Annotated in this window: 105 protein-coding genes, 1 other RNA gene and 1 pseudogene (1 of these 107 cut by a window edge); 50 read left to right on the top strand and 57 right to left on the bottom strand. The window is 62.3% G+C overall.

Annotated features, from left to right (window positions below; translation table 11 throughout):
* Positions 1–152: 152 nt before the first annotated feature.
* The 10 genes from ccmA to ABNP46_RS14880 all read left to right on the top strand — a co-directional run bounded on the left by ccmA (position 153) and on the right by ABNP46_RS14880 (position 8,279).
* Complete coding sequence (gene ccmA / locus ABNP46_RS14925) at positions 153–788, top strand: cytochrome c biogenesis heme-transporting ATPase CcmA (protein ID WP_349918828.1); 636 nt, start codon at positions 153–155, stop codon at positions 786–788.
* A 3-nt stretch (positions 789–791) separates the two neighbouring features.
* Positions 792–1,460: a heme exporter protein CcmB gene (ccmB, locus tag ABNP46_RS14920; protein WP_349918826.1), complete on the top strand. Its 669-nt coding sequence runs from the start codon at positions 792–794 to the stop codon at positions 1,458–1,460.
* A gap of 164 nt (positions 1,461–1,624) precedes the next feature.
* Entirely contained in the window at positions 1,625–2,365 is a 741-nt protein-coding gene (locus ABNP46_RS14915; RefSeq protein ID WP_349918825.1) for a heme ABC transporter permease, read from the top strand.
* A 2-nt stretch (positions 2,366–2,367) separates the two neighbouring features.
* Positions 2,368–2,574 (top strand): heme exporter protein CcmD, encoded by a 207-nt coding sequence (ccmD, locus tag ABNP46_RS14910; protein ID WP_011705300.1) that lies wholly within the window; start codon positions 2,368–2,370, stop codon positions 2,572–2,574.
* Positions 2,571–3,062 carry a cytochrome c maturation protein CcmE gene (gene ccmE / locus ABNP46_RS14905; RefSeq protein ID WP_349918823.1) on the top strand — a complete coding sequence of 164 codons (492 nt, stop codon included), beginning with the start codon at positions 2,571–2,573 and terminating at the stop codon, positions 3,060–3,062. Before ccmD ends, ccmE begins: the two co-directional genes overlap by 4 nt.
* The gene (locus tag ABNP46_RS14900) at positions 3,059–5,014 is read left to right on the top strand and encodes a heme lyase CcmF/NrfE family subunit (protein WP_349918822.1); all 1,956 of its coding nucleotides are present in this window, start codon (positions 3,059–3,061) and stop codon (positions 5,012–5,014) included. The genes ccmE and ABNP46_RS14900 overlap by 4 nt, the downstream gene beginning before the upstream one ends.
* Before the next feature lie 82 nt (positions 5,015–5,096).
* The gene (locus ABNP46_RS14895) at positions 5,097–5,627 is read left to right on the top strand and encodes a DsbE family thiol:disulfide interchange protein (protein ID WP_349918821.1); all 531 of its coding nucleotides are present in this window, start codon (positions 5,097–5,099) and stop codon (positions 5,625–5,627) included.
* A gap of 11 nt (positions 5,628–5,638) precedes the next feature.
* A complete protein-coding gene (locus tag ABNP46_RS14890; protein WP_349918820.1) occupies positions 5,639–6,118 on the top strand; it encodes a cytochrome c-type biogenesis protein in 480 nt (159 codons plus the stop codon).
* Positions 6,115–7,389: a c-type cytochrome biogenesis protein CcmI gene (gene ccmI, locus ABNP46_RS14885; RefSeq protein ID WP_349918818.1), complete on the top strand. Its 1,275-nt coding sequence runs from the start codon at positions 6,115–6,117 to the stop codon at positions 7,387–7,389. Before ABNP46_RS14890 ends, ccmI begins: the two co-directional genes overlap by 4 nt.
* 80 nt (positions 7,390–7,469) lie before the next feature.
* Positions 7,470–8,279, top strand: coding sequence for an MlaA family lipoprotein (locus ABNP46_RS14880; RefSeq protein ID WP_349918816.1), 810 nt, complete (start codon positions 7,470–7,472; stop codon positions 8,277–8,279).
* A 108-nt stretch (positions 8,280–8,387) separates the two neighbouring features.
* Here ABNP46_RS14880 and sodB read toward each other — a convergent pair whose 3' ends face one another.
* Positions 8,388–8,972 (bottom strand): superoxide dismutase [Fe], encoded by a 585-nt coding sequence (gene sodB, locus ABNP46_RS14875; RefSeq protein ID WP_349918814.1) that lies wholly within the window; start codon positions 8,970–8,972, stop codon positions 8,388–8,390.
* Between the two features lie 287 nt (positions 8,973–9,259).
* Between sodB and ABNP46_RS14870 the strand changes: the two genes are divergently transcribed.
* Positions 9,260–9,604, top strand: a complete 345-nt coding sequence (locus tag ABNP46_RS14870; protein WP_349918812.1) for a Grx4 family monothiol glutaredoxin — start codon at positions 9,260–9,262, stop codon at positions 9,602–9,604.
* A 63-nt stretch (positions 9,605–9,667) separates the two neighbouring features.
* Here ABNP46_RS14870 and ABNP46_RS14865 read toward each other — a convergent pair whose 3' ends face one another.
* Entirely contained in the window at positions 9,668–10,879 is a 1,212-nt protein-coding gene (locus ABNP46_RS14865) for an RsmB/NOP family class I SAM-dependent RNA methyltransferase (protein WP_349918810.1), read from the bottom strand.
* A 211-nt stretch (positions 10,880–11,090) separates the two neighbouring features.
* Between ABNP46_RS14865 and ABNP46_RS14860 the strand changes: the two genes are divergently transcribed.
* From ABNP46_RS14860 to ABNP46_RS14845, 4 genes are all read left to right on the top strand, one after another.
* Positions 11,091–13,070, top strand: coding sequence for a reprolysin-like metallopeptidase (locus tag ABNP46_RS14860; RefSeq protein WP_349918809.1), 1,980 nt, complete (start codon positions 11,091–11,093; stop codon positions 13,068–13,070).
* Positions 13,067–13,381, top strand: a complete 315-nt coding sequence (locus ABNP46_RS14855; RefSeq protein ID WP_349918807.1) for a hypothetical protein — start codon at positions 13,067–13,069, stop codon at positions 13,379–13,381. The genes ABNP46_RS14860 and ABNP46_RS14855 overlap by 4 nt, the downstream gene beginning before the upstream one ends.
* Before the next feature lie 170 nt (positions 13,382–13,551).
* Complete coding sequence (gene pdxH, locus ABNP46_RS14850; protein ID WP_349918805.1) at positions 13,552–14,190, top strand: pyridoxamine 5'-phosphate oxidase; 639 nt, start codon at positions 13,552–13,554, stop codon at positions 14,188–14,190.
* Complete coding sequence (locus tag ABNP46_RS14845) at positions 14,190–15,149, top strand: LysR substrate-binding domain-containing protein (RefSeq protein WP_349918804.1); 960 nt, start codon at positions 14,190–14,192, stop codon at positions 15,147–15,149. The genes pdxH and ABNP46_RS14845 overlap by 1 nt, the downstream gene beginning before the upstream one ends.
* A gap of 315 nt (positions 15,150–15,464) precedes the next feature.
* Here the strand turns inward: ABNP46_RS14845 and ABNP46_RS14840 are convergent, their stop codons facing one another.
* The 3 genes from ABNP46_RS14840 to ABNP46_RS14830 are packed head-to-tail and all read right to left on the bottom strand — an operon-like array spanning position 15,465 to position 17,910.
* Complete coding sequence (locus ABNP46_RS14840) at positions 15,465–16,646, bottom strand: M20 metallopeptidase family protein (RefSeq protein WP_349918803.1); 1,182 nt, start codon at positions 16,644–16,646, stop codon at positions 15,465–15,467.
* Entirely contained in the window at positions 16,646–17,095 is a 450-nt protein-coding gene (locus ABNP46_RS14835; protein WP_349918801.1) for a hypothetical protein, read from the bottom strand. The genes ABNP46_RS14840 and ABNP46_RS14835 overlap by 1 nt, the downstream gene beginning before the upstream one ends.
* A complete protein-coding gene (locus tag ABNP46_RS14830; protein ID WP_349918799.1) occupies positions 17,092–17,910 on the bottom strand; it encodes a DUF3100 domain-containing protein in 819 nt (272 codons plus the stop codon). Before ABNP46_RS14830 ends, ABNP46_RS14835 begins: the two co-directional genes overlap by 4 nt.
* Before the next feature lie 271 nt (positions 17,911–18,181).
* Here ABNP46_RS14830 and ABNP46_RS14825 point away from each other — a divergent pair, with 271 nt between their 5' ends.
* Together ABNP46_RS14825 and ABNP46_RS14820 are read left to right on the top strand one after the other, a co-directional pair.
* Positions 18,182–19,429, top strand: a complete 1,248-nt coding sequence (locus tag ABNP46_RS14825; RefSeq protein WP_349918797.1) for a GNAT family N-acetyltransferase — start codon at positions 18,182–18,184, stop codon at positions 19,427–19,429.
* 156 nt (positions 19,430–19,585) lie between these two features.
* Positions 19,586–20,092, top strand: coding sequence for a GNAT family N-acetyltransferase (locus tag ABNP46_RS14820; protein WP_349918796.1), 507 nt, complete (start codon positions 19,586–19,588; stop codon positions 20,090–20,092).
* 82 nt (positions 20,093–20,174) lie between these two features.
* Here the strand turns inward: ABNP46_RS14820 and ABNP46_RS14815 are convergent, their stop codons facing one another.
* Both ABNP46_RS14815 and ABNP46_RS14810 read right to left on the bottom strand, forming a co-directional pair.
* On the bottom strand, positions 20,175–21,215 hold the full coding sequence (locus tag ABNP46_RS14815; protein WP_349918794.1) for a GGDEF domain-containing protein: 1,041 nt from the start codon (positions 21,213–21,215) through the stop codon (positions 20,175–20,177).
* 259 nt (positions 21,216–21,474) lie between these two features.
* Positions 21,475–21,975, bottom strand: coding sequence for an SRPBCC family protein (locus ABNP46_RS14810; protein ID WP_349918793.1), 501 nt, complete (start codon positions 21,973–21,975; stop codon positions 21,475–21,477).
* A 176-nt stretch (positions 21,976–22,151) separates the two neighbouring features.
* Between ABNP46_RS14810 and ABNP46_RS14805 the strand changes: the two genes are divergently transcribed.
* Entirely contained in the window at positions 22,152–22,583 is a 432-nt protein-coding gene (locus ABNP46_RS14805; protein ID WP_349918791.1) for a GNAT family N-acetyltransferase, read from the top strand.
* Between the two features lie 80 nt (positions 22,584–22,663).
* Here the strand turns inward: ABNP46_RS14805 and ssrA are convergent.
* Positions 22,664–23,023, bottom strand: a transfer-messenger RNA (tmRNA) gene (gene ssrA / locus ABNP46_RS14800).
* A gap of 109 nt (positions 23,024–23,132) precedes the next feature.
* The gene (gene smpB, locus ABNP46_RS14795; RefSeq protein WP_025326288.1) at positions 23,133–23,621 is read right to left on the bottom strand and encodes an SsrA-binding protein SmpB; all 489 of its coding nucleotides are present in this window, start codon (positions 23,619–23,621) and stop codon (positions 23,133–23,135) included.
* Positions 23,622–23,861: 240 nt separating this feature from the next.
* Between smpB and ABNP46_RS14790 the strand changes: the two genes are divergently transcribed.
* Both ABNP46_RS14790 and ABNP46_RS14785 read left to right on the top strand, forming a co-directional pair.
* Positions 23,862–24,296, top strand: a complete 435-nt coding sequence (locus ABNP46_RS14790; RefSeq protein WP_349918788.1) for an SRPBCC family protein — start codon at positions 23,862–23,864, stop codon at positions 24,294–24,296.
* Complete coding sequence (locus tag ABNP46_RS14785) at positions 24,289–24,648, top strand: RnfH family protein (RefSeq protein ID WP_349918786.1); 360 nt, start codon at positions 24,289–24,291, stop codon at positions 24,646–24,648. Before ABNP46_RS14790 ends, ABNP46_RS14785 begins: the two co-directional genes overlap by 8 nt.
* A 105-nt stretch (positions 24,649–24,753) precedes the next feature.
* Here ABNP46_RS14785 and ABNP46_RS14780 read toward each other — a convergent pair whose 3' ends face one another.
* The 3 genes from ABNP46_RS14780 to yiaY form a co-directional block, all read right to left on the bottom strand.
* Positions 24,754–25,389, bottom strand: a complete 636-nt coding sequence (locus tag ABNP46_RS14780) for an NAD(P)H-binding protein (protein WP_349918785.1) — start codon at positions 25,387–25,389, stop codon at positions 24,754–24,756.
* A gap of 133 nt (positions 25,390–25,522) precedes the next feature.
* Complete coding sequence (locus ABNP46_RS14775; RefSeq protein ID WP_349918784.1) at positions 25,523–25,861, bottom strand: outer membrane protein assembly factor BamE; 339 nt, start codon at positions 25,859–25,861, stop codon at positions 25,523–25,525.
* 136 nt (positions 25,862–25,997) lie between these two features.
* Positions 25,998–27,149: an L-threonine dehydrogenase gene (yiaY, locus tag ABNP46_RS14770; RefSeq protein ID WP_349918783.1), complete on the bottom strand. Its 1,152-nt coding sequence runs from the start codon at positions 27,147–27,149 to the stop codon at positions 25,998–26,000.
* A gap of 390 nt (positions 27,150–27,539) precedes the next feature.
* Here yiaY and udp point away from each other — a divergent pair, with 390 nt between their 5' ends.
* Complete coding sequence (udp, locus tag ABNP46_RS14765; RefSeq protein WP_332500696.1) at positions 27,540–28,295, top strand: uridine phosphorylase; 756 nt, start codon at positions 27,540–27,542, stop codon at positions 28,293–28,295.
* Between the two features lie 138 nt (positions 28,296–28,433).
* Here udp and ABNP46_RS14760 read toward each other — a convergent pair whose 3' ends face one another.
* Complete coding sequence (locus ABNP46_RS14760) at positions 28,434–29,132, bottom strand: RluA family pseudouridine synthase (RefSeq protein WP_349918782.1); 699 nt, start codon at positions 29,130–29,132, stop codon at positions 28,434–28,436.
* 195 nt (positions 29,133–29,327) lie between these two features.
* On the opposite strand from ABNP46_RS14760, the gene rihA reads away from it, so the two are divergent.
* Genes rihA through ABNP46_RS14745 form a run of 3 tightly spaced genes read left to right on the top strand, consistent with a single transcriptional unit; the run spans position 29,328 to position 31,117 of the window.
* The gene (gene rihA, locus ABNP46_RS14755) at positions 29,328–30,269 is read left to right on the top strand and encodes a pyrimidine-specific ribonucleoside hydrolase RihA (RefSeq protein ID WP_349918781.1); all 942 of its coding nucleotides are present in this window, start codon (positions 29,328–29,330) and stop codon (positions 30,267–30,269) included.
* 23 nt (positions 30,270–30,292) lie between these two features.
* Positions 30,293–30,763, top strand: a complete 471-nt coding sequence (locus tag ABNP46_RS14750; RefSeq protein ID WP_349918780.1) for a hypothetical protein — start codon at positions 30,293–30,295, stop codon at positions 30,761–30,763.
* A 30-nt stretch (positions 30,764–30,793) separates the two neighbouring features.
* Positions 30,794–31,117 carry a hypothetical protein gene (locus ABNP46_RS14745; protein WP_349918779.1) on the top strand — a complete coding sequence of 108 codons (324 nt, stop codon included), beginning with the start codon at positions 30,794–30,796 and terminating at the stop codon, positions 31,115–31,117.
* Between the two features lie 278 nt (positions 31,118–31,395).
* On the opposite strand, the gene ABNP46_RS14740 is transcribed toward ABNP46_RS14745, so the two are convergent.
* Complete coding sequence (locus tag ABNP46_RS14740) at positions 31,396–33,420, bottom strand: BCCT family transporter (RefSeq protein ID WP_349918778.1); 2,025 nt, start codon at positions 33,418–33,420, stop codon at positions 31,396–31,398.
* 309 nt (positions 33,421–33,729) lie between these two features.
* On the opposite strand from ABNP46_RS14740, the gene ABNP46_RS14735 reads away from it, so the two are divergent.
* From ABNP46_RS14735 to ABNP46_RS14700, 9 genes and pseudogenes are all read left to right on the top strand, one after another.
* Positions 33,730–34,092, top strand: a complete 363-nt coding sequence (locus tag ABNP46_RS14735; protein WP_349922507.1) for a hypothetical protein — start codon at positions 33,730–33,732, stop codon at positions 34,090–34,092.
* A gap of 403 nt (positions 34,093–34,495) precedes the next feature.
* Entirely contained in the window at positions 34,496–34,759 is a 264-nt protein-coding gene (locus ABNP46_RS14730; RefSeq protein ID WP_349918777.1) for a BufA1 family periplasmic bufferin-type metallophore, read from the top strand.
* A 60-nt stretch (positions 34,760–34,819) separates the two neighbouring features.
* Positions 34,820–35,671, top strand: a complete 852-nt coding sequence (bufB, locus tag ABNP46_RS14725; RefSeq protein WP_349918776.1) for an MNIO family bufferin maturase — start codon at positions 34,820–34,822, stop codon at positions 35,669–35,671.
* A gap of 37 nt (positions 35,672–35,708) precedes the next feature.
* A complete protein-coding gene (locus ABNP46_RS14720) occupies positions 35,709–36,464 on the top strand; it encodes an HvfC/BufC family peptide modification chaperone (protein WP_434476198.1) in 756 nt (251 codons plus the stop codon).
* Complete coding sequence (locus tag ABNP46_RS14715; protein WP_349918775.1) at positions 36,457–36,912, top strand: DoxX family protein; 456 nt, start codon at positions 36,457–36,459, stop codon at positions 36,910–36,912. Before ABNP46_RS14720 ends, ABNP46_RS14715 begins: the two co-directional genes overlap by 8 nt.
* A 96-nt stretch (positions 36,913–37,008) precedes the next feature.
* On the top strand, positions 37,009–37,473 hold the full coding sequence (locus ABNP46_RS14710) for a GNAT family N-acetyltransferase (RefSeq protein WP_349918773.1): 465 nt from the start codon (positions 37,009–37,011) through the stop codon (positions 37,471–37,473).
* Positions 37,474–37,810: 337 nt separating this feature from the next.
* A pseudogene (locus ABNP46_RS21190) lies at positions 37,811–38,527 on the top strand (PAS domain-containing protein); the annotation flags it as partial.
* Between the two features lie 3 nt (positions 38,528–38,530).
* The gene (locus tag ABNP46_RS21185) at positions 38,531–39,106 is read left to right on the top strand and encodes a methyl-accepting chemotaxis protein (protein WP_434476197.1); all 576 of its coding nucleotides are present in this window, start codon (positions 38,531–38,533) and stop codon (positions 39,104–39,106) included.
* A 178-nt stretch (positions 39,107–39,284) separates the two neighbouring features.
* Positions 39,285–39,842, top strand: a complete 558-nt coding sequence (locus ABNP46_RS14700) for a DUF3332 domain-containing protein (protein WP_349918770.1) — start codon at positions 39,285–39,287, stop codon at positions 39,840–39,842.
* Positions 39,843–39,923: 81 nt separating this feature from the next.
* Here ABNP46_RS14700 and ABNP46_RS14695 read toward each other — a convergent pair whose 3' ends face one another.
* From ABNP46_RS14695 to mobA, 3 genes are read right to left on the bottom strand one after another with little or no spacing between them, the layout of a single operon-like run.
* Positions 39,924–40,982 (bottom strand): FUSC family protein, encoded by a 1,059-nt coding sequence (locus ABNP46_RS14695; RefSeq protein WP_349918769.1) that lies wholly within the window; start codon positions 40,980–40,982, stop codon positions 39,924–39,926.
* A gap of 45 nt (positions 40,983–41,027) precedes the next feature.
* Positions 41,028–41,816, bottom strand: coding sequence for a molybdopterin-guanine dinucleotide biosynthesis protein B (gene mobB / locus ABNP46_RS21180; RefSeq protein ID WP_434476152.1), 789 nt, complete (start codon positions 41,814–41,816; stop codon positions 41,028–41,030).
* Positions 41,813–42,448 (bottom strand): molybdenum cofactor guanylyltransferase MobA, encoded by a 636-nt coding sequence (gene mobA / locus ABNP46_RS14685; RefSeq protein WP_349918767.1) that lies wholly within the window; start codon positions 42,446–42,448, stop codon positions 41,813–41,815. The genes mobB and mobA overlap by 4 nt, the downstream gene beginning before the upstream one ends.
* Before the next feature lie 260 nt (positions 42,449–42,708).
* On the opposite strand from mobA, the gene ABNP46_RS14680 reads away from it, so the two are divergent.
* From ABNP46_RS14680 to ABNP46_RS14665, 4 genes are all read left to right on the top strand, one after another.
* Entirely contained in the window at positions 42,709–44,418 is a 1,710-nt protein-coding gene (locus tag ABNP46_RS14680; RefSeq protein ID WP_349918766.1) for an NAD-dependent malic enzyme, read from the top strand.
* Between the two features lie 410 nt (positions 44,419–44,828).
* Positions 44,829–46,067, top strand: a complete 1,239-nt coding sequence (locus tag ABNP46_RS14675; protein ID WP_349918764.1) for a uracil-xanthine permease family protein — start codon at positions 44,829–44,831, stop codon at positions 46,065–46,067.
* 241 nt (positions 46,068–46,308) lie between these two features.
* Positions 46,309–47,046: a dienelactone hydrolase family protein gene (locus tag ABNP46_RS14670; protein WP_349918762.1), complete on the top strand. Its 738-nt coding sequence runs from the start codon at positions 46,309–46,311 to the stop codon at positions 47,044–47,046.
* Positions 47,047–47,197: 151 nt separating this feature from the next.
* The gene (locus tag ABNP46_RS14665) at positions 47,198–47,773 is read left to right on the top strand and encodes a YSC84-related protein (RefSeq protein WP_349918761.1); all 576 of its coding nucleotides are present in this window, start codon (positions 47,198–47,200) and stop codon (positions 47,771–47,773) included.
* Positions 47,774–47,850: 77 nt separating this feature from the next.
* Here the strand turns inward: ABNP46_RS14665 and pgl are convergent, their stop codons facing one another.
* The 18 genes from pgl to malI all read right to left on the bottom strand — a co-directional run bounded on the left by pgl (position 47,851) and on the right by malI (position 70,170).
* Positions 47,851–48,864 (bottom strand): 6-phosphogluconolactonase, encoded by a 1,014-nt coding sequence (pgl, locus tag ABNP46_RS14660; RefSeq protein ID WP_349918760.1) that lies wholly within the window; start codon positions 48,862–48,864, stop codon positions 47,851–47,853.
* Between the two features lie 115 nt (positions 48,865–48,979).
* The gene (locus ABNP46_RS14655) at positions 48,980–49,591 is read right to left on the bottom strand and encodes a LysE family translocator (protein WP_349918758.1); all 612 of its coding nucleotides are present in this window, start codon (positions 49,589–49,591) and stop codon (positions 48,980–48,982) included.
* A 121-nt stretch (positions 49,592–49,712) separates the two neighbouring features.
* Positions 49,713–53,039, bottom strand: a complete 3,327-nt coding sequence (gene mscK / locus ABNP46_RS14650; RefSeq protein WP_349918757.1) for a mechanosensitive channel MscK — start codon at positions 53,037–53,039, stop codon at positions 49,713–49,715.
* Between the two features lie 149 nt (positions 53,040–53,188).
* Entirely contained in the window at positions 53,189–54,601 is a 1,413-nt protein-coding gene (gene pykF / locus ABNP46_RS14645) for a pyruvate kinase PykF (protein ID WP_349918755.1), read from the bottom strand.
* 448 nt (positions 54,602–55,049) lie between these two features.
* On the bottom strand, positions 55,050–56,180 hold the full coding sequence (locus ABNP46_RS14640) for a cupin domain-containing protein (RefSeq protein WP_349918754.1): 1,131 nt from the start codon (positions 56,178–56,180) through the stop codon (positions 55,050–55,052).
* Positions 56,181–56,332: 152 nt separating this feature from the next.
* Positions 56,333–57,703, bottom strand: a complete 1,371-nt coding sequence (gene purB, locus ABNP46_RS14635; protein WP_349918753.1) for an adenylosuccinate lyase — start codon at positions 57,701–57,703, stop codon at positions 56,333–56,335.
* 33 nt (positions 57,704–57,736) lie between these two features.
* Positions 57,737–58,348, bottom strand: coding sequence for a high frequency lysogenization protein HflD (gene hflD / locus ABNP46_RS14630; protein WP_349918752.1), 612 nt, complete (start codon positions 58,346–58,348; stop codon positions 57,737–57,739).
* Positions 58,349–58,484: 136 nt separating this feature from the next.
* Positions 58,485–59,591: a tRNA 2-thiouridine(34) synthase MnmA gene (gene mnmA / locus ABNP46_RS14625; protein WP_100860296.1), complete on the bottom strand. Its 1,107-nt coding sequence runs from the start codon at positions 59,589–59,591 to the stop codon at positions 58,485–58,487.
* 157 nt (positions 59,592–59,748) lie between these two features.
* Positions 59,749–60,228 (bottom strand): NUDIX hydrolase, encoded by a 480-nt coding sequence (locus tag ABNP46_RS14620; RefSeq protein WP_349918750.1) that lies wholly within the window; start codon positions 60,226–60,228, stop codon positions 59,749–59,751.
* Positions 60,229–60,254: 26 nt separating this feature from the next.
* Positions 60,255–61,211 carry a pseudouridine synthase gene (locus ABNP46_RS14615; RefSeq protein WP_349918749.1) on the bottom strand — a complete coding sequence of 319 codons (957 nt, stop codon included), beginning with the start codon at positions 61,209–61,211 and terminating at the stop codon, positions 60,255–60,257.
* A 62-nt stretch (positions 61,212–61,273) separates the two neighbouring features.
* Positions 61,274–62,041, bottom strand: coding sequence for a PTS sugar transporter subunit IIA (locus ABNP46_RS14610; protein ID WP_349918747.1), 768 nt, complete (start codon positions 62,039–62,041; stop codon positions 61,274–61,276).
* The gene (locus tag ABNP46_RS14605; RefSeq protein ID WP_349918746.1) at positions 62,041–62,346 is read right to left on the bottom strand and encodes a PTS fructose transporter subunit IIB; all 306 of its coding nucleotides are present in this window, start codon (positions 62,344–62,346) and stop codon (positions 62,041–62,043) included. The genes ABNP46_RS14610 and ABNP46_RS14605 overlap by 1 nt, the downstream gene beginning before the upstream one ends.
* A gap of 197 nt (positions 62,347–62,543) precedes the next feature.
* On the bottom strand, positions 62,544–63,950 hold the full coding sequence (gene uhpT, locus ABNP46_RS14600; RefSeq protein WP_349918745.1) for a hexose-6-phosphate:phosphate antiporter: 1,407 nt from the start codon (positions 63,948–63,950) through the stop codon (positions 62,544–62,546).
* A gap of 463 nt (positions 63,951–64,413) precedes the next feature.
* Positions 64,414–66,321, bottom strand: coding sequence for a PTS fructose transporter subunit IIABC (locus ABNP46_RS14595; protein ID WP_349918744.1), 1,908 nt, complete (start codon positions 66,319–66,321; stop codon positions 64,414–64,416).
* 637 nt (positions 66,322–66,958) lie between these two features.
* On the bottom strand, positions 66,959–67,735 hold the full coding sequence (locus tag ABNP46_RS14590; protein ID WP_349918742.1) for a phosphotransferase family protein: 777 nt from the start codon (positions 67,733–67,735) through the stop codon (positions 66,959–66,961).
* Positions 67,732–68,205 carry an AAA family ATPase gene (locus ABNP46_RS14585; protein ID WP_349918741.1) on the bottom strand — a complete coding sequence of 158 codons (474 nt, stop codon included), beginning with the start codon at positions 68,203–68,205 and terminating at the stop codon, positions 67,732–67,734. The genes ABNP46_RS14590 and ABNP46_RS14585 overlap by 4 nt, the downstream gene beginning before the upstream one ends.
* 57 nt (positions 68,206–68,262) lie before the next feature.
* Positions 68,263–68,688 carry a CopD family protein gene (locus ABNP46_RS14580; protein ID WP_349918740.1) on the bottom strand — a complete coding sequence of 142 codons (426 nt, stop codon included), beginning with the start codon at positions 68,686–68,688 and terminating at the stop codon, positions 68,263–68,265.
* Between the two features lie 444 nt (positions 68,689–69,132).
* Positions 69,133–70,170 carry a Mal regulon transcriptional regulator MalI gene (gene malI, locus ABNP46_RS14575; protein WP_349918739.1) on the bottom strand — a complete coding sequence of 346 codons (1,038 nt, stop codon included), beginning with the start codon at positions 70,168–70,170 and terminating at the stop codon, positions 69,133–69,135.
* 280 nt (positions 70,171–70,450) lie between these two features.
* Between malI and malX the strand changes: the two genes are divergently transcribed.
* Both malX and ABNP46_RS14565 read left to right on the top strand, forming a co-directional pair.
* The gene (gene malX / locus ABNP46_RS14570) at positions 70,451–72,022 is read left to right on the top strand and encodes a maltose/glucose-specific PTS transporter subunit IIBC (RefSeq protein WP_349918738.1); all 1,572 of its coding nucleotides are present in this window, start codon (positions 70,451–70,453) and stop codon (positions 72,020–72,022) included.
* 89 nt (positions 72,023–72,111) lie between these two features.
* Complete coding sequence (locus tag ABNP46_RS14565) at positions 72,112–73,302, top strand: MalY/PatB family protein (protein WP_349918737.1); 1,191 nt, start codon at positions 72,112–72,114, stop codon at positions 73,300–73,302.
* A 31-nt stretch (positions 73,303–73,333) separates the two neighbouring features.
* Here ABNP46_RS14565 and ABNP46_RS14560 read toward each other — a convergent pair whose 3' ends face one another.
* The 3 genes from ABNP46_RS14560 to ABNP46_RS14550 all read right to left on the bottom strand — a co-directional run bounded on the left by ABNP46_RS14560 (position 73,334) and on the right by ABNP46_RS14550 (position 76,703).
* Positions 73,334–74,131 (bottom strand): hypothetical protein, encoded by a 798-nt coding sequence (locus ABNP46_RS14560; protein WP_349918735.1) that lies wholly within the window; start codon positions 74,129–74,131, stop codon positions 73,334–73,336.
* Between the two features lie 88 nt (positions 74,132–74,219).
* The gene (locus ABNP46_RS14555; protein WP_349918733.1) at positions 74,220–74,510 is read right to left on the bottom strand and encodes a hypothetical protein; all 291 of its coding nucleotides are present in this window, start codon (positions 74,508–74,510) and stop codon (positions 74,220–74,222) included.
* Between the two features lie 294 nt (positions 74,511–74,804).
* Positions 74,805–76,703, bottom strand: coding sequence for a PTS fructose transporter subunit EIIC (locus tag ABNP46_RS14550; RefSeq protein WP_349918731.1), 1,899 nt, complete (start codon positions 76,701–76,703; stop codon positions 74,805–74,807).
* 534 nt (positions 76,704–77,237) lie between these two features.
* Between ABNP46_RS14550 and ABNP46_RS14545 the strand changes: the two genes are divergently transcribed.
* Complete coding sequence (locus tag ABNP46_RS14545) at positions 77,238–77,387, top strand: hypothetical protein (protein WP_349918730.1); 150 nt, start codon at positions 77,238–77,240, stop codon at positions 77,385–77,387.
* Positions 77,388–77,520: 133 nt separating this feature from the next.
* Here ABNP46_RS14545 and ABNP46_RS14540 read toward each other — a convergent pair whose 3' ends face one another.
* A complete protein-coding gene (locus ABNP46_RS14540) occupies positions 77,521–78,069 on the bottom strand; it encodes a YgjV family protein (protein WP_349918729.1) in 549 nt (182 codons plus the stop codon).
* Positions 78,070–78,087: 18 nt separating this feature from the next.
* Entirely contained in the window at positions 78,088–79,287 is a 1,200-nt protein-coding gene (gene manA / locus ABNP46_RS14535; protein WP_349918727.1) for a mannose-6-phosphate isomerase, class I, read from the bottom strand.
* Between the two features lie 130 nt (positions 79,288–79,417).
* On the opposite strand from manA, the gene ABNP46_RS14530 reads away from it, so the two are divergent.
* On the top strand, positions 79,418–80,293 hold the full coding sequence (locus tag ABNP46_RS14530) for a helix-turn-helix transcriptional regulator (RefSeq protein ID WP_349918726.1): 876 nt from the start codon (positions 79,418–79,420) through the stop codon (positions 80,291–80,293).
* A 202-nt stretch (positions 80,294–80,495) separates the two neighbouring features.
* Complete coding sequence (gene icd / locus ABNP46_RS14525) at positions 80,496–81,749, top strand: NADP-dependent isocitrate dehydrogenase (protein WP_349918725.1); 1,254 nt, start codon at positions 80,496–80,498, stop codon at positions 81,747–81,749.
* Positions 81,750–81,825: 76 nt separating this feature from the next.
* On the opposite strand, the gene ABNP46_RS14520 is transcribed toward icd, so the two are convergent.
* On the bottom strand, positions 81,826–82,002 hold the full coding sequence (locus tag ABNP46_RS14520) for a hypothetical protein (protein ID WP_349918723.1): 177 nt from the start codon (positions 82,000–82,002) through the stop codon (positions 81,826–81,828).
* A gap of 952 nt (positions 82,003–82,954) precedes the next feature.
* Between ABNP46_RS14520 and ABNP46_RS14515 the strand changes: the two genes are divergently transcribed.
* Complete coding sequence (locus ABNP46_RS14515; RefSeq protein ID WP_349918721.1) at positions 82,955–83,362, top strand: H-NS family histone-like protein; 408 nt, start codon at positions 82,955–82,957, stop codon at positions 83,360–83,362.
* Between the two features lie 460 nt (positions 83,363–83,822).
* Here the strand turns inward: ABNP46_RS14515 and ABNP46_RS14510 are convergent, their stop codons facing one another.
* From ABNP46_RS14510 to nadK, 9 genes are all read right to left on the bottom strand, one after another.
* Complete coding sequence (locus ABNP46_RS14510; RefSeq protein WP_349918720.1) at positions 83,823–84,941, bottom strand: 3-deoxy-7-phosphoheptulonate synthase; 1,119 nt, start codon at positions 84,939–84,941, stop codon at positions 83,823–83,825.
* A gap of 250 nt (positions 84,942–85,191) precedes the next feature.
* Entirely contained in the window at positions 85,192–85,998 is an 807-nt protein-coding gene (locus ABNP46_RS14505) for a siderophore-interacting protein (protein ID WP_349918719.1), read from the bottom strand.
* 142 nt (positions 85,999–86,140) lie between these two features.
* Entirely contained in the window at positions 86,141–87,547 is a 1,407-nt protein-coding gene (locus ABNP46_RS14500; protein ID WP_434476151.1) for an efflux transporter outer membrane subunit, read from the bottom strand.
* Entirely contained in the window at positions 87,544–89,526 is a 1,983-nt protein-coding gene (locus ABNP46_RS14495) for a MacB family efflux pump subunit (protein ID WP_349918717.1), read from the bottom strand. The genes ABNP46_RS14500 and ABNP46_RS14495 overlap by 4 nt, the downstream gene beginning before the upstream one ends.
* Positions 89,523–90,686, bottom strand: coding sequence for an efflux RND transporter periplasmic adaptor subunit (locus tag ABNP46_RS14490; protein WP_349918716.1), 1,164 nt, complete (start codon positions 90,684–90,686; stop codon positions 89,523–89,525). The genes ABNP46_RS14495 and ABNP46_RS14490 overlap by 4 nt, the downstream gene beginning before the upstream one ends.
* A 245-nt stretch (positions 90,687–90,931) precedes the next feature.
* Complete coding sequence (locus ABNP46_RS14485) at positions 90,932–91,372, bottom strand: universal stress protein (RefSeq protein WP_349918715.1); 441 nt, start codon at positions 91,370–91,372, stop codon at positions 90,932–90,934.
* Between the two features lie 249 nt (positions 91,373–91,621).
* Positions 91,622–92,515 carry a DHHA2 domain-containing protein gene (locus ABNP46_RS14480; RefSeq protein WP_349918713.1) on the bottom strand — a complete coding sequence of 298 codons (894 nt, stop codon included), beginning with the start codon at positions 92,513–92,515 and terminating at the stop codon, positions 91,622–91,624.
* Positions 92,516–92,794: 279 nt separating this feature from the next.
* On the bottom strand, positions 92,795–94,459 hold the full coding sequence (gene recN, locus ABNP46_RS14475; protein ID WP_349918712.1) for a DNA repair protein RecN: 1,665 nt from the start codon (positions 94,457–94,459) through the stop codon (positions 92,795–92,797).
* Positions 94,460–94,571: 112 nt separating this feature from the next.
* On the bottom strand, positions 94,572–95,456 hold the full coding sequence (gene nadK / locus ABNP46_RS14470) for an NAD(+) kinase (protein ID WP_349918711.1): 885 nt from the start codon (positions 95,454–95,456) through the stop codon (positions 94,572–94,574).
* A 245-nt stretch (positions 95,457–95,701) separates the two neighbouring features.
* Here nadK and grpE point away from each other — a divergent pair, with 245 nt between their 5' ends.
* The 3 genes from grpE (at position 95,702) to dnaJ (ending at position 99,755) form a co-directional block, all read left to right on the top strand.
* On the top strand, positions 95,702–96,277 hold the full coding sequence (gene grpE, locus ABNP46_RS14465) for a nucleotide exchange factor GrpE (protein WP_349918709.1): 576 nt from the start codon (positions 95,702–95,704) through the stop codon (positions 96,275–96,277).
* A 303-nt stretch (positions 96,278–96,580) separates the two neighbouring features.
* Positions 96,581–98,506: a molecular chaperone DnaK gene (dnaK, locus tag ABNP46_RS14460; protein ID WP_349918707.1), complete on the top strand. Its 1,926-nt coding sequence runs from the start codon at positions 96,581–96,583 to the stop codon at positions 98,504–98,506.
* 112 nt (positions 98,507–98,618) lie between these two features.
* A complete protein-coding gene (gene dnaJ / locus ABNP46_RS14455; RefSeq protein ID WP_349918706.1) occupies positions 98,619–99,755 on the top strand; it encodes a molecular chaperone DnaJ in 1,137 nt (378 codons plus the stop codon).
* A gap of 83 nt (positions 99,756–99,838) precedes the next feature.
* Here the strand turns inward: dnaJ and ABNP46_RS14450 are convergent, their stop codons facing one another.
* Both ABNP46_RS14450 and ABNP46_RS14445 read right to left on the bottom strand, forming a co-directional pair.
* Positions 99,839–100,567: an MgtC/SapB family protein gene (locus tag ABNP46_RS14450; protein ID WP_349918705.1), complete on the bottom strand. Its 729-nt coding sequence runs from the start codon at positions 100,565–100,567 to the stop codon at positions 99,839–99,841.
* 224 nt (positions 100,568–100,791) lie between these two features.
* Positions 100,792–101,163 (bottom strand): hypothetical protein, encoded by a 372-nt coding sequence (locus ABNP46_RS14445; RefSeq protein ID WP_434476150.1) that lies wholly within the window; start codon positions 101,161–101,163, stop codon positions 100,792–100,794.
* Positions 101,164–101,669: 506 nt separating this feature from the next.
* Between ABNP46_RS14445 and ABNP46_RS14440 the strand changes: the two genes are divergently transcribed.
* The 4 genes from ABNP46_RS14440 to ABNP46_RS14425 all read left to right on the top strand — a co-directional run bounded on the left by ABNP46_RS14440 (position 101,670) and on the right by ABNP46_RS14425 (position 105,560).
* Complete coding sequence (locus tag ABNP46_RS14440) at positions 101,670–102,083, top strand: YeeE/YedE family protein (protein WP_349918704.1); 414 nt, start codon at positions 101,670–101,672, stop codon at positions 102,081–102,083.
* A gap of 10 nt (positions 102,084–102,093) precedes the next feature.
* Positions 102,094–102,513, top strand: coding sequence for a YeeE/YedE family protein (locus ABNP46_RS14435; protein WP_349918702.1), 420 nt, complete (start codon positions 102,094–102,096; stop codon positions 102,511–102,513).
* Positions 102,514–102,597: 84 nt separating this feature from the next.
* Positions 102,598–103,614: a lipoate--protein ligase A gene (locus ABNP46_RS14430; protein ID WP_349918701.1), complete on the top strand. Its 1,017-nt coding sequence runs from the start codon at positions 102,598–102,600 to the stop codon at positions 103,612–103,614.
* Between the two features lie 251 nt (positions 103,615–103,865).
* Positions 103,866–105,560 carry a pyridoxal phosphate-dependent decarboxylase family protein gene (locus ABNP46_RS14425; protein WP_349918700.1) on the top strand — a complete coding sequence of 565 codons (1,695 nt, stop codon included), beginning with the start codon at positions 103,866–103,868 and terminating at the stop codon, positions 105,558–105,560.
* A gap of 74 nt (positions 105,561–105,634) precedes the next feature.
* On the opposite strand, the gene ABNP46_RS14420 is transcribed toward ABNP46_RS14425, so the two are convergent.
* The 5 genes from ABNP46_RS14420 to xthA form a co-directional block, all read right to left on the bottom strand.
* Positions 105,635–105,982 carry a copper-binding protein gene (locus tag ABNP46_RS14420; RefSeq protein WP_349918699.1) on the bottom strand — a complete coding sequence of 116 codons (348 nt, stop codon included), beginning with the start codon at positions 105,980–105,982 and terminating at the stop codon, positions 105,635–105,637.
* Between the two features lie 44 nt (positions 105,983–106,026).
* Positions 106,027–109,152, bottom strand: coding sequence for an efflux RND transporter permease subunit (locus tag ABNP46_RS14415; RefSeq protein WP_349918698.1), 3,126 nt, complete (start codon positions 109,150–109,152; stop codon positions 106,027–106,029).
* 73 nt (positions 109,153–109,225) lie between these two features.
* Positions 109,226–110,719 (bottom strand): efflux RND transporter periplasmic adaptor subunit, encoded by a 1,494-nt coding sequence (locus ABNP46_RS14410; protein ID WP_349918696.1) that lies wholly within the window; start codon positions 110,717–110,719, stop codon positions 109,226–109,228.
* Between the two features lie 289 nt (positions 110,720–111,008).
* The gene (locus ABNP46_RS14405; RefSeq protein ID WP_349918694.1) at positions 111,009–111,437 is read right to left on the bottom strand and encodes a hypothetical protein; all 429 of its coding nucleotides are present in this window, start codon (positions 111,435–111,437) and stop codon (positions 111,009–111,011) included.
* Positions 111,438–111,655: 218 nt separating this feature from the next.
* On the bottom strand, positions 111,656–112,261 hold the 3' portion of the coding sequence (gene xthA / locus ABNP46_RS14400) for an exodeoxyribonuclease III (protein ID WP_349918693.1). It continues 201 nt past the right edge of the window; 606 of the gene's 807 nt are visible here — the last part of the coding sequence; the start codon falls outside the window, past its right edge; its stop codon occupies positions 111,656–111,658.

The raw sequence follows: 112,261 nt of genomic DNA, 5'->3' as shown, positions 1-112,261 counted from the left end.
GGCGCCCGCTTCCCCCCTTGTCCCTGCCATAAAATCCCGCACCGGGGCGCGATCTTCCCCACAAATCCTGTTGATAATCGGCATCTTTGAAAAGACGCTCTGCAAACCTGTGTTAATATGCAGGCCGCTTCATTCTCGATGATTAAATCCTCATGCTGCTTCAAGCCAACAATCTGAGCTGCGTGCGTGAAGATCGCACCTTGTTTGAACACCTCTCCTTTGCGGTTTCGGCGGGCGATCTGATGCAGATTGAGGGCCCCAATGGGGTCGGCAAGACCAGCCTGTTACGGCTGTTGACCGGACTCTCCCAACCCTTCGCGGGGGAGGTGTGCTGGAACGGCGAGGACATTCGCCGCTGCCGGGATGAATATCACGCCGGCTTGCTTTACCTGGGCCACCAGCCCGGTGTCAAGGCGACCCTGACCCCCCTCGAGAACCTCGCCTTCTACCAGAAACTGCACAGCACCCAGGCCAGCTCCGTGGATCTGTGGCAGGTACTGGCTCAGGTCGGTCTCGCCGGGTTCGAGGATTATCCCGCCGGTCAGCTCTCCGCCGGTCAGCAGCGGCGGGTGGCCCTGGCCCGGCTCTGGCTGTCCGAGGCACCCGCGCTCTGGATCCTGGATGAACCCTTCACCGCCATCGACAAGCAGGGGGTCAAGGTGCTTGAACGCCTGTTCCTGACCCACGCGGATCGGGGCGGCATGGTGGTGCTCACCACCCATCAGGATCTGACCCTGATGCAGGGACGCCTGAAGACCCTCTCCCTCACCCCCTTGCTGCAGGACTGAAGGATGCTCAGCGCCGTATTCACCCTTATCCAGCGGGAACTGCTGATGGCGCTGCGCCAGCGTGCCGATATCTTCAATCCGCTCTGGTTCTTTCTCATCGTCATTACCCTGTTCCCCCTTGGCATCGGGCCCGAGCCCCAGCTGCTGGCCCGCATCGCTCCCGGCATCATCTGGGTGGCGGCCCTGCTCGCCGCCATGCTCTCCCTCGAGCGGCTGTTTCGGGATGACTTCAGCGACGGCGCCCTCGAACAGATGATGCTGATGCCTCATCCGCTGGGGCTGCTGGCCCTGGCGAAAGTAATTGCTCACTGGTTGCTGACCGGCCTGCCCCTGCTGCTGGTCTCTCCGCTGCTCGCCATCCTGCTCTCCCTGGACATGAAGACCTACCTGGCCGTGGTGCTCACCCTGGCGCTCGGTACCCCGGTGCTGAGTCTGTTGGGGGCCGTCGGGGTGGCGTTGACGGCGGGGCTGCGCAAGGGGGGGGTGCTGCTCAGCCTGCTGCTGCTGCCGCTCTATATCCCTGTGCTGATCTTCGCCACCTCCGCCATCGATGCCGCCAGCATGGGGCTGCCCTATGGGGGGCAGCTCGCGATCCTGGGGGCCATGCTGGTGGGGGCCATCACCCTGACGCCGTTGGCGATCTCCGCCGCGCTCAGGGTTAGCGTCAATTGATTAATTACTGGAAAAGGCTTCTTTTAGGCCCGTTTTGAGAACGTATAATTGAGATAGATCAAGGGGATGGCTGCTTATTGCTTTCGGGGGATATGATGTTTCCCGGCAGTGGGTATGGTAGGCCTCGCCACTATAAAATTAATAACTGAAAGGTTTTGTGAGCTATGTGGAAATGGTTGCACCCTTATGCCAAACCCGAGCGGGCCTACCGGCTGGCCGGGACCCTGCTGCCCTGGTTTGCGGTGACGAGCCTGCTCGCCTTCATCATAGGCACCGCCTGGGGGTTGGCCTTTGCCCCCGCGGATTACCAGCAGGGTGACTCCTTTCGGATCATCTACATCCATGTGCCCTCCGCCATCCTCTCCATGGGGGCTTACTCCACCATGGCGGTGGCCGCCTTCATCGGCTTGGTGTGGCAACTGCGCATGGCGGACATGACGGTAGCCGCCATCGCGCCCGTGGGGGCCGTGTTCACCTTCATCGCGCTCTTTACCGGTGCCGCTTGGGGCAAGCCCATGTGGGGCACCTGGTGGGTCTGGGATGCCCGCCTCACCTCGGAGCTCATTCTGCTGTTTCTCTATCTGGGCGTCATCGCGCTCTACAACGCCTTCAGCGACAAGGTGGTGGCGGGCCGCGCCGCCGGCATCCTGGCGCTGGTGGGGGTGATCAACCTGCCCATCATCCACTACTCGGTGGAGTGGTGGAACACCCTGCACCAGGGGGCCACCATCACCAAGTTCGACAAACCGTCCATCTCCGCCGAGATGCTGTGGCCGCTGCTCATCATGATACTGGCGTTCACCACCTTCCTCGGTGCCCTGACCCTGATGCGTTTTCGCAATGAACTCTTGATGCGGGAGTGGCATCGCCCCTGGGTCAAAGAGATTGCCGAGCAGGAGAAGTAAGCATGCACTTTGCCTCGTTCAGTGACTTCCTGGCCATGGGGGGCTACGCCTTCTACGTCTGGCTCTCTTTCGGCCTGACCCTGCTCTGCCTGGTCGGCATCGTCATTTCCACCCGAATGAAAACCCGTGCCCTGCTCGGCGAGCTGCGCAACAAACAGGCCCGGGAGGCCCGCCGCAAGGCGGCCCAGCAGATGGAGAACACCCTATGAACCCGAGACGCAAGAAACGCCTCACCATCATACTGGCGATCAGCCTCGGCCTTGCCAGCGTGATCGGGCTGGTACTCTATGCCCTCAGCCAGAACATCGACCTCTTCTATACCCCGAGCGAATTGGTGGAAGGCAAGGGGCCGGACAAGATCAAGCCCGAAGAGGGGCAGCGGCTGCGCATCGGCGGTCTGGTGGTTCCGGGGTCCGTGGTGCGGGATCCCCAGAGCCTCAAGGTCGAATTCAAGCTGATCGACAATGGCGGCCATCTGGTGACGGTGGAATTTGACGGCATACTGCCGGATCTGTTCCGGGAAGGGCAGGGCATCGTCGCCCAGGGCACCCTCAAGGATGCCACCACGGTCGCCGCCTTCGAGGTACTGGCCAAGCACGATGAGAACTACATGCCGCCAGAGGTAGCCGATGCCACCAATGGCATGCATTTCAAACCCGAGTACACCGACGCGCAGTTGAAGGGAGCCAAACAATGATCCCTGAACTCGGTCAATTCGCGCTGATCCTGGCCTTCGCCACCGCCTTGCTGCTGGGCAGTTATCCGCTGATCGGCGCCCAGTGGGGGCGCCTTGGCATGATGTCGGCGGCTCGCCCGCTTGCCTATACCCAGTTCCTGCTGCTGCTGCTGTCGTTCCTCTGCCTGACCTGGGCCTTCGTGGACAACGACTTCACCGTGCAGTACGTGGCTACCAACTCCAACAGCCTGCTGCCCCTTGCCTATCGCATCTCGGCGGTGTGGGGCGCCCATGAAGGTTCCCTGCTGCTCTGGGTGCTGACGCTGGGGGGCTGGACCGCCGCCGTGGCCCTGTTCAGCCGCCGCCTGCCGCTCGATGCGGTGGCGCGGGTGCTGGGGGTGCTCGGCCTCATCTCGGTGGGCTTCACCGCCTTCGTGCTGTTCACCTCCGACCCCTTCACCCGTACCCTGCCGTACTTCCCGGTGGACGGGCGCGATCTCAACCCGCTGCTGCAGGATCCCGGCCTCATCTTCCACCCGCCCATGCTCTACATGGGTTATGTGGGCTTCTCGGTAGCGTTTGCCTTTGCCATCGCCTCCCTGATGACGGGTCGCCTCGACGCCACCTGGGCGCGCTGGTCCCGTCCCTGGACCATGGCGGCCTGGGTCTTCCTGACCCTCGGCATCGTGCTCGGCTCCTGGTGGGCCTATTACGAACTCGGCTGGGGCGGCTGGTGGTTCTGGGATCCGGTGGAAAACGCCTCCTTCATGCCCTGGTTGGCGGGCACGGCCCTGCTGCATTCCCTGGCGGTGAGCGAGAAGCGCGCTACCTTCAAGGCCTGGACCGTATTGCTGGCGCTCTCGGCTTTCTCCTTGAGCCTGCTCGGCACCTTCCTGGTGCGCTCCGGCGTGCTGGTATCGGTGCATGCGTTCGCTTCGGATCCGACCCGCGGTCTGTTTATTCTGGGCTTCCTGCTGGCGGTGATCGGCAGCTCCCTGCTGCTGTTTGCCTTCAAGGGCTCCCAGGTGAAGAGCCACGGCAAGCATGAGCTGTGGAGCCGGGAGACCCTGCTGCTTGGCAATAACATCCTGCTGGTGGCGGGCCTCTTGACCGTGCTGCTCGGCACCCTGCTGCCGCTGGTGCACAAGGAGCTGGGGCTTGGCAGCATCTCCATCGGCACCCCCTTCTTCAACCATATCTACAGCTGGCTCATCATCCCCTTCGCCCTGCTGCTCGGCCTCGGTCCCCTGTTCCGCTGGCGCCGTCAGGAGATTGGTGAGCTCAAGGGCAAGGTGGTGCTGGCCCTGGTGCTGAGCGTGGTGGCCGCCTTCGGATTGCCTTATCTGTATGCGGAGTCGTTCAAGCCCTGGGCGGCGCTCGGCATCGGTCTCGGGGTCTGGATCATCGTCACCAGCCTGCAGGAGACCTGGGTGCGCGCCACCCACAAGCACGGCTTCGCCACCGGGGTGCGCAAGCTGGGCAACAGCCACTGGGCCATGATCCTGGGCCACGTGGGGCTCGCGGTCAGCATCATCGGCATCGCCTGTACCCAGAACTACAGCATCGAGAAGGACCTGCGCATGCAGGCCGGCGATCGGGTGCACTTTGCCGATTACGAGTTCGTCTTCACCGGCATCGCCGAGAAGAACGGCCCCAACTACGACGGTTTCAAGGGGGTGCTGGAAGTGCACCGGGATGGCAAGCAGGTGGCCACCTTGAAACCCGAGAAGCGGATGTACACCGTGAGCCGCATGCCGATGACGGAAGCCGCCATCGATGCGGGCATCACCCGGGATCTCTATGCAGCGCTCGGCGAGCAGCTCGACAACGGCGCCTGGGCGGTGCGGATCTACTACAAGCCATTCGTGCGCTGGATCTGGTTCGGTGGCGTCTTCATGGCCATCGGCGGCGTGCTGGCCATGCTGGACAAGCGCTATCGTTTCGGTCGTCGTGAAGAGGAGTCCAAGTCATGAGGCACCGTAAAACCGGCTTGTTTCCGACCTTTTTTAATGACAATCACCGCTTCCATGGCCGCTGTGCAGAGGGATCCAAGGCATGAGTCGTAAAACCTGGTTGTTTCTGCTGCCCTTCATCATCTTTTTGGCCGGCGCCGTTTTCCTGTTCAAGGGGCTCTACTCCGATCCCACCAAGTTGGAATCCGTGATGGTGGATAAGGAGGTGCCCGTCTTCACCCTGCAGGACATCTATGATCTCGACAAGCAGCACGACAGGAGCATCTTCAAGGGGCGCCCCATGCTGCTCAATGTCTGGGCCACCTGGTGCCCCACCTGCTACGGGGAGCATACCTACCTCAAGCAGCTGGCGGGGCAGGGGATCTATATCGTCGGCATGAACTACAAGGACGAGCGGGACAAGGCCATCAAGTGGCTGGCGGAGCTCGGCAACCCCTATCAGATCAACCTCTATGATCCGGATGGCATGCTGGGGCTGGATCTCGGCGTCTATGGCGCCCCCGAGACCTTCTTCATCGACAGTCAGGGCATCATCCGCTACCGCCACGTGGGGGACGTCAATCCCGAAGTCTGGGCCTCGACCCTCAAACCCATCTATGACGCCATGAAATAAGGGAGCAACCGATGAAAACGCTTATTGCATCCCTGCTGTTGATGGCGGGACTGTTTGGCGCCGGTCAGGCCCGCGCCGCCATCGACGTCTATACCTTCGACAACGACGCCCAGGAGCAGACCTTTCGCGAGCTGACCAAGGAGCTGCGCTGTCCCAAGTGCCAGAACCAGGATATCGCCGATTCCAACGCCGGCCTCGCCAAGGACTTGCGTGACAAGACCTATCAGATGGTGCGCGAAGGCAAGGACAAGCAGGAGGTGGTGGATTACATGGTGGCCCGCTACGGCAATTTCATCCTCTATGATCCCCCCCTGATGGCCTCGACCCTGATCCTCTGGCTCGGCCCCTTGCTGGTGATCGTCATCGGCGCCGCCACCGTGGTGGTGCGAAGCCGCCGCCGAGCCCCTGCCACCGAACGACCCGAGCAGACCCTGAGCCCGGAGGAGCAGGCCCGGCTGGCCGCCCTGCTCAAAGAGGAAGAGAAACAATGACCGCATTTTGGATACTGGGCGCGGCCCTGCTGGTATTGGTCAGTCTGGCGCTGATCCTGCCGCTGTGGCGCGGTGAAGGACGTCAGAGCATCAGCCGCTCGGCCCTCAACAAGCAACTCTATCGCCAGCGCCTGCTGGAGATAGGCGAAGAGCGCGAGCAGGGGGTGCTGGCGGAGGAGTCGGAGTCCCTGGTGGAGCTGCAGCGCAGCCTCTTGGACGACATCCCCGACGTGGAGCAGACCGCCCGTGGTGGCAAGAGCCTGATCTGGATCCCCGGTGTGCTGGTACTGGTGGTGGTGAGTGTCGGCCTCTACTTCAAGCTCGGCGCCTGGCAGGAGGTGCAGCGCTGGCAGGATGCCAGCAGCCGCCTCGGGGAGCTCAGCAATCGCATTCTGGTGGAACGGGATGCCGAGGTGACCGAGCAGGATCTGCTGGACTTCACGCTGGCCCTGCGTACCCGCCTCAAAGAAGAACCGAACGACTATCGAGGCTGGTTGCTGCTCGGCCGACTCACCCTGGATGGCAACGATCCCGAGATGGCCCGCGAGGCGCTGGAGCGTGCCTATTCGCTTGCGCCACAGAAGGCCATGGTGGCGGTGCCCTATGCCCAGGCCCTGATGATGACGGGTGATGAGGCGCAGGCGGATCGTCTGTTGCAGGCGGCCATCGCCCAGGATCCCGGCAATATCGAGGCGCGCTCCGTCTATGCCTTCATGGCGCTGCAAAAAGAGGACTTCCAGACCGCCCTCGTTCGCTGGCAGGCCATGCTGCCGCTGCTGGAGAAGGGATCGACCCGCTATGTGATGGTGGAGCGCTCCATCGAGTATGCCGAGCAGCAGCTGCGCCAGCGCGGCATCGCCGTCACTCGGGCGCCGGTTGCCCAGCATGAGCAAGGCAGTGCCCAGGTGCAGGTCCCCGTGGTGAAGGAGGGAGAATACCCGCTGCACGTCACCCTGGCCCCCGGCATCCAGATGCCGGAGGATGCCCACCTGTTCGTATTCGCGGTGATCCCCGATGGCCCGCCCATGCCCATCGCCGTCAAACGCATCCCGGGACCTCAGTTCCCGCTGACCCTCTCCCTTGGCGACGATGATGCCATGATGGAAGGCAGCAAGCTGGCCACCTATCCGGCACTGCAATTCAAGGCCCGGCTCTCCCGTGGCGGCAACGTCATGAACAAGGAGGGAGCCTTCGAAGGGATCTCCGTGACGGTACCGACCACCACCATTCCGTCAGCGCCGATTGACATCCGCATCGATCACGCCCTCTAATACCCTCTTGGCCCGACCCCTGGATGGGGCGGGCCGCCTATAATTCATACGGTTCGCTCATAAAAGTTTAGGATTATCATATGTATCTGCGTTCAGGAGCATTGGTGGTGGCACTGCTGTTGGGGGGCTGTGCGGGTGGCCCTCCCAAGTCAGGCCCAGAGAGCCTGGATCTCGAAGAGACTCCAAATCGTCCCGAAGCCACCAGCACGGCCAGCGATCCTCGTGACCCCTTCCAGGGGGCCAACCGGGCCATGTGGGCGGTCAACTACGATATGCTTGAGCCCTATGTGGCTCGTCCCGTGGTTCACGGTTATGCCCGTTATGTGCCGCAGGGGGTGAGAGACAGCATCGAAAACTTCGTGGACAACTTCGACGAGCCGAGCAGCATGGTGAACCACCTGCTGGTGGGGGATCTGCCGGGAGCGGGAACCAACCTGGGCCGTTTCACCATCAATACCACCCTGGGTCTGTTCGGCTTCTTCGACGTGGCCAAGCATGCGGGCCTCCCGCGCAATACCCTGGAGATGGATACCGTGCTCGGCAAGGCCGACATCGGTGACGGCGCCTACGTCATGGTGCCCGTCTACGGCCCGACCACCACGCGCGAGCTGGTGGGGGATACCATCGATACCATCTACTTCCCCTACGCGCTGCTGACCTTCCCGCTGAAGGTGGTGCACTGGGCACTGGATGGACTGGGTACCCGATCCAAGCTCATCGATCAGGAGCGGATCATCGACAATGCCCTGGATCCTTATGCCCTGACCAAGGACTTCTATCTGCAGTACAACGACGGCAAGGTGAGCGGTCGCCAGGCTGAGCTCAAGGATCAGAAGCCCCAGGAGGACGACAGCAACCTGGATGACTATCTCGACGAGATAGACCAGTAAGCTTGTGCATCCTGTGTGAGAAAGGCGCCTGCGGGCGCCTTTTCTGTCAGTCGAATCCATAAAAAAACGCCCCGCGATGGCGGGGCGTTTTGGCAAGAGCTGGGCTTATCAGGCCGCCAGGTTCTTGGCCACGAATTCCCAGTTGATCAGGGTCCAGAAGGTTTCCATGTACTTCGGACGCAGGTTGCGGAAATCGATGTAGTAGGCGTGCTCCCACAGGTCGACGGTCAGCAGCGGGGTGGTCCCGGCTTCGGTCAGCGGGCAGCCGGCGTTGGAGGTGTTGACGATGGCCAGGGAGCCGTCGGCTTTTTTCACCAGCCAAGTCCAGCTGGAACCGAAGTTGCCGATGGCAGACTTGGTGAAGGCATCCTTGAACTCGGCGAAAGAGCCGAAGGCCTTGGTGATGGCATCGGCCAGGGCGCCGGTGGGCTCGCCACCGCCGTTCGGGGAGAGGCAGTGCCAGTAGAAGGTGTGGTTCCAGATCTGGGCGGCGTTGTTGAAGACACCACCGGTGGAGGTCTTGATGATCTCTTCCAGAGACTTGCCTTCAAACTCGGTACCCGGTACCAGGTTGTTCAGGTTGACCACGTAGGTGTTGTGGTGCTTGCCGTGGTGATATTCCAGGGTTTCCTGGGAGATGTGCGGTTCCAGAGCATTGATTGCATAGGGCAGAGCGGGAAGTTCGAATGCCATTTTCTACTCTCCATTGGCTGGACCGTGCGACAGCGACGGTTGCAAGACATTGCGTACTCTTTTCTATATGTGAAAAGAATTGTTGTTAATATAGGGGGCCGGATGGCCCAAAGCCCATCGATTGTAGCAGTATCAAAGATGGGCTAACAACTCTTGATTCGCGCCATGACCTGGATCAACGGGGCGACTATTGATGCATCTCTTCTTCCATTTGTCCCGGTTTGCCAGTTTGTGCTCCGCCCGGTTTGCAGTAGAATGAGCGCCGAAATCGCTCCAGTGAGGCACCTATGGAAACTATCGAAAAGATCAAACAGCAGCTGGCTGAAAATCCCATCATCCTTTACATGAAGGGTTCCCCCAAGCTTCCGAGCTGCGGTTTCTCTGCCCAGGCTTCCCAGGCCATGATGTCCTGCGGCGAGCCCTTTGCTTACGTCGACATCCTGCAAAACCCGGACATTCGCGCCGAGTTGCCGAAGTTTGCCAACTGGCCGACTTTCCCCCAGCTGTGGGTGGAAGGGGAGCTGATCGGCGGCTGTGACATCATGATCGAGATGTTCCAGGCCGGCGAACTGCAGACCCTGATCAAGGAAGTGGCCGCCAAGCACAAGCAGGATGATGCCGCCGCCGAATAAGGTTGCAGCCATATCATGCAAAAAGGGGAGCCAGTGGCTCCCCTTTTTATCTTCACCGACTCATCAGCCGATGCGCTCGATACGCGCCATGTAGAAGCCATCGAAGCCGGTCGCGGCAGGGCTGACGCTGTGGTCATCCAGCAGGCGGTAGTTGTCGTTGGCCGCCAGGAACTTGTCCACCTGCTGGCGGTTCTCCTCGGGCAGGATGGAGCAGGTGGCGTAGACCAGGATGCCGCCCACCTTGGTCATCTGGCTGTAGCGCTGCAGGATCTCTTCTTGCAGGGCGACCAGCACCGGCAGCCGCTCGGCGGTATCGCGCCACTTGGCATCCGGATTGCGCTTGAGCACGCCCAGGCCGGAGCAGGGGACGTCCAGCAGCACCCGATCGGCGGTGCCCTTGAGGCGCTTGACGGTCTTGCTGCTCTCGATGACCCGGGTCTCCACGTTGTGGGCACCGGCGCGGCGGGCGCGTTGCTTGAGGTTCTCAAGCTTCCACTCTTCCACGTCCATGGCCAGCAGGCGGCCCTTGCCGTTCATCATGGCGGCCAGGTGCAGGGTCTTGCCACCGGCGCCGGCGCAGGCGTCGATGACCCGCATGCCGGGGGTAACGTCCAAGGCCGCAGCCACCAGTTGGGAGCCCGCATCCTGCTGTTCGAACCAGCCATCGGCGAAGGCCTTGGTGCGGAACAGGGCGGCGTCCGAGGTGACCTGCAGGGCGCTCTCCACCCCCTCCACCGGGATTGTGGTGACCTGCTCCTTGGCCAGGGCCGCTTGCAGCTCTTCCCTGGTGCACTTGAGGGTGTTGACCCGCAGGTAACGCTTGGGCATCCAGGCCAGGGCGGCACGCTCGGCAGGCCAGGCCTCGCCGAGCTGCTCGCTGCCGAGTTTCTCCAGCCAGGTCGGGCAACCATCCATCAGCACCGGGTTCTTCTTGGCCTCGGTCAGGCGGCGACGGAAGGCCTCTTCGTTGAAGCGATCCAGCGTCGGGTTGTTCGGCTGAGCTATCTTGTGGAAGGCGTGCCAGCTGTGCAGCAGCGGCCAGACGTTTTTCGAGGCCTGGCGCACCTGGATGCCGGTCAGGAAGCAGTAGAGGCTGAGCCGACGCAGCAGATCGCCGGTGACCAGGGCAATCCTTGCCTGTTCTTGGGGTTTGAGTTCGATGCCGGAGAAGTGGCGGGCATAGGCCCTGTCCAGGGTGAGACCCTGAGCCAGCACATCATCAACGATGGCAACGACCAGATCCCCGAAACGGGGCAACAGTGGGGATTTGAGCATGAGATTAACCTTGGCCAAAAAAGGATGAACCGGCCCCATCACGGAGGGGGTTCTGAAACGGACAAATCCGCGCAATGATAGGGGCTAGACTGAGCCGGTGCAACCATCCCCATTCGGGGAATGTACAGGGGATGGGGCTGGACTAATGACGGCAGCAGGCAAATGATGCCGTGGCAGTTCGGGTGAACGCATTAAAAAGGATGAAAAAAAGATGCAGTCGATGAAATTCTCCCCGCTGGCATTGCTGGTGGCGGGCCTGATGGCTTCCACCGGTCTGGCCGCCAAGGAGTGGCAGACCCTGGTGGCGCGCGCCACCGATGCCGACGGTTACGAGGTGCGGGCCAATCACTACCGCATAGCGACGGTGCCGGCCGACCACTTCGATGCCCTGAAAGGGGGAGCGCGCGAGCTGACCCTGCCCCTGCCGGATGGCAACGAGGCCGTCTTCACCCTTCAGCCCTATGATCTGCTGCCGGCAGACCTGGCGGCAAAATATCCCGATATCCTGACCTTCAAGGGGCAGAATAAACTCTCCCCGACTGACACGGGACGCTTCGACCTCGGTCCTCAGGGGTTCCACGCCATGTTCAGCCACGAGGGGCGGATGGTGTTCGTCGATCCCCTGCGCAATGGCGAAGGCTATGCCGTCTATTACCAGCAGGATGCCCACAGCCGGCTCGAGGAAGAGGCAGACAAGGTGATCGGCGGCGAGGCCAAGAAGCTGGCGCGCCAGGTGCTGGTGGATGGCAATGTGCGCAAGCGCTATGTGATTGCCGTCTCGGCAGCGGGGGAATACACCCAGTATCACGGCGGCACTGTCGAGGCTGGTCTGGCCGCCATCGCCACCATGCTCAACCGGGTCAACGAGGTGTACCAGCGGGATGTGGCGGCCGAGTTCCAGCTCGCCAGCGGCAACGACACCATCATCTATACCGATGTCGCCACGGATCCCTTCTTGAACGATGACAACGACATCGATATCAACGTCAACGTGCAGAAGAGCGCCCAGAGCCTTGCCGGCAACAAGCTCGGCCCCTTCGACATCGGCCACGTGGTCAATACCGGTGGCGGTGGCCTGGCCCAGCTGGCCTCTTTGTGCGGCGGCGATGAGCGTTCGGCGGGGATGACGGGCTCCGCCGATCCGGTGGGGGATGCCTTCTTCATCGACTACGTGGCCCACGAGATCGGCCACCAGTTCGGCGCCGAGCACACCTTCAACGGCACCACCGGCAGCTGTGGCAGCGGCAACCGCTCCCCCGGCCAGGCCTGGGAGCCGGGCAGCGGCAGCTCCATCATGGCCTATGCCGGGATCTGCGGGGAGGAGAACCTGCAAGTCAACAGCCTGCCCTATTTCCACAGCAAGTCCATCGAGCAGATGCGGGCCCACATGGCCTCGGTGCCGAGCTGCGGCACGGCCCAGAGTCTGACCAACAACGCGCCCCAGGTCTCGGCCGGCAGCGATTATGCCATTCCGGCCAATACCCCCTTCGTGGTCAAGGGGGGCGGCAGCGACCTGGACGGCGACCCCCTCTCCTATACCTGGGAGCAGATCGATCTGGGCAATGCGTCGTTTAGCGCCGCCAGCATGATTGACGATGGCTCCCGCCCGCTGTTCCCCTTCGTGGCACCCATCAGCCTGCCGGAACGTACCCTGCCGAGCCTGCCCTCCCTGCTCACCAATACCCTGGCGAAAGGGGAGGCCTGGCCCACTACCAACCGGATGCTCAACTTCCGGCTGACGGCCAGGGATGGCAAGGGCGGGGTGGCCAGCGATGACATGCAGATCCAGGTGGTCAACACCGGCAAGGCCTTCCGCCTGACCAGCCCGCTGGTGACGCCGCTGGCGGCCGGTCACCATCAGACCATCGGCTGGGAGGTGGCGGGCACCAACGCGGCGCCCATCAACTGCAGCAAGGTCGACATCGCCATGACCCGTGACGAGGGGGCGAGCTGGACCCTGCTGGCCAGCGGCCTGGCCAACTCTGGGTCGGCGAGCGTGGCCATTCCCGCTGGCAACGACGGCACCGCCCGCCTCAAGGTCGCCTGCAGCAACAACCTCTTCTTCGCCATCAGCCCCTTCAAGCTCTCCGTGACCCAGCGAGTGGAAGAGGGGGGCGATGGTGGCGGCGGCGCCTTCGGTCTCTGGCCCCTGGCGCTGGCCCTGCTGGGTTGGTCGCGGAGGCGCAGATGAAGACCTGTTATGCCTTGCTGCTGACCCTGCTCACCGGTTGTCAGGCCGATGCCGACACCCTGGATCAGGCCATCGAGCAGAGCCTGGCCAAGCAGGACTATCGGCTGATCGTGCGGGCCGGGCGCGGCGAGGTGGCCCCCGGCATTCCGGCCGAGGTGCAAGCCGGTGCCAAGGCGCGCTGTGGCGTGCGCTATCTCGACGGGCTGGGGGATGTGATCCGGCCAGAGCAGAAAGAGGAGCACGCCAGACTCAGCGACTATGCCGCCGAGTACAACAGGCGCATGCTGGCTCACTGTCCGGCGGCAAAATAGCCGCAACTGACACGGCGACAGGCCCGGTGGGGCCAAGGATCGGGGAGGCACGGGCCTCCCCGCTTTTTTGGGCCCCCCTTTGGGAGGATGCGGCTTGAACCCTGTCTCCGCTCGTCGCACAATGCCCCCTATATGGCCGTGCCAACGGCAAAGAGAGAAGGAAAATCAAGATGATGGATGTAGCCGATCTGCGCCGTGAATACACCAAGGGGGGATTGCACCGTGCCGATCTGCCGGCCGAGCCGCTGGATCTGTTTGAAAAGTGGTTGGCCCAGGCCTGCGAGGCCAAGCTGAGCGACCCCACCGCCATGGTGGTGGCGACCGTGGATGCGGACGGCCAGCCCTGGCAGCGTACCGTGCTGCTCAAGCACTATGACGCCCTGGGCATGGTGTTTTACACCAACATGGGCAGCCGCAAGGCGGGTCAGCTCGAGGGCAACCCCCGCATCAGCCTGCACTTCCCCTGGCACACCCTGGACAGGCAGGTGCATGTAACCGGCCGGGTGGAGAAGCTCGGCGCCCTGGAGGTGATGAAGTATTTCCACAGCCGCCCCAAAGACAGCCAGATCGCGGCCTGGGTCTCCCAGCAGTCCTCCCGCATCTCGGCCCGCGGCGTGCTGGAGGCCAAGTTCCTCGAACTCAAGCAGAAGTTTGCCAATGGCGAGGTGCCCCTGCCGAGCTTCTGGGGGGGCTACCGGGTGGTCATCGACACCGTGGAGTTCTGGCAGGGCGGGGCCCATCGTCTGCACGATCGCTTCTACTACAGCCGGGAAGGGGAAGGCTGGCACATCGAGCGGCTGGCCCCCTGATGAACATCGCTCGGCTCAAGAACTTCACCGAGATAGTGAAGAACAACTTCAACATCTCGGCGACGGCGGAAAAGCTCTACACTTCCCAACCGACCCTCAGCAAGCAGATGAAGATGCTGGAGGATGAGCTGGGGCTGGCGCTGTTCAGTCGCAAGGGCAAGAACCTCATCGGCCTGACCCCCATGGGGGAGCAGGTGATGGAACTGGCCAAGGGGGTGGTAGCCCAGGTGGAGCAGATTGGTCAGCTCTCCTCCTGCGAGCAGCTTGCCACCAGCGGGGCGCTGCGCATCGCGACGACCCATACCATGGCACGCTACAAGCTGCCCACCGCCATCAGCGGATTCTCCCGCCACTACCCAGAGGTTACCCTGCACCTGCATCAGGGGGCGCCGGCCCAGCTGGCGCAGATGGTGCAGAACGGGGACGTGGAGATGGCCATCGCCACCGAATCCATGCACCTGTTCGACGAGCTGGCCACCGTGCCCTGCTATCGCTGGGGGCGCAGTGTGGTGGTGCCCCACGGCCACCCCCTCATCGACTGTCAGCCGCTCTCCATGGCGGACTTGGCCCGTTATCCCCTCATCACCTATGTGTTCGGCTTCACAGGCCGCTCCAAGATGGACAAGGCGTTCGGTCGCCATGGCCTCAGCCCCCGCATCGTGCTGACGGCCACCGACACCGACATCATCAAGCACTATGTGCGTCTCGGCATGGGGGTGGGGGTGATCGCGAGCTCCGCCTTCGACGAGGGGGACAAGGGCAGCCTGGTGGCCCTCAACATCGATCACCTGATCGCCTCCAGCACCATTCATATCTGTCTGCGCAGGCACGTACACCTGCGGGACTACAGCTACGACTTCATCCACCGCTTCGCCCCCCACGTGAGCCGGGAGACCATACAGCTCACCCTCATCAACCAGGCGCCGGCCATCAATCTGTCGACCCTGCCCTGGCTCTGAACCAGCCCATCATGCAGTGGATGAAACCACTGCCAATGACGAAAAAAAGAGAGGCCATTAGCCTCTCTTTTTGCTGTCAGGCAGCGTTTCATCTGCCATGGTTGCCGGATGGACGAAGATCCAGCGCCGTTCAATGGCCGATACTGTTCAGATCACAGAAGGCGCCTTGCCCCCTGCATCGAACCGCTCAAGGCCGTACTCACGCCGCCCGGGTCGCCAGATTGACGAAGATCCGGGCCCCGATCAGCAGGCCGTCGTCATCCGGGTAGCAGGGGGTTTGGACATTGCAGGTAGTTGCGGATCCCCCCTTGTCTATCAGGCGTTCCCAGTCGCCAGGTTGACGAAGATCTGTGCTCCAATGAGCAGGCAGTCGTCGTCCAGGTAGTAGGGGTTGGCATGCAGGTAGTTGCAGATCCCCTTGGCCTGGCAGCCGCTGCCGAGGAAGAACATGGCGCCCATGCGGTTCGGGGTGGCGTTGATCATGTAGCTGAAGTCCTCGCTGCCGGTCATGGGCTGGCCCTGGGCATTGATGCCTTCGGCGGGCAGCACGCCGCTCGCGGCCCGCTGCAACCGCTCACAGGCGGCGCCGTGGTTCTCCACCGCCGGGTAACCTGAGTAGATCATGCTGGTCTTGAAGCCGCGCAGCTCGCTCTGGGCGACCATGTCCTTGAAGCTGTTTTTGAGGATCTGATCCGTCTCGGCGTCCATGGCGCGGATGGTGCCACGGGCCTGCACGTGATCGGCGATGGCATTGGGAATGGTGCCGCCGTTGATCATGCCGCAGCCAAACACCGCCGGGCTGAAGGGACTGGTGCGCTTGGCGACGATGTAGTCCATGTCTTCGATGATGCGCACCGCCTCGCGGATGGCGTCCAGCCCCTTGTGGGGGGTCGAGCCGTGGGCGGAGATGCCGTGCACGTCCAGGGTCCAGGCCGAGCCCCAGGAGGACATGACTCCCTGGTTGAACTTGATGGTGCCGGTTTCCATGGCGCCGTCGTTGTGCAGGGCATAGACCTCGTCCACCCCCTCCATGCAGCCGAGTTCCACCATCTTGCCGGCGCCCGGCACCCGCATGTCCTCTTCCGCCATCTGGAAGATGATGCGCAGGTTGTAGCCGAGTATCTCCTGATGGGCGGCCAGGAACTTGGCGGTGGTGAGTGCGATCGCCATGTGGGAGTCGTGGCCGCAGTTGTGGGCCATCCCCTCGTGGGTGGATTTGAACGCCACCTCGGTCATGTCGTGCATCTCGAGGCCGTCCATGTCGGCGCGAAACGCGATGGTGGGCAGGCTGGGGTCGATGTGCAGATCCCCGTGAAAACCGGTGAAGCCCGGGTAGTCGGTGATCCGGTAGCCGAACTCTTCCATCAGGGCGCGGCAGTAGGCCGAGGTCTTGAACTCGGCACCCGAGTATTCCGGAATGCTGTGCAGGTGGTGGCGCACCTCGCAGCTGAAGTCACGCAGGGCAAGCAGGTCAGGTTCGATATGGTAGTCGTGCATCAGATGATCCCTTGAATGGAGAAGCCGAGTTGGGCAACCAGCGAGGCGCCGAAGAAGCAGCAGGTGGAGACGATCATGAAGATGAGGATCACCTTCCAGGACATCTTCTTGAGCTCTTCCAGCTGACCGCCGACGGAGAGACCGGCGAAGGCCAAGAGCGGCACGCAGCAGGAGAGGAAGGAGATCTTCGCCACCGCGTCGATGAAGAGGCTGCGCACCGGGGTTTCCGGCAGGCAGATGAGAATGCCGATGATGGTGGCATAGGCAAAGGCCGGCAGGGAGGAGGGCAGATAGCGCTTGGCCACCAGGGAGGCGAACACCACCAGGGCCATGGCGACGAAGCTGTCCCCCATCTGCCACAGCGGCAGGCCGGTGGTCAGGGTCTGGGTAAACATGGCCAGCAGGATCGCCAGGAAGACGAACCGCATATCCATCACGATGCTTTTCATGCTTGTTCTCCTTTGGCAGAGATGGCGAAGATCTTCTCGGCAAGGGGTAGTCCCAGATAGGTGAGGGAGAGGGCGCCGAGGGCCGATGAGAGCAGGTTGGAGGCGGCGGCGATGCTCAGCACCTGCTGGGCCAGTGCCTCGTCCAGACCGTTGATGAGGGCACCGGAGGCGGCGCTCAGCATGGAGCCCGAACCGACCCCGGAACCGGCGGCGAGAGCCAGGGGATGCAGGCCGGTCAGCGGCGCTATGCTGCCGAGCACGCTGAACCAGAGGGTGCCGATGACGGAGCCGCACAGGTAGATGGCGAGCACGCCGATGTACTCCTGGGAGCCGGTACCGAACTTGCTCTGAATGACGGCGACCGAGGGTTCACGGCTGATGGAGGAGCAGGCACCGATGGCGCGGCGGCCGAAACCGAACTTCACCGCCAGCGGGATGGCGATGAGAATGGGCAGCAGGTTGCCTATCTCCTGCAGGAAGAGAGGGACCCCGACACTCAGGATCATCTTGAGGTTGGGGATGATCATGCCGGCATACTGGGTGCCGAGGATCAGCAGGCTAAAGCCCACCATCTTGCCGCAGAAGCCTTCTTCTTTCTCGGTGAAGAGCTTCTTCCAGCCGGGGATGCGATCCTTGACCGGTTTGGCGGAGACGATCATGCCGATGATGACGGCAAACAACATGGGCAAAATGGGGATGATGGCGATGCCGATCCTGATCTCCTGTTTTCCAATCAGATACTGGGCCACGAAGATCAGCAGGGCGGTCGCCAGGGTACTGACTAACACCGTCTTGAGGGGAGTGGTTTGCTGCATAGTCTTTTCTCTTGTTATGCATGGTTATTCATGAACCCGCGCTGGTGGTGCATGATATGGCCATGATAGAAAGGCAGAGACCCCATTAATGTGACTCCCATCAAGGCAGACATATGGCATTTTTTCATGGGGTATGCCGTTTAACCATGATTAAGATGTGGGTTAACAGTCAGTTAGCAGTCAGCCATGCTGCCCGTCATGGGACGGTCGTGGCGGCGCCACCCGATCACGGTTATGCACCGGCTCATCGCGGCACGCACCTGGGGGGAGGATGGAATTATTGATTGAAGGGGGGCTCTGGCAGCCCCACTGGCAAGAGGCATTGCAGGCCTGGCAGGCGCAAGGCCATGGCTGGCAGCTGCTGCAAAGCCGCCGGACAGGGCGGGGAACGGGGGCAGCGTCCCCTGCGCTGAGCCGCTGGGCCGCCTGTCCGCCCGATGGCATTCTCTTTGCCAGCGATCTCCTCGCCGCCTGGCTAGACGGGGACGAAGCCCCGCTGATGGCGGCGGATCCGAGCCACCAGATCCTGATCAGCGCCTCCAGCGCCCTGCTGACCCTGGCCAAGGAGAGCGGCCTGCTCACCCTGGGGCCCGTAGGGGCGGATCTGATGCTGGGCCCCGACGACGATCTGGCCGAGGTGCTGCAACGGCTGCTCGCCAGACGGTTGTCGATCCCGTTGCTGCGTGAGTCCGCAGGGGTGAAAGCCCTGGTGCTGCGCCCCCTGCGGCCCGAGGATGAGGCCGAGATCCTGCACTATTGCGCCGACGCCGCGATCGCCCGCTATACCCTCAACATTCCCCACCCCTATCCGCCGGAGGCGGCCCGGGACTGGCTGGCCCTGAGTGGGCGCAAGGCCGCCCTCGGCCTTGGCCGAGCCTGGGCGCTGAGTCTGCCATGCGGCCCGGAACTCGCCCCCTTGCTCGGGGTCATCTCCCTGCACTGGAACGGGGAGCTGGCCTGGTGGGTGGGGGTCCCCTGGCAGGGGCAGGGGCTCGCCACCCGGGCGGCGAGCCTGGTCAAGTCATTTGCGTTCGAGCAGTTGCACTTGCCCGCCCTGACGGCCCGCCACATGCCGGGCAATCTCGCCTCCGGCCGGGTGATGGCCAAGATAGGCATGCATCACTGCGGGACAAGGGCTGGAACGGATGAGCAGGAGGGTGAGCTGAGCCACTGGCGGCTGGACAACAGGCCGGTGCTGCCCGAGGAGATGGGTGACGAACTGGCGATGCTGCTGGCGAGGGAAGAGGTGGCGGTGGCCATAGTGCATGATGAGGCAGGGCCAGCGGGCCCTTGCCTCGCGTTGGCGCTGTTTGTGACCGAGCCGCTCCCGGCGTGGGCCACCGGGCTGGATGCGGCGGGAAGGCGGGGAATGGCGCTGCGATGCCATCCTCTCGCCTGGCTGGCGGTGCCCGGCCCCTTGTCATGGACCCACAGGCAGGGCTATTTGCTCAAGGACAGGGGGGCGCAGGGACTTGACTACCTGCTGGGGCTGCGGGATCCCCGGCGGGCCGAAGGCTGACTCTATGCCGGGTTGAACGAGCGGGGCCGGACGGCCATCCCCCCGGTCGCCATTCGTTTTCCTGAGCCCGGCCTCCCATTTTCGAATAAAGGCATTCAAGTCGGGCACCAGTTGTGTGGAATAATGGCCCCCCTGCTGTACGAGGAGTTATGCCCTATGTTGAGAACCGAGCGTCCTGGCGACATGTTGCCCGTCTACGAGCTGGTGAGCGCCGCTTTTGGCCGATCCGATGAGGCCGATCTGGTCAACCGCCTGCGTGAATGCGGGGCCGCCGTGGTCACCATGGTCGAGGAGGAAGAGTACGAGTTCATGGGGCACCTGATGCTGAGCCCGATCACCATCAACGGTCAGGAGGGCCCCTGGCTCGGTCTGGCACCGGTGGCCGTGCATCCGGACTGGCAAGGGCAGGGGATTGGCTCGGATCTGGTGCGCGAGGGGCTGGACACGGCTCTCGAGATGGACTGGAAGGCGGTGGTGGTGCTCGGGGATCCGGCCTACTACGCGCGCTTCGGTTTTCGTCCCGCCAGCGATTTCGGCTTGAACTGCATCTATGAGGTGCCCGCCGACTGCTTCATGGCGATGGAGCTGCAACCGGGCGGCCTCGCGGGCCTGGCCGGGGAGGTGCTCTATCATCCCCTGTTTGACGAGATGGAAGAGGAGTAGCGCCTCGGCGCACTCAGGACCCCGTGAACAACAATGCCGCTCCCCCGGGAGCGGCATTTGTTTTGGCGGGTGAAGGAAACCCTCAGCTGGATTGCTGCTTGGCCTCGTACATCGCCTTGTCTGCCCCCTCGATGAGCTCGTTGGCGGTGACGAATTTCTCATTGCCGGTCACGCAGATGCCGATGCTGACGGAGTACTCGGGGTAGGCGGTGGTGAAGGCGGCCTCGATGCGATCGCTGATATGCAGGGCGGTGGCCTTGCTCGCCTCCGGCAGGATGACGCAGAACTCGTCCCCACCGATCCGGCAGGGGAAGTCCGACACGCGGCAGCTCTCGGTGATGGCCTGTCCCAGGGTCTGCAGGACCTCATCTCCCTTCGCATGACCGAAGGTGTCATTGATGAACTTGAACTTGTTCACGTCGATGTAGATGACTGACAGGAAGCTCTTGCGGCGGATGGCGGCATTGAGTTCGCGAACAATGGTGCGCTGCATGGCCCGTTTGTTGTAGAGCTCGGTGAGGGGGTCTCGTTCCGCATGGGCACTCAGGATCTTGGACTTCTCCTCCAGCTCGCGAGCATAGGTTTCCATCCGCTTCTTGGCGTTCTCGACCGCGCTCAGCAGGGTGCCGATGTAGGTGTCAAACACCAGAGCGGTATCGAAGCTGATCAGCTTGTCGAGGGCTCGCAGTACCAGCGGCAGGTCGGTCTGGTTGCTCATGTGCTCGGCCAGCACATCTTCAATCAGGTATTTGAGGGTACAGCTGGCGGAGAGATAGAGCTTGGGTTCGACCCCGATCCGCTTGTGGACCAGGCCGATGCGCAGCCGGCTGTTGACGTAGTTGTTGTCATAATGGCCCGAGAAGAGATCCTGGATATAGCGCCGCTGAGCACTGCGTAGCCGCTGCAGAGTATCTGAATCACCGATGAGCAGCGCGATTTCATCGAACTCCGTTTGCTGGTCATAAAACTTGGCCACGATGGCCTCAAGGTTTCGCTCGATGATGGGTTGCTGTGCGGCGAGCAGATCCAGCTCACCCGGAGTCAGTTTGAAGAGCTCCATCCGGCGTTGGATTTCGATCTCATTGATGTTGAATTGCTCAAGCAGTGTTTTCTCGATCAACATGGCTACCTCATGTTCCCCGGATTGGTGCAGGGGGATGGCTGTTATTATGTTTTATATCGCTACTGTGCAGAAAAGGCATCCTCTGCCGACGATGATCATCGCATGAAACAGAGGGCATTGATGAGTTTTTTAACATTATCTGCTTGTTTTTATTGATATATACATATTCTGTGTAGGGCATTGCCCCGACTCGGTGAGAGGTCGCTGGTCCGCTTTATCGCGCTGCCCATCCAGGGGCCTGGCCCTCGAAGCGAGCGGCTTACTGTGCCAGGGTTTTGAGCTGTTGCCGGCTGGGAGGGTTGTTCCAGTCGATGGGGCCGTGGGTGAATCTGTATTGCAGCCTCGGCAGGCTCAGCTCCAGCCACTCTTCCCGGAAGTAGGCATAACCGCGCTCCCAGTCAGGGTCGTTGGCCCAGCCGGTCTGCAGGAAGTGGAGGCGGGTACCCTGTCCTTCCGGCACGAAGCGCAGGCTGATGAGGGTCTTCTGCTGGCGAATATGGGGGAACTGGACAGGGAAATTCCAGCTGAAGCTCAGCAAGTCGTGAGGCATCACCGCCATCACCCGGCACCCCTCGCTGCCCCGCTCACCCAATGGCGCATCCGGCCTGAAGTAGATCTCGAACGGGCCGTTGGGCTCGGCCACCATCAGGCATTCAGGGGCCAGAAAACTGCGCAATCCACTCTCCGTGGTCCAGGCTCGCCAGACATCGTCGATGTGGGCCGGGACCAGGATGCTGTCTTCGATCTGCTTGTTATCCATATCAGTGAACCTCGAACCAGTCATGGATGGGACCCCGGCAGTATAGCCCCTCGGGCGATAAAATAGGCAGCCTTGGGTCACAGAGATGTATTCAAGAGGGTCTGCTTTGAGCATTTGACAGGGCGGCGGGATCCACCGCAAAGTGGGTGGGAATGACCAGGAAAAAGGACGTCTTCATGATCAGAGCGATGCGAGCGGCGGACACGCCCGTGCTGGCACAGCTGTTCTTAAAGGGCAGGCGGCAAACCTTCGAGTGGGTTGAACCCTCCCTGTTCCGGCTGGAGGATTTCACCGAGCAGACCCGGGGGGAGCGGATCTGGGTGGCAGAGAAGGGAGGCTCCCCCTGTGGCTTCGTCTCCATCTGGGAGCAGGATAGCTTCGTGCACCATCTCTATGTATCGGCGGACTGGCATGGCCAGGGAGTCGGTCGGGCCCTGCTGGCTGAAGGGCTGGCCGGATCCAGGCAACCGGCCTCCCTCAAGGTCGCCACCCGCAACACCACGGCGCTGGCGTTCTATCACCGGCTAGGGTGGGAAAACACGGACGAGACCGGCCACTGTGACATCACGGGCCCCTGGCGCAGGCTGGTGCTGGCCGCCGAAGAGTGACGTCGGACCGGGTGGTGTGAGGAGCGGCAATCGCGCATAAAAAAGGGCCACTTCCTGCGAAGTGGCCCTTTCCAAACGTTTGGTGGAGCTGGGGGGATTTGAACCCCCGTCCAAAATTACTACATCCTCGGTACTACATGCTTAGTCACTCTTTACATTCGCCAACACGCTGCGGAGAGACACGCCACGCATTGACTAGCTCGATTGGTTTTAATGCTTCCGCCCCGAGCAGGACTTCCACACGATCCTGTGAAGGATGACCTTCCATTTCCCTAGGACACAGGCAAGCTAGGGGAGAAGGGCTCAGCGCAGGTTATTAAGCTGCGAGTGCGTAGTTTTCGTCGTTTGCGACTATTTTTTTGCGGTTTATTAACGAGGCCTACCGCACCTCGGCATGCACCTTGGGTTTCGTGAATCTTGTCGAATCCAGAATCAGCCCCAAGTTGTCAAAAGCGATTGTACGCAAAAAACCTGTCATGGCAAGGCGTTGATGGCAATCGACCGGCCTGGGCCGGTCGATTGCTGGTTTATTGGGCGACCCCGCAGGGTTCAGCCACGGTTCTTGTTCTTCATGATGCGCGCCTTTTCCCGATCCCATTCGCGGGCCTTGGTGTCTTCGCGCTTGTCGTGTTCTTTCTTGCCCTTCACCAGGCCGATCTCGACCTTGACCCAGCACTCTTTCCAGTAGAGGGCCAGCGGCACTATGGTGTAGCCCTGACGGGCGGTCAGACTCTCGAGCTTGTCGAGTTCACGGCGGCTCAGCAGCAGCTTGCGGGTGCGGGTCGGGTCACACACCACGTGGCTGGAGGCGGCGTTGAGGGGCAGGAAGCTGGAACCGAACAGGAAGGCTTCTCCCTGCAGGAAGATGACGTAGGCTTCGCTGATGTTGGCCTTGCCCGCCCGCAGGGATTTGACTTCCCACCCTTGCAGAGACAGGCCGGCCTCCACGCGCTCTTCGATGAAGTACTCGTGACGGGCGGTTCTGTTGAGTGCAATGGTGCTGGACCCGGCTTTGTTTTTACTGTTCTTTTTGCTCATGACGGGGGCCTTAGGCGATGTTGATGAAGGCGCATTATACGTGGGCGGCGGCGGCTGTAAAACGCGCAGCCGCTCGAGTGTCTGCTTTCTGAGCAATTCAGGCCGGTTGGGGGCGTTCAACCCCGGGTTGGCGGGGTAAACGAGCCAGGATGGCGGGCGATGACGGGGTGGTGCACGGTTGTGGGGGAGGATTTTGGCCGCCAAGGTGATAAAATCGCCCCGATTGGATGAGGAAACCCCATGCCCCGTATTACTCGCAGTGCCCTGGTGATGTTCAGCGCCGAACAGATGTTCCGGCTGGTCAACGACGTTCACGCCTACCCCGAATTCCTGCCCGGCTGTGTCGGCAGCCGCGTTCACGAGACGGGGGAGGATTACATGACCGCCTCGGTGGATGTGGCCAAGGCGGGCATCGCCAAGACCTTCACCACCCGCAACCAGCTCGATGCCAACCGCCGCATCAAGATGGAGCTGGTGGAGGGGCCCTTCAAGACGCTGGCGGGCTGGTGGACCTTCACCCCGCTGGATGTGGATGCCTGCAAGGTGGAGTTCGATCTCGACTTCGAATTCACCTCCAAACTCATCGAACTGGCGTTTGGCCAGATCTTCCGCGAGCTGGTGAGCTCCATGGTGCTGGCCTTCTCCAATCGTGCCAAGGTGGTCTACGGTGTCTGATCTGCTCAATATCGAAGTCGCCTACGCCCTGCCCGAACGTCAGACGGTACTGCGTATCCGGGTCGCCCCCGGCACCAGCGTGCTGGCCGCCATCGAGCAGTCCGGCATCCTCGGCAAACATCCGGAGATCGATCTCGCGGTCAACAAATTCGGCATCTACAGCCGTCCGGTCAAGGGGGGGGAGGCGGTGCAGGACGGGGATCGCATCGAGATCTATCGCCCCCTCATCGCCGACCCCAAGGAGATGCGCAAGAAGCGGGCCGAAAAGGCCAAGGAAGAGGGACGGGCCGACGTGGTCACCGGCGGGCGGCCGGACGTGCACCGCAAGCGGGACGAGGGTGACCCGGCCTGATACACCCTGCTCCTGCAGCATAAACAAGAGGCGCCATGGCGCCTCTTGTCGTTTATAACTGATTTCAGGTCATGCGGCAGCGATATGCACTGCCAAACGGGGCCGTCACAGCACCAGCAGTCGCTCGTTTTCAACGATCTCCACGCCGTCATCCTGGCTTGCGAGCACCGTCATGGCATGGGCCACCTGACTCGCCTCGATGGCGCGCCAGCGGGTGAGGCGCCCGCGCAGCAGGGGTTTCACCAGGGGATAGAGTGCCTGGATGAGTCGCTCCGAGGTGCGCGGCGGCTGGCGATCCCCGAGCAGCATGGCGGGGCGGACGATGGCGAGCCGCTGCCATTGCTGGGCCAGCAGCGCCTGCTCCATCTCCCCCTTGGTGCGGGGATAGAGGGCAGGGGAGCGGGGGTTGGCGCCGAGGCTTGAGACGATCAGCAGGCGGCGGCAGCCGTGACGATGGGCGAGGGCGGCGAAGGCCAGCACATAGTCGTGATCGACCCGGCGAAAGGCGGCATCCGAGCCGGCGTCCTTGCGGGTGGTGCCGAGACAGCAGAAGGCGAGATCGACCGGGGTGGGGAGTACCGCCTCTGCCAGTCGCTCAAAATCCACCGGCAGCCAGTGGCGGTTCGGGGCAGGCTCCCCTGGCGTGCGGCAGAGCAGGGTCAGCGCGTGGTCGGCGCCAAGCTGGCGCACGAGCGCGCGGCCGATGAGGCCGGTGGCCCCGGCGATGAGGATCTGGCTCATGGGATCTCCCGGTGTGGCACTGAGGCCCTGTGTGAATGGGGGCCCTTCAACCTTGGGCCAAGCCGCCGCATGCTTCAACCTGGGCTCCACCCCCCAGAAAGACAAAACCGGCCAAGGCCGGTTTTGTGTGCAATCAGAGCGGGGTCGTGAAGGCTGCCGGGAGCGGGAAGTCACCGGTGGCGGTGGAGAGCCGGTCACCCACGAAGTTCAGGGTCAGCTCCTTGCGCTCCTTGTCGCCACGACCGGGCGTGAACTCGTAGAGGTAATACCAGGTATTGGGGTCGAAACCGTCGCGCAGCATGGGGGAACCCAGCACGTACACGACCTGCTCGCGCGTCATGCCCTGGCGCAGTTTGTCGACCTGCTTTTGTTCTACGTAGTTGCCCTGGGGAATATCGATGCGATAGACCAGGCTGCAACCGGACAGGGTGAGGGCGGTCAAGGCCGCGGCAATCAGGTGTTTCATCCGCATATCGGGTTCAGATCATCCATACAGTCTTTTTTAGCTCGGCAAATCATACCCACTCCCTGCGCGGAAGTAAAAAGCCATTGATCTGACTGGCAGTAAAAAGGGCCGCGAGGCGGCCCTTGGCAAGCTGGCGCACGGCTTACATGGCGGTGCGGAAGATCTCGACAATCTCGGCGTGGGTAGCCTGCTTGGGGTTGGTGAAGCCGCAGGCATCCTTGAGGGCATTGGTGGCCAGCACGTCGAAGTCATCGGCCTTGACCCCGAGCTGCTCCAGACCGGCGGGGATGTTCACGTCCCGGGCCAGCGTCTTGATGGCGGCAATGGCGGCGGCGGCCCCCTGCTCGTCGCTCATGGCGCTCACGTCCACTCCCATGTGGCGGGCCACGTCCTTGAGGCGGGCGGCGCTCACCTGGGCGTTGTAGGCCTGCACGTGGGGCAGGAGCACCGCGTTGCATACCCCGTGGGGCAGGTCGTAGAAGCCGCCGAGCTGGTGGGCCATGGCGTGCACATAGCCAAGGCTCGCATTGTTGAACGCCATGCCGGCCAGGAACTGGGCATAGGCCATCTGCTCGCGGGCGTGCAGATCATCCCCCTGATGGACCGCGGTGCGCAGGTGCTTGGCGACGAGCTGGATGGCCATGATGGCGCTGGCATCGGTCACCGGGGTGGCGGCGATGGAGACATAGGCCTCGATGGCGTGGGTCAGGGCGTCCATGCCGGTGGCGGCGGTGAGCCCGGCGGGCTTGGCCAGCATCAGCTCGGGGTCATTGACCGACATCAGCGGGGTGACGTGCTTGTCGACGATGGCCATCTTCACCTGACGGGCCTCGTCGGTGATGATGCAAAACCGGGTCATCTCGGAGGCGGTACCGGCCGTGGTGTTGATGGCGATGAGCGGCAACTGGGGCTTGGCGGAGCGATCCACCCCTTCGTAGTCCTGAATGCTGCCGCCGTTGGCCGCCACCAGGGCGATCCCCTTGGCGCAGTCGTGGGGGGAGCCGCCCCCGAGGGAGATGACGCAGTCGCACTGGTTGGCCCTGAGCATGGCCAGCCCCTGCTCGACGTTGGTCATGGTGGGGTTGGGTTTGGTGTCATCGAACACCTGGCTCTCGATGCCCTGCTCCGCCAGCAGTTTGGCCACCTTGGCCACCACGCCCAGCTGGTTGAGGATGCGATCGGTGACGATCAGCGCCTTGCGATAGCCATAGCCCTTGATGTCGGCGGCAGCCTCCTGCAGGCAACCCGCGCCCATCAGGTTGACCGCCGGGATATAGAACTTGAATGTAGCCATGGTGAACTCCGTAGATTAGCCATTAAGTAGTAGTGTGGCGTCAAAATAACAGCGTCAATCGGGATTGGCAGGCTTCAATGGTATCTGATGTACAACTTTGTGGACTCGATCGCGCTCTGTGGATTCACCCCCAGAGAGGGCTTGACAAGGGGCGGGAAGGGGTTGATAACAGAAAAACGTTTTTCAATTAATTCATCATGTTAGCAAACGTTTTGCATGAAAATGGCTGCTGTCAATGCGTGAAACTGTGAGTTGCCTCAAGGATTTGGAAAGCGCTTTCGCCCATAGTTGCGCCTTCCCGAACGAGGGGAAAACTGGCTTGAAAATTACATAAAGAACCATCTTAACTGCACGCTGCCATTCGTGGCGGAGCGCAACCAGGAGTCCACTATGTCTGATGTTTTTCACTTGGGTTTGAAGAAAGCTGATCTGCAAGGCGCCACCCTGGCGATCGTTCCCGGTGACCCCGAGCGTGTGAAGCGTATCGCAGAACTGTTGGACAACCCGGTACACCTGGCCAGTCATCGTGAATTCACTACCTGGCGCGGCGAGATGGGCGGCACCGCCGTCATCGTCTGCTCCACCGGTATCGGCGGCCCGTCTACCTCCATCGCGGTGGAAGAGCTGGCCCAGCTGGGCATCCGCACCTTCCTGCGCATCGGCACCACCGGCGCCATCCAGCCGCACCTGAACGTGGGCGACGTCATCGTCACCACCGGCTCCGTGCGCCTCGACGGTGCCAGCCTGCACTTCGCGCCCATGGAATTCCCGGCCGTCGCCGACTTCGAGTGCACCACCGCACTGGTCGAGACCGCCAAGGAGCTGGGTTCCAAGCTGCACGTGGGCGTGACTGCCTCTTCCGACACCTTCTACCCGGGTCAGGAGCGTTACGACACCTACTCCGGCCGCGTGGTGAGCCGCTTCCAGGGCTCCATGAAGGAGTGGCAATCCATGGGCGTGCTGAACTTCGAGATGGAGTCTGCCACCCTGTTGACCATGTGTGCCAGCCAGGGTCTGCGTGCCGGTATGGTGGCGGGCATCATCGTCAACCGTACCCAGCAAGAGATCCCGAGTGCCGCCACCATGGCCAAAACCGAATCTGACGCTATCAAGATCGTGCTGGGCGCCGCCCGCAAGCTGATCTGACGCTCTCTTGACAGAGAGTACCGAGTGGGGGTGGGGGCCGCTGCGAAAGCACGGCCCCTATCTTTATCTGCCGTTCAGCCATTCCCCCATCCCGCCTGCTGGCTCTATCCAGTTTTACGATTCATTTCCTCTGTCAGATTAAAACGGCGTGGCACACGTCACTGCCATCTGCTCGCCACTCACCGGATGTCGGAACCTCAGCGCATTTGCGTGCAGCATCAGTCGGGGAGTCCGCTCCGTGCCCGGTTGCACCAGGCCGCCGTAAAGATCGCATCCCAGGATGGGGTGCCCCAGCCACTGGCAATGAATGCGCAGCTGATGAGTGCGACCCGTCTCGGGACTGAGCGCTACCCGGGTCACGGGCAGGGGCTCACCGACCTCGTTCAGGCGTTCGGTCCGCGCCAGCACCCGATAGCGGGAGCGGGCAGGTTTGCCGCGCTCGGCGCAGATCGTCATCAGGGGAAAGAGGGCCGGATCCTTGGCGATGGGAGCTTCTATGACCCCTTCGTCCTCGGCCAGGTGGCCGCAGAGCAGCGCCTCGTACGTCTTGGTCACGGCGCGCTGGCTGAACTGCTGGCACAGCAGGGCATTGATGGCCTTGTTTCTGGCCAGCACCATGATCCCCGAGGTGCCAAAGTCGAGGCGATGGATCAGAGTGCAGCCGGGGTAGTCCTGTACCAGTCTGTGGTGCACGGAGTCGAGGTTCTGCGGATTCTTGCCGGAGAGACTCAGCAGCCCGCTCGGCTTGTTGATGAGCAGCAGGTGCTCGTCCTCGAACAGGATCTCGATGGCGGCGGCGCAGGGGGGGGCGATGAAGGTATCGACGATGACGGACATAGGGCGTTGGGGTTGAGGAGCGGGAGGGGATCATACAAGAAGCCGCCCCGTTCGGCGAATCCACCGGCCCCAGCCTGTGGGCGTCGCTGGCAAGCCACTGATTATTCAGGCGGAGCCATTTTGTGACTGCCCCCTGAGTTAATTCTCAGCTCCCTTGCTAAGGTATGCGCTTTGTCACCTTGTCAGGAGTCTGCCATGTCTTTGCCCGTCATTCTCGATTGCGATCCCGGCCACGATGATGCCATCGCCCTCATTCTGGCGCTGGCGAGTCCGGAGTTGAACGTGCTGGCAGTGACCACCAGTGCGGGCAACCAGACCCCGGACAAGACCCTCAACAACGCCCTGCGCATCCTCACCCTGCTCGGGCGCCACGACATTCCGGTGGCGGCGGGGGCACCCAAGCCCCTGGCCCGCGAACTCATCATCGCCGACAACGTGCACGGGGAGACTGGCCTCGATGGCCCCAGGCTGCCGGATCCCGGTTTCGCTCCCCAGGCCATGACGGCGCTGGAGCTGATGGCCAGGACGTTGCGCGAGAGCCTGGAGCCGGTGACCCTGGTGCCGACCGGCCCGCTCACCAACATCGCCCTGCTGCTGGCCGCCCACCCTGAACTCAAGCCGAGGATTGCCCGCATCGTGCTGATGGGGGGGGCGGCCGGGCCGGGCAACTGGACGCCGGCGGCGGAGTTCAACATTTACGTGGATCCGGAAGCGGCCGATATGGTGTTCAAGTCCGGTATTCCCATCACCATGTGCGGGCTGGATGTGACCCACGAGGCCCAGGTGATGGACGAAGACATCGAGCGGGTGCGGGCCATCGCGAATCCGGTGGCCCAGTGCGTGGCCGGGCTGCTCGATTTCTTCATGATCTACCACAGGGATCCCAAGTGGGGATTCACCGGCGCCCCCCTGCATGACCCTTGCACCATCGCTTGGTTGCTGGCGCCAACGCTGTTCCACGGGATAGACTGCTGGGTCGGCATCGAAACCCGGGGTACCCATACTGTGGGGATGACGGTGGTGGATCGCTACGGCCTGACCGGCAAGCCAGCCAATGCCCTAGTCTTGCTGGGATTGGACAGGCACGGTTTCATCGATCTGCTGGTGGAGCGCCTGCAGGTATTCAACGGGCAATGATGCAATCAGAGAAGGGAAGGGGAATGGGAAGAGAGACGCTGGCCGCGCTGGTGTGCCTACAACTGACGGCGTGCGCCACGCCGTTCGAATCCATGTGGCAAGGGCTGGCGACCTGCGAGCTGGATGGTCTCTATCTCGACAGCGAGACGGGGGAGCCCTCCCATCCCCTGCTCAAGACCTTCACCCCCTACAAGAACAGCGACGGCTTTGCCTGGTACAAGACCCATCAGGAGTTGCACGGCTTGCCCATCACGGGCTTCCTCATTCCCACCTCCACCTTCGAGGTGCATGCGCTCTTCGTCGATACCCCCATCGCCAACGCCAGGCGGCTGACCCACAACGCCTATGGCAGCGAATTTGCCAACGAGGAGAAGCACAACAAGGGGGAAGCCCCCCTGCTGCTGCGCGATCCCAACAACCCCAAGCGCTCCATCATCGATTGCACTCAGGGGGAGTCCGAGGCGCCGCTGCCGGAGGAGCCTTTCCCGGAATAACCTCTCCGGGCCCGCGGTGGCCCCATCGCCTTGTCACCTCACCATGATGTGGCGTACTTCCTGGATCCCGTCACGGCGAGCCGGGATGCGACATTCTTTGCCGAGTACAAGAACAGGGCGCTGGTCGCGGATGACATATTGCAGGCGATCGAGGAGCGGCGCGCTCCCCTGAGGCACTATGCCTATCAGTGGGATCACCAGATTTTTTCCGCGACCTTGAAGTGGGGCGTGCTGGAGTGGTCCGGGGATGAGACGCGGCGCTCCCCGAGGATCGATGTCGCCTACTTCGTCGACCCTGACAGTGCCGAGTCCGATGCAAAGGTGTTCTCATTTTTACGCGACCGTATCGGGTAGCGACGGACAGGCGTCCGAAAGTGAGCAAACACCGGCCTCGGCCGGTGTTTTTATGCCACCGGGATTTTCTTGGGCCCTGTCACGCGACGTGATACGCGGCAGTTTGCTCAAAAGAGGGCGCGACCACGACCTCATGGCAACCCATGGTGGGATAGTCAACGAGGCGGCGTGACAATAAAAATCCCCCGTGATGGGGGATTTTTTATTTCTCTCTGGCACCAGCGCAGCAGCAGGGCTGTGCCGGAGACATGACCCGCTTGATGGCGATCAGCAGCGTATCAGCTCCCGGACTCCGGCTGGGTGTGTTCGGGCGCCGCGCTCAACAAGTCCAGCCCCTCGTCCTGGCTCAGCACCAGATAGCGCTCGTACTGGCGCAGGACGTCGGCGCTCAGCTCGTCCCGGGTCAGGTACTGGATGTCATAACCGGCGCGGCCGTCGGCGAAGAAGGTCATGGGTTCGAAGATGCAGGCCTCCGGATCGTGATTGTGAGCGGCCTCCAGGGGGTTGAAGGCGGGGGCGGGCCTGGATTCGATACGAATCCCGTAGCCGAAGTCGCGCCGACCCTCCTGGGGCACCAGCAGCAGGCACTGATCCGGGTCGCTCTGCTCGACCCGGCAGGTGAGCCCGCGGGCCTCGAACTCCTGGCGCAGGGCGGTCAGCGCGGGCAGGGCGATGTCATTGAGGAAGCGGCGGGCTCCCTGCTCGGTGGAGGGACGCAGCAGGTGATCCATGCGGGTGCGCCACTGCTTGCCGTTCCAGAAGTCGGTGGCGGGGGAGAGGCGCCTGGCCGAGTGCTCCCTGTCCGCCACCAGGCCGCGGCAGAGACCGAGACAGAGCAGCACCATGATGAAGGCAAAGGGCAGGGCGGCGATCAGGGTCATGGATTGCAGGGCCGCAAGCCCCCCTGTGCTCATCAGGGTGCCCGCGGTGATCCCGAGCAGAACGGCCCAGAACAGGCGCTGCCAGACGGGGGATCCCTCCTTGCCCTGGGTGGCGATGTTGTCGATGACGAAGGCGCCGGAGTCGGCGGAGGTGACGAAGAAGACGCTGATGAGGATCACCGCCAGCGCCGAGGTGATGTCGGCCCCCGGCAGCAGATCGAAGAAGTTGAACAGCAGGGTGTCGATGTTGCCCACCGAGTCGATGAGGCTCTGGCCGCCGGCGTGCTGGCTGGCCCAGATGGCGGCGTTGCCGAACACCGTCATCCAGATGAGGTTGAAGGCGGTGGGAACGAACAGAACGCCCAGAATGAACTCGCGCAGGGTGCGTCCGCGGGAGATGCGGGCGATGAAGAGGCCGACGAAGGGGGACCAGGAGATCCACCAGGCCCAGTAGAGCAGGGTCCAGTTGCCAAACCAGCCCGCCTGGCGCGTCTCGCTATAGGTGAAGGTGCGGAAGGTGAGCTGGGTCAGGGCGGAGACATAGTTGCCGATGTTCTCGGAGAGGGCCCCCAGCAGGTATTGGGTGGGGCCGGCGATGAGCACGAACAGCAAGAGCACGATGGCGAGGAAGAGGTTCAGCTCGGAGAGGCGCTTGACCCCCTTGTCGAGGCCGGTGACCGCCGAGAGGCCGGCGAGGGCGATGACGACCCCGATGAGGCCGAAGCGGAACAACTCTCCCGTGGTATCCATCCCGGTGAGCCGGGTGATCCCCGCCGACAGCTGCATCACCCCGTAGCCCAGTGTGGTGGCGATGCCGAAGATGGTGCCCACCAGGGCGAAGATGTCCACGGCGTGGCCGAGGGGGCCATGGATCTTCTCCTTGAAGATGGGGTAGAGACCGGAGCGGATGGTGAGCGGCAGGTTGTAGCGAAAGCCGAAGTAGGCCAGCACCAGGCCGACGATGGCGTAGATGGCCCAGGCGTGGAAGCCCCAGTGGAAGAAGGTGGTGATCATGGCCTCCCGGGCGGCTGCCTGCGTCAGGGGGGCGGCCTGGGGCGGGGAGACGAAGTGGCTCATGGGTTCGCCCACCCCGAAATACATGAGCCCTATGCCCATGCCGGCGGCGAACAGCATGGCAAGCCAGGAGGTGAAGCTGAACTCGGGGCGGGCGTCATCCGGTCCCAGGCGGATGTTGCCGTAGTGGCTGAATGCGATCACCAGCAGCAGGATCAGGAACATGCCGACCACCAGCACGTAGAACCAGCTGAAGTGCGCGGTGATCCAGCTCTGGCCTGCGCCGAAGAAGCGGGCGGCGGCCTCGGGTGCCAGGGAGCAGATGGCCAGCAATGCCAGGATAAATAGCAGGCCGGGGATAAAAATGGGCAATGAAAGTGTGCTGCGGGGGGGGCGTGACGCGTTCATGGGACACCTTTGGCTGGAGGGACTCAAGACACTATAAGTGGGTTGGCAACAGAAAGGACAGGTGAGGCGCACATCTTGTGAAGATCCCCATCCACACTTCCCCGATCTCTGACGGACATTTCCGGGCTGGATGGGCCGCTTTCTGACAAGTGCCGGGGAGTATCCAAATGACAGCGTTCTGGTGGTCAGCCGGTGGGAGGACTATAGTGCAACCGGAAGAGGGAGACGGGTGAGGCTCGTTTTCTCGTTGCCAGAACCACAATCAAATCGATAACGAGGGCTTGTCATATGAAAGGTATTGCCATCCTGATGACGGTGTTTTTGATGGGCATGGGGGTCGCCCAGAGCGCGGCGGCAGCCACGGCGGCCGAGCAGGCGTGCGAGGCGCAGGCCGCGGCGAAGAAGTTGGCTGGCGCGGCCAAGACCAGCTTTGTGGGCAAGTGCGTCAAGGATGCTGCGGCTGGCGCCAGCAGCGCCAAGGTGAGCCAGTGCGAGAAGGCGGCGGCCGACAAGAAGCTGGCAGGGGCGGCCAAAAACAGCTTTATCCAGAAGTGCGTGAAGACGGACGGGGCGGCGGACAAGGCGAGCCAGTGCGAGAAGGCGGCGGCCGACAAGAAGCTGGCGGGGGCGGCCAAGAACAGCTTCATCCAGAAATGCGTCAAGACGGCCTGAGCGCCAATGCTCTGATGAAAGGGACCCCTGGTCCCTTTCTCTTTTCAACGGGGGTTGGGCAGTGACTCTTGCTGCCTGAATGGTACTGGTAGCGAAAATGGCAGGTTTTATTATGGCAATGCAGTGTTTGATGCTGTCAGACATCCCCTCAATGCATTTCCCTGCGGTGGTCGCCGCCCGGCGAGCCGCGCGTCAGGATTTTCTCGTGTTGTTTCAATAATGATATTCCCAATAAAAACAACACATTAGGTGTATCTCCACCATTTATTTTCGCCAATTTTCGCTTTTGATGAAATCTTTTTCCCCCGGTGCCGGTTTTATAGGGGGTAGCCGGCGCGCAAGCCCGGCAACACTTTCACACCGCAGAGATCAGCCGTCAGGCTCAACAATAAGGAATGTCCCTATGAACGTGAAAAAAAGCACCGCCATCACCTGCGCCATGACCGGTCTGCTGGCCCTGGGAGCCCAGATGGTCGCTGCCCCGGCCATGGCTGCCGAGGAGAAAGAGAAGTGCTACGGCGTGGTGAAAGCGGGCAAGAACGACTGCGCCACCAAGACGGCCTCCTGCGCCGGCACCGCCAAGATGGACGCCCAGGGTGATGCCTTCGTGGTGATGCCCAAGGGCCTGTGCGAGAAGCTGGCTGGCGGCTCCCTGCAGCCGAAGTAAGCCCTGTGCCAGGGGGCGGACCCGCCGTTCCCTGGCCATTTCCTGCCAAGAGATCCCGCCATGAACCCCTTGATCGGTATCGGATTACGTCCGCCTCACTATGATGACCTTCGTCAGACCCGCCCCGCAGTGGGTTGGCTGGAGGTGCACAGCGAGAACTACTTCGAGCGCCACAGCCAGGGATTCGAGGTACTGGCCGAGCTGGCCAGCCATTATCCCGTCAGCCTGCACGGGGTGGGCATGTCGCTGGGCTCCGCCGATCCCCTGGATCAGCAGCATCTGCGCCAGCTGGCGGCCCTGGTGCGGGACATCGGGCCGGTGCGGGTCTCCGAACACCTGAGTTGGGGCAGCATCGGCGGGCGCTATTTCAACGATCTGCTGCCGGTGCCCTACACCCGGGCGGCGCTGACCCGGATGAGCGACAAGATAGAGACGGTGCAGCAGACCCTGGGTCGCCAGCTGCTCATCGAAAATCCCTCATCCTATCTGCAACTGCCGGGGGAGATGAGCGAGTGGGAGTTTCTGGCCGAGCTGGCCCGGCGAAGCGGCTGCGGCATATTGCTCGATCTCAACAATCTTCATGTCAGTGCCTTCAACCACGGTTTTGACTGCGCCGACTACTTCGCGGCCATCGATCTGGATGCGGTGGGGGAGATCCACCTCGCCGGTTACACCGACAAATCCCTGCCAGAGGGGCACCTCTATATCGACACCCACAGTGCTCCGGTGGCGCCCCCCGTGTGGGAGCTGTATCGCCAGATCTGCGCCCGGCGGGCCATCCCCACCCTGATCGAGTGGGATCTGGAGATACCACCGCTGCCGGTGCTGCTGGGGGAGGCTGAGCTGGCGAGTGAGATCATCAGCGCAGCCCCATCCATGGCCGCATTGGCCGGGGAGGCCTCCCATGCCTGAGCTGACTGCCATGTCCGCATCTTTGGACTCTGATCCGCTGGCGCCGTTGCGGCGGGTGCAGCAGGGATTTGCCGCCGGGCTGCTCGGTGACGAGGAGGCGGCCCTGGGGCTCATCGCCCCGGCCAGCCTGCCAGCCTCCGCCCTCCTGCAGGTCTATCGCAACAACTTCGTGCTGAGTCTGAGCGAGGTGCTGGCCAGCACCTACCCCGCCGTCAAGGCCATGGTGGGGGAGGCGTTCTTTGCCGCCGCTGCCCGTGGCTTCGTGCTGGCCGAGCCACTGGAAGAGGGCTCTGTCATGCACTACGGCGAAGGATTCGGTGACTGGCTTGCGGGTCTGCCCACCACGGCCGCGCTCCCCTGGCTCGGGGATCTTGCCCGCTTCGAATGGACGCTGGATCGCACCGCCCTGCTGCCACCGGATCCCCGCCGCTGGCCGGCGCAGCGCCTGGCCGCCATTCCTCCCGCTCTCTGGGATCGGCTGGTGCTGCGTTGCGCCGGGGATGTGCTGGGGTTTGAGAGCCGCTATCCGGTGCTCGCCATCTGGCAGATGGCCCTGCACGGCGGGGCTGCGGTCGAGGAGCTGGACTCCCCCTGCTGGCTGGCGCTCAAGAAGCGGCCGGATCACCGGGTCGATCCTCTCTCTCTCAACCTGCCTGCCTGGCAACTGCTGCAAGGCTGCCGTCAGGGTCAGCCGCTGGCCACCCTGCTTGGGCAGGATCCCGCCCTGGCGGAACAGCTGCCCACCCTCGTTACCCTCGATCTGCTGGTCGATCTGGAGCTTGTCCATGACTGAACACACTATCATTCCGGCCGACAGCCTCTGGGCGTCGCGTATTCAACCCGCCCTCGTCGGCGCCGTGCTGCTGCTGGCACGGCTCTGGGTCGCGCTGATTTTCCTGCGCTCCGGCTGGCTCAAGCTGAGCGCCTGGGACTCCACCCTCTATCTGTTCGAGTTCGAATATCAGGTTCCGCTGCTGCCCTGGCAGTGGGCGGCCTATGTGGGAACGGCCACCGAGCTGTTGCTGCCACTGCTGTTGGTGGGGGGGCTCTTCACCCGCCCGGTCGCCTTCTTGCTGTTTGGCTTCAACATCATGGCGGTCGTCTCCTACCCCACCCTCTGGGCGGGGGGCTTCTACGATCACCAGTTGTGGGGCTGGATGTTGCTGACCCTGGTGGTCTGGGGGGGCGGTCCCCTGTCGCTGGACTTCTGGCGCCTTGAAAGAGGCCGGCAGCAGGGTTAGCCTGCAAGCCATGTGAGGGGGCCTTTGGCCCCTTTTTTATCGCCCCGTCCAGGGTGGCGCAAAGAGGAGAGTCATGATGTGTGCGAGGTGCGCGAGATGAGGGTACGCGAGGCCGGACTGGCGGATATCCCCGCCCTGGTGGCGCTGCGCTTGCAGCTGTTCTGTGAACTGGGGGAGCTGGCCAGCCCCGAGGCCGATCCTGCGCTGGCGCGGGCGACCCGGGATTATTTCACGGCCGCCATGCAGGAAGGCAACGGCCGCTCCTGGCTGGTGGAGGTGGACGGAGAGGCCGTGGCCTGCGGGACCCTGGCCTTGTTCGTGCGTCCCCCCTATCCCGGCAACCTGAGCGGGCGAGAGGCCTATCTGCTCAACATGTATACCCGGCCAGACTGGCGCAAGCAGGGCATGGCGAGAGCGCTGCTCGAGGCCATGACCCGCTGTGCCAGAGCGTTGAAACTGGGCAAGCTGTGGCTTCATGCCAGCGAGGAGGGACGCCCCCTCTATGAGCGCATGGGCTTTGCGGGCAACCCGGACTGCCTGGAATGGCACCCCATCGATTGATGGGGCTGGCATGGAACGCATGAGATCTGCGGATAAGGCAGCCTATCTGGCATGGGTTTCATGAATGGAGCCCTGCTATTGATGATCCTAAAACGAGTGTTAAACGTACTCTCTGCCCTTGGCACATCTGCTGCTTTTCTCTACACTGCGCGCCCCCGGCAACGAACCGCTGCCGGGGCAAGTTGGTGTCTGCTCATCGGACCTCAACAGGCGCACTCTCTTCGGGTCCGGCCCTGCCGATAACAGGGTATCCCGAGGGAGGTGAGTGGCTGTGCAGGCGTGATCGGAACAGGGGGCGAAATGGCCTCCATCTATAGGGTTCAGAGGTAGGTCATCCATGTTCAATAACAAACTGAAGGCGCAGTTGCAGGCTTGCCAGGCGCGGCTCGATGAGCAGCAAGGGGTGGTGGATGCCATCCGGCAGGGGGTTGCCAGCGCGATCTTCACCCCACAGGGGGAGATCATCGACGTCAATGATGCCTTTGCGAGGCTGACGGGTTACCGCGCCGATGAGCTGGTGGGGAAACACCATGCGCAGCTGTGTCCCCAAGGCTGGGGACAGTCCGCCGAGCATCAGCAGTTCTGGGCGGGGCTGCGCCAGGGTCAGCAGGGCGCCGGGGTGTTCGAGCACATCAACCAGCGCGGGGAGTCGCTCTGGCTGGAGGCGAGTTATTGCCCGGTGAAGCAGCAGGGCCGGGTGGTGCGGGTGCTGCTGATTGCCAGCGATACCACGGCCCGTCAGCAGCAGCTGCAACGTCAGGAGGCGCTGGCCCTGGCGCTGGACAAGTCCCAGGCGATGATAGAGTTCACCCCGAGTGGCGACATCCTGAGCGCCAATGAGAACTTCCTCGCCTGCATGGGCTACAGCGCGAGCCAGTTGCAGGGCAAGCATCACAAGATCTTCTGCGACGAGGATTTCTTGCGCGAGCAGCCCCATTTCTGGGATGAACTGGCACGGGGCCAGTTCAAGTCTGGTCTCTTCATGCGCTACAACAGCCGGGGGGAGGCCATCTGGCTGGAGGCGACCTACAACCCGATCCGGGATGGGAGCGGCAAGGTGGTGAGGGTGGTCAAGTTCGCCAGCGACATCACGGCGCGCATTCATCAGAACAATGCCACCCGGGATGCGGCCCGGCTTGCCCATCACACGGCCCAGGAGACCCTCAGCAGCGCCGAGCAGGGGGCGGGGCTATTGCGCGCCGCGGTGGAGACCTCCTCCCTCATCGCGACCCAGGTGGAGCAGGCCATCGACCTCATCGGTCAGCTCAATGAGCAGTCGAGGCATATCGAGGCCATCGTCTCCACCATCAGCGCCATCGCCGATCAAACCAATCTGCTGGCCCTCAATGCGGCTATCGAGGCGGCGCGGGCGGGGGATCAGGGCCGCGGCTTTGCCGTGGTGGCGGACGAGGTGCGCCAGCTGGCGGCCCGCACCTCGCTGTCGACCGGCGAGATTGCCAAGGTAGTGCAAAAGAACCGCGAGTTGACGGCCAGGGTGACCGGTGACATGGCCGGGGTGGCGGGCAGCGCCGAGCTGGGCAAGGAGCAGATAGCCCGGGTCGATGCCGTCATGGTGGAGATCCGCCAGGAGGCGAACCGGGTGTCGGAAACCGTCTCCAACCTCTCCATCTGAGTGATGACGACGCGTCAGATACCGCCCCCTGCGGCGGTATCTGACGAGATCGCCAAAAGTGTGAGCGGTCAGTCAGGCAAACTGAATCCGGCCTGTACCGTGCCCCCCTTGTCGATTGTTCCGGCTTCTCCCCTTGATTAGTCTGCCGGCTCATTTTTCATTGAGCTGGAGTGATGTGATGGCTGTGGGACAGAAAAGCAGGGCGACGGCCCTGTTGCTGGGGTTGGTGGCGAGTCTGGGGTTGAGTGGCTGCATGGGGTCCATGGGGCTCTCCGCCATGGTGACCAAGGGCAACCTGAGCGTGGTGGATAACCGTTATGGCCGCGCCGGGGTCTTCGTGCTGCTCTCCCCCGTCTATGGTCTGGCGGCGACTGCGGATCTGTTCGTGTTCAACACCATCGAATTCTGGTCCGGCAAGAATCCCATCACCGGCAAGTCGCCGGCCCTGGTGGATCAGAAGGCCGATGCGGTGATCAAGGTCAACCAGCATCTGGACCCTTCCCTCAACAAGGTGCCGCTCGCCATGCTGCCCCAGGGCGTGCGGGAAGTGGAAGTCACTTATCCTGACGATCGCAGCGCCCAGATGGAAATTCACTACCTGGATGGCCGCAGCAGCATGATGCGCGGTGAAAAGCGGGGCAATCAGGTGGATCTCTATCTCGACGGCAAGCTGGTGTCGACCCTGAGCGAGCAGCAGCTGGCCGAGATAAGCGAGGGCAAGCGCACCCTGGCCTGATGGCTGGCGCAGCCCGCTGATACCGGATGTCGGCAAAAAGCCCCGCAGATGCGGGGCTTTTTCATGGGCTACGGGACGGCATCAGCGTGCGGTCGGTTTGCCATAGGGCAGCAATACCAGCCCCAGCAAACGGCTCAGCTGCTTGAGCTGCTCGGTGAGCTGCACGTTGAGCCAGAGGTAGCCGCTGATGCTGGCTTCCCCCTCGGCGCAGAGCCGCACCCGGGTGGTGGCCTCGTCCAGGCAGGCGATGGCGACATCCAGCTCCCGTTGTTCGCCGCTCTTGAGCATGAGGGCGAGCTGGGTGATCACCGTCTCGGTCGCCTGCTGGCAGGCCCGCAGTTCAGGGGTGCTCTGCATCAGGAAGTGGCTGTGGCGATCGTTCCAGTAGGTGTTGGCCAGCATCTCCAGGGTGCAGAGGGTGTTGCGCAAGGTCGCCTGGATGGCTTCGAAATGGGGGGCGTTGAGGCGGGTCTCCTTGACGGCCGGGGTCAGCAGGGGGCGCAGACTGACCATCTTGGCAAGCACGCGTGCATGGTTGCGGGTCAACTTGGGCCGCTCCAGCATGTTGGGGGAGAGATGGGTGTGATAGAGGCGCTGGGCCATCATCAGGGTGTCGTGCATCTGCAGCCGCCAGTGGATATAGGCTCGCTGGGGATAGATGCTGCAAAACAGCAGTGCCAGCAAAGAGCCCAGGATGACGTCGCCGCTGCGCCACAGGGCCGTCTCTATGTCCCCCGGCTTGCCCCCCATGATGACCGCCAGCGTGATGCCGATGAGCAAACCGGCATAGGGGCGCTTGCCGAGGGCCAGATAGCCGCACAGGAACATGATGGCGAAGCTCCAGATCAGCATCAGGGGGATCGAGTAGAGCTCCAGATAGAGGGCCACCACGCCACAGGCAGCACCGAAGATGGTGCCCACCACCCGCTGCAGGGCGCGGGGAAACACATTGCCCCAGAACGAGATGGGACCCATCACCACCACCAGGGTGATGAGGGGCCAGGTGCTCTCCGGCACGTGAAAGTGACGGGTCAGCATGAAGGTGATGGTGAAGGCCAGGGCGATGCGCAGTCCGTGCACCAGTCGGTAGTTTCCATACACCAGCAGATCGAAGCGGGAGAGGGGGGCGTTCAGGCGCAAGTGCGTCGTCTCATCTCGGGTTGAACGAAAAGCCGGGCGTCCCGATCAGCGCAGCTGCTGAGGCAGCAGCTGGATCCAGACTTGCTCTCCCTGCGCGATGCACCGGGTCGGGGAGGGGCACTCGATGAGGCAGTTGGGGCCCGGCATGGCCGCAGACATCAAACCATTTGCCGGGCGCACCTGCAAGCGGCCATCGGCATCCTGTTCGAGATGAGCGGGCAGGGGCCCGGTTTCCCCGGCGGGGATGGGTGCGCGCAGCCGGGCGAGCAGGCGCAGGGGGGCTGTGGCGGCCGCTGGGGCAGTGGACGGTTCCACCGCTCCAACCTTTGTGGAAACGCGGGCGCAGATAAAGTCGCAGAGGGGGGCAAGCGTGGTAAATCCGAACCTGGGCAGCGTGGTGGTGAGGGGGTCATCGCTCACCAGGGCCATCACATCGGGATCGGTGGGAAACATCAGGGGACGACCGATGGCGGCGCGGTGCAGCTCTATCTTGGGGAAGTGCTCGTGCTTGAAGCCCTCGATGAGCAGCAGGTCGAGTTGCGACCAGTCGAAGCTGGCCAGCAGCTGGGCAAAGGGGGGCTCCCCCTTGGGGGTCTCGCGGATGAGGGCGTGGCGCAGGCTGGAGGCGGCCATCACCTGGGCGGCGCCCGCCTGGCGCAGGCGATAACTGTCCTTGCCAGGCTTGTCCATGTCGAACTGGTGATGGGTGTGCTTGAGCACCCCGAGGCGCAGGCCGCGCTCACGAAGCTCTGGGATGATCCGCTCCAGCAGGGTGGTCTTGCCGGTGCCGCTCCAGGCGACAAAGCCGAGCAGGGGGCGATTGCCGTGCATCATGCAGACTCCCCACCGCCCTTGGCGGCATCGGCCGACAGCCGAGCCTCATACTCGGCCAGCTCCCTCGGGCTGTTGAGGTTGAGAAAGGCGTCTGGCTCATCGATACGCACCACCGCCATCTGGTGGCGGCCGAACCAGCTGGCAATCTTGCGCTCGCCCTGCGCCAGGGCTTCGCGCAGCGATCCTTGCAAGGAGCGGTGCAGCAGGGCGACCACGGGCTGCAAATGGCTGCCGTCGTGGGCCACCACCAGTTCGGCGTCCGGCTGTGCGTTCAGCGCCGCGCGAAAGCGCACCATCAGATCCAGAGGCAGGGCGGGGCCATCACAGGGCACGAACAATACCCAGTCGTGGCGGGCGGCCTGAAGGCCCGCCAGCATGCCGGCGAGGGGGCCCTGAAAATCGGCGAGCTCGTCCGCGATGACGGGGGCCAGGGTGCGGTAGCGCGCCTCGCTGCGATTGGCATTGATCAGCACCTCGTCCACCTGGGGTTGCAGTCGCGCCAGCACATGCAAGATGAGGGGCTGGCCTGCCAGGGGCACCCAGCCCTTGTCGTCCCCTCCCATGCGGGTGGCGCGACCACCGGCCAGGATCACGGCGCTGACGGGAAAGGCGTGGGGGGCGGGAATGGTCATGGTGCTCCGGATGGTCGAGTCAAGGGGCTGGGCGGCGGAGTGGCCTGTGGGGGTTAGCACCGCGTCCGTCGGTTGCCGATCTTGCGCCAGGGGCGCCTGGCCTGCAACCCCATCCGGGGGATGGGGCCGATAATCCTGCGTTTTGGCCGCAGGGTATGGCTGAGCTCACAAAACCGAAAGGCCAAAGCGCTTATGATGCGCGGTTATGAGTCTTGCTCTCCTGCCCAATGGCAACTTCATGTAAATCAAAGAGAATGACTATGGCTACCGGACAATATCTGCTGTGGAAAGACGCACAGGGAGAGGATTTTCGCCCCGTCTCACTGACAGGCACCAACCTGCTCAACGATCGCAACCTCAACAAGGGCACCGCCTTCACCGAACAGGAGCGGGCCGACTTTGAGCTCGACGGCCTGCTGCCCCCCCAGGTCCAGACCTTCGAAGCCCAGCTGGAGCGGGTTTATGAGGCCTTCCTGAGCGCCTGCAGCGACATGGAGAAGTACCAGAATCTGCGGGCCTTGCAGGATCGCAACGAGACCCTGTTCTACGCCCTGCTGTCGCGCCACGTGGAGGAGATGACCCCCATCATCTATACCCCGACCGTGGGCAAGGCGTGCCAGGAGTTCAGCCACCGCTACCAGAAGGCGCGCGGCCTCTACATCACCCAGCACAACGTGGATGACATGGGATCCCTGGCGCGGCACATGGATGCCAAGTCGGTGCGTATCATCGTCGTCACCGACAGCCAGGGCATCCTCGGCATCGGCGATCAGGGGGTGGGTGGCATGGGGATCCCCATCGGCAAGCTCTCTCTCTACACCCTGGCCGCCGGCATCCACCCTGCCTGCTGCCTGCCCATCGCCCTGGATGTGGGGACCGACAACCAGGCCCTGCTGGATGACCCCATGTACCTGGGGCAGCCCCACAAGCGGATCCGCGGCAAGGAGTATGACGACTTCATCGACAAGTTCGTGGCCGGGGTCAAGCGCCACTTCCCGAACGCCGTGCTGCAGTGGGAAGATTTCAGCAAATCCAACGCCTTCAACAATCTCTCCCGTTACCAGCAGGCGCTGCCCTCCTTCAATGACGATATCCAGGGCACGGGGGCCGTGGTGCTGGCGGGGATCATCGGGGCGGTCAAGTCCAAGAACGAGACCCTGGGCCAGCAGAACTACCTGGTCTATGGGGCCGGAGCCGGCGGGGTCGGGGTGGCGGATCAGATCTGCGCCGGCATGATCCGCGAGGGGCTGGATCCCCAGGCTGCGCGGGATCGCATCTACATCCTGGATACCCAGGGGCTGGTGTGTGACAACCGGGAAGGGCTCGACGAGTACAAGCGCCGCTATGCCAAGCCGGGCCTATTGCTGGCCCAGTGGGATCTGCAGGGCAAGGCGGGGCTCACCGAGGTACTGCGCCACGTCCCCATCACAGTGCTGCTTGGCACCAGTGGTGCCGGCGGTGCCTTCCAGGAGCAGCATATTCAGCTGATGCTGGAGCACTGCGAGCACCCCATGGTATTCCCCCTCTCCAACCCCACCGCCAACTGCGAGGCGTTGCCGGAGGATATCTACTGCTGGAGCCAGGGCCGCGCCATCGTCGCCACCGGCAGCCCGTTCAAGGACGTGCACTTCGAGGGGCAGGATTACCGCATCGGTCAGGGCAACAACGTCTTCATCTTCCCGGGGGTGGGGCTCGCGGCCATCGTCAGCCAGATCCACGAAATCAGCCCGGATATCTTCACCACGGCAGCCTTTGCCCTGGCGGAGTGCGTGAACGAGGCGGATCTGGCCCGTGGCGCCGTCTACCCGCGCATCAGCGATCTGCGCAGCATTTCGGTGCACGTGGCGACCGCAGTGCTCAAGGACATAGTGCGCCGGGATCCCTCCCATCCCCTCATCGGGCAGGATCTGCAGCAGCATATTCTGAGTCACATGTGGGAACCGGTATACCTGCCATATAGAAGGGTATAAAGGCAGCGGATATCACTGCCGTCCGGCCCGGTGCCGGACTGATTTGCAAGAGGGGATGGCCATGCCATCCCCTCTTTTATGGCGGGTTGATTGGCCCAGGCCCGGATTGCCCGCGCATGGCGAGGGCGACCCCCGGATCAGCGGGTTGGTGCTCACTATGTCAGCACACTCCCTTCCACATTCACTCAGTTCAGCTGAAAAACGTTTTGCTTCGCCATGAAAAGTGCGTAAAATCGCATCCTCGATGCTTGTAGCAACGAACCCCGCCTAAAAAGCCAGTTTCATGCCCTCCCCAAGCAGTAAAAGGTAACAAATGGCGCCACGATGTGCGCTTGTTGCCTTGAAGACCTGATGTGATGACTGAAAAGTGTCAATTATCCCTGTCAGTTATCAAAAAATTAAGGACACCCATGTTTTCCTTGGTCAAGCAAAGTGTCGCCGGGCTGCAAATTCTGTTTGTCGCCTTCGGTGCCATGGTTCTGGTGCCCCTGCTCACCGGACTGAACCCCTCCATGGCCCTGCTTGGCGCCGGTGTAGGCACCCTGCTGTTCCAGCTCTGCACCCGTCGCCAGGTCCCGATCTTCCTCGGCTCCAGCTTCGCCTTCATCGCCCCCATCATCTATGCCACCCAGACCTGGGGCCTGCCCTCCACCATGTTTGGTCTGTTTGCCGCCGGTTTCATGTACTTCATCCTGGCCGCCATCATCCGCGCCCGTGGCATGGGGTTCGTGCACAAGCTGCTGCCGCCGGTGGTGATTGGCCCGGTGATCATGGTGATCGGTCTGTCGGTTGCCCAGGTCGCCTGCAATATGGCGATGGGCCGCGCCGGTGGTGAACAGGTGGTGCCGCCGGCGACCGCCCTGACCCTGGCAGGCATCTCCTTGGCGGTGACCCTGATCGCCGCCGTGTTCTGCAAGGGCTGGATCAAGCTCATCCCCATCCTCTCCGGCGTCATCGTCGGTTATGTGGCCGCGATCATGATGGGTCAGGTGAGCTTCGATGGCATGGTCAGCGCCCCCTGGCTGGCGATGCCCCATTTTGTGACCCCGGAGATCAACTGGGCCGCCGCCCTGTTCATGCTGCCGGTGGCCATCGCCCCCTGCATCGAACACATCGGCGGCGTGCTCGCCATCGGTGGCGTGACCGGCAAGGATTACACCAAGGATCCGGGCCTGCACCGCACCCTGGCCGGTGACGGCATCGGCGTCTGCTTCGCCGGCTTCATCGGTGGCCCTCCTGTCACCACTTACGCCGAAGTGACCGGCGCCGTGATGATCACCCGCAACTTCAACCCGGTCACCATGACCTGGGCCGCGGTGTTCGCCATCATTCTGGCCTTCTTCGGCAAGTTCAACGCCCTGCTCACCTCCATCCCCATGCCGGTGATGGGCGGTATCATGCTGCTGCTGTTCGGATCCATCGCCGCCATCGGTCTCAAGACCCTGGTGGAGTCCAAGGTGGATCTCGGCCTGGCCCGCAACATCGCCATCGTGGCCGTGACCCTGACCGTCGGCGTGGGTGCCCTCGAGATGAAGATCGGCGACTTCGCCCTCGCCGGCGTGGGCCTGGCTTCGGTGGCCGCCATCCTGCTCAACCTCATCCTGCCCCAGCACTCCGAAACGGGTGCCATGGAGAGCGCCAAGGACTGAGCGCCAAATTAGTTCAGTCGTTACGCCAGAAGGCCACCTGCGGGTGGCCTTCTGCTTTTTGCCGCCCGGGTGCATGAGTCGGCGCAGGGAAGGGCGAGACGGCCTCGGTCTGTTGCCCATTTGATGGTTCGCAGGTTGCGCCCGCCTGGCGCCTCATGCAGGGGGAGTCTGCAGGTTCCCCCGCCTTGCCGACACCGGCGACTACAATCAGGGGCGTTATTCACAATCCAGGGAGAGAAAGATGATGAAGCGATGGATCCTGGCCCTGATGGGGTTGATGTGGGGCGCTCTGGCCCAGGCGGAGGCGGTGCGCTACGAGGTCGATGGCCAGTCGTTCGAGGGCTATTACCTGGCGGCGGGCAAGGGGGCGCCTCTGGTGCTGCTGGTACACGACTGGGACGGGCTAACCGAATACGAGGTCAAGCGGGCCAAGATGCTGGTGGCCCTGGGCTACAGCGTGTTTGCGGCCGATCTGTTCGGCGCAGGCGTTCGTCCCACCGCGGTGGAGGAGAAGAAAAAGCTCACCGGCGCCCTCTATCAGGACAGGCCCCGGATGCGCAAGCTGCTGGCCGGAGCCCTGGCCGAGGCGGGCAAGCTCGGGGGGCGGCTCGACAACGCCGTGGCGCTCGGCTACTGCTTCGGCGGTGCCGCCGTGCTGGAGCTGGCTCGCAGCGGCGCGGATCTCAAGGGGGTGGTGAGCGTGCACGGCGGCCTGGAGACGCCCCCCGGCCAGGACTACAAGCAGACCAAGGCCCAACTGCTCATTCAGCATGGCAGTGCGGATCAGGCGGTCTCCCTCGGTCAGTTTGCCGGGCTGGTCTCCGAACTCGAAAGCACCGGTATCAAGCATGAGGCGACCACTTACAGCGGTGCTCCCCATGCATTCAGCGTGTTTGGCTCCGAGAACTATAGAGCCGACGCCGATGCCAAGTCCTGGCTGCGTTTCACCGAGTTTCTGGGGGAAGTCACCAAGGGATAGGGAGCCCTATACTTTCTGCATCAGGCCCTTGTGGTGCAGGCATGATGGCCGCAAGGGACGATGAGACGGGATCGGCGACAGGCTGCGGGTTTCGTTTCGAACGGACAGAGGGGCCAGGCCCCTGCGGGATATACAGAAAAGGAGTCATGACATGCGTCACTTACGGCGATGGAGCCAGATCCTGATCCTGTTGCTGCTGGCGGGCTGCGGCGCCAAGGGGGACACCCCAGCCGAGCAGCGCAGCAGCATAGTGCAGATGCGCGAGCAGGCGCTCTCCACCCTGTATGCCAAGGATGGCAAGATCAGACAGGAAGTGGCCAGATCCAAGGGGTATGCGGTGTTCAGCAACGTGAACAACAACCTGCTGCTGCTCAGTGCGGGGACCGGTTACGGGGTGCTCCGGGACAACCGCAACGGCCGCGACACCTACATGAAGATGGCGACCGCCGGTTTCGGCGTGGGGTTGGGGGTCAAGAAGTTCCAGGCCCTGATCATCTTCAATGATGTCACCGCTCTGGACAGATTCATTACCACCGGCTTCGATGCCAGCGCCCAGGCCGATGTGGCCGCGAAGGCGGCGGATGATGGCAAGGTGGTGGTGAGCGAGGCGGCCAATGCGGATTTCCAGAAGGTGAAGATGTATCAGCTCACCGAACAGGGGCTGGCGGTACAGGCCACCATGCAGGGGTACAAATATTGGCCGGATGAGGATCTCAACGGCAGATAGTGGTGGGTTTCCCCTTGAATGCAGGCGGCGCTTCATAAGCGCCGCCTGTTTTTTATGACCCGTCAGGGCCCAGCTTCTCAGATCGTGCGCCCATCCAGGGTCAATACCCTCACCCACATGGCCCCCTGGCCGACCTCGTGGCGAGCCGTTTGTGTCAGCTGGCCCGTTTGCTCATCGATGCGGTGCAGGATCAGCGTCTCGCTGGTCTGCCCGGTGGCGATGAGCCATTGACCGCTGTGGTCGATGGCAAAACCGCGGGGGCAGGGCGCGGTGGGGAAGTGGGCGAGCACGCTGAGGCTGCCGTCGTGCTCGCTCACCCCGAACAGGGTCAGCAGGCTGCTGGCGCGCTCGCTGGTATAGAGGAAGCGCCCGTCCGGAGTGAGGTGCAGATCCGCCCCCCAGCGCTCCCCCTCGTAGCCAGGCGGCAGCATGTCCAGAGACTCGCGCAGCAGGATCCGGCCATCCTGCTCCCGCCGGTAGTGATTGAGGGTGCCATCGAGCTCGTTGAGGCAATAGAGGCTGCCATGGGTCGGGTGCAGTGCCAGATGCCGTGGCCCGGCGCCGGGAGCAGTGTGGAGATCCCCGAGTGGATGGGGCGTCAGCCGGCCTTCATCATCGAGCGCAAAGCGGCGGATGGCATCCTCTTTCAGGCAGGCCACCAGCAGCTCCTGCCTGCCCTGCTCATCCACCAGCAGGGTGACCGAATGGGCGGCCATCAGATTGTCGATGCGCTGCTGCATCTCCCGCACCCGGCCGGTCTCATCCATGGGGGAGACGCTGACGTGGTTGAAGGCGTAGGAGGCGGCGAAGAAGAGCCGGCCTGTGGCATCGGTGCAGGTGTGGGAGGCGCTGCCTGCGAGCGGCGCCGACACGGGCTCACCGAGCCGACCATCCAAGGCGATGGGATAGCTCAGCACCTTGAAGTAGGGGCGCACCCCGGCATAGAGCCAGCGCCTGTCCGGGCTGATGACCAGGGGCTGCACCTCGCCACCGGTCTGCACTTGTTGCAGGGGACTGAGCCCGGAGGCGGTCAGTTCGAAGACATGGATCAACCCGCTCACCGGGTTGGCGATATAAACCACTTGCTGCATGACGCCTCCTGATGGCGATATGTCCCGCAAACAACGGGCGGGATGGCCGGGGGATGGTGGCACAGATGGGGGCCCGAGCCCAGCGCGCCGTTCACTCACTCCCGACGGGACGGGGTCAGGTCAGTTGTTGCCAGATCTCCCACACCACGGGGGCGACGGAGAGGGCCAGCAGGGCCCCCATGGCCTGGTTGAAACGGCGACGGGCCCGCTCGCCGGCGAGCCAGCGTTTGAGCACGGAGCCGAACAGCAGCCAGATGCCGACGCTTGGGAAGGAGATGATGAAGAAGGTCAGCGCCAGGGTGAGGTTCTGTTGATAGAAACCTGCTCCGGCACTGGTGAAGGCGGCGATGGCGCCGGTGGCCACCACCCAGGCCTTGGCGTTGACCCACTGGAACAGGGCTCCCTTGAGAAAGCCGAGGGGCCGGGCCTGCCCCTTGCCCGCCAGCTCGCCTGCCGAGCGGGCGATGAGCCAGGCCAGATAGAGCAGGTAGAGGGTGCCCACGCACTTGATGATGAGGTGCAGGGCGGGGAAGAGGGTGAACAGTTGACCGAATCCCAGCCCCACCAACAGCAGCATCAGGGCGAAGCCGACGCAGATGCCGGCCAGGAGCGGCAGGCTCCGCTTCACCCCGAAATTGAGTCCCGAACTCATCACCATCAGATTGTTCGGCCCCGGAGTGACCGAGGAGGAGACGGCGAACAGCACCACGGCATAGAGATAATCCATTCAATCCTCGCGCTATGACATTCCATTGTCCCCTCTATATTGGGGAGCCGGCCTCCCTTTCAAGGGGTCAAAAAGAAACGGGCCCCGCGATGGGGCCCGTTGGTATCGGCGTGGCGCCGGATCAGCTGGGATCGCTGCTCCGGTTGGGGGCGGGCGGCAGGCTCTTGCGGGACTCTACCTTCTGCTCTTCCCCTTGCTCGTTCTTGATATGCACATCCATCTGGTTGAATGCGATGTCGATGCCGTGTTCGCGGAACAGCACGTCGATGCGACGGTTCAGCTCATCGATGGCCGGGTTGCGATCCCCGAGTTCGCTCACGAAGAAGCGCAGCTCGTGATCCAGGGTGCTGGCGCCGAAGGTGAGGAAGTAGACGATGGGGGCCGGATCCTTCAACACCCGGCTGTTCTCCATGGCCGCCTGCATCAGCAGCTTGCGGGTCAGCTCCAGGTCCGAACCATAGGCCACCCCGACCCGGGCGATCACCCGGGTGACGGTATCCGACAGGGACCAGTTGACCAGCCGCTCTATCATCAGCTGCTGGTTGGGGATGATCACCTCCTTGCGATCGAAGTCGGTGAGGGTGGTGGAGCGGATGCGGATCTTGTTGACCGTGCCCGAGATGGTGCCGATGGTGACGGTGTCGCCGATCCGTACCGGACGCTCGAACAGTATGATGATCCCGGAGATGAAGTTGGAGACGATCTGCTGCATGCCGAAGCCGATACCCACCGAGAGGCCGGCAGCCAGCCATTGCAGTTTCTCCCACTGCACGCCCAGCATGGCCAGGGCGGTGAGGGAACCCACCCCGATCAGCACGTAGTTGAGCATGGTGGTGATGGCGTAGGCCGAGCCCTGGGCCAGGCGCAGCTTGGAGAGGACCAGCACCTCCAGCAGGCCGGGCAGGTTGCGCGCCAGGGACAAGGCGGCCCCGAACAGGAAGAGGCCGGTCAGCACGTCACTCAGGCTGATGGGGAAGAGCACGGCATTGGCGCCGGTGCCCTCACTCTTGTGCCAGAGCACCACGCTGTCCAGATAGGTGAAGACCGCCACCAGATCGGACCAGAGCCAGTAGAAGGCGACGCCGAACACCAGCAGCAGCATGATCCGGGTCAGGCGCAGGGACTGCTGGCTGACATCCTCCAGATCCATGGGTTGCTCTTCGATGGCTTCCCCCCCTTCCGCATCTTCGGAGGATTTGTGCTCACGCTTGGCAACGGCGCGGCGGTAGGCCAGACGGCGGGCCGCCAGCTCCAGGCCCCGCAGGGCGGTGCGATAGAGCAGACCCCAGATGATGATGAGGTAGAAGGACTCGATCAATCGGCCGGTGAGCTTCAGGGCCGTGTAGTAGTAGCCAAGGACGACGAGCACGATGAGCGCCACCGGTGCCAGTGCCAGGGCGATCGCCTTCATGATCTGCGCCATGCTGGCCTCGCCCTTGATGCTGGCGCGGGAGATGGGCAGCACCAGATAGGCGGTGAGACCGAGCAGGACCAGGGTCAGGGCCTGACCGATGACGTCATTGCCAAGAGAGGAAGGTTCTACCACAGCCTTGGTTGACAGCATGATCAGCGGCAACAGGGGGATCCACAGGTAGCGCATGCTGTTGCGCTTGGCCTGCAACTCGGCCCGTGGCATGCGGAAGTGGGATTCACCGATGCCCCCCGGCCGCATCACCGACAGATAGACGCTGAAGACCAGGTAGCCGAGCGCCAGGTTCAGGGTGATCTGGAAGATGAGTTTGGGGCTCAGCAGACCGCAATAGGTGAGCATCAGACCGGCGGCCAGGATAAACAGGGTGCCGGGCAGGCGCTGCAACACGGTGTAGAGCAGGGCACGCGGAGTATGCCACTGGCTGTCCTGACGGAAGCGGCCGAGATCCTTGGCAATTCTCTGCTGGCGCTCGACGATGGCTGGCCGTTTCCACAGCAGCAACCCCCCGACCAGCAACAGCGGCAGGGCGAGCAGGGAGAGGGGCAGCAGCATCTCGCCCCACTTGTTCACCTCCGGCTTGATCACCCAGTCGGACGCCTGCTTGAAGGCCTGGGCAGGCCAGCTGAGCAGCCACTTGCCATCGACGGGTTTGTTGCTGCTGACCCAGAAGATGTGCTGTTGCAGGGTGAATTCGACCGAGGCATAGACCCGGGTCAGCTGCTGTTGGGTCAGCTGCAGGCTGATGGCGTTGGTCAGCTGGCTGTCGAGCTGGCGGTTCAGCTGATCGAGCAGGCTGACGCGGGTATCGATGAGCTTGGCAAGGGTCGCCTTGTCTTCTTCACTGACCGGCTCGCTGCTGCCGGCGATGAGGTTGTCCAGATACAGATTCTTCTGGAACAGCTGATCACGCTGCTGGCTCAGTTCGAACTGGGCCAGATGCAAGTCGGCGATCTGCTCCTCCAGGTTCTTCACCAGCGAGGAGGGGGCCGCCTCCAACTGCTGATAGAGCTGGTAGAGAATGCGTGAGAGCAGCAGGTTGCCCTTGAGCATCTGCACCTGTTCGTTCAGGTTGCGCTCGGTCTGGGTGCCGCGTTCCAGCCAGCTCTTGGCCTGCAGGTTCTTCTGCACCAGGGTGTTGAGATTGGCGGTGGCGCTCACGAGCTGTTGGCTGAGCTGCTGGTTTATCTCCTGCTCTTTTTGTACCAGGGGATTGTCAGCCGTGGTCACCAGCTCACCGGTCTGCTCGGCGGTCTTCTCGGTGTCGCCGAGGCGTTTGGCGCTGATCTGCTCCTGCAGGGCCTGCAGTCGCTGTTCCTCGTAGGCGAGACGGGCGCTTTGATAGTCTCGTTGCTTGACCACCAGATCCTGCATGCTGGTGCGGTTATCCAGCTCCTTTTGCAGGTTGACCAGTTGCAGATCCAGCAGGGCCGACTCGGTGTTGAGTTTCATCTTCTCGGCGCTGCTGATGCTGTCGCCCGAGTTCAGTCGGCTGCGGATCTCCTGGCTGCGCTGATAGGCCCGGCTCATGTTGGCCTGGGCGCGTTCCGGCAGGGTTTGCAAGCTGGTGATCTGGCTGCCGATGGTGCCGAGCGCCTCCTGGGCCTCCTGCAGATTGACCATGATCTCGGCCTGGCGATTCTCCAGCTCCGTCAGGCTCATGGCGGCATATTCGCTCTTGAGCTGCTCAGGGCTCTTGCTCTGGCCGAGGGTATCGAGCTTGGCGCCAATCTCTTTCAAATCGGCGGGGAGCGAGCGCACACGCAGGGTCTGGGCCTTGGCTTTGGCCTGCTCCTTGTCGATGCTGTCGAGCAGACCCAGGGTATCGGTCAGGAATTTCTGATCCGCCTGCTGGCTGACGGTAAGGGCCTCCGACTTGCCGAGGGCATCGAGGGAGCGCTGGACCGTGGCCCGTTGCGGCACGTCCTGCGCCAGGGCTTGCGGGGCGCAGAGGCTGATGAATAACCAGAGCAGCGGCAACAAGGCGGCCGAGACTCGTCTGAACTGTGTTGAGGGCATAAAACTTCCGGGTTATTACGCGATATTTGGGAGATATCCCACGTGAGGGAAATCCGCGTGGATTCTAACACCGGGCTGAAAGGGGCAGCAGGGGGGAGAGATAAAAAAAACGGCGCCCAGAGGCGCCGTTTTCATGGGTTCAGGACTGATTACAGTACGTGAACGGAGGCGGTGTTGGTCGTACCGCTCGGTACCAGGGCACCGGAGACCATGACGACGACGTCGCCCTTCAGGCCCATGCCGCTGGCCAGTGCCGCTTCCTTGCCGATGCGATAGAAATCGTCGGTGGAGGCGATGCTGTCAACCACGTGAGCCACCACGCCCTTGGTCAGTACCAGTTGGGCGGCGGTCTTCTTGTTGGTGGTGATGGCCAGGATCCAGGCTTTCGGGAAGTACTTGCGAATGGCCTTGGCAGACTTGCCGCCTTCGGTGGCAACCACGATCAGCGGGGCATCCAGCTTCTCGGAGGTCTCGACGGCGCCCTTGCAGACGGCTTCGGTGATGCGCAGCTTGTTGCTGTCATTGGCAGCAGACAGGTTGGACGGCATCACGGCGTCGGTGCGCTCGCAGATGGTGGCCATGATGGTCACGGCTTCCAGCGGGTACTTGCCCTTGGCAGATTCGCCGGACAGCATGACCGCATCGGTACCATCCAGGATGGCGTTGGCCACGTCGCCAGCTTCGGCGCGGGTCGGACGCGGGTTCTTGATCATGGAATCCAGCATCTGGGTCGCGGTGATGACCACTTTGCGCGCCTTGTTGCACTTGGTGATGATCATCTTCTGGGCGAAGATCACCTCTTCTACCGGGATTTCCACACCCATGTCGCCGCGGGCGACCATGATGCCGTCGGAGACAGCCAGGATGTCGTCGAAGTTGTCCAGGCCTTCCTGGTTTTCGATCTTGGAGATGATCTGGATGTTCTCGCCACCGTGGGCCTTCAGGTGCTCACGGATTTCCAGCACGTCTTCTTTCTTGCGAATGAAGGAGGCAGCAACGAAATCAACACCTTGCTCGCAACCGAAGACGAGGTCACGCTTATCTTTCTCGGCCAGGGCCGGCAGCTTGATGGAGACGCCCGGCAGGTTGACACCCTTGTTCTCACCCAGGTCACCATTGTTCAGCACCTTGCAGATGACTTCGCGTTCGGTGATCTCGATGACGTCCAGACCGATCAGGCCATCGTCAACCAGGATGCGGTTGCCGACGCGCAGGTCGTTGGCGAAGCCGGCGTAGGTCACGGCGACCTTGTCCTTGTTGCCCACTACGGTCTGGTCGGTAGTGAAGGTGAAGGTCTGGCCAGCGACCAGAGACACATCGTTGCCACCTTCCAGTTTCATGGTACGGATTTCCGGACCCTTGGTATCGAGCAGGATGGCTGCGTGCTTGCCGGTCTCGGCCATCACTTCACGCAGGTTGCTGATACGGGTGCCGTGCTCTTCGTAATCACCGTGAGAGAAGTTCAGGCGCATGACGTTCATGCCGGCGTCGAGCATCTTGCCGAGCATTGCTTTGGATTCGGTCTTGGGACCGATGGTGCAGACGATTTTGGTCTTTTTCATGTCAGTCTTCATGGTTAAGGAGTTTCCGCCGTGCAATATACACCAGTTTTTGGATACTTTTTATGATCCAGAAACAACGTTTTGAGCTAAAACAGCCTCATTTCACAAGATAACGTTTTCGCTCACTGTTGATTTTAGGGGCTAAAATAATTGGTTTCGCTCATCGCTGCCCATTTGGTACCCATCATCAGTCTCAGGGGCAAACCGATCTTATGTAGTTAAATAACAAAAGCGGTGCAAGAAATCGGCGCCGCTGTTCGAAGGGGTTGGGTCAGCCGGGGCGCCTTCAAGTGTAGCGACAAGCGGGGGGCTCGCCAGGGCTGCATGGTGATGACGGTGACAGAGCGCCCTCATGTCTCTCATCCATAAACCCATCCATAAAAAAACGCCGCTGATGTCAGCGGCGCTTTTTTATAGGGAACCCGGCGCTCGTCCGGACCGGCAGGGCTTAGGCGAAGAACCAGTAGCCGCGGTTGACCAGCCGGGTCAGCAGTTGCAGGAAGCCAGCCTGATCGGCGAGCTCCACCATGTCGGCCTGGGTGACCATGTCCTTGTCACACAGAAGGGAGATGGCGGCGGCGTCCTCGCTTTGCAGGGACCAGGCTTCGCCGTCGATGTAGCAGACGTGGGCTTCGCCGCTGAACCAGACGGTACGCAGGCCCGGCACCTTGATGGCGGGCTCGCCCTGGGTCAGCAGGTCGGCAATCTCCTCGGCGCTGTAGTCCGGCTCCACCGGATTGACGTCCAGATCGTGCTTGGCCTCGGAGATCATGGCGCCGAACCACTCCTTGAACAGGGTCTCGTCGTCCAGGGCTTGCTGCATCAGTTCCCGCAGGCGGTGCAGCTCATGGGGCTGGATCTCGCCGTGGCGGGTGCGGGGCTTGAGATCGGCATCGCCATAACGCTCGGTGCGCACCTCGTTGTCGATCAGGTGATCGGCAAAGGAGGAGATGAGCGCCTTGGCGTCCGGGGCGCGGAAGCCCACGGAGAAGTTCAGGGAGGGCTCGATGGCATAGCCTTCGTGGGGGAATCCAGGCGGGATGTAGAGGATGTCGCCCGGCTCCATGATGACGTCGATGATCGCCTCGAACGGCTCGCAGTGCAGCAGGGCCGCGTGGGCGGCGAACTCGTTCAAGGGCTTGGCATCGCCGACCCGCCAGTGGCGCTTGCCCTGACCCTGGGTGATGAAGACGTCGTAGTTGTCGATGTGGGGGCCGACGCCGCCGTGAGGGGTGGAGAAGCTCACCATCACATCGTCAAAACGCCAGCCCGGGATGAACTGGAACGGCAGCGCCAGTTCGTGTACCTCGGGAGCCCAGTGGTTGCACGCCTGCACCAGCACGGTCCAGTTCTCTTCCCCCAGGTGATCGTAGGATTCGAAGGGGCCGTGGGCCGCCTCCCACTTGTTGTTGAAGCGGGTGACGAGGCGCGATTCCACCACCTCTTCCATGGCCAGGCCCGCCAGCTCGTCCGGGCTGATGGGATCCAGGAAGTCCTTGAAGCCGCCCTTGATGAGCAGGGGGCGCTTCTGCCAGTGATGCTCGAGGAAGTGAGCGATATCCAGATTGAGTTCGTACATGGTGCTTCTCGTATCTTGTGAGAGATCTTGCCCAAACCGGGCTTGGGCAAGTGCTCTGATATGGCCCGATCACGGATGACGTGATGGCGCGGGCCAAGATCAACAGAGGCCCTGCAGCCATGGCAGGGCCTCTGTCAGGTTGGGTTGACCGCTTACTTCAGCAGATCGACCAGACGCTGGGCGTCACCGATATAGTTGGCCGGCGTCAGCTTCTTGAGCTCGACCTTCACATCCTCAGGCAATTCGAGGGTGTCGATAAAGGTACGCATGCCTTCGGCGTCGACACGGCGACCACGGGTCAGCTCTTTGAGCTTCTCGTAGGGCTTCTCGATGCCGTAGCGGCGCATCACGGTCTGGATGGGCTCGGCCAGCACTTCCCAGTTCGCGTCCAGATCGGCGGCCATGGCGTCGCTGTTTGCCTCGAGCTTGGAGATCCCCTTCAGGGTCGCCTGATAGGCAATCAGGGAGTAACCGACCGCCACACCCAGGTTGCGCAGCACGGTGGAGTCGGTGAGATCACGCTGCCAGCGGGAGATGGGCAGCTTGCTCGCCAGGTGCTGGAACACGGCGTTGGCCAGACCCAGATTGCCTTCGGAATTTTCGAAGTCGATGGGGTTGACCTTGTGGGGCATGGTGGAGGAGCCAATCTCGCCAGCGATGGTGCGCTGCTTGAAGTGGCCGAGCGAAATGTAGCCCCACACGTCCCGGTCGAAGTCGATGAGGATGGTGTTGAAGCGGGCCAGGGCGTCGAACAGCTCGGCGATGTAGTCGTGGGGCTCGATCTGGGTGGTGTAGGGGTTCCAGGAAAGACCGAGGGAGGTGACGAACTCCTCGGCGAACTGGTGCCAGTCCACCTGCGGGTAGGCGCTCAGGTGGGCGTTGTAGTTGCCGACCGCACCGTTGATCTTGCCGAGGATCTCGACGGCCATGATCTGCTTGTACTGGCGCTCCAGACGGTAGGCGACGTTGGCCATCTCCTTGCCCATGGTGCTCGGGGTCGCCGGCTGGCCGTGGGTGCGGGAGAGCAGCGGCATGTCGCGGTACTCATGGGCCAGACGCTTGAGCTCGGAAATCAGCTTCTCGCAATAAGGTTTGATCACCTCTTCACGAGCGGTTTTCAGCATCAGGCCGTGGGAGTTGTTGTTGATGTCTTCCGAGGTGCAGGCGAAGTGGATGAACTCGCTGATGGCGGCGAGCTCCGGGTTCACTTCCACCTTCTCTTTGAGGAAGTACTCCACCGCTTTCACATCATGGTTGGTGGTGCGCTCGATCTGTTTGATACGGGCGGCGTCGCTCTCGTTGAAGTTGCTGACGATGCCGTCGAGCAGGGCGCTCGCGGCTGCGCTCAGGGCAGGGACTTCCGGGATCCCGGCGTGGCTTGCCAGTTTTTGCAACCAGCGCACCTCGACTTCGACGCGAAAACGCAGCAGGCCGAATTCGGAGAAGATAGGACGCAGGGCATCGGCCTTGTCGCCATAACGACCGTCAATCGGGGAAACAGCAGTCAGCGCGGACAGCTCCATGGGGTGAACTCCTGATGTGTGGGGGTGAGAAACTTAAAAACGTTTGGCCAGTTCCACCATCTTCTTGCGGGCGAAGATGATCTGGGTGCGGCTGCCGCCAAGCTGGCGCCACAGCACCACGGCGCGGATCCCCGCGAGCAGCAGGGCACGCACCTTGTGCTGCACCAGCGGCTGCTGCAGGAACAGCGGGGTGCCCGCCACCTGGATCCGGGGGCCTATGGGGCTGATGAGATCGCTGTAGATGCTCGCCATGTTGGCCAGGATCTGCTCGTCGAGCAGATCGAAATGCTGTTGCTGGCGACCGATCTGGCTGATCCGCTCCCCCAGCATGTTGAGGATGTCCTTGCGCTTGGCGAGCTTGCGCTCGAGTGCAATCAGGCTCACTACGTAACGGGTCAGCTCGGCGTTCTTCTGGCTGCCGTCGGCACCGAGTTGTTCCACCAGGGCGCGGTAGCCGTCGCGAATGGCGAGGTGGCTGCCGAACACTTCCAAGGGTTGCTTGGGATCGGTCACCAGCACGCTTTGCAGGCTCTCGCGCAGGGAGGATTCGTCACAGGTGCCGTCGCGGGCCACCTTCTGCACCAGGTAGGCCGCCTGGCAGATGCCGGCAAAGGCCATGGTTCTGTCTTGGAATTTATCGCTCATCGTTTCACGGCCCTGTCTTGTTCACTCATTGGCTGATGCCGTAGCAAGCCATGATCCTTTTCTCTGTTCGTTGGGGGAGAGGGGCTTGCCCCTCTCCCGTGCCTTCACTCATCGGAGGAAGGCGCCACGGCGGCCCTTAGACCGGGTGGCTGAAGCGCTGCTCTATGATGCCGCCGCCCAGGCACTCTTCCCCGTCGTAGAAGACGGCGGACTGGCCCGGGGTTACCGCAGCCTGTTTCTCGTCGAAGATGACCCGGATGGTCTCATCGTCGATGGGCTGGATGAGGCAGGGAATGTCTTCCTGGCGGTAGCGGGTCTTGACGGTGCAGCGGCGCGGCGCGCGGATGGGGGTGCGATCCACCCAGTGCAGCTGGCTCGCGATGAGGCCGTCGGAGTAGAGGCGGGGATGTTCCCCTTGCGCCACGATCAGGGTGTTGCGCTCCACCTCTTTGTCCACCACGTACCAGGCTTCCTCGGTGGCGTCCTTGCGACCGCCGATGCCAAGACCCTTGCGCTGACCCAGGGTGTGATACATCAGCCCCTGGTGCTCGCCTATCACCTTGCCATCGACGGTTTCGATGGGGCCGGGCTGGGCGGGCAGGAACTTCGCGAGGAAGTCCTTGAACTTGCGCTCACCGATGAAGCAGATCCCGGTGGAATCCTTCTTCTTGGCGGTGATGAGGTCGAGCTGCTCGGCGATGCGGCGCACCTCGGGTTTCTCCAGATCCCCGACCGGGAACAGGCTCTGACCCACCTGGGCTTCGCTCAGGGTGTAGAGGAAGTAGCTCTGATCCTTGTTGCCATCGAGGCCGCGCAAGAGACGCGGGCGGCCGGTGCTGTCGTCACGGCGCACATAGTGGCCGGTGGCGATGTAGGTGGCCCCCAGCTCTTCGGCGGCAAACTCCAGGAACGCCTTGAACTTGATCTCCTTGTTGCACAGGATATCCGGGTTCGGGGTGCGGCCCGCCTTGTACTCTTCGAGGAAGTGCTCGAACACGTTGTCCCAGTACTCGGCAGCGAAGTTGATGGTATGCAGCTTCATGCCCAGCTTGTCGCAGACGGCCTGAGCGTCAGCCAAATCCTGGGAGGCAGAGCAATACTCGTCCGTGTCGTCTTCTTCCCAGTTCTTCATGAACAAGCCTTCGACCTGATAGCCCTGCTGCTGGAGCAGGTAGGCCGAGACGGAAGAATCCACACCGCCGGACATGCCGACGATCACCTTGATTTGGCTGTTGTCTGTCATTAGTCGAAGTTACCAGTTCGTTTAAACGGGGCGTATTCTACCAGAGTTTTGCGCCCCCGGTCACATCTCCCTGCGCGGGATCCCGTGGGAGTCCCGGCAAGGGGAAATCGTTTTTCTCGCCATCCCCCCCTCATTGGAAAAGTGGCGTCACCTAGCCTCAGATAAAGGCCTGGATCGCCGACAGGGGCAAGCGGGTACCGGCCAGATAATCCTGGATGCATTGCCACACCAGGGGACTGCGCAGGGCCGGCTTGCACTCGGCGATCTCCTCCAGGGTGAGCCAGTGGCAGGCCAGCACGTCCCCGTCGGGATCCTCTGGATGGTGCTGACCCGGCGCCTTTTCAAGGTCGAAGATGACGGCGGTGCGCATGAAGGTGGCCTCGCTGTCTGCCGGTTTGAACAGATAGACCCCGAGCCAGGCGGTGGGGGCGGCGTCAAGGCCCGTCTCCTCTTTCAGCTCGCGGCAGGCGGCCTCGATCAGCGTCTCACCAGGCTCCACATGGCCGGCGGGCTGGTTGAAGCGGCGCTGGCCCGCTATCTCCTCTTCCACCAGCAGGAAGCGGCCCTGCCAGTGCACCAGGGCGGCGACCGTCAGGCGGCTCTGCATTCTCTCCTCTGTCGGCGGGTGTTCAAGCATGGGGACTCCTTGTCGCGTGATGGGATTCAGGATTGGCCATTGCCGCCGCGAGCGGGGCGGCGGGCCGTACCACGTCCCGGGCTGCGAGGCTTGCCAGGGATGGGCTGGTCGGCACGGGGGCCACCGGTGCGAGAGCGCTGGGGGGCGGCGCGATCGGCAGTGTCTTGTACTATTTTTGACCTGTTTTTGTTGGGTGACCGATCGCCAGAAACGCCGTTGGCAGTGTTTTTGACTGCCTGTTTCGGGTGGCCATGGTCGTCCCGGCGGGAGGCAGGAGCGCGAGAGGGCGCCGCCAGCGCGGGGATGGGCAGGGCCCGACTCTGGCCGGGGGCCAGCCCCTCTTCTTGCCAGTTACCCAGGTTCCACTCTCCGATGGCGTAGCGGATGAGGCGCAGGGTGGGGTGGCCGATGTGGGCCGTCATGCGTCGCACCTGACGGTTGCGCCCCTCCACTATGGTGATCTCGAGCCAGCAGGTGGGGATCGCCTTGCGCTCACGGATCGGCGGGTTACGTGGCCACAGGGCGGGCTCCGCCATGATCCGCGCCCCGGCGGGCAGGGTCATGCCGTCGTTCAGCGCCACCCCGGCCCGCAGGCTCGCCAGCGCCGCCTCGCTTGGAATTCCTTCCACTTGCACCCAATAAGTCTTGGGGGTCTTCTCCCCCGGCTGGGTGAGGTGCGCCTGCAGCTTGCCGTCGTTGGTGAGCAGCAAGAGCCCCTCGCTGTCGCGGTCGAGCCGCCCTGCGGCATAGATGCCGGGCTCGGAGATGTAATCCTTGAGGGTCTCGCGCCCGGCTTCGTCGGTGAACTGGCAGAGCACCATGTAGGGCTTGTTCAGCAGCAGCAGCTTGCGATCCTCGGGCGCCACCTCGGGCTTGCGAGGGGCCTCGCTCCCGGGTTCACGTCGGCGCTGGCCCACGGTGGGCGTGCGCTCGGCAGCAGGCCGGGGGGAGAGGCGGGGGCGGCTTGGTTTCATCGCGGGCATACCAAAAACAGGGGATGGGGGATTGTAACACAGGGGACGGGCGCAGGGATGAACGGGGGCGCTCAGCTGAGCAGGGCGTCGATGACCATGGCCTGACGGGCGGAGGCCGTGCCGGCCTTGAGCAGGCCCGTGCTCACCACGTCGTCCATCAGGGCCCGGGCCAAGCGGGTGAGGGGGCGCAACTGCTCGGGGGGAAGCCCGGCGGGGATCGCCAGCAGGATGATGGTCTCCACCTGCCCCAGAGAAGAGCCCCAGTCGATGGGGGCGGCGCTGCTGAGTAGCGAGAGGGAGGGCTGGCGGATGGCCGGGCAGATCACGTGGGGCATGGCGAGCCCCGGCCGGATGATGGTGGGGGCGAGTCGCTCCCGCTCGTCGATGGCGTGCTCCAGCGCGCCCCTATCGCGCACCAGCTCGGCGGGCAGCAAGTCCAGCAGCACCGTCAGCGCCAGCGCCTTGTCGATGGGGGCGCTGGCGTGACCGAGCTGGGATTGGGTGAAGCAATAATCGGGCAGGGTCTGGCACAGGCGTTGCTCGGCCTGGGCGGCCTGGCCTGGGCGCCCCAGCGGCTGGCCCAGCTCCCCGCACCAGCAGGTGAAGGCCATGTGGGCGAGTTCGGCGTCCAGCCCCTCTATCTGCAACTGGCAGAGATCCCCCGGCTGGGTCGCCAGGGTGAGCAGAGCGAGCTGGTTGGCCGCCCCCACGCTCTGGCGGCGGGTTAGATTGGCGAACTGGACATGGGATTTGAACAGCCCCGCCAGCCGGCAAAGCTGCTTGGCCTGGGTGATGGTGAGCCCGGCGCGGCAGAAGAAGGTGATCTCGCGGCTGAGCATCAGCGGGTGGCGGTGGCGGTTTTGAGCACGGCGGCGGCATCCAGCAGCACGGATTCCAGCGATACCTGGCGCAGCGTGCAGCCGGCGAAGCGTTCTTTCTGTTCTATGTCGATGTCGGAGGCGATGAGCACCAGATCCGCCCCGGCGATGTCCCGGGCGGTCAGCACGTTCTCCAGCCCCATGGCGCCCTGGGTCTCGACCTTGATCTTGAGCCCCAGCTTGTCGGCGGCTTTTTGCAGCGCCTCGGCGGCCATGTAGGTGTGGGCGATGCCGGTGGGGCAGGCGGTGACGGCGAGGATCTTCATGGGCTCTCACGGCAAATTCGGGTGGGGCAACACAATAGCGCCGCAGGGCCGTTTTTGCCAAAGGGGAGCCGCAAAAGTGGGATCTTGGCGGTGCTCTGGTACCCCTTTGTGCAAGGCATGGGGCCATTTGACGGCGGTATAAAAAACGGCCCGCCAGAGACGAGCCGAATGCACACAACGGAGTGAAGCCTGGGTTATCAGGCGGATTGGGTCGCCAGGGGGGCGGCCTTCATCTCCCGCTTGATGCGGCGGATCTTGCGCTCCTCGGCCACGGCCACGCAGGCCATCAACACCAGGCAGGCGGCGGCGGCCATGTCCAGCGCCGCGAAGGTGCCGTCCCAGCCGGTCAGGCCGAAGATGGGGGTGCCGTCGGCAATCATGCCAAGGCCCAGCTTGGCGAAGCTGTCACCGATGAGGTAGGCGAAGGTGCCCTTGACCCCGTCGGCCACGCTGATGCCCTGTTTAGGCACAAAGCCCACGGCGGCGACGCCGATCAGCAACTGCGGACCGAACACCAGGAAGCCCAGCAGGAAGAGGGATCCCAGGAACATGAACTGGGTGGTGGCGTGCTGATAGAGTCCCAGGGTGGCGATGATGAGCGCCAGCGCCACGCAGGCCACCAGGCCGCGACGACCGTTCGCCAGATCCGAGAGGTAACCCCACATCAGGGTGCCGACCAGGGCGCCCACTTCGAAGAAGGTGAAGCCCTGAATGGCTACGTCCTTGGAGAAGCCGAGCTCCTGGTGAGCATAGACGGTAGACCACTGGTCGATACCGATGCGCACCACGTAGAGGAAGATGTTGGCGAAGCAGAGCAGCCAGATTACCTTGTTCATCAACACGTATTTCACGAAGATCTGCCACTTGGTGAGCTTCTGCTCCTCGGTGGCGACGTCCTCTTCGCTCGCCACTTCGTCAAACAGCTCTTCCACCTTGCCGAGGCCATAGGATTCCGGCGAATCGCTGCCAAAACGCAGGCCCACGAAGCCGACGATGAGGGCGATGATGGAGGGGAAGATAAACATGCCGAGCACGTTGCCATCGAACAGGTAGTTGGCACCGAACAGCGCCACCCCGGCTGCACCGGCCCCGCCCACGTTGTGGGAGAGGTTCCACATGCCCAGATAGGTGCCGCGCTTGTTGCGAGGGGTCCACTTGGTGATGGTGGAGTAGCTGCAGGAGCCGCCACAGCTCTGGAAGAAGCCGCTCAGGGCATAGAAGAAGATCATCAGGTAGAGGCTGAAACCCGTGCCCCCCATGCTGGCGCTGAAGCCCAGCATGCACAGGGCGGAGAGGATCAGCATCAGCGGCAGGAACTGCTTGGTGTTCTTGCCGTCGGCGTAGTAGGAGACGATGGTCTTGCCCACCCCGTAGGTGATGGAGAAGCCGAGGCCGATCATGCCGAGATCGGTCATGGAGAGGCCGTACTCCTGGATCATGTCGTTCTGTGCAATGTTGAAGTTCTTGCGGATCAGATACATGGTCAGATAGCCGATGAAGACCACCAGATAGGATTGCATAAAGGGCTTGAACCAGAGCTTGCGCCGGGCTTCGAGCGGCAGATCCAGGGTGGGGACCCGGACCTGTTCGAGCAGTTTCAACATCTTCGTTCTTCCTCTGCGAATAGACGGAATTTTCGCCGCGCCCCTGGGTTCTGGTGGCCGATGGGTCGGCCAGTTATGGGAGGTCACGCCACGAAAAGGCGGCAGGGTGGACTCTTGTCTCGCTCTCCTGCCTGTGGAACCTGTGTCCGGTCGCCGTTTGGCGGGGGATCACTGCATCAGGTAGGCCCGACTGTAATGAGGAGGGCTGCCTGTGGCGTGAGAGCCATCCCTAGTGGACTTAAGAAAATTTCCTAGTTTGGCGGTGTTCGCCCCTGAACTGTGAAGGGGATCACGGCAAGAGTGGGCGGCAGGGGACGCGGCGGCAGGGAGGCGGGATGGTCAATGTGATGACGGAGGGCTGGCTTGGCAGGAGATGAACAAACGCTGTGACTAGAAACAAGAAGAGGCCACCTTGGGGTGGCCTCTTTGCGTCTTGTGATGCTTTCTTGCAGTAAAGAGGGGATCAGGCGGCCTTGGCCAGCGCGCTTTCATTCGTCTTCTTCATCCGCAGCTTTTTCAGGGCAACCGCCACCACACCGGTAACGATGGCGCCGCAGATCATGCAGAGCAGGGCCAGCAGCGGCTTGTTGACTGCACCCAGCAGAGCCACGATGGGGCCACCGTGGGCCACGCTGTTGGTGATGCCGAACAGGAAGGCCATGACGGCGGCGGTCATGCTGCCCAGCATGTTGGCCGGAATGACGGCGAGCGGGTCACGGGCAGCGAACGGAATGGCCCCCTCGGAGATCCCCACCAGGCCCATGGCACCGGCGGCCTTGCCTGCCTCTATTTCGGTTTCATCGAAGATGCCGAGTTTGTGACCGAGCACGGTGGCGAGCGACATGCCAAGGGGCGCGGCCGGGATGGCGCAGGCCATGGCCCCCATGAACTGGGTCTGGCCGGAGGCAATCATGCCCACGGAGAACAGGAAGGCCACCTTGTTGACCGGGCCGCCCATGTCAAAGCCCGCCATGCCACCGAGCACGATACCGAGCAGCACCAGGCTGCCGCCGCTCATGGAGAGCAGCATGGCGTTAAGGCCCGTCATCATGTCGGCGATGGGGGCACCGATGATGAAGATGAAGACGGCGGCGATAAAGAGCGAACCGATGATGGGGGCGATGAGGATCGGCACCAGCGGCTGCACCATCTTGTGGTACTGGCGGGTCGCGATCCAGCGCACCAGATAACCGACCAGCAGGCCCGCGATGATGGCACCGATGAAGCCGGTCCCGGCATCGGCGCCGTAGAAGCTGCCGTTGTTGGCAATCCAGCCGCCGATAAAGCCGGGGGCCAGGGCCGGTCGGTCACCGATGGCGTAGGCGATGTAACCGGCGAGGATGGGGATCATCAGGGTGAAGGCGGCGACGCCTACGTTGAGGATCTGGTTCCACATGCTGCCTGCCGGGATCTGCATGCCGCTCGGGGTCGGATTGCCGCCGATGGCGAGTGCCAGGGCGATCAGCAAGCCCCCGGTCACCACGAAGGGGATCATGTGGGAGACGCCGTTCATCAGATAGCGGTAAAGATCCGAGGTGCCACCGGCGCTCTTCTCCTCGCTCTTGCGCTCATCCTTGTCCGCCACGTAGGCGGGGGCCTTGAGGGCCTGCTCGATCAGCCCCTTGCCATCCTTGATGGGAGCCTTGACCCCGGTCTTGATGAGCGGCTTGCCGTTGAAGCGCGCCATGTCCACCTGCTTGTCGCAGGCCACGACGATGGCGCTGGCGCGGGCGATGTCGGCCGCACTCGGGCTGTTCTTGACGCCGATGGAGCCGTTGGTCTCCACCTTCACCTCAAAGCCGAGCTCCTTGGCGGCGCGCTCCAGGGATTCCGCCGCCAGATAGGTGTGGGCGATGCCGGCCGGGCAGCCGGTGACGCCGATGATGAGGCCCTTGTCGGCAGCCGGAGCGGCTACCGTCTCTTCCTTCTTCTCGAGCAAGAGCGCCAGCGCCTCGGCCGGGGTCTTGGCGGCCAGCAGGGCGTCGATAAAGCCCTCTTCAATCAGCTTGGCGGAGAGTTCGGCCAGCACCTCGATGTGGTGGTTGGCGCCGCCCGCCGGGGAGGCAATCATGAAGAACAGGCGGGATGGCTTGCCATCCTCGGCGCCGTAGTCGATGCCGGTGCGGCTGATGCCGATGGCCACCGCCGGGGTGCTCACCGCCGCGCTCTTGGCGTGGGGCAGGGCCACCCCTTCCTCGAAACCTGTGTTGTCCAGCGCTTCCCGGGCCCACAAGTCCTTGATGAACTGCTGCTCGTCGCTGACCTTGCCTTGCGCCGCCAGCAGGCGGGCCATCTCGCTGAAGACCTCCTCCTTGCGGCTGGCCTTTAAATCGAGCGCGATCAGCTGCTCGTTGATAAGGGTGGTGATCATGGCGTTCTCCCCGCTCCTCGCTGGAGCCTGTTGGCATCGTTTCCCGGGTGACCACGACAGGTGCTACCCCGGGACATGCAGACAAATTTGACCCTCCTATTATGGTGGGGGCGTGACCTTCTCCCTATCGGACAAAGCTGCGAAATACTGGATTTTTGTGCGATGTCATCTTGAGTGTGACCCCGATCTCACAGCAGACCAGTCGATAAGATGGGCCTGCATTCAACATGATGATGTTTTTTTATTTTTAAAAAATCATAGTTTTGCGATTTTTCACTCCAACGTGATTGTGTGGTGGCGTATGCTGTTATCCAGCCCGTAACAGGTGCTAACCTGTAAATTTGTGAGGTGAAAAGAAGGAACTTGGTGTGAGCTGTCGCACATAAATGGCGGTGGTGGGGCACGTGATAAGGGGAGGCAGGCGAGGGGATAGGTGGAAAAATGGGTTGAGCCATTGGTGCCAGATAGTCCGCCACAGCGCGCGAGTGAAACCACAGGAATTGGCCCCGTAGGGTGCAATGAACGGAGTGAATTGCACCGCTTGTTTGAGCTGAATGTGTGGTGGAGAGGGGATGGCTGAAAAGATAGAGGTGATAACGCGAATGTACGAATACGCTGCGCTATTCGAGTCTATGGATTACACGATATGTGCAACCGACTCCAGCCAGTGGGGAACTTGTTGCCGATACCACTCCAGATATTGCTGTGCCTGCGGCTTCGCCCTTCTGGTCAGCAGATTAGTGACCTCAATAATCAGCCAGCACTTGGCTATGACGAGATGACGTAGCAACCGGTCACCTGAGAGAAGCGAACTGTGGCGAAGATAATGCTCAATGATGGCTTCATACTCCGCCAGTGAACCCATCCGTGGCACCAGAGGGGCCAGATCGATGGCCGGACTGCCATAACCAAACCGCTCCCAGTCAAACAACACCAGCTGGCCATTGTCACGGGTGCCCCAGTTGCCCTGATTGCTATCTCCCGAAATCAGGCATGATTCCTCGAATAGTTCGTTGCCAACTTGCTGGATATGGTGGATCTGCTCGTTGGTCGCTTCCGGCAGGCAGAGTACAGAGAGCGCCTCGTCGGTGTCGGCGAGCGGCCAGCCGTGCTTTTTCACCGCAAAGTCGGGCTGATAGTTGGTGTTGTGTAGGCTGGCCAGCTGAACAAAGGTCTGCTCGTTGTGGTTCAACTGCGTGAGTGTAACTGGATGAGGGATCTGCTCAAGGAACAGGGTCTCCTCCTCGACCTTGAGCAGAGCAGGTGTGTTGAGCCCGCTCAAATGGGAGGCTGCGTATTGGTAGAAATGGCGTTCGACCGCTGATGCGCCGCTTTTTCTGATACAGGGCTTGCCATCCAGCAGCTGGATATTTACCGAAGCGCTCCCCATCTCTGCCAGCTCCTGTTGTGTCATCCAGTCCCCTGTGGGCTATGAATAGCCAGTTGTGTGAGATAGCTATCTACCTCTTGGCGGGTGGTGAAATGGTGCTTGTCGCTTGGGCATCGTTCAAACAGCTCGCGATGGGATTGGCGGAAGCTTTTACTGGCTTGCGGCTCATACTCCGATGCCCAGACCAGCAGTTGTTGAAAATTCTCCTCAACGGCGATGGTATCGCGTTGCCTAGCGCTTTGCGAGCCGCGTGATAGCAGTGAATCCCGACAGACTGACCAGTCGAGATCGAGAAAGAGCAGGAGATCGGCGGTATTAAGCAACGGCTCGGCCAGGGTACCAAATACCCCTTCGCCTACCCAGGATGGCTCTTGGACCAGCACTTTAGTGACAAGGTCGCTCTCATCTTGTGGCCGTTTTTGATTAAACCCACCCGACAGCCAGACAATGGCGTCCAGATTAGCCTCGCGGATAGTTAGTGAATGGCGCGCCATCAGGTCTCTCCTCCTGGCTATCCCATCGAGGTCGCCGTCACCGGTTTGATGCCCTCATCAATAGAACCAACCGGTCCTGAACGATACACCCGTGATGACAAACAGGATGGAGATAATGGTCACCGGGATGATATGCCAGGCCATGATGGTGAGGTTTTTCTCGGACAGGTTTGGAATGACGCGAAACCTCGCACTCAGTGCGAAGCAGAGCGTCAAGGCGAGCAGCGACAGTTTCAACAGGATCGGGTGGGCGACGGGATTGGAAAAATCCAGCCACTGGCTGACATCCGGCAGCATTCTATGGGCCAGAAACAGACCCGTTATCACCTGGATGATCAGGGCCGGCATGCCGATTTTTTCGTAAACGGATTCGAACTCCAATAGTCTGGCGGGTGAGCGCTCCCTCAATACCCTTGGTAGTACGACCACCGACAGCACTATGTGGCCGCCAGTCCAGACGGTGGCCGCGAGTATATGTAACAACAGTGCCAATCCGTACATTCCTTCCTCCGGTGATGCAACGTCAATGCGCCGCGCCCTTCATATCAGGCTCTGACTGGACCTCAGTGGGATGCCGAGGGTGTTTGAGGCAATATCCTTGTCCTGCAGGTGAGCGAACAAAACATGCCAATCAATGGCATGATTTCCCAAAACCCGGCGCCGCACCCTGCTCAAGATCAATGAATCCTCCCAATGCCGCTGTTCTTTGCTGTGACAAGGGGATGGCGTCGGTGGGTCGGATGGCGAGGAGACATATCAGCGGCACCGTCTTGGCCAGGGTCAGCCGCCCCGTCTCCGGGTGCCCTTCCTGATGCTGACCTTCCCATGGTGGCCTTGCTTGGCAATATCCGCTATCGGTGCTGGCTCAAGGGGCAGGGAAGGTATCAGGGGGGCGGACGTGCCGATGATGGCCTCAGCCGTTCAAGCTCAGGCCGATTCCCGCTTCTGCAGGCTGGGGGTGATGATATGGCGATTGGGGACGAGCTCGGGTTGCTGCATGCGGGCCAGCAGACGGCGGGCAGCCTGGCGGCCAATCTCCCGGGCCGGGGAGTCGACGAAGGTGAGGGCGGGGGAGCTGAGCTCGGCCTCGGCAATGTCGTCAAAGCCGAGCAGAGCTACCTGCTGGCCGATGTAGTTGTCCTTGCCCACAGTGCGCCCGCTCGCCTCCACCCCGTAGATGCCGCCGAGGGCAACCTCGGGGTAGTGGCAGAGGATGGCGGTTACCTTGGGGTGCTGGTGCAGCAGCTGGGCGATGGTGTCGGCGGCGCTGCGCTGGGTGCGATCGCACTCCAATACCCACTCGGGTTTGAACGGCAATCCGTATTGCAACAGGCTGGCGCAGTAGCCGCCGATCCGCTCGGCCCGGGTCAGGGAGTCCGCGCGCCCCCCCACGTAGGCGATATGGCGATGGCCCTGCTCGATGAGGTAGGTGGCGGCCTGCTGGGCGGCATGGGTGTTGTCCGGGCCGATGAAATCCACGTCGTCGCGATAGTAGGAGCGGGCGGCGCACACCACGGGCAGCTGGGAATCGATGAGTGCCTGCAAGGTCTTGGCGGCGGCGCCGCGCACCGGGTTGAAGATGATGCCGGCCACCCCCTGGCGCGACAGAGACTGGATGCTCTGCTGCAGTCGCTCCGGGCTGTGGCCGCACTGGGTCAGAAACAGCAGATAACCCTGCTGCTCCAGCACCTCGCTCACCCCGGCGGTCACCTCGGTATAGAAGGGATCCGTGATGTCCCGCAGGATCAGCCCCACCAGGTTGGAGTGCTGGCTGCGCAGGTTGGCGGCGGCGCTGTTGGGCACATAATCGAGTTGGCTGATGGCCTGCTGCACCCGCTCTGCGGTAGCCGGTGAGATGCGCCCCTTGCCCCGCAGCACCATGGAGACTGTGGTGACCGAGACCCCCGCCAGCTGGGCCACGTCGGTGATCTTGGCATTCTTGGATGGCAGTGGTTTGAGCGACATAGGCGAGGGCATGGGACGATAGGAGAGCCGATAGGCACAGCATACCCGCACAAGGAGGGGAGTAAAACGTTACAGCACGCGGGGAGGGATCTGCCTCACAGATCTGGCGACGGTGACGTTTATGGCGGTGAAATTGTGATCTTGTCGCGGATTTTGAGTTGATAAAACGTTTTATCATCTGCAAAACCTGATGCGATCCCTCTTCCTCCGTCCAGTGCTTGTGACGGATAGGCGCAGGGGAGGCACAGGACCTGACCTTTACTTCACAAGGATTAGACAGATGGCCAAGTCCCCCGCCAAATCCACGATCTGGGAGTTCCTGCAGAGCCTCGGCAAGACCTTTATGCTGCCGGTCGCCCTGCTCGCCTTCTCCGGTATCCTGCTCGGTGTCGGCAGCTCACTCACCAGCGATGCGGTGAAGCAGAGCATGCCCTTCCTGGATCACACCGTGCTGCAACTGCTGTTCCTCTGGATGACCAAGGTGGGGCTGGTGGCCTTCATCTACCTGCCGGTGATGTTCGCAGTGGCGATCCCGTTAGGCCTCGCCCGTGAAGAGAAGGGGGTGGCGGCCTTCGCCGGTTTCGTCGGCTACGCGGCCCTGAACCTCTCCATCAACTTCTATCTGACCGTGGTGAACGTCATCGGTGACGCCGCGGCGGAGAAGGCCTACGGAGTGAAATCCATACTTGGCATCAGCTCCATCGACACCGGGATCCTCGGGGCCATCATAGTCGGGGTCATCGTCGCCAAGCTCCACGCCCGCTTCTACACCTACAAGATGCCAGATGCCCTGGCCTTCTTCGGCGGTGCCCGCTTCGTGCCCATCATCACCGCCATCGTGCTGGGGGTGGTCGGCCTGGTGGTACCACTGGTCTGGCCCTGGTTTGCCGCCGGCATCAACGGCATCGGCGCCGTCATCTCCCACGCCGGCCCCTTCGGCCCCTTCCTGTTCGGTACCGGTGAGCGCCTGCTGCTGCCCCTCGGTCTGCACCACATCCTGGTGGCGCTCATTCGCTTCACCGAGGCCGGTGGTACCCAGCTGGTCTGTGGCAACGAGGTGAGCGGGGCCCTCAACATCTTCTACTCCGAGCTCTCCTGCGCCGATACCACCCAGTTCTCGGTGTCGGCCACCTCCTTCCTCTCCCAGGGCAAGATGCCGGCCTTCCTCGGCGGCCTGCCGGGCGCGGCCCTCGCCATGTATCACTGCGCCCGTCCGGAGAATCGCGGCAAGATCAAGGCGCTGCTGGTCTCCGGCGTGGTGGCCTGCGTCATCGGCGGGATCACCGAGCCGCTCGAGTTCCTGTTCCTGTTCGTCGCTCCCGTGCTCTACGTCGTGCACGCCATCCTGACGGGTCTGGGCTTCATGACCATGGGGCTGCTCGGCGTCACCATCGGCAACACCGACGGCAACCTCATCGACTTCCTGGTGTTCGGCGTGCTGCAGGGCACAGCCACCAAGTGGTATCTGGTGCCCGTGGTGGCGGCCATCTGGTTCGCGGTCTACTACGGGGTATTCCGTTTCGCCATCGTGCGCTTCAACCTGAAAACCCCGGGCCGCGAGATCGAGAGCAACGACGCGCCGCAACCGGCCGGCAAGAAGGCAGGCAGCAGCGGCTACAACGGGGAGGTCATCCTCAATGCCCTGGGGGGCGCGGACAACATACTCGCGCTGGACAACTGCATCACCCGGCTGCGGATGTCGGTGCAGGACATGAGCCGGGTCGACGACAAGCTGCTCAAAGCCAACGGCGCCATCGGGGTGATCAAGCTCGACGAGCACAACCTGCAGGTGGTCATCGGCCCTCAGGTTCACCTGGTGAAAAACCAGCTGCAGAGCCTGATGGAGACCTGAGCCATCGTCATCATCCATGACATCGGGGGCCGAGGCCCCCTTGTCCATGACGCCTGATTATTCATCCCATCGATGGAGAATGAAAATCCATGCACCAGATTTATGACTTCGAGCGGGAGGTCGACCGCCACGGCACCTACTGCACCCAGTGGGACTATGTGGCAGACCGATTCGGTCATGCCGATCTGCTCCCCTTTACCATCTCCGACATGGATCTGGAGACGGCCCCCTGCATTCGCACCACGTTGGCCAACCGGCTGGAACACGGAGTATTTGGCTACAGCCGCTGGAACCACGACGACTTCAAGGGCGCGGTCTGCGACTGGTTCGCTCGCCGCCACGGCGCCGAACTGAACGCCGACACCCTGGTCTACGGACCCTCCGTCATCTATATCATCGCCCAGCTGATCCTCCTCTGGTCCAGGCCGGGGGATGGCGTGCTGGTACACACCCCGGCCTACGACGCCTTCGGCAACATGCTCGGCGCCAACGACCGGGTGCTGCTCCCGTGCCCGCTGCAACAGCGGGAGGGAAACCATGAGATCGACTGGGCATGCTTCGAACGCCAGGCGGCCCGCCCGGATTGCCGCATCCTGCTGCTGTGCAACCCTCACAACCCCACGGGTCGGGTCTGGACGCGAGAAGAGCTGGGGCGGATGGCAACGGTCTGCCAGCGCCACGGGGTGCGGGTCATCTCGGATGACATCCACATGGACATGAGCTTCGTCCCCTATGTGCCTTGGAGCGAGGTGGCCCAGGGGGATGATTGGGCTCTGGTGAGTTCGGGCTCCAAATCCTTCAATATCCCGGCCCTTGGCGGCGCCTATGCATTTGTACCCAATCGAGAGGTGCGGGATTATTACTTGCGCCGCCTCAAGGCCGCCCACGGTCTCTCATCCCCCCCCATCCTCGGGGTGCTGGCCCATATCAGCGCCTATCGAGACGGCGATGAGTGGCTCGACGCCTTGAAAATCCACCTGCATGACAACTTGAGCCGGGTGGCCACGCGGCTCAACGCCGCCTTTCCCGCCATCGACTACAAGGTGCCCGAGGGGACCTACCTCGCCTGGATTGACCTGAGTAGCCTTGGCATCGACTCGGCAGAGCAGATGGATGTGCTGCAGAGCCTGCTGGTGGAAAAGTACCGGGTCGCCATCATGCGTGGCGACACCTATGGCCCCGAGGGGCGCGGTTTTATCCGCCTCAACGTCGGCTGCTCGCGCAAGAAGCTCGACAAGGGGCTGGACGCCCTGATCGGCGCCCTCACCGAGTTGTCATGAGCGGGATGGCGTGAGTAACGAAACGGGTCACTTAAGGGTGGCCCGTTTCGTTTGGGGTTGATGGCTTCGAGCGGTAACGGGTCTGCTCTATCTGATCGAAGCGCAGGATAAGGGTATCGCCTCCCTTGAGGCGATAGGCGCAGTGAGAGCCGTTGCAGGCGATGCGGATATGGGGCTCATCTCCCAGCAGGGGCGACTGGCTATGGGCCTCGCTCTCTGGCCACTTGCCTTGCGTTAGGTTAGTGATCTGGTTGCGGGCCAGCTCTTCACCCATGGGCTTGGTGTATTCGGATGCCCAGACAACCAGCAGGGGAGGAAGAATAAAAAGTGCAAATTTTAAGTAAGTGCTTTTTAGCCAAATCAAGCAATTAAAGGTAAAGGGGGCTGGATAGTTGTGAGCGATTTTTCCTCCCTTCAGCACCATGGGGAGCAGAACAAAAAAGCGAATAACCAACCAGGAGATCGCCAGTCGCCACTTCACTTTGAAAAAGAAAAATGTGAGTACGGCGAATAGCCCTCCAACTGTCATCACCAGAGGAAGTACATAAGGTAAGAACAGTTTGAGCAGCAGGTAAAACCCATAAAAGAGAGTGACATCCGCTGGCTGAGAGAATTCGGTATCTTCGAGTCCGAACTGACTCAGATAACCGTGGTAGTAACGCATCCCGACAAAGTACACAGCCGCCGTCAACAGAGGGATGAGTGCGCACAGGATGCCGACGAAACTCAGCATTCCTCCTTTTTCCTCATCCTCACTTTTGGTTGCCCGTAACTCTTGCAGATGTTTTTTAAGCCATCTCCGCTTCAGGGCTGTGAGATCTTGCGTCATTGCTTTCCATCTCTATTAGTCCGAGTTTTCGTGGGTTCAAGCACCACATTCAGTGATATTGCTTTGACTGAGGGATGTTTAAGGCCATTCACCTGGGCTCTTCGGTGCGAAACAGTACCTTGCCGCAGGAAAGGCCGGTGTGGCGATAGCGAGGATCCGGCCAGCCAGCCTGGGGGTGGCCGACAACCTTGTCCGAGCCGCAGGCGCAGCAGCGGGCATTCAGCGTATCGTCGGTGGCACAGTCGGGGTGGGCCTCCAGATAATCGGCGCGAGTGGGCAGGCGTTGCCAGTCGGGGTGGGCGTGGCGCGTGTTCCAAAAATGCACGGCATAGAGGGTGCCCCCCATGGCGAGCAGACCCAGCAACAGCATGAGATCCATGGATGACTCCGAAGTGGGAAAGGCGTGGTGTCTGTGGGCCTATCTTAACGAGTCGGCACCATGGGCAGCCATCCCCACTTGGGTCAATCCCATTGCCTTGGGGGCGCTTGTGGCACCACCCGAACGGCAAGGCAAAACGAGGCAGGGGGCACCGTATCCTGATGGTCTCCTAGGCCTGCTACCGAGGGGTCTGTGGTTGAGCTATCGATGGGGAATACAGCGCAACATCGACTAGAAAGGGGCCCAGGGGCCCCTTATTAGTCTCAACGGGTTATCACAATCACCTGGGGTTTATCAGGCCACCTTGCTGCTGCCAGCCAGGGTCTGGGCCAGTAATCCATCTGGATTATGGATAGCATCCTTGGTCTTGACATCGATTATCTCGATATTAGTGAAGCGCTCCCGGTTCTTGATGGCCACGTCGTGGGCCAGGATGACGCAGCGGGCGTTGGCCACGTCCTTTGCCGTGATGCGGTTGATGATGCCGTTGGCGCCCTGGGTCTCCACTTTGAGCTTGACTCCCGCCTTGGCCGCCGCCTTTTGCAGGCTCTTGGCGGCGAGGAAGGTGTGGGCCACGCCGGAGGGGCAGGCCGTGATGGCGAGCACCTCGGCTTCCCCTTCCGCTTCGATGGCCTGGTAGTCGGTGTCGGCCACGGTCACGTCATCTTGTTCGGTCACCGGCTTTTTCAGCAGGTTGACGATGACGGCCGTGGTGAGGGCGCCGAGCAGGGTGCCAAGGATATAGCCCATCTTGCCTTCCACCACCGGCAGCACTATCCAGCCGCCCCAGGGGGCGTGGTTGATGCTGTGCATCATGAAGCCGGTGATGTTGCCGACGATGCCGCCCGCGACGATGGCCGGGATGACCCGCACCGGATCGGCGGCGGCGAACGGGATGGCCCCCTCGCTGATGCCGATCATGCCCATGATGGCGGCTGCCTTGCCCGCTTCACGCTCTTCCTTCTTGTAGCGTTTGGGGGAGAGCAGGGTGGCCAGGGCCATGCCGAGCGGCGGCACGCAGATGGCGATGCCGACGCCCCCCATCAGCCAGGGCTGGGTGTTGACTTGGGTCTGGGCGAACAGGGTGGCGACCTTGTTGACCGGGCCGCCCATGTCAAAGGCGGTCATGCCGCCCAGGATGGCGCCAAGCATCACCTTGCCGGAGCCCGCCATGCTGGAGAGCCAGTGGTTCATTCCCTCCATCATGGCGGCGATGGGCGCACCGATGACCCACATGACGATGCCGCACACCAGGAAGGTGCCGATGAGCGGATAGATGAAGATGGAGCCGAGCGAACTCATGGAGTCCGGCAATTTGATGCGCTTGAGCTGATTGACGATGAGCCCGGCGATGAAGCCCACCAGGATGGCGCCGAGAAAACCGGTGTGGAACTGCTGTACCGCAATCCAGGAGCCGATCATGCCGGGGGCCAGACCCGGCTTGTCCGCCATGGAGTAGGCGATGTAGCCGCCGAGCACGGCGGTGAACAGGGTGAGCCCCGCGATGCCCATGTCGGCCATGTCCTTGAGCACCCCAGCCTCGGGCACGGCCCCTTTGCCACTCATCATGACCGAGAGCGACAGCAGCACGCCCCCCGCGACGATGAAGGGGATCATGTGGGAGGTACCAAACAGCAGGTGTTGCTTCAAGGTATTGAGTTGGGCCTTGATGCCGCGATCGGCCGGCTCCGGGGTGTGCTGGGCCGGCTTGGGGCTGGCCTGGGTTTGAGCGGGCCGGGCGGCGGGGGTCTTGGCCGAGAGCAGGGCCAACACCTCAGCCTTGCTGGTGGCTTCCTGCATCTGCGGGATGAAGCCGGGTTCGAGCAGCCTGGTGGAGAGCTCGGCCAGCACCTCGATATGGTGGTTGGCGGCGCCGGTCGGGGAGGCAATCATGAAGAACAGGCGGGAGGGCAGCCCATCCTCTGCGCCAAAATCGATCCCCTGGCGGCTGATGCCGACGACGATGGCCGGTTGCAGCACCGCCTCGCTCTTGGCGTGGGGCAGGGCGACACCTTGTTCGAAGCCGGTGTTGCCAAGGTTTTCCCGTGCCCAGAGATCGCGCACGAAATTCTCCTGATCACTGATTTTTCCGGCTTTTTTCAGCTGGGCCGCCAGTTCGCTGAACAGTCCCTGCTTGTCGGTGGCGGCAAGGTCGAGGCAGATCAGTCCTTCATCTATCAAGGTGGTGAGCATAAGAGTCTCCTGGCTTCGTCATGAGGCCGTCTTGAGGGCAAGTGTTTGGCCTGGCTATTGTTTCGCCATTGCCTTGTGGCGGGAATCGGATAAATGTGCCGTTTACTGGAGTTTTGTATCATTCCCTGCCGGCTGTGACCGGGGTCGCATTTTGAGCGTTTATCGAAATGGCGATTGTGGAGTGTAAATGCAGTTTAAAAACAATTGGTTACTTGTTGTTTGCGAGACAGTAGGGAAGGCGCTCGCGACGTTGATGAATGGGTGACGACGGCGGAGTCTGGAGATTTGTGCGGCTCACCGGTGGGGGAAAATGTGAGCTGGCTTTCAAAACGAAGGGGCTTTCCGTGAGGAGGTTCCGTGTGGCCCATGTCGGCAGGAAAATGCATTTATAACCAATTTTTAGATTGAATTATCCACTATCAATCGGTAATTTCCTTGAACCTTTGGAGCGACGACAGAGTCGAAACGAGGGAGCAGGTTGGCCAAACAGTGCCGTCAGCCAGTGTGTAACCCGAGATGTAAGGAGACATCCTGATGGAAAAACTTGACCAAGAAGTCGACATCATGCGCGAAGAGTTCAAGCAACAGGAGCGCAAGCAGGCCAATGACAAGTGGCAGGCCAGGGTCGATGAGCTGCAGCGGGAGCGCGCCGAAGCGTCCCAGCCGGAGACGGCAGAACACTAGTCCGGTGATGGCCCGTACGGGTCACCCATCAGGCTGATAATCAAACCCCCACCGCCCGCGAGGACGGTGGGGGTTTTCTATGGGGCCTATGCTGCGTGCGTCTCGAGCCTTACCCGGGCGCCATGAGTCGGGATCAGCCGGCGCTTGGGACCGGCTGGCGCCACATGCGGTACATGGTGTGGCAGTTGACGAACAGGAAGCTCAGCTCGATCAGGCTGCCGCCGATGGAGCCTATCAGTATGTTGTGGCTGGTCCAGCACAGGCCGCCCGCCAGCATGGAGAGCCGAAGCCCTATGCCCTTCGCCCGGAACAGCCCCCAGGTGCCGATGGTGGTGCCTATGATGGGCAGCCACTGCTCCGGGCTGTGTATCCCCGGAATGCCGAGAGCCCACACCAGCACCAGGAAGAACACCATGACCCAGACGCTGCGAGTGCGTCCGGAGACCAGGGTGCGCGCACAACTGAGCCCGGCGCTGAGGGCCGCGGTATTTGCCCCCATCAGCAGGAAATGGAGGACGATGGCCCCCTGATAGAGGCAGAGCCGCAGCCGAAAGCGTGCGTCGTCCCGCTGCCGGAAGGCGCTGATCCCGACCAGCATGGCGGCGAGGCCGATGCCTTGCGCCAGGGGTTGCTGCTCGAACAGGGTCCAGAGCGGGGTCAGCCAGTGGCCATCCATCATCATGAGAGGCTCCGTGCGCGATCAGCTGCGGTTGCCGGCACGGGCGACCCGGCCGCTTGCAAGCAACTGATAGTGGCCGGTGGCGGCGGGCACGAAGGCGGACTGGCCCTTGCTGATCTGCAGGGTTTCGTCGCCCCGCTTGAGCAGGACGTCGCCGTCGATGGCAAACAGGATCTCGGCGCTGGCGGTGGTGAGCGCGTGTTCCCCCGCCGGATAGACGCTGAAGGTGAAGTCCGGCACCGGTACGTCGAAGTGCTGCACCGCGCTGTCAAGACGGGGACTGAGCAGGATCTGGTCATCCGGCTTGGGCAAGCAGCGGGTACAGTCCAGCAGCTCCGCCACGTCGATGTATTTGGGGGTGAGCCCGGCGCGCAGCACGTTGTCGGAGTTCGCCATGATCTCAAGGCCGGTACCGCGCACATAGGCGTGGGGGGTACAGGCATCCAGGAACATGGCCTGACCGGGCTGCAGGGTCACCACGTTGAGCAGCAGCGGCGAGAAGAGTCCCACATCGCCGGGGTACTGGGCGGCGAGGGCGGTGACGAGGGCAAAGGTCTCCTCATCCTGATGGGCGGCGGCATAGGCCAGCAGGCCCGCCAGGGCTTCCTCCTTGCGGGTCCCTTCCAGGATCAGCAACTGGTGGAAGAAGTGCTGCAGGCCGGCCTCGTTTTGGCTGGCACCAAGGCCTGCGACCAGATCGCCGAGGGCGGGGAGGCTGAGGCGTTCGAACAGCGCCAGGATGGCGGGAATGGCGCGAAAACCGTTCATCGCCTGATAGGGGGTGAGGGCAAACACCAGCTCCGGCTTGTGGTTCGGATCCTTGTAGTTGCGATTGCCCGCCTTGAGGGGGATGCCTGCGGCCTCTTCCCTGGCAAAGCCCGCTTCGGCCTGGGCCTTGCTCGGATGCACCTGGATGGAGAGGGCCTTCTCGGCGCACAGCACCTTGAACAGGAAGGGGAGGCTGGCGAAGCGGGCGACGGTGGCCTCCCCCAGCATGGCGGCGGGGGCGCTGTCGATCAGGGTGGAGAGTTTTTGCACGTCGCGACCCAGGGTCACCTCGGAGCAGCCGTTGGGATGGGCGCCCATCCAGAGCTCGGCCTGGGGCTTGCCATCCGGATTCGGGATGTCAAACAGGCGGGTCAGGGCGTCATGGCTGCCCCACTCGTAACCCTGAACGGGGTTGTGCATCAGCAGAAAGGAGGGCAGATCGCGACAGCTCATATGGGACGCCTCGTTGGATGTTGAGAAAACCGGGATAAAGAAAAAGGTGGCATTGACCATCAGGGGCGGACTATAACATGGGCGGCTGTACCCGCCGCAATCGCTTGCCTCTCTCTTGACTGGGATCAACATGTCACTCATCTTCAACCAGCTGCTGGACGGCGCCCTTCAGGAGCAAGCTCCCTTCGATCAGATCTGGTTTGCCCAGGATCAGGGAGTGCCGCCGGGGTTCAGCTATCAGGTCAACTTCCCCCGTCTGGAGCTGGTGTTCAGCGGCGAGTATCGCAACCAGATCTGGGACAGGGAGCAGGGGGGCATGGAGGTCAGCGTACTGCCGGGGCAGGCGCTTTACATACCGCCAAACGCCTGGAACAAGCCTGAATGGACCACGGATTGCTCGGTGCTGAGCCTGCTGTTTGGCAAGCGTCAACTGGGGTTCAGCCTGGTGAGCAAGCGCCAGCACGAGCCCGATTTCTTCGACGTGCAAAAACACAGCATCATGGCCAGGGCCGGCCACGTGCTCGAACACATACTGGCGGCGCTCAATGCGCTGGCCGAGGATCCCGGTCGCTCCCCCACCGACAACCACCTGTTGCAGGCGCTGCTCACCAGCGCCCGTCAACTGCTGGCAGGGTCCGCCGCCGAGCGGCCACGGGGGGCGGATCTGTTCCACGGGATCTGCATCTATATCCAGGAGAATTTTCACCGCCCCATCAGCCGGGACTCCATCGCCCATCGCTTCAACGTCTCGGCCAGCCATCTCTCCCACCTGTTTCGCGAGCAGGGCCATATGCGCCTTGCCGATTACATCAGCTGGGTGCGGATCGATCGGGCCAAATTCATGCTCAAAAAATATCGATTCCGGCTCGAAGAAGTGGCGACCCGCTGCGGTTACGGCGATGTAAATTATTTCTGCCGGGTGTTCAAGTTAAAGACGGGGTTGACCCCCTCCCAGTACCGCTCCCTGAGTCAGCCACAGGGGCAGGAGGAGGGATTGACAGGATGAGGCACAGCGAGAGCCGTGCCTTTGGAAGTCATGTGCCGGCTGGTATGGCGACAAGCCCGGCGCGAGTGGATGGGGCGCATTGTGATCCAGTGCCCTACTATGGTCGGACATGCACGCTCGCCATTTGATTATGCAAATGGATGGGCTAAGATGGCCGCGCGCAACGATCAGATTGATAACAAACGGAAGTTAGGAGATGCCGATGGAAAGCAAAGTAGTTATCCCGACCCAGGGCCAGAAAATCACAGTCGATGCCAACGGCAAGCTGAATGTCCCCCACAACCCGATCATTCCGTTCATCGAAGGGGATGGCATCGGTGTGGACGTGACCCCTGCCATGCTGAATGTGGTGAATGCCGCGGTCGAGAAGGCCTACAAAGGCGAGCGCAACATCGCCTGGATGGAAATTTATACCGGCGAGAAGTCTACCCATGTCTATGGCGAAGGTGCCTGGCTGCCAGCCGAAACCCTGGGCTTCATTCGTGAATACTGCGTCGCCATCAAGGGCCCGCTGACTACCCCGGTCGGTGGCGGTATTCGCTCCCTGAACGTGGCTCTGCGCCAGGAGCTGGACCTCTACGTCTGCCTGCGCCCGGTCCGTTACTACGAAGGGACCCCGAGCCCGGTCAAGCGTCCTGATTTGACCGACATGGTGATCTTCCGCGAAAACGCCGAAGACATCTACGCCGGTATCGAGTGGAAGGCCGACAGCGATGAAGCCAAGAAGGTGATCGCCTTCCTGCAAAACGAGATGGGCGTGAAGAAGATCCGCTTCCCCGAGTCCTGCGGTATCGGCATCAAGCCCATGTCCAAGGCCGGTACCGAGCGTCTGGTCCGTGCCGCCATCGAGTACGCCATCGACAACGACCGTGACTCCGTGACCCTGGTGCACAAGGGCAACATCATGAAGTTCACCGAGGGGGCCTTCAAGGATTGGGGCTATGCCCTGGCCCAGAAAGAGTACGATGCCCAGCTCATCGACGGCGGCCCCTGGTGCTCCTTCAAGAATCCGAAAACCGGCAAGACCATTGTCGTGAAAGACGTCATCGCCGACGCCTTCCTGCAACAGATCCTGCTGCGTCCGGCCGAGTATGACGTCATCGCCTGCATGAACTTGAACGGTGACTACATCTCCGACGCCCTGGCCGCTCAGGTCGGCGGTATCGGCATCGCTCCTGGCGCCAACATCGGTGACGGTGTGGCCCTGTTCGAAGCGACCCACGGCACTGCGCCTAAGTACGCCGGTCAGGACAAGGTCAACCCCGGTTCGCTGATCCTCTCCGCCGAGATGATGCTGCGCCACCTGGGCTGGACCGAGGCAGCCGATCTCATCATCAAGGGGATGGAAGCGGCGATCCGCAACAAGACCGTGACCTATGACTTCGAGCGTCTGATGGAAGGTGCCACCCTGCGCTCCTGCTCCCAGTTCGCCCAGGACATGATCGACCAGATGTAATGTCCAGGTTCTGAAAAGCAAAAACCGGCGCCATGAGCGCCGGTTTTTTATGGGTGACAGGTCGCCACCTCAGCCGTCAGGTGGTTTTGTCGACGTGTTGCTGGTAGATCTGCTGCCACTTGCTGAGTTCAGCCTCATCTCCTTGAGACTGCCAGAATTCGCAGATGGAGCTGGCGAGCTCGGATGCCATGGCGTGATCGCCATCGCGGCGGCTCATCAGATATTGTCCTAGCCAGCTTTGATATTGTTTCATCGTCCGATCTCCTTATCTAAGGTGCGCTTGGTGATAGCCGTACAGCGGATCAATCCCGCCAGACAGGCTCATCCAGGTCACTTTTTGCATCGCACATCGACTCGTCATCGGCAGTGTTTTTGCCCCTGATCCTGCTGGATCTGGGTGATAACGACGCGCAATTATCAAAAAACGGCCACTATCGTATCACAAAATAACCAACTTGGGGGGATTAACATCAAACGGATGATTTGGCCACCGTGATGGTGACGCCATAATCCGTGTCATCTTGCTGTTATTTGAAGAGAAAAGTCTGATGAGAACGGCATCGGGCAGTGAAAGACACTATGGGATCTGCTTGTGTCCGGACAGGTGTGCTATTCGACCGGGGGAAGGTAGGGGTGCGCTGATGATGAATGGTGCTGGCATGCCGCCGTGCAGGCCTCGGTCGATAATGTCATTGCCGGATGGGCAAAGTGGGGACGGGTGAATGATATGGGGAAGCGACAGGATTCAGATCGGTGCCGGTCCCAGCGAGAATGGACCCATCCCGCAGCGGCCACGAGTTTCAGCTCTGCCCGATATGACACATATTGCATGGCGTTAAATTGGGAAAATAGCAAAACCTTTCCTCAGGGTATAAGGTTTGGCCGGCAGAGAAGCGCATCTCGCGGGTTTTACCGAGCAGACGGATGTGAATGCTTAGTATCCGTGCAGGGCTGACAGCGTTTTCATTTTTCTGTTGGCCCTTAATGGGAGAGCGACAACTCGGTTGTGAGTGGCAAGATAAATAATACCGCATAATGATATCTGTCTATAAATGATAGAGATGAATAAACATGGCCGAATAATGGCGATGACTTGTCAAGTCTCGCCGAGTGGCGATAAAATCATTATGTTGTTGTCGAATTGGCATGCTATTCTCAAATTGTGCTATCCCTGTGACGAACAAAAATAATTCTGTGAGGAAGTAATGAACGAGTTTCTGAAGGTTCTGCTGAACATTCGCAGCCTGCGTGCTGCCATTCGTGAACTGCCCTTTGAACAGCTGCAAGAAGCGAAAGAGAAGTTTGATCTGATATATAACGAGCGCGCTGAATCTGTTGAACAAGAGCGTGCCGAGCAAGAAGAGCGTCAGCGCAAGCTGAGCGAATTTACCGAGATGCTGCAACAGGCTGGCATCGATCCCCGCGAACTGATCGGTACTGCCGCGGCGCCTGCTGCCACTGGCTCCACCAAGAGCAAGCGTGCCCCGCGTCCGCCCAAGTACAAGTATCAGGAAGATGGCCAGGAGAAGACCTGGACCGGTCAGGGCCGCATGCCCAAGGCCATTGCCGAGCAAGTTGCGTTGGGCAAGGACCTGAACGATTTCCTGATCTGATAGCTTTTATCAGTTCATCAATAATGCCGCCCGATGGGCGGCATTATTATTTGTAGGGTCATATCGGTCCATGAATGTGGCGTTCAGCCTACTATTTGTGCTGCCGGATCCGAACTCACATGTTTCGGGCCTTGCAATAGCAAAAGGCTTCAGACAGGTGGCATGGAAACCGTGCGCCATCGATGTTTCGTTACGCACTTATTCAGGACTCATACAGCCCGTCTGTTAGCCGTATCATGTTGACCGGTACTGTATCACTTCATGTTTCAATCACTGTCAGGCTGAGTAGCAGAGACAGTACGCATATTTCCCCCCGATTAAATCGACACTCTCTCGCCTTTGTTATTTCAGAGACTGTGAATGGTCTATTTGAAACCCTTGTTTGACGGATATTAACGAAATTGACGAGATGAAACCTCAGGGATAAAGACGGGGCCAAGATCAGCCCCATCTCCGTTATTTATACCACGGCCTGACGGATGGGCTGGATATGTTCGGGATGCGGCGTGGCTGCGGAGGATTGCGCCGCGTGCCTGCGCGCCTTGACCCCATCGGCCAGCATGGCCAGCAGGGTCTGGCTCTCTTCCCAGCAGAGGCAGGCATCGGTGATCGACTGGCCGTACTGCAGTTCATCCAGAGGCGCCGGTTTCTGGCTTCCCCCCTGCAGGAAGCTCTCCACCATGACGGCGGCCACAGCCTCACTCCCTTCACTCAATTGACGGCACAGCTCCCCGGCCACCCGGACCTGGTTCTGATGCTGCTTCTGGCTGTTGCCGTGGCTGCAATCCACCATCAGCCGGTGACTGAGCCCCTGACGCGCCAGTCGCTCGGCGGCGTCCTCCACATCGCTCTGGTGGTAGTTGGGGAGGGTGCCTCCTCGCAAGATGATGTGGCCATCCGGGTTGCCCTCGCTCTTGATGACGACGATGCCCCCCTGGCTGCCCGGCGCGGTAAAGAGGTGGGAAGCCGTGCTGGCCTGAATGGCATCGATGGCCACCCGTATGTTGCCATCCGTCCCGTTCTTGAAGCCGACGGGGCAGGGCAAAGCCGAGGCGAGCTGCCTATGTACCTGGGATTCTGTGGTACGTGCCCCTATGGCGCCCCAGCTGATGAGATCCGCCAGATAGAGGAAGCTGGTGGTGTCGAGGAACTCGGTGGCGGTGGCAAGCCCGAGCTGATTGATGTCCAGCAGCAGCTGGCGAGCCAGGTGAAGCCCGTGCCTGATCTCATTGCTGCCATCGAGGTGAGGGTCGAACACCAATCCCTTCCAGCCGACCGTGGTGCGAGGCTTCTCGAAGTAGGTGCGCATGACGATGAGCAAGCTGTCCTGATACTGGGTGGTGAGCCCTGCCAGGCGCCGGGCGTAATCGAGGGCGGCGAGGGGATCGTGGATGGAGCAGGGCCCTATCACGACCAGCAGACGGTCGTCGTCGCCGTTCAGGATCTGGCGCACCTGGTGCCGGTGGTGGTCAATCTGCTGCGCCATGTCGCTGGGGCAGGGGTGTTGCGCCAACAGCTCGGCAGGGGTGGGGAGGGCTTCAACCGCAAAGGCGCGCATTACCGAATTCAAAACTGCCATCTGGATTACCTTGCTGTACCTGGGGTGGGTGGCCTGCCTGGACTCATCGGCTCCGGGTCAGAGAATGAGGCAATGACAGACCACTTTGTTGAGAGTGATTATCATTATCTTGCTGTCTCTGTCGAATGCAAGTCCTGGTGAGGGGATCACCAAGATGGGGGGGATGGGGGAAAAAAGAGTGGCAATCGGTTCGAAGTTCAGGCCTGTCTCGTGCAGAGATAGGCCTGATTTATATAGGGAATTTTGATTGTCAGCTATCCATCACGGCATGTCTGTCCTGATGATAGGCGTCTTCATCCTTGCCGCTGCGCCAGTAGGGCACGGCGTAGACCCGCTGGCGGTCCACATCCAGAGTGCGTCTGACGTGACGACGCAGGGGGACGACCAGCCCCTCCTCACCACCAAACCAGAAGTAGCTCTGCGCCGATGCCATGGGCAGGGCAGTGAAATAGCTCACCAGGGGCTCGGTTTGCTCGGGAGAACCGACAAACCAGCGCTGGCTGACGCCGCTTGGCAGCGACAGATCCTGCACATCTTCCTGCTGAGGCACCAGCAGGGCGATGTGGCCGCAGGCATCGGCGGGCATTACCTCGGCCATGGCACTGATGGCGGGGAGGGAGCTCAGATCCCCCACCATGTAGTAGTGCTGCGCCGCTTGCAGCATGGGGTCCGGGCCGCCAGGGCCGGAGACGGCCAATTGATCGCCAGGCTTGGCCTGCAGGGCAAAACGGCTGGCGGGGCCGAGATCCCCGTGTAGGGCGAAGTCGATATCCAGCTCCAGTGCCTCGCGGCGAAACGCCCGTATGGTGAAGGTGCGGATGATGGGTTTCTGGCTGGGGTCTTCCCAGCGCGGCCCCTTGGGCGTTGGAGTGGGCAGCACAATATGTTGCTGGTTGGCCTGGGGCAGCATGATCTTGATGTGGGCGCCACCACAGGTGAAGGGATAATCTGCCAGATCCGGGCTGGTCAGGCAGAGTCGGCGCAGGTTCGCCCCCACATCTTGGACATGTTTTACGGTGAGCAGGCGGGGGCGATTGACCGGGGCGGGCTGTGACATATGAGTACTCCTGACAGGCAATGGCGCCCATTCTCAGGCAAATGAAAACTATTATCAATTGCTTTATGAGCAAGAGAGAGGCGAGAAAAAGGGGACATGGATCCCCCTCTCTTCGTGGTTGTCATGAGATGCAATGAGCGCGTTATCCCCGGTCACTCCCCCCCAGGGCGCGGTAGATCCCGGCCATGGTATTGAGCTGGGTCTGCTGTTGGGCGAGCAGGCTAAGTTGCGCATCCCACAGGCGATTCTGCTCATCCAACCAGGGTTGCACTCCGGTGGCGCCAGCCTGGAAGCGAGCCTGCGCCAGTCGCTCGGCCTCTTTCGCATATCCCAGCTGTTGCTCCAGATAGCGCAATCGTTGCTCCCCCTGGCGGCGTGCCGCCAGGCCGTCCTCCACCTCCAGCAGGGCGGTGTAGAGCTGCTTGCGAAACTCGGTCTCGGCTATCTGGTAATCGATGTCGGAGCTCGCAATGCTGAGCCGGGTCTTGTTGTATTCGAGGAAGGGCAGGGCCAGGGTCGCCCCCAGGGAGCCGACCGGGTTGCTCAGCACCTGGGTCAGGGTGTCCGAGGTGCTGCTGGCTCCGCCGGTGAGGCTCAGGGTGGGATAGAAGCCGGTGCGGATCTCATCCCCCTTGGCCAGGGTTTTGCGCAGCCTGAGCTCGGCGGCCCGCACATCGGGGCGCCTGGCCAGCACATCCGCCGGGATCCCGACCGCCAGGGTCGGGATGGGATGCACGGCAAGCTCGCCGGGGGCAAACTCCAGCGGGCCATAACTGCGTCCGAGCAGCAGACGCAGGGCGTTGCCGGCCTGCTCCCGCTGCTGGACGAGGGCCGCGAGCTCGGCCTGCTTGCCCGCCTTTTGCTGGCTGGCCTGTACCATGTCGAGACGGGTAATGGCCCCCGCCTCATACTTGGCCCGGGTCAGCCGCTCGGCCCGCTCAACGTTGAGCAACTGGCGCTCCCCCAGCGTGATGGCCGAGCCGAGGTAGGCCAGTTGCCAATACTGCTCCAGGGTCTTGCCGATGAGCAGCAGACGAGTGGCAGCCAGATCCTGTTCGCTCGCCTCGGCCTCCCACTGCGCCTGATCCCGTACCGCGGCGAGCCGGCCCCAGAGATCCACCTCGTAGCTCAGGTTGAGGGTGGGACCCAGATTGCCGTCGGACTTGCCCGTCCCCAGGTTCTTGTTGCCGTTGACCCCGATGCTGGCGTTGACCGAAGGGGTAAGATTGGTATCGGCCAGATCGGCGCTGAGCAGGGCACTCTTGAGGCGCAGCCCGGCCACCTGCATGTCAGGGTTGGCGGCGAGCACCGCCGCCACCAGCTGGTCGAGGGCGGGATCATCAAAGCCTTGCCACCAAGGACCGGCCTGCTGCTGGTTGAGCCCCTGGTTGGTTTGCTGCCAGCTTGGCGCCACGGCCAATTCCGGTCTGTGATAGGTACTCTGGCTGCAGGCACTCAGGGCCAGCGTGACGGCGAGTGCGAGCAGGGGTCTCGGGAAACGGTTGTCGCCCTGTTTTGCCAAGAGGCGGGATAAGTGGTGCATCATCATTCTCTTGCCAGTGCCTCGACCGGATCGAGCCGGGCCGCGTTGCGGGCAGGCAGGTAACCAAACAGGATCCCGATGAGTGAGGAGCAGCCAAAGGCCATCAGGATGGAGAAGAGGGAGAAGGACATCTGGAAGCTCGCCACCAGCAGCGAGAAGAGGAAGCCGATGAGCAGCGCCAGTCCGATCCCGAGCAGGCCTCCCAGCAGGCTGACCATCACGGCTTCAATCAGGAACTGCTGCAGGATGTCGGACTGACGGGCCCCCACCGCGATGCGGATCCCTATCTCCCGGGTGCGTTCCACCACCGAGACCAGCATGATGTTCATGACTCCGACCCCACCGACGATGAGCGAAATCACCGCGATGGCGGAGACCAGCAGGGTCATGGTGGCCGTGGTCTTCTCCACCGACTTGATGATGCTGTCGCTGCTGAAGGTGAAGAAGTCCTTCACCCCGTGGCGCTGGGTCAGCAGGGCCACGGCCGCCTGTTCCGCCAGGGCGGGCTGGATCCCGTCCTTGACCCGGATGGTGAGCTGGCTGAAGTGGTTCTGGGAGATGAGGCGGCTCATCACGGCGCTGTAGGGTAGCCAGATGTTGACCGACTGGCTGCTGGGGCCAAAGCCGGTCTCCTGCGCCACCACGCCGATGATCCGCACCGGCAGGGTGCCGACCAGTACCACCTTGCCGACGGGATCTTCCTTGCCGAGCAGACTCTCTATGGTCTTGCCATCCACCACGGCGACCGCCGTCCGGCGCTGGATATCCTGCTCGCTGAGCAGACGCCCCTGGGTCAGGGTCATCCCCTTGACCCGGAAGAAGTCGCTGCCGACCCCCACCACGCTGCCGCTGCTGGTCTTGTTGCGATACCTGAGCTGGCCCGAAGTGGCGATCTGGGGGCTGGCCCCCTCCAGATAGGGCTGGCCGAGCAGGCTCCTGAGATCCCCCTCGTTCAGGGTCTGGATGCTGGCCGCCTTCTCGTCTCCCCAATCCTTGCCGGGGAAGATGTCGATGGTGTTGGTGCCCATGGCATTGATGTCATTGATCACCTTGGCGCGGGCCCCCTGACCGAGGGCGACCACGCTGACCACGGCGGCGATGCCGATGATGATGCCGAGCATGGTGAGGAAGGTACGCATGCGGTGGGCCAGCATGGCATGCAGGGCCATGCGTCCCGCCTCCCGATACCGATCCCAGCCCCGGGGGAGCAGGCCGTTGCGGGCAGGATGAGCGGGGGTCTGGGGTGGCTGTGCCTTGGGCTCGCTCGCAGGAGAAGGGGTGGCCCCATCGATGCCGCTCTGATTGACGCTGTCTTCCACCACCCGGCCATCGCGCAGGGTGATGATGCGATCGGCGTGGTTGGCCACCGCCATGTCGTGGGTCACCAGTATGATGGTGTGGCCCTGGGCGTGCAGCTCCTTCAGGATGGTCATCACCTCCTTGCCACTGTGGCTGTCGAGGGCACCGGTGGGTTCATCGGCCAGGATCACCTCGCCGCCGTTGGCCAGGGCCCGGGCGATACTGACCCGCTGCTGCTGGCCGCCGGAGAGCTGCCCCGGCCTGTGGTGGCTGCGATCCTTGAGGCCAAGGCGCGTCAGCAGGGCGTGGGCACGGGCCTGGCGCTCGGGACGGGGCGTGCCGGCGTAGACCGCCGGGATCTCCACGTTGGCAGCTGCATCCAGATGGGGCAGCAGGTGATAGCGCTGGAAGATGAAACCGAAGTGGTGGCAACGCAAGCGGGCCAGGGCCAGGGCATCCATGCGGGCCGTGTCCTGCCCGTGAAACAGATACTGGCCGTCACTCGGATGATCGAGGCAACCCAGCAGGTTCATCAGGGTGGACTTGCCGGAGCCGGAGGCGCCGACGATGGCAACCATCTCCCCTGCCTGGATGCAGAGATCCAGCGGGTGCAACACGGTCACCTCCTGCTCTCCGCTCTGGTAGCGCTTCTCGATGCCCCTGAGCTGGATCAGCGGCTCGCTCACAGCATGCCCTCCGGTTCATGGTGCTGGATGGGCTGACCTTGCTCCAGGGTCACCTTGTCCTGCTCATCGAGGCCGCTGATGACCTCGATCTTGATGTCATCCTTCATGCCGGTCTTGATGCGGCGGGTTTCCCGTTGCTCATCGTCCTTGAGCAGGGTCACTTCGTATTCGTTGTCGCCGAGTTTCTTGCCAAGGGCGGTCTGGGGGATGGCCAGCACCTGCTTGCGCTCCCCGAGCACTATGGTGACCTGGGTGGTCATGGCGACCCGCAACTGGTGATTGGGGTTGGGCACGTCGAACAGGGCATAGTAGTAAATGGCGGCATTGCTGGTGGTGCTGGTGGTCGTGGTCTGATCGTTGATGTTGGTGGGGGCCAGCTCGACGGTGCGCAGGGTGGCGGGATAGCGGGTATCCGGGTCGCCTATCAGGGTGAAATAGACCGGCATGCCGGCCCTGACCTTGGTGACGTCGGCCTCGGAGATCTGGGCCTTGACGGTCATGGTGTCGAGATTGGCGAGCTTGAGCAGGGTCGGCACCGTCTGGCTGGCGGCCAGAGTCTGGCCCTGCCGGGTCACGATGGAGATGACGGTGCCATCCATGGGGGCCTGAATGCGGTTGTAGCCGAGCTCGGTCTTGGTGCGATCCACCTTGATGACGGCGTTGTCGATGTCGGCCTGGGCGCTTTGCAACTCGGCACGGGTGACGGCGAGCTGGGCCTCGGCACTCTCGAGATCGGCCCGGGAGCTCGCCTCCTGACGGAACATCTGCTGCTGACGACGCCAGGCCAGCTCATTTTGCTTGAGCTGAGCCTGCTTGATCTTGAGCTGGGCACGGCGGCTGGCGAGATCCGCCTCGGCGGTCTTGAGGTTGTTCTGGGCGATGAGGGGATCGATCTCGGCCAGCAGATCTCCCTGCTTGACCTGCTGCCCGGCTTCGACCGCGAGATAAGTGACCTGGCCCGAGACCTGGGCCCCCACATCCACCTGTTCGATGGCCTGCAGCACGCCGCTGGCGAGCACGGTCTGCTCCACGTCCTGGCGGGTGACGGTGGCGGTCAGGACGGGATCCGATTTATTGCCGGGCCAGGCGAGCCAGACGATGAGGGCCAGCGGGACGAGCACGACCAGGGCAAACTTGCCCTGTCTGGGGAGTTTTTTCATTTGTCTACCTGAACGGAAATCTGCCAAGGCGCGCAGGGGCCCTATGCTGCAGCAAATGGGGCTTAAAAAACAGCGGACAATGTGTAAGTAATTATGTAGATAACATCATCATTACTGGGTGGTCGGGCGCCCTCTCGACGAGGGATCCCGCCCATGGGGCGCAGGTACGATGGGCGAGCAGGCAAGAGTGGAGCAGGAGGCTCCTGCCTGGAGGAAGGACCCGCATGATAGCGGGTCCGGGTCTGTCAGCCGACGGCCTTGAGGGGTTCTGCATAGGGCTCGTGGCAGATCTGGATATCGACGGGCAGCTTGTAGAGCAGCAACCGTGCCAGCGAGCCTTCCATCCAGTGGTGGCGACTGCCGACCAGCAACAGGCTGTTGGGTTCTGACGAAAGCCAGTGCTTGAGTGCAGAGACCACATCATCGACCACCAGACACTGGTAATCCACCGGGTGGTGCAACTGGGTGATGAGCTGGCTAATGACGGCCTTGGCATCCAGAGTGCCCTGGGCGCTGCGCTCCTCCTGGGACAGTGACAGGCTCTGCTGGCGAATCTTGCTGCTGTGAGTCAGGTGCAGCAGGGTCAGTTTGCAGCCCATGGCCTGTGCCAGGTGGCTCGCCTTGGTCAGCGTCTCCTGCTCGTAATCCTTGCCTTCCAGCAACAGCACTATATTGGTCGGGCTCATAAGCAGTTCTCCTCGGCAGGTGCGGACAGGTGGCGCCAGCCTTGGCTGTCCACAAAATGTCAGAACAAACGAACCCGGTGCGCGGCGACTGAGTCACGAATTGTCGATGATGGCAGTGGGCTCCGGCTCCATTTACATCATCATAACAGATTGAGTTGAATGGAAAATGAAGGAAATGTTGCAAGAATTGACAAGGACCTGTTAACCAAGTTGAGGCCCTCGCACCTGGCGAGGGCCTGAGGGGTCATATCAAGCGGGTTGCTGGGTGAAGTAACGGGTCAACCAGGGCAGCCCTTCCTTCTTGCGGCTGACGGCGCCAGCCAGATGCACAGGCTCGCCGGGCAAGATCCCCTGGCTTGCGAAGAAGAGCTGGCTCTCTCCCTTGGCGAGATCCGTCAGCATCAGCACATACCCATCCAGCTTGTCTTTCATCAGTCGCGCTGTCATGGCCTGCTGCAGTTCATCGGAGCGGTTTATGATCTCGGCCGGGTTCATCACACAGATCTGGCTCACCATGAGGGCATGTCCCCCTATCTGATAGGCTTTCTCGTCGGCGACCAGGGCCTCGGACAGGGGGGTATCCCCCAACTGGGTACGGCGCTCGAGCAGGGTCTGGGCAAAGGGAGCCAGTTCCAGCTGGGCGATGGGCAGCAGTCGCTCGACCGCCAGCCTGTCCTGCGCCGTGGTCGTGGGGGAGGTGAAGTTGAAGGTATCGCTGACGATAGCCCCTAGCAGCAACCTGGCCTGAGGGCGGGAGAGGTTCTCATGGCCCATCAGTTCGAGCAGCACGGTGGCGCTGCAACCGACGGCTCTCACCCAGGCATCGAGGGGGCCTCGGGTGATCAGGGTGCCGAGGCGGTGGTGGTCGATGAGCCCCTGCACATCCGCATCGGCCAGCCCTTCCGGCCCCTGCTCCAGCTCGCTGAAATCCACCAGAAATACCGGTTTGTCAGCCACGCTGCCTGTCAACACGGGGGGCGCCTCCACTCCGGCGGTTTCCAGAATGAAGCGGGTTTCGGCGATGGGGGCTCCCAGGGCAAAGGCTCGGGCGGGGCGACCCTGGCTGTTGAGCCAGTCGGCGGTGACCAGGGCGGTGCAGATGCTGTCGCTGTCGGGATTCTTGTGACCAAAGACCTGGATCATGGGGCGGTTTCCTGATTGAGAGGGGGGGTTGGCAGAGATCATGTTGCCGAGACCGACCAGAGGGAAGGATAGAGGGAGTTTACACTGGGTTGCCGTCAGGGCGTCATCACTTAGGGGGATTTGTCGCTACGGGGAGGGACTATAGATAGAGGAATTTCATCAATGCCTTGGATTAAAATGCTTTAAGTTGTGGTTTATTTAGTTTTTTGAGCTGCGGTGGTTGTTTTATCTCAGTTATTCCAAGGGCGGGAAGGGGGGTTGCCCCTTCCCGCCCTTGCGCTATGAGGCGAGCAGTTCGCGGGCGTTGGCCAGGGTGTTGTCGGTGATCTGATCCCCCCCGAGCAGCCGGGCCAGCTCGTTGAGCCTTGCCCCGGGGTTGAGTGCCTGCATCTGGGTCTCCGTGGTCTTGCCGTCGGTATGCTTGCTCACCACCATGTGCTGGTGTCCCTTGCCCGCCACCTGGGGCAGGTGGGTGACCACCATCACCTGGGTGGACTCGCCGAGCTGACGCAAGAGGCGCCCGACCACGGCAGCGGTCGGGCCGCTGATCCCCACATCCACTTCATCGAAGATGAGGGTCGGGGTCGAGATCTTGCGGGCGCTGATCACCACGATGGCCAGGCTGATGCGCGACAATTCGCCACCGGAGGCGACTTTGCCAAGGGGCTGAATGGGTTGCCCCGGGTTGGTGGTGACCATGAATTCCACCCGATCGATGCCAAGTGGCGACAGGCTGCTCTGGGCATCGGGGCGCACCTCTATGGTGAAGCGGCCATCGGGCATGGCCAGCTCGTGCATGCTGGCGCTCACCTTGGTGCCCAGCTCCTTGGCATAACGCTGGCGGCTCTGGCTCAGTACCTCTGCCGCCTGTACGAAGGCCTGACGAGTTCGCAGCAATTCGTCCTCCATGCCTTCCAGGCGCTCCTCATCGGAGTTGAGGCGGGCGAGATCCCCCGCCAGCTCCTGGTGGTGCTGGGCGAGCTCGGCCGGTTTGACATGGTGCTTGCGGGCCAGGTTGATGGCACGAGAGAGGCGGGCCTCCAGCTCGTTGAAGCGCTCGGGATCGAGTTCCAGTCGATCCAGGTAGCTGCGCAGCTCGCTGTGGCTCTCCTGCACGCCGATCAGTGCCTCATTGAGCATGCCGAGCACGTTGCCGAGACGACTGTCCATGGCCACCAGGGTTTCGGTTCTGTCCACCGCGAGCTGAAGCAGGCCGGCGATGGTGGTCTCCTCGTTGTCATAGAGCAGATCCAGGCAGGCACCGCACTCCTGCATCAGCTCGGTGCCGTTGGCCAGACGCTGGTGCTCCTCCTCGATGGCTTCGAATTCCCCCGGTTGCAAGGCGAATTCGTCCAGCTCCTGCACCTGGTATTCGATGAGCTGGCGGCGGGCCTCTCGCTGCTGCTGCTCGGCCTTGAGGCGGTTCAGTTCATTTTGCAGTTGACGCCACTGTTGGTAATGGTGGCGCACGTCGTCCAGCAGCAGGTGGTGGCCGGCGTAACCGTCCAGCAGGGCGAGTTGATAGTCGGGTTTGAGCAGCAACTGATGGGCATGTTGACCGTGGACGTTGACCAGGAGCTGACCCAGGCTCTTGAGCTGCACCAGGGGCACCGGAACCCCGTTGATGTAACTGCGGGATCGCCCCTCGGCGGAGAGCACTCGCCGCACAATGCACTCTCCCTCGTTTTCCAGCTCGTTGGCGACGAGCCAGGCCCGGGCGGCAGGATTGCCGTCCAGCAGGAAGCGCGCACTGACCTCGGTCTTGTCACTGCCAGGTCGCACCATGCTGGCTTCGGCCCGCTCCCCAAGGCAAAGCCCGAGTGCATCGATGGCGATGGACTTGCCCGCGCCGGTTTCCCCGGTGATGCAGGTCATGCCGGCTTGCAGGTCGAGTTCGAGAAACTTGACGATGGCGAAGTTGGTGATGGTCAGTTGGGTCAGCATGGTCTCATCCTGTGTGGGCCAACATTACTGTGTATGCATCCAGTATATACTGGTTTTACATACAGTAAAGTGTCAGCCCGCAGCAGGATGCAAAAGGGGCGTGTCAGGGATGTCAGAACAGCTTGCTGCCCCAGCCGAGCTTGTTGCGCAGCACGTGGAAGTAGCTGTAATCCAGTGGATGCACTAGGTGCAGCTTGTGGTTGCTCTTCTTGATGAGGATCTCGTCCCCCGGGTGTACCGCCAGGGTCACCTGGCCGTCGCAGCTCACCTGCATGGCGTCATCCTGGTTGTCGGGGGAGACCAGCAATCGCACCTCGCTGTCCGCGTCCAGCACGATGGGGCGGCTGCTCAGGGTGTGGGGGAACATGGGCACCAGCGTGATGGCGTTCAACTTGGGGGTGAGGATGGCTCCCCCCGCCGAGAGGGAGTAGGCGGTGGAGCCGGTGGGGGTGGCGACTATGATTCCGTCCGAGCGCTGGCTGTACATGAAGCTGCCATCGATATAGACCTCGAACTCGATCATGTGGGCAATCTTGCCGGGGTGGAGTACCGCCTCATTGACCGCCAGATTGCTGGACTTGCGCTCCCCGTGGCGATAGACGGCGGCTTCCAGCAGGAAGCGGTGCTCGCTCTTGAAGTGGCCGGAGAGCACCTGTTCCAGGGGCAGCAGATAATCCTGGGGGGAGAGATCGGTGAGGAAGCCAAGGTTGCCCCGGTTGACCCCGATCACCGCCACATCGAAGCGGGACAACACCCGGGCCGCCCCCAGCATGTTGCCATCCCCGCCGACGACGATGGCGAGATCCGCCTGCTCGCCGAGCTGCACCAGATCCAGCACGCTCTCGCCCTGGATCCCCAGCGTCTGGGCGACCCGGCTCTCGAGCAGCACCCGAAAGCCGCGGGTGCTCAGGTATTGATAGAGGCCCTTGAGGGTCTGGTTGGCGCCTTCATGATGGGGCTTGCCGATGAGGGCGATGGTTTTGAACGGAGAATCCATAGGTTATCGGGTCTGGGCCAAGTATTGAGGGGAGTATACCGCGCTTTGGTGGGGATTTGTCTGCCTCCATGCGGACTGGGTTGATCCCACCCTGAACGGCGGTGAAAGAGTGGGCAAAGCGGCCTCATCCTCCATGTTCTGGCCTTTTCCCCTTGAAAGCGGGGGCTGCGTCCCCATAATAGCGCCATTGATCGCAGCCAGGCTGCCCTGATTTGTTTGAAGTCACCCTGAATATTGGAGATGTCATGAACCACGAAGAGCAAAAGGTTGAAGCGATGGAGCAAGTGGATGCCCAGCCAGTCGAGCCGACCGATGTAGACAGTGAAGTGACAGCCGAGCAGGCCCGCATCGCCGAGCTTGAGGCGCAACTGGAAGCGGCCCAGCAGGCGGCTGCCGATGAGCGTGAGCGCGCCGTGCGTGCCGTCGCCGAGATGGAAAACCTGCGTCGCCGCGCGGCCCAGGACGTAGAGAAGGCGCACAAGTTCGCGCTGGAGAAATTCGCCGGCGAACTGTTGCCCGTGCTGGACAACCTGGAGCGTGCCATCGAACTTGCCGACAAGGAAAACGAAGCCCTCAAGCCGATGATCGAAGGGGTCGAGCTGACCCTGAAATCCATGCAGGGCGGGGTCGCCAAGTTCGGCCTGGTGGCGCTGGATCCCCAGAACCAGCCGTTCGACCCCAATGCCCATCAGGCGATGAGCATGATCGAAAACGCAGAACTGGCGCCAAACACCGTCATCGCCGTGATGCAGAAGGGTTACGAGCTGAACGGTCGCGTGATCCGTCCGGCCATGGTGATGGTCTCCAAGGCTCCGGCCTGAGACGCGTCCCCCCATTGAGCCCGCCGCTCGGCGGGCTTTTTGTTGCCCGATGCCACACCTGTGTCCGGGTTCGGGTTAAATCGGCACAGTTGATACAGTTTTTTCAAGCCGGGGCTTGAAGCGCGAAGTTGCGACCCCATATAGGTGACAAGGCCACGGCGGCATCCTCGATGGACCCCATTCAAGGGGTGACAAAATGTGATGCCGGGAGCTTGAAAGCCACAGTGGCAGGCCCCACCTAGCCGTTAACGTATTAAGGCGAGCCCCTCGCCAGTTTATTCAAAGTATTTGGAGATTCGTCAAATGGGTAAAATCATCGGTATTGACCTGGGTACTACCAACTCCTGTGTCGCTATTCTGGATGGCGATAATGCTCGCGTGATCGAGAACGCGGAAGGCGACCGTACTACTCCGTCCATCATTGCCTATGCCGATGACGGCGAAATCCTGGTTGGTCAGCCGGCTAAGCGTCAGGCCATCACCAACCCGAAGAACACGCTGTTCGCCATCAAGCGTCTGATCGGCCGTCGTTTCGAAGATGACGAAGTGCAGCGCGATCTGGAGATCATGCCGTACGCCATCGCCAAGGCTGACAACGGTGACGCCTGGGTTGAAGTGAAAGGCAAGAAGATGGCACCGCCGCAGATCTCTGCCGAAGTGCTGAAAAAGATGAAGAAGACCGCCGAGGATTACCTGGGCGAGCCGGTGACCGAAGCGGTCATCACAGTACCGGCCTACTTCAACGACGCCCAGCGTCAGGCTACCAAGGATGCCGGTCGCATCGCGGGTCTGGACGTCAAGCGCATCATCAACGAACCGACCGCCGCGGCCTTCGCCTACGGCGTGAACAAGGTCAAGGGTGAGCGCAAGGTCGCCGTATACGACCTGGGTGGTGGTACCTTCGATATCTCCATCATCGAGATCGACGAAGTGGAAGGTGAAACCACCTTCGAAGTACTGGCAACCAACGGTAACACCCACCTGGGTGGTGAAGACTTCGACAACCGCGTCATCAACTACCTGGTTGACGAGTTCAAGCGTGAGCAGGGCATCGACCTGCGCAAGGACCAACTGGCCCTGCAACGTCTGAAAGACGCCGCCGAGAAGGCGAAGATCGAGCTCTCTTCCGCTCAGCAGACCGACGTGAACCTGCCGTATATCACCGCAGATGCCACCGGTCCGAAGCACATGAACATCAAGGTGACCCGCGCCAAGCTGGAATCCCTGGTGGAAGACATGGTCAAGGACTCCCTGGAGCCGGTCCGTGTCGCCCTGAAAGACTCCGGCCTGTCCGTGTCTGAAGTGGACGACGTCATCCTGGTGGGCGGTCAGACCCGTATGCCGCTGGTTCAGAAGACTGTTGCCGACTTCTTCGGCAAAGAGCCGCGTAAAGACGTCAACCCGGACGAAGCCGTGGCCATGGGCGCCGCCATCCAGGGTGCCGTACTGTCCGGTGACAAGACCGACGTACTGCTGCTGGACGTCACCCCGCTCTCCCTGGGTATCGAAACCATGGGTAGCGTGATGACCGCGCTGATTGAGAAGAACACCACCATCCCGACCAAGAAGTCCCAGGTGTTCTCCACCGCCGAAGACAACCAGTCTGCCGTGACCATTCACGTGCTGCAGGGTGAGCGCAAGCGCGCCAGCGACAACAAGTCCCTGGGCCAGTTCAACCTGGAAGGCATCCGCCCGGCACCGCGCGGTCTGCCGCAGATCGAAGTGACCTTCGACATCGACGCCAACGGCATCCTGCACGTCTCCGCCAAAGACAAGGAGACCAACAAGGAGCAGAAGATTACCATCCAGGCCTCCTCCGGTCTGTCTGATGACGAGATCGAACGCATGGTGCGCGAAGCCGAAGCCAACGCGGCCGAGGACAAGAAGTTCGAAGAGCTGGTGCAGACTCGCAACCAGGCTGACGGTCTGGTCCACTCCGTGCGCAAGCAGGTTACCGAAGCCGGTGAAGCCCTGCCTGCCGACGACAAGACCAAGATCGAGACTGCCCTGTCCGAGCTGGAAAGCGCCATCAAGGGTGACGACAAGGCCGCCATCGAAGCCAAGCAACAGGCTCTGATGGAAGCGTCCCAGAAGCTGATGGAGATTGCCCAGCAGCAGGCCCAGGCGCAAGGCGCCGCCGGTGCTGACGCCGGTCAGGCTTCTTCTGCCAAGGCTGACGACGACGTGGTCGACGCCGAGTTCGAAGAAGTGAAAGACGACAAGAAATAAGCCACACCCAGTCGGGCGAAGCCACTTCGCCCGGCGGCTTGGTCGATGAATTTACGGGCGTTGGGTGACCAACGCCCGTCTGCGTAACTGCTGATATAGCAACAGGATGAGTATGTCGAAGCGCGATTTCTATGAAGTGCTCGGGGTGGCAAAAGGTGCCGACGAGCGCGAGATCAAGAAGGCGTACAAGCGTCTGGCGATGAAGTATCACCCCGATCGCAACCAGGGTGATGCGGCCGCCGAAGAGAAGTTCAAAGAGGTCAAGGAAGCCTACGAGGTCCTGACCGACGAGAACCTGCGTGCCCGCTATGACCAGTACGGTCATGCCGGTGTGGATCAGAGCCAGGGTGGCGGTCACGGCGGCTTCGGCGGCGGTGCCGATTTCGGTGACATCTTCGGCGATGTGTTTGGCGACATCTTCGGTGGTCGGGGTGGTGGCCGTCGTGGCCCGGCCCGTGGCTCCGACCTTCGCTACAACATGGAGCTGACATTGGAAGAGGCGGTGCGCGGGGTCTCCAAGGAGATCAAGATCCCGACCCAGGTCCACTGCGAGGTCTGCAACGGCTCCGGTGCCCACACCGGCAGCACGGCCCAGACCTGCCCGACCTGCCACGGTGCCGGTCAGGTGCAGATGCGTCAGGGCTTCTTCGCGGTGCAGCAGGCCTGCCCGCACTGTCACGGTCGTGGCAAGATCATCAAGGATCCCTGCCGCAAGTGTCATGGGGAAGGTCGCTACCAGAAGACCAAGACCCTGTCGGTCAAGATCCCGGCGGGTGTCGACACCGGCGATCGCATCCGTCTCTCCGGCGAAGGGGAAGCGGGGGAAGCCGGTGCATCGGCCGGGGATCTCTACGTACAGGTCCACGTCAAGGAGCACGAGATCTTCGTGCGCGATGGCAACGATCTCTACTGCGAAGTGCCCATCAGCTTCACCACCGCGGCCCTTGGCGGCGAGATCGAAGTGCCGACCCTGGATGGCCGGGTGAAGCTCAAGGTGACCGCCGAGACCCAGACCGGCAAGCTGTTCCGCCTGCGGGGCAAGGGCGTCAAGTCCGTGCGCTCCGGCCAGGTCGGCGATCTGATGTGCAAGGTGGTCATCGAGACTCCGGTCAAGCTGACCGACACCCAGAAAGATCTGCTGCGCCAGCTGGACGAGTCCTTCAGCGGCGCTGCCGCCAAGACCCACAAGCCCAAATCGGAAGGCTTCTTCGAAGGGGTGAAACGCTTCTTCGATGACCTGACCAAGTGATCACGCGAGTGATGTGAGAAAGCCGGCCCAGTGCCGGCTTTCTTTTTGCTTGTTTCCCGTGTTCCTCTCCGTTCGAGCTGCGCTCAATCCGTGGTACTGGTGCGCCAGAACACCTGCTTGATGCGGGGATGCTGGCCCAGGGTCTTCATCAGGGCGTCCAGCTCGTCGCCGTCGATGGAAGTGGCGAGCAGCACGGCGGAGATCTCCAGATCCTGCTCCCCGAACGGCTCGATATCGAGCTCGCTCAGGGGGTAGTTGGCCTGCTCCAGCTGCTGCTCCAGCCAGGGCAGCACCTCTTTCTGGTGGGTGCGGCGGATGAGGGCGGTGACGCGATAGGTCAGCTCGGTATCCTCGTTGTCCACCGGGTGGCGGTTGATCTGATTGACCAGAGGGCGCAGCAGGGTGTTGGCGGCCAGCACGAAGAGGGCGCCGAGTATGGCCTCCATGGCGAAGCCGGCACCGCAGGCGGCCCCCACGGCGGCCACCCCCCAGAGGGTGGCGGCGGTGTTGATGCCGCGGATGTTGCCCGATTCCCGCATGATGACGCCGGCGCCGAGGAAGCCGATGCCGGAGACGATATAGGCCACCACGTGGACCACGCCGTAGCTGCCCCCGTGCAGGTCATAGATGCGCTGGGCCAGATTGACGAACAGGGCCGCCCCCACGGCCACCAGCACGTTGGTGCGCAGGCCCGCGGTGCGCTGTCGGTACTGGCGCTCCAGCCCCACCAGGCTGCCGAGCACGAAGGCCAGCAGCAGACTGGCCAGGGTATCTGTCAGGGCCAGCAGGTCAAATTGTTGCCACATTCTCATGGCGTACTCCTCTTGATGACGATGGCCTTCGAGATGGCAGATGAAACACCTGTCATGTGCAGAGTGAAAGACAGACCCGTGCGTGGAAGGCCATCATGGCAGATGAAAATGTTGCACGGATCGAGGCAGCCAGCACCCAGGGTGGCTGGCCGTGAATGATGAGAAGGCCCCCGGCACCCGGGGGCTTGCGACGCTTCTCTGCGCCCTGACGCCTGAGTCCGGGATCAGGGTCCCGGGCGTAGCTCCCAGCGTACCGGGTGGCTGAGCCCGGCCTGGTGCACGAACTGCACCAGGTAGCGGCGCTGGGGCGGGGTGCAGTAGAGATCCAGTACCAGCTCCCGTCCCCCGTCGCGTCCCGGTCTCATGGATTGCGAGGGCACTAGCCCCGCTGGTTGCAGGGTATGAGCCACCAGCGCCAGTACGGGGAGCATGTCGGCCCGGCCCTGGCAGCGGATCCGCAGCCGGTAGTGCTGGGATTTGGGTTTTGTCAGCCTGCGTGACAGGGCAGCGAGCCCCAGCTTGTCGAGCAGGGTGTGAGCGCGGCGCACGGCAGTGCGGGCGGGCATTGAAGCAAAACGGGTTGAAACAAAACGCATAGCAGCCTCCTTGTGGGAAGCAGAAACTATGCAGGCAAGGTGTCCGGTGCTTGCAGCCGGTCACTTGACGTCAAGTGTAAAAAGAGAAAGGGAGGAGATGCTCGCCTCTCGCGGGGTGCGAGGCGCGGCAGAACGATTGCTGCGGCTAGCTCGCGACCTGGCTGCCGACGCCCATGGCCGGCTTGCTACTGTCACTTGATGAGTTGCCCACTGATGGTCTCCGCTGTGAATGAACGGCAAGATGGTACAGATCCGGGCCGCCAAGGTAAAGGATGGGGGCGGCGCAGCAACATCTGGAAACACCTTTCCGGTGCCTGGCGTTGTTGGTGCCAACTCCCGGCCGGGCAGAGAGCCTGGCCTCGATGGTGGCCGTAAATTAGATATTGCTAATGTTGGGTGCGGCGATAGAATGGCTTGCATTAGCGATATCTAATTAAACGGCAGGGCCCGCTCCGCCAGCGTTGCGAGCGGAGCGTGCCCCCATTTCCCTCAGGCAGGAGAGTCCCATGTTTGAAAGCCAGTGGTTGTTTGCCCTCGGGGGCGGCATGTTGATCGGTGTGTCCGCCCTGCTGCTGATGCTGGTCAACGGCCGGGTGGCCGGGATCAGCGGCATACTGGCGGGGGCACTGCAGGAGCGGGGAGGCTGGCGCTGGCTGTTCCTGCTGGGACTGGCCGATGGTGCCCTGCCGGCCTTCGCCCTCGGCTGGGCCAGCCTGCCGACCCTGGCGGTGCTGCCCCCCTGGCCCAGGGTCGCCTTGGCGGGTCTGCTGGTGGGGGTAGGCACCCGTCTTGGCAACGGCTGCACCAGCGGCCACGGCATCTGCGGGGTGGGGCGACTGTCGCGCCGCTCCCTGGTCGCCACCCTCGTCTTCATGGCGACCGCGGTGCTCACCGTGTTTGTCAGCCGCCACCTGCTGTGAGGAAGTCACCATGGAACGTTTGACGAGCCTGCTCTGTGGCCTGCTGTTCGGGCTGGGTCTTGCCCTCTCCGGCATGGTGGATCCCGCGAGAGTGCTGGGTTTTCTCGATCTCGCCGGAGCCTGGGATCCCAGTCTGGCCTTCGTGATGGGGGGCGCCCTGCTGGTGTTCATGCCGGGGTACTTCCTGTTGATACGGCCTCGCCGCCAGAGCCTGTCGGGGGCTCCCATCGCCGATGTGCCCGCACCGACCCTGGATGGCCGCCTGCTCGGTGGAGCCGCCCTCTTTGGCATCGGCTGGGGCATGGCAGGCATCTGCCCGGGGCCGGCCCTGGCGCTGGTCACCGCTGGCCAGCCCCTGATCGGGCTCTTCGTCATCGCCATGGTGGTGGGGGTGCTGCTGGTGGACAGGGGCTGGCAACGGGCTCCTTGATCCCGGTATTCCCGCGTGGGCAGGGCCCATCTTCCGGCCCGAGGTGGTAGTATCGGGCTCCCATACTCCGAACAAGGCTTGCCCATGCTCCCTCTGCGCCTGCTCATCTCCGACTCTCACGATCCCCTGTTCAACCTGGCGGTGGAGGAGTGCATCTTCCGCCAGATGGATCCGCGCCAGCGGGTGCTCTTCCTGTGGCGCAACGCCAATACAGTGGTCATAGGCCGTGCCCAGAATCCCTGGAAGGAGTGCAACACCCGCCGTATGGAGGAGGACGGGGTGACCCTGGCCAGGCGCAGCAGCGGCGGCGGCGCCGTGTTCCATGATCTCGGCAACAGCTGCTTCACCTTCATGGCGGGCAAGCCCGGCTATGACAAGAGCATCTCCACCGCCATCGTGCTGGATGCCCTGAAGCGGCTGGGGGTGGAGGCCTTCGCCTCCGGTCGCAACGATCTGCTGGTGGCGACCCCGGACGGGGATCGCAAGGTATCGGGTTCGGCCTATCGGGAGACCCATGATCGCGGCTTTCACCACGGCACCCTGCTGCTGGACGCCGATCTCAGCCGCCTCGCCAACTACCTGAACCCGGATCCGAAGAAGCTCGCGGCCAAGGGCATCACCTCGGTGCGCAGCCGGGTCGCCAACCTGAGCGAACTGCTGCCGGGAGTCGACCATGAGCGGGTGAGTGAGGCCCTCCTTGAAGCCTTCTTCGCCTATTACGGCGAGCGGGTTCAACCCGAGCATATCTCCCCCGAGCGGCTGCCGGACTTGCCGGGCTTTGCCGAGACCTTCGCCCGCCAGCGCAGTTGGGAGTGGAACTTCGGCCATGCGCCGTCTTTCAGTCATCAGCTGGATGAGCGCTTCGGCTGGGGCGGGGTGGAGCTGCACTTCGATGTGGAGAAAGGGGTCATCGGCCGGGTGCAGATCTTCAGCGACAGCCTGGATCCCGCACCCCTGGATGCCCTGGCCGAGCGGCTGCCCGGCATCGCCTATCGGCCGGAGGCCATCGGCGCTTTGCTCAGCGAGCTGCAGCAGGCGTTTCCTGGGCAGACGGCCGAGCTGGCCGAGCTTCAAGGCTGGCTGGTGGCGGCGCTGCGCTAAATCGGGCCGGTGCCAGGTGCTGAACCCGGGGCTGCATCAGGCCTGCCGGGTTACTCGCCCCGGCGCGGCATCACGGCGGGTGAGAGCGGGATCACGAAACGGTCACGGGCCGGGGACGGCCCCTTGCAGCCAGCCCTTGCCCTGACTGGGGCATGATAAAAAGTAGGGCAGGCCATTAGTTATTGTCGCTGTTTCAAATGCAGCCCTGCGGGTATAACCGGACCCATCGTTGCAGTCCAAATGGTATCAACATGAGTGACCTGGTTTATCTGAAAGATGACGGCGTCAACGCCGTCTCCCCCGCCTTCGCCGCCCGCTTCGCCACCGTCAAGGCTCACTACTTCTCCCGCAATCCCGAGCTCTGGCCGGTGTTTCGCGAGCCCGGTTTCGCCACCCTCAACGAGTTTCGCGCCCGCGGCCTTGCCCCGGATGCGCGGCTGAACGCCTGGCCGGATGGCCACGCCCGCCTCGCGGATCTCTGCGAGACCATGCCGGTGCCGCAAGCCATGCGCGCGCCGGGCGAGCCCATGACCGAGCTCTTGTTCGCCGGGGCCCTCTCCAAAGACTGGGAAAACCCCGCCAGCGTGGAGAACGTCATCACCATGTCGGCGGATCCCGCCATCTATGGCGCCCAGATGGGCATTCTCGCGAACCCGAACCTGGTCTATTCCGAGTACGCCGGGGTGGCGGAAGAGCTGGAGAAAAAGGTGGTGCGCCAGATAGCCCTGCTGGCGGGGTACGATCCCGAGCGTGCTACCGGCATCTTCACCCAGGGGGGGACGTTCTGTAACCTCTACGGCTACCTGCTCGGCATCCGCAAGAGCCTGCCGGAAGCCAAGCACAAGGGGCTCGGCCATTATCAGGACTACCGCATCATCAACTCCCAGGGCGGCCACTACTCCAACATCACCAACCTCTCCCTGCTCGGGGTGGACATCGAGAACAAGACCATCCGCATCCAGGTCGGCGAGAACAACGACATCGATCTGGTGGATCTCGAGCGCACCCTGACCGCCTGCTTTGCCCTCAAGCACGTGGTACCCACCATCATGCTCACCATGGGCACCACCGATACCTTCGGGGTGGATCAGGTCAAACCCGTGGTGGCACTGCGGGATCGGCTGTGCGAGCGCTTCGAGGTGGCGGTCAAGCCCCACATCCACGTGGATGCCGCCATCGGCTGGTCGATGATCTTCTTCCTGGATTACGATTTTGCCGCCAACCCGCTCGCCATCAACGCCGCCACCCTGGCCGGGATTGAGCGCAACGTGGCGCGCTTTGCGGAGCTCAAATACGCCGACTCCTTCACCGTCGACTTCCAGAAGTGGGGCTATGTGCCCTACACCTCCAGTCTGGTGATGATCAAGGAGCAGGACGATCTCAAGGCGATGGAGAACGATCCGGAGAACTTCTCCTACTTCGAGCGGGACATCCAGGGTCAGACCCACCTGCAGTCCACCATCGAGTGTTCCCGCGGCGCGAGCGGCCTGTTCGGCGCCTATGCGGCCCTCAACTACATGGGGGTGGAGGGCTATCGCACCGTGCTGGCTCACTGCCTGCAGAATGCCAACTACTTCCGCTTCCGCCTGAGCCAGCTCGGCAACGTCAAGCTGGTGGCCCAGGAAAACCAGGGGCCGAGCGTGGGCTTCAAGATCTACAACCCGGAGTGGGTGCAGGATCCGGAGGCCGAGTTCGCCTTCGAGCTGGCCCGCAGCACGGATGCGGCCTACAAGGCACGGCTGCAACGCAACACCGACTATCACCGCAACCTGTTCAAGCATCGCGGCAAGGTGGGGCTCTACACCAACTGGGTGGAGGCGGTGGCCCACTCCGAGTATGACGAGCGGGGCAAGTACTCCTATATCGCGGGGGAAAAAGCGGTCTTCATGAACCCGGCCTGCAGCCGGGAGCAGATCGATGCCTTCATCGAACATATTCGCGGCTGATATCACCACATCTTGTGATGTCAGAAAGAAAAACGGCGGGATAATCCCGCCGTTTTTATTGCTTTGGGCAGCCGTTACTGCTGCTGCATCATGGTCACCGTCAGCTTGCCGGCCGGATTGGCGGCATGGAAGTTCACCGCATCCCCGGCCTTGAACCCCTCCAGCAGGGCGGGATCCGCCATCCGGAACACCATGGTCATGGGGGGCATCTTGAGGTTGGTGATGGCCTCGTGCTTGATCCCCACCTTGCCGTTCTCGCTGTCGATGCGGGTGATGATCCCCCGGGTCATGGTCATGTCCCCCATCTCCTTGTCCGCCATCTGGGACATGTCGTGCCCCTCGTGGTTCATGGTCATCTCGGCCTGGGCCTGAAGGGAGGCGAAACCGAGCAGGAGGGTCAGGGTCAATGTTTTGATATTCATGATGTTTTCCTTGTCATTCAATGGGTCTGGATAGTGAGTTCGGATCATTGGGCATCGCTTTGCGCCCGTTCCACGGCGCGGCGTCGCCACAGATAGAAGGCCGCCGGCAGGACCAGCAGGGTGAGCACCAGGGCCGTCACCATGCCGCCGATCATGGGGGCGGCGATGCGCTGCATTACCTCGGAGCCGGTACCCTGGCTCCACATGATGGGCAACAGGCCGGCGATGATGGTCACCACCGTCATCATCTTGGGTCGCAGGCGCAGGGCGGCCCCCTGGATGACGGCATCGTGCAGGCCCTGCAGGGTGGGCTTGCCGCGGGCGACGAGATCGTCCCAGGCGTGGTTGAGGTAGACCAGCATCAGCACGCCGGTTTCCACCGCCACCCCGGCCAGGGCGATAAAGCCGACCCCCACCGCCACCGAGAGGTTGAAGTCCAGCAGCCAGACGGTCCAGATCCCCCCGACCACGGCGAGCGGCAAGGTGATGAGGATGAGCAGCACCTCCTGGAAGCGGCGGAACGCGAGATAGAGCAGCAGCACTATGATGGCGAGGGTCAGGGGCACCACGTAGGCCAGACGTGCCTTGGCCCGCTCCATGTACTCATACTGCCCGGACCAGGTGAGGGCGTAACCCGCCGGCAGCACCAGCTGCTTGTCCACCTCGGCCTTGGCCTCGGCCACGAAGGATCCTATGTCTCTGTCCCGGATATCCACGTAGACCCAGCCGTTGAGACGCGCGTTCTCGCTCCTGAGCATGGGGGCCTCGTCGCTGATATAGACCCGGGCCACGTCCGCCAGGGCGATGCGCTCGCCTTTGGGGGTCACCAGGGGCAGCAGCTCCAGGCTTGCCACCGAGTCGCGATAGCTCTGGGGATAGCGCAAGTTGATGGGATAGCGTTCGCGCCCCTCTATGGTTTGGCCCACGTCCATGCCCCCCACCGCGGTGGCGAGCACCGCCTGCACCTCGGCGATGTTGAGGCCATAGCGCGCCGCCTTCAGACGGTCTATATCCACCTTGACATAGCGACCGCCCGCCACCCGCTCGGCGTAGACGGACGATGCTCCCTGCACCTTGCCGACGATCTGCTCCAACTGTTGGCCTATCCCCTGAATGATCTTGAGGTCGGGGCCCGCTATCTTGATGCCCACCGGCGTTTTGATACCGGTGGCCAGCATGTCGATGCGGGTCTTGATGGGAGGCACCCAGGCGTTGGTGAGACCGGGGAAGCGGATGAGGGAGTCGAGCTCCTCTTTGAGCTTCTCCGGGGTCATGCCCGGGCGCCACTGATCGCGGGGCTTGAGCTGTATGCTGGTCTCCATCATCACGAGATCGGCGGGATCGGTGGCGGAGTCGGCGCGGCCCGCCTTGCCGAACACGTTCTGTACCTCGGGCACGGTGCGAATGAGCTTGTCGGTCTGCTGCAGGATCTCCCGCGCCTTGCCCACCGAGATGTTCGCCGCCGTGGTGGGCATGTACATGATGTCCCCCTCATCGAACGGCGGTATGAACTCGGAGCCCAGATAGTGCAGCGGCCAGAAGCCCACCACAGTCACCACCAACGCCGTGACGAGGGTGGTCTTGGGGCGTGCCAGCACGGCATTGAGTAGCGGAATATAGCCATTGCTCAGGCCCCGGTTCAGCGGGTTGGCCTGCTCGGGCAAGACCCTGCCGCGGATGAAGTAGCCCATGATGACCGGTACGAGCGTGATGGAGAGCCCGGCCGCCGCCGCCATGGCGTAGGTCTTGGTGTAGGCGAGCGGGTGGAACATGCGTCCCTCCTGGGCCTCCAGGGCGAACACCGGCAGGAAGCTCATGGTGATGATGAGCAGGGAGAAGAAGATGGCGGGGCCCACCTCGATACTCGCCTCGACGATCACCTGCCAGCGGTTCTTCTCGTTAAGCTCTGTGCGCTCCATATGCTTGTGGACGTTCTCTATCATCACGATGGCGCCATCCACCATGGCACCGATGGCGATGGCGATGCCGCCAAGGGACATGATGTTGGCGTTGATCCCCTGCAGGTGCATGACGATGAAGGCGACCAGGATGGCGATGGGCAAGGAGATGACCACCACCAGGGAGGAGCGCAGGTGGAACAGGAAGGCGAGACAGACCAGCACCACCACGGCGAACTCCTCGATGAGCTTGCCGGAGAGGTTGTCGATGGCGCGGGCGATGAGATCCGAGCGGTCATAGACGGTGACCACTTCCACCCCGTCCGGCAGGCTGGACTTGAGCTGGGCGAGGCGGGCCTTGACCCCGTCTATGGTGTGCTGGGCATTCTCGCCGTAACGCATGACGATGATGCCGCCCACCACTTCCCCCTCGCCGTTGAGCTCGGCGATGCCACGGCGGCTCTGGGGGCCGGTGATCACCTCCGCCACGTCACCGAGCAGCAGGGGGGCGCCCCGCACGCTGGTGCCGAGGGGGATCTGTTTCAGATCCTCGACGCTCTTCAGATAGCCGTTGGAGCGCACCATGTATTCCGCTTCCGCCATCTCGATGACGGAGGCACCGGTCTCCTGGTTGCCCATCTCGATGGCGGTCTGGATGAGGGAGAGCGGGATGCCGTAGGCGCGCAGCTTGTCCGGATCCACCCGCACCTGATACTGGCGCACCATGCCGCCCACGGTGGCGACCTCGGAGACCCCGTTGACCGTCTGCAGCTCGTACTTCAGAAACCAGTTCTGCAGGGAGGTGAGCTCGCTCAAGTCGTGCTTGCCGGTTTTGTCCACCAGGGCGTACTGGTAGACCCAGCCCACCCCGGTGGCGTCGGGGCCAAGCTGGGGCTGGGCAGAGGCGGGCAGGCTTGGGGCCACCTGGCTCAGGTACTCCAGCACCCGGGCCCGGGCCCAGTAGAGATCGGTGCTGTCGTCAAACAGCACATAGACGAAGGAGTCGCCGAAGAAGGAGTAGCCGCGCACCGTGGTAGCCCCCGGCACCGCCAGCATGGCGGTGGTGAGGGGGTAGGTGACCTGATCTTCCACCACCTGGGGCGCCTGGCCCGGGTAGGAGGTCTTGATGATCACCTGGACGTCGGAGAGATCCGGCAGGGCGTCCACCGGGGTCTGTTTCACCGACCAGAGCCCCCAGGCGGTGATCATGAGGGTCAGCAGCAGCACCAGGAAGCGGTTGCCGACGGACCAGCGAATAATCGATGGGATCATGATGTGGCTCCTCGCTCAGGGCCCGCGGGTGGCTGGGAGGGCTGACCGGTAACGCAGCGGATCAAGGCAGGGCTCATGATTTGTCCCCCATGTCGTGCTGGCTGTGATCCATGCTCTTCATGTCATCGTTGGCAGGGGCGGCTTTGTCAGCATCCTCGATATGAACGTTGACGATCTTGTACTCATCCCCTTCTTGTTCCACCTGCAGATGCAGGCTCTGGCCCTGTTTCAGCTGGCTCATGTCGACGTCCTCGGCGACGGTGAAGTCCATCTCCATGGCGGGCCATTGCCACTCGGGGATGGGCTGGTGGGCGACCCCCAGGGTGCGACCGGCAAGGTCCACCGCCTGGATCTCCCCCTGGGTCCAGATCTGCTGGGGCCGTATCGCGGTCATGCGCTGGAAGTCGGAGGTGATGCTGGATTCGGAGTCGAGCAGGAACTGGGCCGAGGAGACGATGCGATCGCCGGGTTCGACCCCCTCCAGGATGGCCACCTTGTCACCAAACTGGGGGCCCAGGGTCACGGCCACCGACTTGAAGTCGCCATCCGCCAGGGCCAGCACCAGCCGGTTCTGGCTGCCGGTACGGATCACCGCTTCGCTCGGAACCAGGTTCTGGGGAGCGCCGTTGCCGCTTCGGATACTCACCTTGGCGAACATGTTGGGTTTCAAGAACTCGTCCGGATTGTCAAAGCGCAGGCGTACCTTGAGGGTTCGGGTCTGGGCATCCAGGGTGGGATAGAGGTAATCCACCTTGCCCTGCCACTGGCGGCCGGGGGCATAGTCCAGGGTCATGGTGACGGGGTCCCCGACCTTCAGCTGGGCGGCCTGGCGTTCGAACACCTCGGCGCTGACCCATACCTGAGAGAGGGTGCTGATGTTGAACAGGGGGGCGGCGGGCTCCACATACTGGCCTTCGCGCACTTTCAGCTCAGACACATAGCCGCTGCTCGGGGCGTAGATGCGGATGGTCTCCTGCACCTGGCGGCTGCGCTTGAGGGCGGCTATCTGATCCGCCGGCACCTGCAGGGATTTCAACTTGCCCTCGGCGGCGCGCAGCAGCAGGGGGTTAGTGGTGTTGAGCGCCAGCAGGTACTCGTGCTGGGCATTCACCAGATCCGGGGCGTAGAGATCGTAGATGAAGCTGCCCTTGGCCACCTTCTGCCCCTCGTTCTTGATGGCGAGGTTGCGGATCCAGCCCGCCATGCGGGCGTTGATGGCCTCCAGCCGCTCCTCGTCATAACCCACATAACCCACGGTCTCGATCTGCTGGTGGACGGGCAGCCTTTCCACCGCCGCGAGCCGCACTCCCAGGTTCTGCTGGATCTGGGGGTTGATGGTGACGGTGCCGGGCGACCCTCCTTGTTTCTCTTCATAGACGGGAATGAAGTCCATCCCCATGTTGTCCTTGGCGGGGCCATCGCGTTTGTCGCGCGGATCCATGGGGTTGACCCAGTAGAGGGGGGTCTTCTCGGCGCTGGCGCCCTGTCCTAGACGGGTGGCGGCCAGATAACCGCCGCCGGCACCGATGGCGAGCAGCAGGGCACAGAGGATGAGGTTCTTGTTCATGGCTGCCTCCCCGCAAGAGTCGGGCAGGTGGCGGGAAGACCCGCAGGGCGCCGTGGCGCGGCAATCTTGGCTGATGACATGGTACATCTTCTCTTCTGACGAGCCGTCAGGCCGGGCCGGGATCCGCCATGTTCGATAGCCGGGCCTGACAAGGGCCGACGGGAATGGAGAGCGGGATCGCGGTTGGCAGACCTGGTTGGCAAACGGGATGCCAGCGACATAATCGACTGGTACGGATTGCTTTAGGCGATGGACATGCCATCACGCAGGCTAGCGGTAGAAGATGTTTCTAATGGCGCAGCACAGAGAGCATCAGATGCCGTCTGGGCCAGGAGGGAGGGTGGGCACCGCGCAGGCGCAGCAAGGGGTTGCGCAGCCACTGATCCAGGGCGAGGAGATCCCCGAGGCGTGGCATCAACAACAGGGGCAGGGCAAAGAGGATCAGCAGGGCGGCTAGCAAGGGCAGGCCGGCACCGCCAGCACTGAGGCCGCCGTGCATCTGGCAATCATCCTGACTCTGGGGGCTGGCTTGGCTGTCGTGGCAGGCAAGGCTCTGCATGGCCGCGAGTTCCCCGCCCATGGAGGCGGACATCCCCATGGCGGCCCCGTCGTCGGGGGCGGCGCCGTGCCAGCTGATGCAGAGGGTCAGATTGCACACGAGCACCAGCGCCAGCAACAGCCGGGCGATGAGCACAGTGGGCAATCTCGATGACAGCATGGACAACTCCCATAAACGTTGGGGCGAATGTAAACCTTACTAAAGGGGTAAGGTCAAGGGGGCCTTGCGCTCAAGAGGTGGAAAGTCGTGGCGACGCACCGTGAGGGCGAGCCATGGGGGCGAGATGTCCCTGCCTGGGCTCTGTTGCAACAAACAAGGCACCCCAGGGGTGCCTTGTTTGACGAGTGTGGCGTCTGTCAGCCAGAGAGGATCTGGTGTCAGGCGAAGCAGGTCCAGATGGGGGCGTGATCCGAGGGTTTCTCGATGCCGCGCAGCTCGTAGTCGATGCCGGTCTCGGTCACGGTGTCCTTGAGAGCATCGGATGCCATGATGAGATCGATGCGCAGGCCCCGGTTCTCGTCAAAACCCCGGGAGCGGTAGTCGAACCAGGAGAAGCGCTTGCACTCGGTGGGGTTGGCGGCGCGGAAGGTGTCGGTCAGGCCGAAGCCTTTCAGGCGCTCCATCCATTCCCGCTCGATGGGCAGGAAGGAGCACTTGCCGTCCCGCAGCCAGCGCTTGCGGTTCGCCTCGCCGATGCCGATGTCCAGATCCGTGGGGGAGATGTTCATATCCCCGATCAGCGCTATCTGGTCGCTCGGGCTGTGGTGGGTCTCGAGATAGTGCTGCAGATCCTCGTAGAACTTCTGTTTGGCCGGGAACTTGGTCTCGTGATCCTGGCTCTCCCCCTGGGGGAAGTAGCCGTTCATCACCTTGATGATGGAGCCGTCTTCCCGCTTGAAACTGGCCATGATCATGCGGCGCTGGGCATCTTCCTCATCGGTGGGGAAGCCCTTTTGCACCTCGATGGGGGCCTGCTTGCTCAT

It is taken from the genome of Aeromonas veronii (genome assembly GCF_040215105.1).
Classification (GTDB): domain Bacteria; phylum Pseudomonadota; class Gammaproteobacteria; order Enterobacterales; family Aeromonadaceae; genus Aeromonas; species Aeromonas veronii_G.
This window is presented reverse-complemented; position numbering and strand designations above follow the sequence as displayed.

Excerpts from the sequence above, each read along its gene's own strand:
- ccmA (WP_349918828.1), top strand. The coding sequence starts at position 153 with ATGCTGCTTCAAGCCAACAATCTGAGCTGCGTGCGTGAAGATCGCACC.
- ccmB (WP_349918826.1), top strand. The coding sequence starts at position 792 with ATGCTCAGCGCCGTATTCACCCTTATCCAGCGGGAACTGCTGATGGCG.
- ABNP46_RS14915 (WP_349918825.1), top strand. The coding sequence starts at position 1,625 with ATGTGGAAATGGTTGCACCCTTATGCCAAACCCGAGCGGGCCTACCGG.
- ccmD (WP_011705300.1), top strand. The coding sequence starts at position 2,368 with ATGCACTTTGCCTCGTTCAGTGACTTCCTGGCCATGGGGGGCTACGCC.
- ccmE (WP_349918823.1), top strand. The coding sequence starts at position 2,571 with ATGAACCCGAGACGCAAGAAACGCCTCACCATCATACTGGCGATCAGC.
- ABNP46_RS14900 (WP_349918822.1), top strand. The coding sequence starts at position 3,059 with ATGATCCCTGAACTCGGTCAATTCGCGCTGATCCTGGCCTTCGCCACC.
- ABNP46_RS14895 (WP_349918821.1), top strand. The coding sequence starts at position 5,097 with ATGAGTCGTAAAACCTGGTTGTTTCTGCTGCCCTTCATCATCTTTTTG.
- ABNP46_RS14890 (WP_349918820.1), top strand. The coding sequence starts at position 5,639 with ATGAAAACGCTTATTGCATCCCTGCTGTTGATGGCGGGACTGTTTGGC.
- ccmI (WP_349918818.1), top strand. The coding sequence starts at position 6,115 with ATGACCGCATTTTGGATACTGGGCGCGGCCCTGCTGGTATTGGTCAGT.
- ABNP46_RS14880 (WP_349918816.1), top strand. The coding sequence starts at position 7,470 with ATGTATCTGCGTTCAGGAGCATTGGTGGTGGCACTGCTGTTGGGGGGC.
- sodB (WP_349918814.1), bottom strand. The coding sequence starts at position 8,972 with ATGGCATTCGAACTTCCCGCTCTGCCCTATGCAATCAATGCTCTGGAA.
- ABNP46_RS14870 (WP_349918812.1), top strand. The coding sequence starts at position 9,260 with ATGGAAACTATCGAAAAGATCAAACAGCAGCTGGCTGAAAATCCCATC.
- ABNP46_RS14865 (WP_349918810.1), bottom strand. The coding sequence starts at position 10,879 with ATGCTCAAATCCCCACTGTTGCCCCGTTTCGGGGATCTGGTCGTTGCC.
- ABNP46_RS14860 (WP_349918809.1), top strand. The coding sequence starts at position 11,091 with ATGCAGTCGATGAAATTCTCCCCGCTGGCATTGCTGGTGGCGGGCCTG.
- ABNP46_RS14855 (WP_349918807.1), top strand. The coding sequence starts at position 13,067 with ATGAAGACCTGTTATGCCTTGCTGCTGACCCTGCTCACCGGTTGTCAG.
- pdxH (WP_349918805.1), top strand. The coding sequence starts at position 13,552 with ATGATGGATGTAGCCGATCTGCGCCGTGAATACACCAAGGGGGGATTG.
- ABNP46_RS14845 (WP_349918804.1), top strand. The coding sequence starts at position 14,190 with ATGAACATCGCTCGGCTCAAGAACTTCACCGAGATAGTGAAGAACAAC.
- ABNP46_RS14840 (WP_349918803.1), bottom strand. The coding sequence starts at position 16,646 with ATGCACGACTACCATATCGAACCTGACCTGCTTGCCCTGCGTGACTTC.
- ABNP46_RS14835 (WP_349918801.1), bottom strand. The coding sequence starts at position 17,095 with ATGAAAAGCATCGTGATGGATATGCGGTTCGTCTTCCTGGCGATCCTG.
- ABNP46_RS14830 (WP_349918799.1), bottom strand. The coding sequence starts at position 17,910 with ATGCAGCAAACCACTCCCCTCAAGACGGTGTTAGTCAGTACCCTGGCG.
- ABNP46_RS14825 (WP_349918797.1), top strand. The coding sequence starts at position 18,182 with ATGGAATTATTGATTGAAGGGGGGCTCTGGCAGCCCCACTGGCAAGAG.
- ABNP46_RS14820 (WP_349918796.1), top strand. The coding sequence starts at position 19,586 with ATGTTGAGAACCGAGCGTCCTGGCGACATGTTGCCCGTCTACGAGCTG.
- ABNP46_RS14815 (WP_349918794.1), bottom strand. The coding sequence starts at position 21,215 with ATGTTGATCGAGAAAACACTGCTTGAGCAATTCAACATCAATGAGATC.
- ABNP46_RS14810 (WP_349918793.1), bottom strand. The coding sequence starts at position 21,975 with ATGGATAACAAGCAGATCGAAGACAGCATCCTGGTCCCGGCCCACATC.
- ABNP46_RS14805 (WP_349918791.1), top strand. The coding sequence starts at position 22,152 with ATGATCAGAGCGATGCGAGCGGCGGACACGCCCGTGCTGGCACAGCTG.
- smpB (WP_025326288.1), bottom strand. The coding sequence starts at position 23,621 with ATGAGCAAAAAGAACAGTAAAAACAAAGCCGGGTCCAGCACCATTGCA.
- ABNP46_RS14790 (WP_349918788.1), top strand. The coding sequence starts at position 23,862 with ATGCCCCGTATTACTCGCAGTGCCCTGGTGATGTTCAGCGCCGAACAG.
- ABNP46_RS14780 (WP_349918785.1), bottom strand. The coding sequence starts at position 25,389 with ATGAGCCAGATCCTCATCGCCGGGGCCACCGGCCTCATCGGCCGCGCG.
- ABNP46_RS14775 (WP_349918784.1), bottom strand. The coding sequence starts at position 25,861 with ATGCGGATGAAACACCTGATTGCCGCGGCCTTGACCGCCCTCACCCTG.
- yiaY (WP_349918783.1), bottom strand. The coding sequence starts at position 27,149 with ATGGCTACATTCAAGTTCTATATCCCGGCGGTCAACCTGATGGGCGCG.
- udp (WP_332500696.1), top strand. The coding sequence starts at position 27,540 with ATGTCTGATGTTTTTCACTTGGGTTTGAAGAAAGCTGATCTGCAAGGC.
- ABNP46_RS14760 (WP_349918782.1), bottom strand. The coding sequence starts at position 29,132 with ATGTCCGTCATCGTCGATACCTTCATCGCCCCCCCCTGCGCCGCCGCC.
- rihA (WP_349918781.1), top strand. The coding sequence starts at position 29,328 with ATGTCTTTGCCCGTCATTCTCGATTGCGATCCCGGCCACGATGATGCC.
- ABNP46_RS14750 (WP_349918780.1), top strand. The coding sequence starts at position 30,293 with ATGGGAAGAGAGACGCTGGCCGCGCTGGTGTGCCTACAACTGACGGCG.
- ABNP46_RS14740 (WP_349918778.1), bottom strand. The coding sequence starts at position 33,420 with ATGAACGCGTCACGCCCCCCCCGCAGCACACTTTCATTGCCCATTTTT.
- ABNP46_RS14735 (WP_349922507.1), top strand. The coding sequence starts at position 33,730 with ATGACGGTGTTTTTGATGGGCATGGGGGTCGCCCAGAGCGCGGCGGCA.
- ABNP46_RS14730 (WP_349918777.1), top strand. The coding sequence starts at position 34,496 with ATGAACGTGAAAAAAAGCACCGCCATCACCTGCGCCATGACCGGTCTG.
- bufB (WP_349918776.1), top strand. The coding sequence starts at position 34,820 with ATGAACCCCTTGATCGGTATCGGATTACGTCCGCCTCACTATGATGAC.
- ABNP46_RS14715 (WP_349918775.1), top strand. The coding sequence starts at position 36,457 with ATGACTGAACACACTATCATTCCGGCCGACAGCCTCTGGGCGTCGCGT.
- ABNP46_RS14710 (WP_349918773.1), top strand. The coding sequence starts at position 37,009 with ATGAGGGTACGCGAGGCCGGACTGGCGGATATCCCCGCCCTGGTGGCG.
- ABNP46_RS14700 (WP_349918770.1), top strand. The coding sequence starts at position 39,285 with ATGGCTGTGGGACAGAAAAGCAGGGCGACGGCCCTGTTGCTGGGGTTG.
- mobB (WP_434476152.1), bottom strand. The coding sequence starts at position 41,816 with ATGATGCACGGCAATCGCCCCCTGCTCGGCTTTGTCGCCTGGAGCGGC.
- mobA (WP_349918767.1), bottom strand. The coding sequence starts at position 42,448 with ATGACCATTCCCGCCCCCCACGCCTTTCCCGTCAGCGCCGTGATCCTG.
- ABNP46_RS14680 (WP_349918766.1), top strand. The coding sequence starts at position 42,709 with ATGGCTACCGGACAATATCTGCTGTGGAAAGACGCACAGGGAGAGGAT.
- ABNP46_RS14675 (WP_349918764.1), top strand. The coding sequence starts at position 44,829 with ATGTTTTCCTTGGTCAAGCAAAGTGTCGCCGGGCTGCAAATTCTGTTT.
- ABNP46_RS14670 (WP_349918762.1), top strand. The coding sequence starts at position 46,309 with ATGATGAAGCGATGGATCCTGGCCCTGATGGGGTTGATGTGGGGCGCT.
- ABNP46_RS14665 (WP_349918761.1), top strand. The coding sequence starts at position 47,198 with ATGCGTCACTTACGGCGATGGAGCCAGATCCTGATCCTGTTGCTGCTG.
- pgl (WP_349918760.1), bottom strand. The coding sequence starts at position 48,864 with ATGCAGCAAGTGGTTTATATCGCCAACCCGGTGAGCGGGTTGATCCAT.
- ABNP46_RS14655 (WP_349918758.1), bottom strand. The coding sequence starts at position 49,591 with ATGGATTATCTCTATGCCGTGGTGCTGTTCGCCGTCTCCTCCTCGGTC.
- mscK (WP_349918757.1), bottom strand. The coding sequence starts at position 53,039 with ATGCCCTCAACACAGTTCAGACGAGTCTCGGCCGCCTTGTTGCCGCTG.
- pykF (WP_349918755.1), bottom strand. The coding sequence starts at position 54,601 with ATGAAAAAGACCAAAATCGTCTGCACCATCGGTCCCAAGACCGAATCC.
- ABNP46_RS14640 (WP_349918754.1), bottom strand. The coding sequence starts at position 56,180 with ATGTACGAACTCAATCTGGATATCGCTCACTTCCTCGAGCATCACTGG.
- purB (WP_349918753.1), bottom strand. The coding sequence starts at position 57,703 with ATGGAGCTGTCCGCGCTGACTGCTGTTTCCCCGATTGACGGTCGTTAT.
- hflD (WP_349918752.1), bottom strand. The coding sequence starts at position 58,348 with ATGAGCGATAAATTCCAAGACAGAACCATGGCCTTTGCCGGCATCTGC.
- mnmA (WP_100860296.1), bottom strand. The coding sequence starts at position 59,591 with ATGACAGACAACAGCCAAATCAAGGTGATCGTCGGCATGTCCGGCGGT.
- ABNP46_RS14620 (WP_349918750.1), bottom strand. The coding sequence starts at position 60,228 with ATGCTTGAACACCCGCCGACAGAGGAGAGAATGCAGAGCCGCCTGACG.
- ABNP46_RS14615 (WP_349918749.1), bottom strand. The coding sequence starts at position 61,211 with ATGCCCGCGATGAAACCAAGCCGCCCCCGCCTCTCCCCCCGGCCTGCT.
- ABNP46_RS14610 (WP_349918747.1), bottom strand. The coding sequence starts at position 62,041 with ATGCTCAGCCGCGAGATCACCTTCTTCTGCCGCGCCGGGCTCACCATC.
- ABNP46_RS14605 (WP_349918746.1), bottom strand. The coding sequence starts at position 62,346 with ATGAAGATCCTCGCCGTCACCGCCTGCCCCACCGGCATCGCCCACACC.
- uhpT (WP_349918745.1), bottom strand. The coding sequence starts at position 63,950 with ATGTTGAAACTGCTCGAACAGGTCCGGGTCCCCACCCTGGATCTGCCG.
- ABNP46_RS14595 (WP_349918744.1), bottom strand. The coding sequence starts at position 66,321 with ATGATCACCACCCTTATCAACGAGCAGCTGATCGCGCTCGATTTAAAG.
- ABNP46_RS14590 (WP_349918742.1), bottom strand. The coding sequence starts at position 67,735 with ATGACACAACAGGAGCTGGCAGAGATGGGGAGCGCTTCGGTAAATATC.
- ABNP46_RS14585 (WP_349918741.1), bottom strand. The coding sequence starts at position 68,205 with ATGGCGCGCCATTCACTAACTATCCGCGAGGCTAATCTGGACGCCATT.
- malI (WP_349918739.1), bottom strand. The coding sequence starts at position 70,170 with ATGTCGCTCAAACCACTGCCATCCAAGAATGCCAAGATCACCGACGTG.
- malX (WP_349918738.1), top strand. The coding sequence starts at position 70,451 with ATGGCCAAGTCCCCCGCCAAATCCACGATCTGGGAGTTCCTGCAGAGC.
- ABNP46_RS14565 (WP_349918737.1), top strand. The coding sequence starts at position 72,112 with ATGCACCAGATTTATGACTTCGAGCGGGAGGTCGACCGCCACGGCACC.
- ABNP46_RS14560 (WP_349918735.1), bottom strand. The coding sequence starts at position 74,131 with ATGACGCAAGATCTCACAGCCCTGAAGCGGAGATGGCTTAAAAAACAT.
- ABNP46_RS14555 (WP_349918733.1), bottom strand. The coding sequence starts at position 74,510 with ATGGATCTCATGCTGTTGCTGGGTCTGCTCGCCATGGGGGGCACCCTC.
- ABNP46_RS14550 (WP_349918731.1), bottom strand. The coding sequence starts at position 76,703 with ATGCTCACCACCTTGATAGATGAAGGACTGATCTGCCTCGACCTTGCC.
- ABNP46_RS14545 (WP_349918730.1), top strand. The coding sequence starts at position 77,238 with ATGGAAAAACTTGACCAAGAAGTCGACATCATGCGCGAAGAGTTCAAG.
- ABNP46_RS14540 (WP_349918729.1), bottom strand. The coding sequence starts at position 78,069 with ATGATGATGGATGGCCACTGGCTGACCCCGCTCTGGACCCTGTTCGAG.
- manA (WP_349918727.1), bottom strand. The coding sequence starts at position 79,287 with ATGAGCTGTCGCGATCTGCCCTCCTTTCTGCTGATGCACAACCCCGTT.
- ABNP46_RS14530 (WP_349918726.1), top strand. The coding sequence starts at position 79,418 with ATGTCACTCATCTTCAACCAGCTGCTGGACGGCGCCCTTCAGGAGCAA.
- icd (WP_349918725.1), top strand. The coding sequence starts at position 80,496 with ATGGAAAGCAAAGTAGTTATCCCGACCCAGGGCCAGAAAATCACAGTC.
- ABNP46_RS14520 (WP_349918723.1), bottom strand. The coding sequence starts at position 82,002 with ATGAAACAATATCAAAGCTGGCTAGGACAATATCTGATGAGCCGCCGC.
- ABNP46_RS14515 (WP_349918721.1), top strand. The coding sequence starts at position 82,955 with ATGAACGAGTTTCTGAAGGTTCTGCTGAACATTCGCAGCCTGCGTGCT.
- ABNP46_RS14510 (WP_349918720.1), bottom strand. The coding sequence starts at position 84,941 with ATGGCAGTTTTGAATTCGGTAATGCGCGCCTTTGCGGTTGAAGCCCTC.
- ABNP46_RS14505 (WP_349918719.1), bottom strand. The coding sequence starts at position 85,998 with ATGTCACAGCCCGCCCCGGTCAATCGCCCCCGCCTGCTCACCGTAAAA.
- ABNP46_RS14500 (WP_434476151.1), bottom strand. The coding sequence starts at position 87,547 with ATGATGATGCACCACTTATCCCGCCTCTTGGCAAAACAGGGCGACAAC.
- ABNP46_RS14490 (WP_349918716.1), bottom strand. The coding sequence starts at position 90,686 with ATGAAAAAACTCCCCAGACAGGGCAAGTTTGCCCTGGTCGTGCTCGTC.
- ABNP46_RS14485 (WP_349918715.1), bottom strand. The coding sequence starts at position 91,372 with ATGAGCCCGACCAATATAGTGCTGTTGCTGGAAGGCAAGGATTACGAG.
- ABNP46_RS14480 (WP_349918713.1), bottom strand. The coding sequence starts at position 92,515 with ATGATCCAGGTCTTTGGTCACAAGAATCCCGACAGCGACAGCATCTGC.
- recN (WP_349918712.1), bottom strand. The coding sequence starts at position 94,459 with ATGCTGACCCAACTGACCATCACCAACTTCGCCATCGTCAAGTTTCTC.
- nadK (WP_349918711.1), bottom strand. The coding sequence starts at position 95,456 with ATGGATTCTCCGTTCAAAACCATCGCCCTCATCGGCAAGCCCCATCAT.
- grpE (WP_349918709.1), top strand. The coding sequence starts at position 95,702 with ATGAACCACGAAGAGCAAAAGGTTGAAGCGATGGAGCAAGTGGATGCC.
- dnaK (WP_349918707.1), top strand. The coding sequence starts at position 96,581 with ATGGGTAAAATCATCGGTATTGACCTGGGTACTACCAACTCCTGTGTC.
- dnaJ (WP_349918706.1), top strand. The coding sequence starts at position 98,619 with ATGTCGAAGCGCGATTTCTATGAAGTGCTCGGGGTGGCAAAAGGTGCC.
- ABNP46_RS14450 (WP_349918705.1), bottom strand. The coding sequence starts at position 100,567 with ATGAGAATGTGGCAACAATTTGACCTGCTGGCCCTGACAGATACCCTG.
- ABNP46_RS14445 (WP_434476150.1), bottom strand. The coding sequence starts at position 101,163 with ATGCGTTTTGTTTCAACCCGTTTTGCTTCAATGCCCGCCCGCACTGCC.
- ABNP46_RS14440 (WP_349918704.1), top strand. The coding sequence starts at position 101,670 with ATGTTTGAAAGCCAGTGGTTGTTTGCCCTCGGGGGCGGCATGTTGATC.
- ABNP46_RS14435 (WP_349918702.1), top strand. The coding sequence starts at position 102,094 with ATGGAACGTTTGACGAGCCTGCTCTGTGGCCTGCTGTTCGGGCTGGGT.
- ABNP46_RS14430 (WP_349918701.1), top strand. The coding sequence starts at position 102,598 with ATGCTCCCTCTGCGCCTGCTCATCTCCGACTCTCACGATCCCCTGTTC.
- ABNP46_RS14425 (WP_349918700.1), top strand. The coding sequence starts at position 103,866 with ATGAGTGACCTGGTTTATCTGAAAGATGACGGCGTCAACGCCGTCTCC.
- ABNP46_RS14420 (WP_349918699.1), bottom strand. The coding sequence starts at position 105,982 with ATGAATATCAAAACATTGACCCTGACCCTCCTGCTCGGTTTCGCCTCC.
- ABNP46_RS14415 (WP_349918698.1), bottom strand. The coding sequence starts at position 109,152 with ATGATCCCATCGATTATTCGCTGGTCCGTCGGCAACCGCTTCCTGGTG.
- ABNP46_RS14410 (WP_349918696.1), bottom strand. The coding sequence starts at position 110,719 with ATGAACAAGAACCTCATCCTCTGTGCCCTGCTGCTCGCCATCGGTGCC.
- ABNP46_RS14405 (WP_349918694.1), bottom strand. The coding sequence starts at position 111,437 with ATGCTGTCATCGAGATTGCCCACTGTGCTCATCGCCCGGCTGTTGCTG.